At 41.3% G+C, this 101,443-nt stretch carries 94 protein-coding genes (1 of these 94 running past the window's edge); 47 read left to right on the top strand and 47 right to left on the bottom strand.

All coding sequences use genetic code 11. From position 1 onward, the window contains the following. Positions 1 to 140: 140 nt before the first annotated feature. The 5 genes from NZ848_RS17340 to NZ848_RS17320 form a co-directional block, all read right to left on the bottom strand. Entirely contained in the window at positions 141 to 695 is a 555-nt protein-coding gene (locus tag NZ848_RS17340; protein WP_101727017.1) for a DinB family protein, read from the bottom strand. 46 nt (positions 696 to 741) lie between these two features. Beyond that, complete coding sequence (locus tag NZ848_RS17335; RefSeq protein ID WP_101727018.1) at positions 742 to 1,206, bottom strand: DinB family protein; 465 nt, start codon at positions 1,204 to 1,206, stop codon at positions 742 to 744. A gap of 122 nt (positions 1,207 to 1,328) precedes the next feature. After that, positions 1,329 to 2,153 (bottom strand): enoyl-CoA hydratase/isomerase family protein, encoded by an 825-nt coding sequence (locus tag NZ848_RS17330; RefSeq protein WP_259016558.1) that lies wholly within the window; start codon positions 2,151 to 2,153, stop codon positions 1,329 to 1,331. Next, on the bottom strand, positions 2,153 to 2,983 hold the full coding sequence (locus NZ848_RS17325; protein WP_259016557.1) for a hydroxymethylglutaryl-CoA lyase: 831 nt from the start codon (positions 2,981 to 2,983) through the stop codon (positions 2,153 to 2,155). The genes NZ848_RS17330 and NZ848_RS17325 overlap by 1 nt, the downstream gene beginning before the upstream one ends. Before the next feature lie 5 nt (positions 2,984 to 2,988). Beyond that, a complete protein-coding gene (locus tag NZ848_RS17320) occupies positions 2,989 to 4,137 on the bottom strand; it encodes an acyl-CoA dehydrogenase family protein (RefSeq protein ID WP_259016556.1) in 1,149 nt (382 codons plus the stop codon). 142 nt (positions 4,138 to 4,279) lie between these two features. Between NZ848_RS17320 and NZ848_RS17315 the strand changes: the two genes are divergently transcribed. Then, complete coding sequence (locus NZ848_RS17315) at positions 4,280 to 5,884, top strand: acyl-CoA carboxylase subunit beta (protein WP_259016555.1); 1,605 nt, start codon at positions 4,280 to 4,282, stop codon at positions 5,882 to 5,884. A gap of 154 nt (positions 5,885 to 6,038) precedes the next feature. On the opposite strand, the gene NZ848_RS17310 is transcribed toward NZ848_RS17315, so the two are convergent. Together NZ848_RS17310 and NZ848_RS17305 are read right to left on the bottom strand one after the other, a co-directional pair. After that, positions 6,039 to 7,145, bottom strand: coding sequence for an MBL fold metallo-hydrolase (locus NZ848_RS17310; protein WP_259016554.1), 1,107 nt, complete (start codon positions 7,143 to 7,145; stop codon positions 6,039 to 6,041). Between the two features lie 11 nt (positions 7,146 to 7,156). Continuing rightward, a complete protein-coding gene (locus NZ848_RS17305) occupies positions 7,157 to 8,572 on the bottom strand; it encodes an aldehyde dehydrogenase family protein (protein WP_259016553.1) in 1,416 nt (471 codons plus the stop codon). Between the two features lie 187 nt (positions 8,573 to 8,759). Here NZ848_RS17305 and NZ848_RS17300 point away from each other — a divergent pair, with 187 nt between their 5' ends. Together NZ848_RS17300 and NZ848_RS17295 are read left to right on the top strand one after the other, a co-directional pair. Continuing rightward, entirely contained in the window at positions 8,760 to 9,608 is an 849-nt protein-coding gene (locus NZ848_RS17300; protein WP_259016552.1) for an XRE family transcriptional regulator, read from the top strand. A gap of 43 nt (positions 9,609 to 9,651) precedes the next feature. Beyond that, positions 9,652 to 10,797, top strand: a complete 1,146-nt coding sequence (locus NZ848_RS17295) for a methionine aminotransferase (RefSeq protein ID WP_259016551.1) — start codon at positions 9,652 to 9,654, stop codon at positions 10,795 to 10,797. Positions 10,798 to 10,852: 55 nt separating this feature from the next. Here the strand turns inward: NZ848_RS17295 and NZ848_RS17290 are convergent, their stop codons facing one another. Further along, entirely contained in the window at positions 10,853 to 11,977 is a 1,125-nt protein-coding gene (locus NZ848_RS17290) for a hypothetical protein (protein WP_253535356.1), read from the bottom strand. Between the two features lie 100 nt (positions 11,978 to 12,077). Then, positions 12,078 to 13,271 (bottom strand): pyridoxal phosphate-dependent aminotransferase, encoded by a 1,194-nt coding sequence (locus tag NZ848_RS17285; RefSeq protein ID WP_253535354.1) that lies wholly within the window; start codon positions 13,269 to 13,271, stop codon positions 12,078 to 12,080. 969 nt (positions 13,272 to 14,240) lie between these two features. Between NZ848_RS17285 and NZ848_RS17280 the strand changes: the two genes are divergently transcribed. The 3 genes from NZ848_RS17280 to NZ848_RS17270 are packed head-to-tail and all read left to right on the top strand — an operon-like array spanning position 14,241 to position 19,441. After that, positions 14,241 to 17,411: a SusC/RagA family TonB-linked outer membrane protein gene (locus NZ848_RS17280; RefSeq protein ID WP_259016550.1), complete on the top strand. Its 3,171-nt coding sequence runs from the start codon at positions 14,241 to 14,243 to the stop codon at positions 17,409 to 17,411. A gap of 41 nt (positions 17,412 to 17,452) precedes the next feature. Continuing rightward, a complete protein-coding gene (locus tag NZ848_RS17275) occupies positions 17,453 to 18,922 on the top strand; it encodes a SusD/RagB family nutrient-binding outer membrane lipoprotein (RefSeq protein WP_259016549.1) in 1,470 nt (489 codons plus the stop codon). Between the two features lie 45 nt (positions 18,923 to 18,967). After that, entirely contained in the window at positions 18,968 to 19,441 is a 474-nt protein-coding gene (locus tag NZ848_RS17270) for a hypothetical protein (RefSeq protein ID WP_253535348.1), read from the top strand. Between the two features lie 59 nt (positions 19,442 to 19,500). Here the strand turns inward: NZ848_RS17270 and NZ848_RS17265 are convergent, their stop codons facing one another. The 3 genes from NZ848_RS17265 to NZ848_RS17255 form a co-directional block, all read right to left on the bottom strand. Continuing rightward, a complete protein-coding gene (locus NZ848_RS17265) occupies positions 19,501 to 20,226 on the bottom strand; it encodes a hypothetical protein (protein WP_259016548.1) in 726 nt (241 codons plus the stop codon). Beyond that, positions 20,192 to 21,292, bottom strand: coding sequence for an AMP-binding protein (locus NZ848_RS17260; protein WP_259016547.1), 1,101 nt, complete (start codon positions 21,290 to 21,292; stop codon positions 20,192 to 20,194). The genes NZ848_RS17265 and NZ848_RS17260 overlap by 35 nt, the downstream gene beginning before the upstream one ends. 66 nt (positions 21,293 to 21,358) lie before the next feature. Next, complete coding sequence (locus NZ848_RS17255; RefSeq protein WP_259016546.1) at positions 21,359 to 21,817, bottom strand: QcrA and Rieske domain-containing protein; 459 nt, start codon at positions 21,815 to 21,817, stop codon at positions 21,359 to 21,361. A gap of 325 nt (positions 21,818 to 22,142) precedes the next feature. On the opposite strand from NZ848_RS17255, the gene NZ848_RS17250 reads away from it, so the two are divergent. From NZ848_RS17250 to NZ848_RS17195, 12 genes are all read left to right on the top strand, one after another. After that, on the top strand, positions 22,143 to 22,613 hold the full coding sequence (locus tag NZ848_RS17250; RefSeq protein ID WP_101727034.1) for a DUF2452 domain-containing protein: 471 nt from the start codon (positions 22,143 to 22,145) through the stop codon (positions 22,611 to 22,613). Between the two features lie 353 nt (positions 22,614 to 22,966). Continuing rightward, positions 22,967 to 23,779, top strand: a complete 813-nt coding sequence (gene menB, locus NZ848_RS17245) for a 1,4-dihydroxy-2-naphthoyl-CoA synthase (protein ID WP_101727035.1) — start codon at positions 22,967 to 22,969, stop codon at positions 23,777 to 23,779. Positions 23,780 to 23,853: 74 nt separating this feature from the next. After that, complete coding sequence (locus tag NZ848_RS17240) at positions 23,854 to 24,264, top strand: EVE domain-containing protein (protein WP_101727036.1); 411 nt, start codon at positions 23,854 to 23,856, stop codon at positions 24,262 to 24,264. Continuing rightward, entirely contained in the window at positions 24,254 to 25,888 is a 1,635-nt protein-coding gene (locus NZ848_RS17235; protein ID WP_259016545.1) for a hypothetical protein, read from the top strand. Before NZ848_RS17240 ends, NZ848_RS17235 begins: the two co-directional genes overlap by 11 nt. A 33-nt stretch (positions 25,889 to 25,921) precedes the next feature. Next, positions 25,922 to 27,460 (top strand): hypothetical protein, encoded by a 1,539-nt coding sequence (locus NZ848_RS17230; RefSeq protein WP_259016544.1) that lies wholly within the window; start codon positions 25,922 to 25,924, stop codon positions 27,458 to 27,460. A gap of 27 nt (positions 27,461 to 27,487) precedes the next feature. Continuing rightward, the gene (locus NZ848_RS17225; protein WP_259016543.1) at positions 27,488 to 28,384 is read left to right on the top strand and encodes a class I SAM-dependent methyltransferase; all 897 of its coding nucleotides are present in this window, start codon (positions 27,488 to 27,490) and stop codon (positions 28,382 to 28,384) included. 132 nt (positions 28,385 to 28,516) lie between these two features. After that, the gene (locus tag NZ848_RS17220; protein WP_259016542.1) at positions 28,517 to 29,731 is read left to right on the top strand and encodes a tetratricopeptide repeat protein; all 1,215 of its coding nucleotides are present in this window, start codon (positions 28,517 to 28,519) and stop codon (positions 29,729 to 29,731) included. 34 nt (positions 29,732 to 29,765) lie between these two features. After that, positions 29,766 to 31,718, top strand: coding sequence for a threonine--tRNA ligase (gene thrS, locus NZ848_RS17215; protein ID WP_259016541.1), 1,953 nt, complete (start codon positions 29,766 to 29,768; stop codon positions 31,716 to 31,718). A 135-nt stretch (positions 31,719 to 31,853) separates the two neighbouring features. Further along, a complete protein-coding gene (gene infC, locus NZ848_RS17210; RefSeq protein ID WP_101727042.1) occupies positions 31,854 to 32,414 on the top strand; it encodes a translation initiation factor IF-3 in 561 nt (186 codons plus the stop codon). A gap of 85 nt (positions 32,415 to 32,499) precedes the next feature. Beyond that, positions 32,500 to 33,087: a Crp/Fnr family transcriptional regulator gene (locus NZ848_RS17205; protein ID WP_259016540.1), complete on the top strand. Its 588-nt coding sequence runs from the start codon at positions 32,500 to 32,502 to the stop codon at positions 33,085 to 33,087. 405 nt (positions 33,088 to 33,492) lie between these two features. Then, positions 33,493 to 33,927: a hypothetical protein gene (locus NZ848_RS17200; RefSeq protein WP_259016539.1), complete on the top strand. Its 435-nt coding sequence runs from the start codon at positions 33,493 to 33,495 to the stop codon at positions 33,925 to 33,927. Between the two features lie 509 nt (positions 33,928 to 34,436). After that, complete coding sequence (locus NZ848_RS17195) at positions 34,437 to 34,844, top strand: hypothetical protein (RefSeq protein ID WP_259016538.1); 408 nt, start codon at positions 34,437 to 34,439, stop codon at positions 34,842 to 34,844. Between the two features lie 263 nt (positions 34,845 to 35,107). Here NZ848_RS17195 and NZ848_RS17190 read toward each other — a convergent pair whose 3' ends face one another. Beyond that, on the bottom strand, positions 35,108 to 36,022 hold the full coding sequence (locus NZ848_RS17190) for an SAM hydrolase/SAM-dependent halogenase family protein (RefSeq protein ID WP_259016537.1): 915 nt from the start codon (positions 36,020 to 36,022) through the stop codon (positions 35,108 to 35,110). 156 nt (positions 36,023 to 36,178) lie between these two features. Between NZ848_RS17190 and leuS the strand changes: the two genes are divergently transcribed. Next, positions 36,179 to 38,962: a leucine--tRNA ligase gene (gene leuS / locus NZ848_RS17185; RefSeq protein WP_259016536.1), complete on the top strand. Its 2,784-nt coding sequence runs from the start codon at positions 36,179 to 36,181 to the stop codon at positions 38,960 to 38,962. Between the two features lie 124 nt (positions 38,963 to 39,086). On the opposite strand, the gene NZ848_RS17180 is transcribed toward leuS, so the two are convergent. Further along, positions 39,087 to 39,449: a hypothetical protein gene (locus NZ848_RS17180; RefSeq protein WP_253535317.1), complete on the bottom strand. Its 363-nt coding sequence runs from the start codon at positions 39,447 to 39,449 to the stop codon at positions 39,087 to 39,089. 520 nt (positions 39,450 to 39,969) lie between these two features. Continuing rightward, complete coding sequence (locus NZ848_RS17175) at positions 39,970 to 42,441, bottom strand: PIG-L family deacetylase (RefSeq protein ID WP_259016535.1); 2,472 nt, start codon at positions 42,439 to 42,441, stop codon at positions 39,970 to 39,972. Positions 42,442 to 42,977: 536 nt separating this feature from the next. Between NZ848_RS17175 and NZ848_RS17170 the strand changes: the two genes are divergently transcribed. Then, on the top strand, positions 42,978 to 45,224 hold the full coding sequence (locus NZ848_RS17170; protein WP_253535306.1) for a sodium-translocating pyrophosphatase: 2,247 nt from the start codon (positions 42,978 to 42,980) through the stop codon (positions 45,222 to 45,224). Between the two features lie 299 nt (positions 45,225 to 45,523). Here the strand turns inward: NZ848_RS17170 and NZ848_RS17165 are convergent, their stop codons facing one another. From NZ848_RS17165 to NZ848_RS17145, 5 genes are all read right to left on the bottom strand, one after another. Further along, positions 45,524 to 46,441, bottom strand: a complete 918-nt coding sequence (locus NZ848_RS17165) for a DUF6607 family protein (protein ID WP_259016534.1) — start codon at positions 46,439 to 46,441, stop codon at positions 45,524 to 45,526. A 186-nt stretch (positions 46,442 to 46,627) separates the two neighbouring features. After that, positions 46,628 to 46,843: a hypothetical protein gene (locus NZ848_RS17160; protein WP_253535304.1), complete on the bottom strand. Its 216-nt coding sequence runs from the start codon at positions 46,841 to 46,843 to the stop codon at positions 46,628 to 46,630. 34 nt (positions 46,844 to 46,877) lie between these two features. Further along, positions 46,878 to 47,582 carry a DUF4198 domain-containing protein gene (locus NZ848_RS17155; RefSeq protein ID WP_259016533.1) on the bottom strand — a complete coding sequence of 235 codons (705 nt, stop codon included), beginning with the start codon at positions 47,580 to 47,582 and terminating at the stop codon, positions 46,878 to 46,880. 62 nt (positions 47,583 to 47,644) lie between these two features. Further along, entirely contained in the window at positions 47,645 to 48,799 is a 1,155-nt protein-coding gene (locus tag NZ848_RS17150) for a PepSY-associated TM helix domain-containing protein (protein WP_259016532.1), read from the bottom strand. 6 nt (positions 48,800 to 48,805) lie between these two features. Next, a complete protein-coding gene (locus NZ848_RS17145; RefSeq protein ID WP_259016531.1) occupies positions 48,806 to 51,172 on the bottom strand; it encodes a TonB-dependent receptor in 2,367 nt (788 codons plus the stop codon). Between the two features lie 153 nt (positions 51,173 to 51,325). Between NZ848_RS17145 and NZ848_RS17140 the strand changes: the two genes are divergently transcribed. The 5 genes from NZ848_RS17140 (at position 51,326) to NZ848_RS17120 (ending at position 53,340) form a co-directional block, all read left to right on the top strand. Further along, on the top strand, positions 51,326 to 51,814 hold the full coding sequence (locus NZ848_RS17140) for a Fur family transcriptional regulator (protein WP_253535296.1): 489 nt from the start codon (positions 51,326 to 51,328) through the stop codon (positions 51,812 to 51,814). Positions 51,815 to 51,846: 32 nt separating this feature from the next. After that, on the top strand, positions 51,847 to 52,038 hold the full coding sequence (locus NZ848_RS17135) for a hypothetical protein (RefSeq protein ID WP_259016530.1): 192 nt from the start codon (positions 51,847 to 51,849) through the stop codon (positions 52,036 to 52,038). A 3-nt stretch (positions 52,039 to 52,041) separates the two neighbouring features. Continuing rightward, positions 52,042 to 52,368 (top strand): DUF6686 family protein, encoded by a 327-nt coding sequence (locus tag NZ848_RS17130; RefSeq protein ID WP_253535293.1) that lies wholly within the window; start codon positions 52,042 to 52,044, stop codon positions 52,366 to 52,368. 168 nt (positions 52,369 to 52,536) lie between these two features. Further along, a complete protein-coding gene (locus NZ848_RS17125) occupies positions 52,537 to 52,761 on the top strand; it encodes a DUF2798 domain-containing protein (RefSeq protein WP_253535291.1) in 225 nt (74 codons plus the stop codon). Between the two features lie 9 nt (positions 52,762 to 52,770). Then, positions 52,771 to 53,340: a Crp/Fnr family transcriptional regulator gene (locus NZ848_RS17120; RefSeq protein ID WP_259016529.1), complete on the top strand. Its 570-nt coding sequence runs from the start codon at positions 52,771 to 52,773 to the stop codon at positions 53,338 to 53,340. Positions 53,341 to 53,431: 91 nt separating this feature from the next. Here NZ848_RS17120 and NZ848_RS17115 read toward each other — a convergent pair whose 3' ends face one another. Then, entirely contained in the window at positions 53,432 to 53,992 is a 561-nt protein-coding gene (locus tag NZ848_RS17115; RefSeq protein ID WP_253535287.1) for a 50S ribosomal protein L25, read from the bottom strand. A 34-nt stretch (positions 53,993 to 54,026) separates the two neighbouring features. Next, positions 54,027 to 54,977, bottom strand: coding sequence for a ribose-phosphate pyrophosphokinase (locus NZ848_RS17110; protein WP_259016528.1), 951 nt, complete (start codon positions 54,975 to 54,977; stop codon positions 54,027 to 54,029). Between the two features lie 153 nt (positions 54,978 to 55,130). Between NZ848_RS17110 and NZ848_RS17105 the strand changes: the two genes are divergently transcribed. The 4 genes from NZ848_RS17105 to NZ848_RS17090 all read left to right on the top strand — a co-directional run bounded on the left by NZ848_RS17105 (position 55,131) and on the right by NZ848_RS17090 (position 58,055). After that, on the top strand, positions 55,131 to 55,508 hold the full coding sequence (locus NZ848_RS17105) for a hypothetical protein (RefSeq protein ID WP_259016527.1): 378 nt from the start codon (positions 55,131 to 55,133) through the stop codon (positions 55,506 to 55,508). 156 nt (positions 55,509 to 55,664) lie between these two features. Then, positions 55,665 to 56,255: an RNA polymerase sigma factor gene (locus tag NZ848_RS17100; protein ID WP_101727062.1), complete on the top strand. Its 591-nt coding sequence runs from the start codon at positions 55,665 to 55,667 to the stop codon at positions 56,253 to 56,255. Positions 56,256 to 56,257: 2 nt separating this feature from the next. Then, positions 56,258 to 57,454, top strand: coding sequence for a hypothetical protein (locus NZ848_RS17095; protein WP_259016526.1), 1,197 nt, complete (start codon positions 56,258 to 56,260; stop codon positions 57,452 to 57,454). A 388-nt stretch (positions 57,455 to 57,842) separates the two neighbouring features. Further along, positions 57,843 to 58,055 (top strand): T9SS type A sorting domain-containing protein, encoded by a 213-nt coding sequence (locus tag NZ848_RS17090; RefSeq protein ID WP_259016525.1) that lies wholly within the window; start codon positions 57,843 to 57,845, stop codon positions 58,053 to 58,055. 36 nt (positions 58,056 to 58,091) lie between these two features. On the opposite strand, the gene NZ848_RS17085 is transcribed toward NZ848_RS17090, so the two are convergent. Together NZ848_RS17085 and NZ848_RS17080 are read right to left on the bottom strand one after the other, a co-directional pair. Further along, positions 58,092 to 58,973, bottom strand: a complete 882-nt coding sequence (locus NZ848_RS17085) for a bifunctional 5,10-methylenetetrahydrofolate dehydrogenase/5,10-methenyltetrahydrofolate cyclohydrolase (RefSeq protein WP_259016524.1) — start codon at positions 58,971 to 58,973, stop codon at positions 58,092 to 58,094. An 87-nt stretch (positions 58,974 to 59,060) separates the two neighbouring features. Then, on the bottom strand, positions 59,061 to 59,579 hold the full coding sequence (locus NZ848_RS17080; RefSeq protein WP_253535274.1) for a uridine kinase family protein: 519 nt from the start codon (positions 59,577 to 59,579) through the stop codon (positions 59,061 to 59,063). 309 nt (positions 59,580 to 59,888) lie between these two features. Here NZ848_RS17080 and NZ848_RS17075 point away from each other — a divergent pair, with 309 nt between their 5' ends. Continuing rightward, positions 59,889 to 61,166: a metal-dependent hydrolase family protein gene (locus NZ848_RS17075; protein ID WP_259016522.1), complete on the top strand. Its 1,278-nt coding sequence runs from the start codon at positions 59,889 to 59,891 to the stop codon at positions 61,164 to 61,166. A gap of 3 nt (positions 61,167 to 61,169) precedes the next feature. Here NZ848_RS17075 and NZ848_RS17070 read toward each other — a convergent pair whose 3' ends face one another. Further along, entirely contained in the window at positions 61,170 to 61,895 is a 726-nt protein-coding gene (locus NZ848_RS17070; RefSeq protein ID WP_259016521.1) for a DUF1460 domain-containing protein, read from the bottom strand. 152 nt (positions 61,896 to 62,047) lie between these two features. After that, positions 62,048 to 63,337: an aminopeptidase P N-terminal domain-containing protein gene (locus NZ848_RS17065; protein WP_259016520.1), complete on the bottom strand. Its 1,290-nt coding sequence runs from the start codon at positions 63,335 to 63,337 to the stop codon at positions 62,048 to 62,050. A 141-nt stretch (positions 63,338 to 63,478) separates the two neighbouring features. On the opposite strand from NZ848_RS17065, the gene NZ848_RS17060 reads away from it, so the two are divergent. Further along, entirely contained in the window at positions 63,479 to 65,056 is a 1,578-nt protein-coding gene (locus NZ848_RS17060) for a S8 family serine peptidase (RefSeq protein WP_259016519.1), read from the top strand. A 116-nt stretch (positions 65,057 to 65,172) separates the two neighbouring features. Further along, on the top strand, positions 65,173 to 66,024 hold the full coding sequence (locus tag NZ848_RS17055) for a sugar phosphate isomerase/epimerase family protein (RefSeq protein ID WP_259016518.1): 852 nt from the start codon (positions 65,173 to 65,175) through the stop codon (positions 66,022 to 66,024). A gap of 161 nt (positions 66,025 to 66,185) precedes the next feature. Here NZ848_RS17055 and NZ848_RS17050 read toward each other — a convergent pair whose 3' ends face one another. From NZ848_RS17050 to NZ848_RS17020, 7 genes are all read right to left on the bottom strand, one after another. Further along, positions 66,186 to 66,974: an alpha/beta hydrolase gene (locus tag NZ848_RS17050; RefSeq protein WP_259016517.1), complete on the bottom strand. Its 789-nt coding sequence runs from the start codon at positions 66,972 to 66,974 to the stop codon at positions 66,186 to 66,188. A gap of 129 nt (positions 66,975 to 67,103) precedes the next feature. Next, the gene (locus tag NZ848_RS17045; RefSeq protein WP_253535263.1) at positions 67,104 to 67,721 is read right to left on the bottom strand and encodes a Crp/Fnr family transcriptional regulator; all 618 of its coding nucleotides are present in this window, start codon (positions 67,719 to 67,721) and stop codon (positions 67,104 to 67,106) included. Positions 67,722 to 67,778: 57 nt separating this feature from the next. Then, on the bottom strand, positions 67,779 to 68,834 hold the full coding sequence (locus NZ848_RS17040; RefSeq protein WP_259016516.1) for a ligand-binding sensor domain-containing protein: 1,056 nt from the start codon (positions 68,832 to 68,834) through the stop codon (positions 67,779 to 67,781). 294 nt (positions 68,835 to 69,128) lie between these two features. After that, complete coding sequence (gene sufB / locus NZ848_RS17035; protein WP_259016515.1) at positions 69,129 to 70,574, bottom strand: Fe-S cluster assembly protein SufB; 1,446 nt, start codon at positions 70,572 to 70,574, stop codon at positions 69,129 to 69,131. 123 nt (positions 70,575 to 70,697) lie between these two features. Next, positions 70,698 to 71,186 carry a hypothetical protein gene (locus tag NZ848_RS17030; protein WP_259016514.1) on the bottom strand — a complete coding sequence of 163 codons (489 nt, stop codon included), beginning with the start codon at positions 71,184 to 71,186 and terminating at the stop codon, positions 70,698 to 70,700. 14 nt (positions 71,187 to 71,200) lie between these two features. Next, positions 71,201 to 72,316, bottom strand: a complete 1,116-nt coding sequence (lpxB, locus tag NZ848_RS17025) for a lipid-A-disaccharide synthase (RefSeq protein ID WP_259016513.1) — start codon at positions 72,314 to 72,316, stop codon at positions 71,201 to 71,203. Between the two features lie 35 nt (positions 72,317 to 72,351). Beyond that, complete coding sequence (locus NZ848_RS17020) at positions 72,352 to 72,762, bottom strand: 6-pyruvoyl trahydropterin synthase family protein (protein ID WP_259016512.1); 411 nt, start codon at positions 72,760 to 72,762, stop codon at positions 72,352 to 72,354. Positions 72,763 to 72,971: 209 nt separating this feature from the next. Between NZ848_RS17020 and rfaD the strand changes: the two genes are divergently transcribed. From rfaD to NZ848_RS16990, 7 genes are all read left to right on the top strand, one after another. After that, positions 72,972 to 73,937, top strand: a complete 966-nt coding sequence (gene rfaD, locus NZ848_RS17015; RefSeq protein ID WP_253535245.1) for an ADP-glyceromanno-heptose 6-epimerase — start codon at positions 72,972 to 72,974, stop codon at positions 73,935 to 73,937. 155 nt (positions 73,938 to 74,092) lie between these two features. Then, positions 74,093 to 75,880: a translation elongation factor 4 gene (gene lepA / locus NZ848_RS17010; RefSeq protein ID WP_253535243.1), complete on the top strand. Its 1,788-nt coding sequence runs from the start codon at positions 74,093 to 74,095 to the stop codon at positions 75,878 to 75,880. A 78-nt stretch (positions 75,881 to 75,958) separates the two neighbouring features. Next, a complete protein-coding gene (locus NZ848_RS17005) occupies positions 75,959 to 78,118 on the top strand; it encodes a hypothetical protein (RefSeq protein WP_259016511.1) in 2,160 nt (719 codons plus the stop codon). Between the two features lie 134 nt (positions 78,119 to 78,252). Beyond that, positions 78,253 to 79,857 (top strand): pyruvate dehydrogenase complex dihydrolipoamide acetyltransferase, encoded by a 1,605-nt coding sequence (locus NZ848_RS17000; protein ID WP_259016510.1) that lies wholly within the window; start codon positions 78,253 to 78,255, stop codon positions 79,855 to 79,857. A gap of 154 nt (positions 79,858 to 80,011) precedes the next feature. Beyond that, positions 80,012 to 80,548 carry an ATP-dependent protease subunit HslV gene (gene hslV, locus NZ848_RS16995; protein ID WP_253535238.1) on the top strand — a complete coding sequence of 179 codons (537 nt, stop codon included), beginning with the start codon at positions 80,012 to 80,014 and terminating at the stop codon, positions 80,546 to 80,548. After that, complete coding sequence (locus NZ848_RS21590; protein WP_390890896.1) at positions 80,535 to 80,597, top strand: KxYKxGKxW signal peptide domain-containing protein; 63 nt, start codon at positions 80,535 to 80,537, stop codon at positions 80,595 to 80,597. Before hslV ends, NZ848_RS21590 begins: the two co-directional genes overlap by 14 nt. 63 nt (positions 80,598 to 80,660) lie before the next feature. Further along, on the top strand, positions 80,661 to 81,689 hold the full coding sequence (locus tag NZ848_RS16990) for a phytanoyl-CoA dioxygenase family protein (RefSeq protein ID WP_259016509.1): 1,029 nt from the start codon (positions 80,661 to 80,663) through the stop codon (positions 81,687 to 81,689). Positions 81,690 to 81,782: 93 nt separating this feature from the next. On the opposite strand, the gene NZ848_RS16985 is transcribed toward NZ848_RS16990, so the two are convergent. From NZ848_RS16985 to NZ848_RS16975, 3 genes are all read right to left on the bottom strand, one after another. After that, entirely contained in the window at positions 81,783 to 82,187 is a 405-nt protein-coding gene (locus NZ848_RS16985) for a sugar 3,4-ketoisomerase (RefSeq protein ID WP_259016508.1), read from the bottom strand. A 118-nt stretch (positions 82,188 to 82,305) separates the two neighbouring features. Then, complete coding sequence (locus NZ848_RS16980; protein WP_259016507.1) at positions 82,306 to 84,183, bottom strand: hypothetical protein; 1,878 nt, start codon at positions 84,181 to 84,183, stop codon at positions 82,306 to 82,308. A gap of 91 nt (positions 84,184 to 84,274) precedes the next feature. Then, complete coding sequence (locus NZ848_RS16975; RefSeq protein WP_253535234.1) at positions 84,275 to 84,739, bottom strand: Lrp/AsnC ligand binding domain-containing protein; 465 nt, start codon at positions 84,737 to 84,739, stop codon at positions 84,275 to 84,277. 574 nt (positions 84,740 to 85,313) lie between these two features. Between NZ848_RS16975 and NZ848_RS16970 the strand changes: the two genes are divergently transcribed. Next, entirely contained in the window at positions 85,314 to 86,552 is a 1,239-nt protein-coding gene (locus NZ848_RS16970) for a DUF819 family protein (RefSeq protein ID WP_259016506.1), read from the top strand. 74 nt (positions 86,553 to 86,626) lie between these two features. On the opposite strand, the gene NZ848_RS16965 is transcribed toward NZ848_RS16970, so the two are convergent. Beyond that, positions 86,627 to 87,346: a 6-phosphogluconolactonase gene (locus NZ848_RS16965; protein ID WP_253535232.1), complete on the bottom strand. Its 720-nt coding sequence runs from the start codon at positions 87,344 to 87,346 to the stop codon at positions 86,627 to 86,629. Positions 87,347 to 87,417: 71 nt separating this feature from the next. Then, complete coding sequence (locus tag NZ848_RS16960; protein WP_259016505.1) at positions 87,418 to 88,302, bottom strand: 1-aminocyclopropane-1-carboxylate deaminase/D-cysteine desulfhydrase; 885 nt, start codon at positions 88,300 to 88,302, stop codon at positions 87,418 to 87,420. Positions 88,303 to 88,344: 42 nt separating this feature from the next. Here NZ848_RS16960 and NZ848_RS16955 point away from each other — a divergent pair, with 42 nt between their 5' ends. The 4 genes from NZ848_RS16955 to NZ848_RS16940 all read left to right on the top strand — a co-directional run bounded on the left by NZ848_RS16955 (position 88,345) and on the right by NZ848_RS16940 (position 90,756). After that, the gene (locus NZ848_RS16955; RefSeq protein ID WP_259016504.1) at positions 88,345 to 89,376 is read left to right on the top strand and encodes an RluA family pseudouridine synthase; all 1,032 of its coding nucleotides are present in this window, start codon (positions 88,345 to 88,347) and stop codon (positions 89,374 to 89,376) included. Between the two features lie 34 nt (positions 89,377 to 89,410). After that, positions 89,411 to 89,863: a GNAT family N-acetyltransferase gene (locus NZ848_RS16950; RefSeq protein WP_259016503.1), complete on the top strand. Its 453-nt coding sequence runs from the start codon at positions 89,411 to 89,413 to the stop codon at positions 89,861 to 89,863. A gap of 315 nt (positions 89,864 to 90,178) precedes the next feature. Next, on the top strand, positions 90,179 to 90,433 hold the full coding sequence (locus NZ848_RS16945) for a hypothetical protein (RefSeq protein WP_259016502.1): 255 nt from the start codon (positions 90,179 to 90,181) through the stop codon (positions 90,431 to 90,433). A gap of 29 nt (positions 90,434 to 90,462) precedes the next feature. Beyond that, positions 90,463 to 90,756: a YtxH domain-containing protein gene (locus NZ848_RS16940; RefSeq protein WP_259016501.1), complete on the top strand. Its 294-nt coding sequence runs from the start codon at positions 90,463 to 90,465 to the stop codon at positions 90,754 to 90,756. 386 nt (positions 90,757 to 91,142) lie between these two features. Here the strand turns inward: NZ848_RS16940 and NZ848_RS16935 are convergent, their stop codons facing one another. Both NZ848_RS16935 and NZ848_RS16930 read right to left on the bottom strand, forming a co-directional pair. Then, entirely contained in the window at positions 91,143 to 92,345 is a 1,203-nt protein-coding gene (locus NZ848_RS16935) for an NAD(P)/FAD-dependent oxidoreductase (RefSeq protein ID WP_259016500.1), read from the bottom strand. Between the two features lie 41 nt (positions 92,346 to 92,386). Then, positions 92,387 to 92,854 (bottom strand): hypothetical protein, encoded by a 468-nt coding sequence (locus NZ848_RS16930; protein ID WP_253535207.1) that lies wholly within the window; start codon positions 92,852 to 92,854, stop codon positions 92,387 to 92,389. A 257-nt stretch (positions 92,855 to 93,111) separates the two neighbouring features. On the opposite strand from NZ848_RS16930, the gene NZ848_RS16925 reads away from it, so the two are divergent. After that, the gene (locus NZ848_RS16925; protein ID WP_259016499.1) at positions 93,112 to 93,600 is read left to right on the top strand and encodes a pyridoxamine 5'-phosphate oxidase family protein; all 489 of its coding nucleotides are present in this window, start codon (positions 93,112 to 93,114) and stop codon (positions 93,598 to 93,600) included. A gap of 54 nt (positions 93,601 to 93,654) precedes the next feature. Here NZ848_RS16925 and NZ848_RS16920 read toward each other — a convergent pair whose 3' ends face one another. From NZ848_RS16920 to NZ848_RS16900, 5 genes are read right to left on the bottom strand one after another with little or no spacing between them, the layout of a single operon-like run. Continuing rightward, entirely contained in the window at positions 93,655 to 94,650 is a 996-nt protein-coding gene (locus NZ848_RS16920; RefSeq protein WP_259016498.1) for a polysaccharide deacetylase family protein, read from the bottom strand. A gap of 4 nt (positions 94,651 to 94,654) precedes the next feature. Continuing rightward, positions 94,655 to 95,413 carry an NIPSNAP family protein gene (locus NZ848_RS16915; RefSeq protein WP_259016497.1) on the bottom strand — a complete coding sequence of 253 codons (759 nt, stop codon included), beginning with the start codon at positions 95,411 to 95,413 and terminating at the stop codon, positions 94,655 to 94,657. A gap of 25 nt (positions 95,414 to 95,438) precedes the next feature. After that, positions 95,439 to 96,656, bottom strand: coding sequence for a serine hydrolase domain-containing protein (locus NZ848_RS16910; RefSeq protein WP_259016496.1), 1,218 nt, complete (start codon positions 96,654 to 96,656; stop codon positions 95,439 to 95,441). Positions 96,657 to 96,660: 4 nt separating this feature from the next. Further along, the gene (locus NZ848_RS16905) at positions 96,661 to 97,959 is read right to left on the bottom strand and encodes a right-handed parallel beta-helix repeat-containing protein (RefSeq protein ID WP_259016495.1); all 1,299 of its coding nucleotides are present in this window, start codon (positions 97,957 to 97,959) and stop codon (positions 96,661 to 96,663) included. Between the two features lie 12 nt (positions 97,960 to 97,971). Then, a complete protein-coding gene (locus tag NZ848_RS16900) occupies positions 97,972 to 99,000 on the bottom strand; it encodes a DUF3500 domain-containing protein (RefSeq protein ID WP_259016494.1) in 1,029 nt (342 codons plus the stop codon). A gap of 90 nt (positions 99,001 to 99,090) precedes the next feature. On the opposite strand from NZ848_RS16900, the gene NZ848_RS16895 reads away from it, so the two are divergent. Next, positions 99,091 to 99,447 carry a DoxX family protein gene (locus NZ848_RS16895; protein WP_259016493.1) on the top strand — a complete coding sequence of 119 codons (357 nt, stop codon included), beginning with the start codon at positions 99,091 to 99,093 and terminating at the stop codon, positions 99,445 to 99,447. A 68-nt stretch (positions 99,448 to 99,515) separates the two neighbouring features. Here the strand turns inward: NZ848_RS16895 and NZ848_RS16890 are convergent, their stop codons facing one another. After that, positions 99,516 to 100,589, bottom strand: coding sequence for an asparaginase (locus tag NZ848_RS16890; protein WP_253535189.1), 1,074 nt, complete (start codon positions 100,587 to 100,589; stop codon positions 99,516 to 99,518). A 278-nt stretch (positions 100,590 to 100,867) separates the two neighbouring features. Between NZ848_RS16890 and NZ848_RS16885 the strand changes: the two genes are divergently transcribed. Then, positions 100,868 to 101,254, top strand: coding sequence for a hypothetical protein (locus NZ848_RS16885; protein ID WP_259016492.1), 387 nt, complete (start codon positions 100,868 to 100,870; stop codon positions 101,252 to 101,254). Here NZ848_RS16885 and NZ848_RS16880 read toward each other — a convergent pair whose 3' ends face one another. Continuing rightward, a protein-coding gene (locus NZ848_RS16880) for a tetratricopeptide repeat protein (protein WP_259016491.1) crosses the window boundary here: on the bottom strand, positions 101,255 to 101,443 show its 3' portion. It continues 135 nt past the right edge of the window; the window shows 189 of its 324 coding nt (coding positions 136-324); its start codon lies beyond the right edge, outside the window — the gene reads right to left on this strand; it ends in the stop codon at positions 101,255 to 101,257.

Here is a 101,443-nt window from a genome sequence, read left to right as displayed (position 1 = left end):
AATGTATCTTCATCTTCTCTTTGTGTTGCACCTCTAAGATAACACTTTTTAGAGGAACAAAGAAAAATCCCCGCGTCTTTTTTGACCGGGGATTCCTATTTTTAGACCTTTTTAGACAGCCTCATTTTTATAACACTTCCTTAATACTCGTCGCCGAATTCATCACTAAAATAACGGCTGCTTGGTGCGTCTTCCTCGTCATCAAATTTGCTTGCTTTCGGGGCCATTTTTTTCAGAATACCTATCTGCCCGTTATGGTACAAATCATGGTTAATAATACCATGCAGCAGGGTATAGAAATCATATTCGCTACCCGGCACTATTTCCAGCAGAAAACTATCATCTTTTTCTTCCAGACTGTTCATCAATTCATCATGGCTCAGCGTCAATTCCATCTGAAGGGTCTCCCACTCAAACTCGTCAATCTCTTTTAAATTACCCCAGTTTTGCTTCTCAGTTTTGATGTCAAAATCCGCTTCACCCTGAATCTTCTTTAAAACGAAGATTCTCCAGGTGGTCATATGGTAAACTAATTCAGCAATAGTATGAATTCCTTTCTGACGCGCTCCGGCGATTTTAGGCTTTATATCTTTCACATTCTCTAAAACCGACGGACCATGCCACGAGCCACCATGAAAAGCGGCATTCAATAAAGTTTTAATTCTGTCTATTTCTTTTGTTTGTAGTTCTTCCATTATCTTATAAATCTATTCTATTTTTTCTTTAGTAAAAGGCTGGCTATTATTCCCAAAGCACCCAAATCATACCTAAATGGTAGGTATCGTGCTGTATGAGGCCGGTAAGCAACTTATAATAGTCGTAATCCTGCCCGGGTACGAGCTTAACAAGCAGGGTATCGTCAAATTCATCAAGTTTATTCAGCAATGCTTCCTGATTTGCCCGCAGTTGCTCAACCAGCCTTGGCCAGTTGCTTTTGGTGATATCTTCCTCAGTGCCATAGTTGTCTTCGTCCGTTACCAGATCATACCTGATGTTGCCATCAAGTTTTTCCAGAACAAACTTTCTCCAGGCTCCTAAATGGTACACTATCTGACAAATAGTATGTTTGGAGTATTCTTTTTTCACGTCAACCACATCTAAAGACATGGAGTTCATAAATTCCATAACAGACGGCCCATGCCAGGCATCTCCTCTGAAAACAACATCCAAATTGTCGATAATCCTATCAAGCTCATTACGATTCATAAGCACCACTCTTAATTTTCGCCAAAAATAGCATTTAATTTCCGCACTGCAAATTTGCGGAAAAAGGAAAGACGCGAATTGTTAGCTATTATAAAATATTTATGAAATTTATCGGGTTCATTTCACTTGTTTTGCCACACAGGGGGTCTTTTATCTTTAAAAGCAAGTATTCCCTCCTGTGCATCTGCCGAATCGCGTATTTCTTTCAGCAAACCCAAAAGAAATTGATTTTGTTCATTTTCAGGTACATTGGCTAATTGATGATAAGCTTCTATTCCCTTTCTGATAGCATAAGGAGACCCACTCAGGATGGTCTCAATCAATGCACAAGTATCCATATCAATGCTGTCAGCAGCTGAAATATGCGTAACGATTCCTAAATCAAGCGCCTCTTTGGCCGTGTACTTTCTGCCAAGTATAGACAGCTCCAGTACCTTTCGCGGAGGCATGATTTTCAATAATGCAGCCATTACCTGCATCGGGAAAACCCCTCTTTTTACTTCAGGCAAACTAAAGTTTGCCTCTTGTGTGGCTATTACAAATGTGCAACCACCTGTTATCATAAATCCACCTGCCAGCACATCGCCTTTAACAATGGCTATGCTTGGTTTATAAAGAGACCTAAACACATCGCCCAGCGTAACTTCCCTGGCCAACGCCGGTAATTGTGTATTTACCACATCCAGCCGGGGGTTCTGAAAAACATGCAAATCCATACCCGCACAAAAAACAGGTCCTTCAGCCTGCAATAGAACGCACCAGATGGTATCATTTGCCTGAGCATAAGCAATTGCCAGGGCCATTTCGTGCACCATGGTCGGGGTAAAGGCATTCCGTTTTTCCGGCCGGTTAAGCGTAATGCTAAAGACATTATTTTTTTGTTCTGTCTTTATCAGCATCAAATCAATATCAGGAAAACGTGCCACGTCTGCATCTGAAAAAAACATCAGTTAATCAGGTTTTGGAAAGCTAATTTAAGCGAATTGATTGAGTTATAGTCAGTTTCCGACTTGAAATTAAGTAAATTTTCGGTTGGCATATTCCCAACCAGCTCATCTGCGGCCATCGGGCACCCACCATATCCAAGCAAAGCTCCGTCGAATCTCCTGCAACCGGCATCATAAGCGCTTTCAATTTTTTCTTTCCAGGTCTCAGGCGTGGTGTGCAGATGCGCACCGAATTCAAGTTCCGGATAATGCAGATTCAAATTTCCGAACAAATAGCTGATGGTTTCAGGATTTGCCACCCCGACGGTATCAGAGAGAGAGAAAATTTCTAATCCCAGTGTTTTCAGTTTTTGTATCCATTCCAAAACAATTTCAGCATTCCATTCATCGCCATAAGGGTTACCAAAGCCCATTGATATATAAGTTACCAGCTGCTTATTGTTTTTTACACAAATATCCTGAATGGCCCTTACCCTTTCCAGCGACTCGGCAATGGTAGCATTTGTATTTCTCAACTGAAATGTCTCAGATACCGAAAACGGATACCCCAGATAAGTAATTGCCTCATATTGAGCGGCTTCTTGCGCACCACGCTCATTGGCAATAATAGCCAGTAATTTGGTGTCGGTTGCAGTAGTATTGAGGCCTGCTATAACCTGGCTGGTATCGGCCATTTGTGGAATTGCCTTGGGCGACACAAAACTGCCGAAGTCGATGGTATCAAACAACCGGCTTGCAAGCAGTTGGTTAATGTACTCAATTTTTTTTTCAGTAGATATAAAGTGCTTTATTCCCTGAATGGCGTCGCGTGGGCATTCTATTATTTTCATGGTATTTATCTGGTAATTTCTCTAGCTATCACAACCTTTTGTATCTCAGATGTACCCTCACCAATGGTGCAAAGTTTGGCATCGCGGTAATATTTTTCAGCCGGATAGTCCTTCGTATAACCATAACCGCCATGTATCTGAACGCTTTCATTGGCTACTTCTACTGCGGTTTCAGAGGCAAATAACTTGGCCATGGCCGATACCTTAGTTACCGTTTGATGGTTATCTTTAAGAAAACCAGCTTTTCTGGTCAGTAGTTCTGCGGCTTCAATTTTAGTGGCCATTTCAGCAAGTTTAAAACTTACACCCTGAAAACTGACGATAGGCTTACCGAATTGTTCTCTTTGCTGTGCATATTTTAAGGCCGCATTTAGTGCACCTTTGGCAATGCCTAATGATAACGCGGCTATCGAAATACGGCCTCCATCGAGTATTTTAAGCGACTGCACAAAGCCTTCGCCTACTTTTCCAAGGATATGGTCTTTAGGCACGCGGCAGTTATCAAAAAACAGACAGGCGGTTTCACTGGCGCGCATGCCCAGTTTGTTTTCTTTCTTACCAGCCGAAAACCCGGGCGTGCCTTTATCGATAATAAAAGCCGTCATACCGTGCGAATCTCCTTTTTCTCCTGTGCGGGCAATAACCACGGCTACTTCAGAGCTGATGGCATGGGTAATAAAGTTTTTTGAGCCATTAAGCACAAAAAAATCGCCATCTTCAATGGCTGTAGTGGCCATTCCTCCGGCATCAGAGCCTGTTCCGGTTTCAGTAAGGCCCCATGCGCCAATCCATTGGCCGGTTGCCAGTTTAGGCAGGTATTTCTGCTTCTGTGCTTCGTTTCCGAAAGTGATTATATGATTGGTGCATAATGAGTTATGCGCCGCTAACGAAAGCCCGATTGAGCCGCAAACCTGTGCTACTTCATCAATTATGCTGATGTACTCCTGATACCCAAGACCTGAGCCTCCGAAGGTTTCCGGTACCAGCACACCCATAAAACCATATTCACCCATTTTGTGGAACAGCTCTGTGGGAAAAATCTGTGCTTCGTCCCACTCCATAACATGTGGGCGTATATAGTTTTCGGCAAAGTCTTTAGCGCTTTGCCTGATCATTTCTAACTGCTGGTCTGTATCAATTCCAAAAACTGTCATATCTTTATAAAGGTTTGTTGATAAATTAGTTGCAATACTAATTATTTTTTTGACAACTATTTAACATCTTTGCAAATAAATTGTTAAATACTAAGAAATAATATTAATATTTTGTTCTACTAACGTTAAAGAATGAGCGATTATGCAAAATATAGAGACATTGATAGAAGAATTGCACCTGAAGACAGAACAAATAAAACTGGGTGGTGGTTTGAAAAAAATTCAGGCGCATAAGGCAAAAGGCAAAATGACTGCCCGCGAAAGAATAGAATACCTGATAGATAAAGAAACAGAATTGACAGAATTTGGGGTATTTGCAGGCGACGGTATGTACGAAGAAGACGGTGGATGCCCGAATGGTGGCGTGGTTTGCGGCATTGGCTATGTAAGCGGCAAAATGTGCGTGATTGTATCAAACGATGCTACGGTGAAAGCCGGAGCGTGGTTTCCGATAACGGCTAAGAAAAACCTGCGAGCGCAGGAAATTGCCATGGAAAACCAACTGCCCATTATTTATCTGGTCGATTCAGCCGGTGTGTACTTACCCATGCAGGCAGAGGTTTTTCCTGACAAAGAGCATTTCGGGCGGATATTCAGAAACAATGCCCAAATGTCGTCAATGGGTATCCCACAGGTAGCGGCCATTATGGGTAGTTGTGTAGCTGGCGGGGCTTATTTACCCATTATGTCAGACTACGCACTGATTGTTGAAGGCACCGGGTCGGTTTTTCTGGCTGGCTCTTACCTGGTTAAATCATCTATCGGCGAAGACATCGATAATGAAACGCTGGGCGGCGCAAGTACACATTCTGAAATTTCAGGTGTTACCGACAACAAATTTCCTGATGATAAATCATGCCTGGATGAAATCAGAAAGATATTTGATAAAATGGGCCATAACCCCAGGGCTGGTTTCGACAGAAAGGCAACCGTTTTGCCTAAAAAAGACCCGAAAGAAATCTATCAGATTCTACCCGCCGACCGTTCAAAACCTTATGATATGGTAGAGATTATTGAACGTATAGTAGATAATTCTGAATTTGACCAATACAAAAAAGGTTACGGGCAAACGCTACTGTGCGGCCTGGCAAGAATTGATGGCTGGGCTTTAGGCATTGTGGCTAATCAGCGCAAGATAGTGAAATCAAAAAAAGGCGAGATGCAGATGGGCGGGGTTATATACTCCGACAGCGCCGATAAAGCCGCCCGGTTTATTATGAATTGTAATCAGCAGAAAATACCTTTGGTTTTTTTGCAGGATGTAACCGGCTTTATGGTAGGTAGCCGCTCTGAACACGGAGGTATTATTAAAGACGGCGCCAAAATGGTGAACGCCATGGCCAACTCAGTGGTGCCAAAGTTTACGTTTATTGTGGGTAATTCTTACGGGGCAGGTAACTATGCCATGTGTGGCAAAGCCTATGACCCCCGCCTGATTTACTCTTGGGTAACCGGCCAGATGGCCGTCATGAGCGGGGCATCTGCTGCCAAAACACTATTGCAGATACAACAGGCTACATTAAAAGCAAAGGGAATTGACATTACAACCGAGAAAGAACAGGAGTTACTGAATACCATTACCGACAGATATAACTCTCAGCTTAGCCCTTATTATGCCGCAGCAAACCTATGGGTAGATGGCGTAATTGACCCGCTGGAGACACGTAAAATTATATCAGCAGGTATTGAAGCCGCCAACCATGCCCCTATTACCAGGCGATACAATGTTGGGGTGATACAAACCTGAAGTTTATCTATCCACTGTAGTTTTTGCGTTTTAGTTTCCTCTCCTTTTTTGAGGAGGGGTGGCTATTTATTGTAGACAGGCAGAAAAATTGACGGGGCTGGTTTATGGCACTACATTAATTTTCAATATACCTTAGCGAGGTTTACAAAACACATCACACGCGCCACCAGGCCTTTTCAGGATACTTTTCACCTAAAACTATCGGTTCTCCTATCATAGGGGTAGTTACAGGCAGGTTAAGCTTTTGGGCAGCCGGCATTAATCGCTCAATGGGTTCATACCAGGGGTGGTTGGCCAGAACAAACTTTGCCCAATGCACAGGCAACAAAAGCCTTGCGTTCAGGTCGAGTGCTGCCTGTGCCGTTTGCTCCGGAAACATGTGTATATAAGGCCAGTCTTCACCATATTGCCCGTTTTCAATCATGGCAATATCAAACGGGCCATACTTATCTCCTATTTCTTTAAAATGGGTGTCGTAGCCAGAGTCTCCACCTAAAAACAAACGGTAACCATGCATATTTACAATAAAGGCCGACCACAACGTTTTGCCTCTGGTCAGGCTGCGGCCTGAAAAATGTCTGGCAGGGGCAGCAATAATTTCTATATCCCCGGCAACCTGGTGTTTATCCCACCAGTCAAGCTCCACAATTTTTGCGGGGTCAACACCCCAGTACTCAAGATGAGAACCCACACCCAACGAAACATAGAATTTTTTCACTTTGGGTATAAATTCAAGAATGGTCTTGTAATCCAGATGGTCGTAGTGGTCATGCGACAAAAACATCATGTCAATTGCAGGAAACTCACCCACTTTATATGCGTCAGTACCATTAAAAGATTTTACAAAGCCCCCTACCGGAGAAGCCGCACCACTGAAAACCGGGTCAATCAGAACGGTTATATCTTTAGATTTAATGAAATAAGATGAATGACCAAACCAAACAATAGTGGGCGAATCTGCTTTCAGGTTTATCAAATCTGTTTTGACCGATGGAATTACCGCAGATGGTTTGGTATCTTTTGGTCTGCTAAAAGTATTCTGAAGCATCTTCATGTAAGATGCCTCTTTGCGCATTACCTCAGTAGGTGATAGATTCTGAAACGAATCATTCTTGTAATGAGGCGAACGAAGGATTCTTTTGAGCCTTAGGCCAAAGGGGTTTTTCCCGAAAAATTTCTGACGCATAAATAGAATTGAACCAGTTGCCGACACGGTTATAAAGGCAGACAGAGCAATGAATGCCCTTCGTGAAAATTTCATATAATGGGTTTTTAAAGCCACTTAATCACCATATCAATCATCTTTTCTATCCGGCTGGTATATGGAGGATGGAACATACCGAAAGTTGAAAATTTGTTTTCAACCACCGCTTTTTTATTAGAAAATTCCTCGAAACCATATTTACCGGACGACTTCCCGATGCCTGAATTATTTACCCCGCCAAACGGCAGGTTGTTCTGTAAATAATGAATGGTGGTTTCATTGATAACCACAGCACCTGATGACGTATTATTCTGAAAATAATCAATATTGGCGCGCTTTTTACTGAATATATACAAGGCCAGCGGTTTTTCTCCCGCAGTTATGTATCTGACCACTTCTTCGTTCGACTCAAACTCCAGTATGGGTAGCACAGGGCCAAAAATCTCCTGCTGCATAACCTCCATGGCAGGGTTTACGTTGCTAACCAGTGTTGGCTCAATATAGTTCTCGGCAGCTATAGTATTTCCACCAACGGCAATTGTAGCACCTTTGGCAACGGCATCATCAATCAAACTTTTTATACGGCTAAAATGTCTGGCATTTACAATTCTGCAATAATCAACCGATTTCGCCACGTCATCACCATACATTTTTTTTATGTACTTATCTGCCTCTTCAATAAACCTGGCAGTTTGCGACCTGTGAATCAGAATATAATCGGGCGCAATGCAGGTTTGGCCATTGTTCAGAAATTTCTCGGCTGTTATGGTCTGGGCTGCCTTTTTTATATCGGCTGTTTCATCAATAATGGTGGGCGACTTGCCCCCCAGTTCAAGCGTAACCGATGCAAGGTACCTGGCAGCAGCCTGCATAACTACCTTACCAATAGCAGGGCTGCCCGTAAAAAATATGTGGTTAAAAGGCATACTTAGCAACACGGTTGCCACTGTAGCATCGCCTTCTACTACCGTAATTTCATCGGCCGGAAACAAGGCTTTTATCATTTCAGCTATCAGCTTTGAAGATTCAGGCACAAGCTCTGATGGCTTAATGATAACCGCATTACCAGCCGCAATTGCCTGCAGCAAAGGTTTTAGTGTCAGGTTAAACGGGTAATTCCAGGGGCTTACAATCAGGCAGTTACCTTTAGGCTCATGTACAATCTTGCTGGTAGTACCCATCATCTTTAGCGGTGTTTCAACACTTTCGGGCCTCATCCACTGGGCCAGATGTTTAATAATGTGCTTTCCTTCGCTTATAACCGGCATTACCTCGCTAATCTTCACCTCAACCCTATGCTTGCCGTAGTCTGCACTTAATGCCTCAGCAATGCGCTCCTGGTTGGCCAACATCCAGTCCATTACTTTTCTTATTTTCACAATGCGTTCTTTGGCAGTGGTAGCTGCTATACCGGCAAGGTTTTTCTTTTGTGCCTGAAACAAAGCAGATATGTCTGTTTCATTGGCTACATGCAGTTGGGTCATAAGGTTGTTGAGTTTATTGTACACTAACAAAATTCAAAAAAATATCTTGAAAAATTCAAAAAACTTTCAAAAACAAAACAATTTGGTGATTTGCTAAAATTTTTAGATATTCGGCAGGTAATTGAGCACCAATTACCTGCCACAACCAGGTGGCCAATCTGTTTTTTACACAATTGAGCAAGGCCAGATGTCTTTAATTAGTAATAACCTGAAATACCTGAGGCGCCTGAACGGATTGACACAAGAGCAGTTTGCCCAACGAATAGGCACCAAAAGAGCCAATGTTGGGGCTTATGAAGAAGAACGTGCCACCCCGCCTGTTGATACCCTGAAAACCATAGCCGGTCTTTTTGGCATTAGCGTAGACGATTTTGTACAGAAAGACCTGAAAAATCTGAGTGAAACCACCCTTACACCAATCGGCATTGATACCAGACAAGGCCCGCAGAACCTGTTCGATTTCCAGTCTGGAAACACCGAACTGAAACCCGGCACGCCATCACAAAATAATTTATTCAATACTTCAGGCCCGCATTCATTTGCTTCAGAGCCCAAACGAAGCGGCAATAATATACAACTCATACGCCGTTTTCAGTTTAACGAGTACCTTATGCGTAGTAAGGACGTCAGTTTTCTAAAAACCCTTACTGATTTCCAACTGCCAACTTTACCTTTTGGTGAATACCGCGCCTTTGAAGCCACCGAAGATTTTGCCTTTGAGGGTGCCTTACTGATAGGCTCGCTGGTTAAAAACTGGTACGATATAGCCGATGGCAAAAATTATGTGCTTGTTACCAAAGCGCACGGAATAATCTACCGGCGTGTGTATAACCAGGTAAAAATAAAAGGCACTTTGCTGTTGAGCTCTGATAACCAGCGTTTCCCGAGTATTGAAATTTCTATGAATGATGTGATTGAAACCTGGGAAATAAAAGCCTTTGTAAGCCAGGTTCTGCCTGAACCAAGTATCAGTTTCGACAAAGTGAACAATCTGGTTGATGAACTGAAATTTGAATTGGAAAGACTAAAAAAATAATCCTGAACGCCTATTTACCATTGCTCGCAGATTTGTACCACTAATGACAATTAACTCTAAACAACCCCATGTGGGTACCACTATTTTTACGGTCATGTCTCAACTGGCCGCTGAAACCGGGGCATTGAATCTTTCGCAGGGCTTTCCGAACTACAATTGTTCTCCGAAGCTGATTGAGTTGGTAAACCATTACATGCAAAAAGGCATGAACCAATATGCCCCTATGGCAGGCATAATGCCTTTGCGGGAAATACTGGCGCAAAAAACCGCCGATGTATATAATCTGCAGTATAACCCGAACGATGAAATTACCATTGTTTCTGGCTGTACTGAAGCCATTTATGCTACCATGGCAGTTATTGTGCATCCGGGCGATGAAGTAATCGTTTTTGAACCGGCCTACGACAGTTACGTACCGTCTATAGAGTTAAATGGCGGTAAGGCTGTTTATGTAACACTAACAGCGGCCAACGACTTTGCCATTGACTGGGCCGAAGTAAAAACAAAAATTACCGAGCGGACCAGAGCCATTATGCTGACAACACCGCATAACCCAACAGGCAAGTGCTTAACCCGTGAAGACCTGAACCAGCTGGCAGATGTAGTGAAAGGCACAGATATTTTTATAATGTCTGATGAAGTTTACGAACATGTCATTTTTGATAGCAGACAGCATTTGTCGCCGGCTATGCACCCTGCACTTAAAGAGCGTACGTTTTTATGTGGTTCGTTCGGTAAGACTTTTCATACAACAGGCTGGAAACTCGGTTACTGCATGGCGCCTAAAGCATTAACGGCCGAGTTCAGAAAAACCCACCAATGGATAACCTTTGCATCGCCCACACCCATGCAATATGCCTTTGCTGATTTTATGAAAGACCCAGACAATTATCTGTCGGTGCGTGCTTTCTATGAAGAAAAACGCAATAAATTCATTCATTGGCTGAAAGGCTCAAAATTTACATGGAAACCCGCCGAAGGCAGTTTCTTTCAGATGCTTTCTTACACAGCCATTACCGACGAACCGGATTATGACCTGGCCGTAAGGTGGACAAAAGAAATTGGAGTAGCGTCAATACCGGTTTCGGTGTTTTATCATAACCGCTACGATAACAAAATACTAAGGTTCTGTTTTGCAAAAGACGATGAAATGTTGGAAAAAGCAGCAGAAAGGCTTTGCAGATTATAAAAAAAGACAGGAAGCACTTGCGTGCTTCCCATCGCCACTTAAACCCCGAAAAAATTCAGGCTTTAACTTTTTCTACTTCCGGTTTTGAAAACCGGATTACTGCCTTGATACTCCGGGCCAGGTATTTTGGCATAAAGCTGCAAAATATTAAGCCAAAGCCTGTAAATAACAAGGTTTCGGTATGTGCAAAAAAGGTTCCGGCTGTAAGAATACCCATCACCAGAATGGTTGAAAAAGGTAAAGAAAAAGCCAGTACCAACACTGCAAATTCAATGTTAAAAGTGCGCTTCTCTTTCGGAACATGATTGTTTTCTTCTTTAAGAGCAACCGCCGACATGTGCGCAAAAGGCCAGAAACTACACGAACTCAACGGTACAACCACCGCCAGCAAAACCATAGCAGGCGAAGAAATACCAAAAATGGTAATTATAAGCACGCTAAACAAAATGGTAATACCCGCCCTGAATAGCAAAACCGAACTTACCAATCTGATTTTACCTTCTTTCAGCTGAACTGCCAGACCAATGTAAATAAGTATCATTGGGGTCATGAGCATACTGGTGCGGTTGAAAATCTCAGATATTACAGGCGGAAGGTCTTCAAAACTGATACCAAAGCTTAAAAATGCAATTGCCAGTAACATAACTATATTAATAGGCTCTTTTACCAGGCTTAACAAAAGGCTTTTCACCTTCCCTTCTTCTTTCACCTCATGTGCCTTGTTGTTTTTCAGGTACAGATTCATGGCTACAAAGTATAGAAAATTAAGCGCAAAAAATTTATTGCCTACGTCGGCCATTGCTGCTTTGGCCAGTGCTTCTTTGCCAAGAAACTCATGAATAAAAGGGAAACTTGATAAACCAGGCGCCAATGACGGCATCAACATGGTAAGCGTACGGCCTGCTGAACTGTCAGTTTCAATCTTAAACAAAGCCAGAATATAAGGCATCGACAAATAAATAAAGAAATTAAATGCCAATGTTATGAGTGGATATACAATAAGTGTAGAATCAATCTTTACGCCCATTAAAGCCACAAAAACCGTAGAAGGAAGCGCCACCGACAATATCATTTCTTTAATGCCATTCAGTTCGGTTTTATTCCTGATTTTCGACCTTAACCCCAAACCAATCACAATAAGTAGTATGAGTATACAAGTTTTTTGAAGTGCTACTGCCATGAGAAATTGTAGATTTAGGAAAATACATTCCTGCAATGCCCCGGCAAGAGTAAGAAACTCCTACCCGGGCATCAGTGAATAATTTTGTATGTCTCTTAAATTAGCTAAGCTCTCCAAGTGTTTTTACAAAGAGCTTCATTTCGTCCATAGTGCCGATACTTACGCGGCACCAGGTTTTCTTCTGGATGTCGAACGTACGGATGCCTACACCTTTTGAATACATTTTGGCAAGGAAATCACGGCCATCCATCGCAATCGGGAATATCACAAAGTTGGTATAAGACGGTATATATTTGTAGTTCATTTTATCAAGGTTGGCATACAGATAGGCCTTAGCCTCAGAGTTCAACTTTTTGGTAGTAGCCTGAAACTCCATATCTTCAATACTTGCCGATGCAGCCAATACCGAAGTATAAGAAATACCCATACCGCCTCTGGTTATGTTCTGAATCTTATTCAGGAACGACGGCAGCGCGGCAATGTAACCTACACGCAAACCGGCCATACCCATAATTTTAGAAAACGTACGGGCAATAATAACATTTTTGTTTTGCGCCAGTAAAGAAACCATACTTTGGGTTTCGGTGCCTTCGGCCAGTTCCAGATAAGCTTCATCAATAAAAACCGGAACTTTCTCAGAAACTCGTGAGCAGAAATCAAGCAGTTCTTTACCAGATGTAATACTGCCTGTAGGGTTATTAGGGTTGCAGATGTAAACCAGCTTGGTATCGGCATCAATGGCAGCTTCCATGGCAGGCAGGTCATGCGACCAGTCGGCTTTGCAAGGTACGGCTTTCCACTTAGCGCCTACCGACTTGGCAACGCTCACCAAAGACATATAACAAGGGTCTGCTGAAACTATGTTTCCGCCATGCATAAACTGCACAATCGCTACTTTCTCTAACAAATCAGACGAACCCGGCCCCATCATAATATGATTCGGCGTTACACCCGGCCCTTCTTTTTTAACAATTTTGCCAACCAGGTCGCTCAGTTCTTTCCAGGCATATCTGTTACCTAATGATACCGAGTCTACCACTGCCTGCTTTGCACTGGCGGGTGGCCCGTATGGGTTTTCGTTGGCATTGAGGCGAGCCTTTAACTGCGTAACATCAGGCGGATTGCTGATGAAGTGTTCGCGCATTAAAGGAGTATAATATAGTCTGTTTTTATTGTCTAACATTACAGGAGTGTTCGGAAATGCACCCATACTTAGTTGTGGGGCAATTACCATTCCACCAAGGGTCATCAAGCCTGATTTTAATAGGTTACGTCTGTCAATGTTCTGATTCATTTTCTTCAATGTTAAAAAGTGAAATTTGTAAGCTTTTTGTAATCTGATAGTATAAAATAAGATTAAGTGTACTTTATCTAAAACAGACAGTTGTTTAATGTGACTGAATTGATAAATTCAGAAGAAATTGGCTTGCTGAAACATTAAAGTATTGCTGAAGTACCTTAATGTGCTTATTAGAAATTATAGAAAAGTATCAACACAGGCAAAAGTAACTATAATACAAATATTTGTCAATATTTATTATCTGTATTTTTTAACGTGTTTTTTACTAATATTTATTTTTAATTAAATTATAGATTATATTTTAAACCTGTTTTATGTTTATTTTATATTTAATTCATGTTTTAATGTTAAAATTTATACTTCTAATATATTCTACAAATTGACCAATTACCAACACAATATTCTACATTATTGTACATATTCAAGTTAATATTTAAAGATTTAAACTATTTTTAATACAATATTAAAATTTTGTTAAAATAATTTGCAAGTATTTTTTATAACATATACTATTGCATTAGAAATTATTAGAAAAGTACAATAAACTTCATCAGAAACTCACTTCCGACCGCATAAGCCGAGTATCTGAACCCTAAAACATTTTGAAACTTCTTTTAAGTGAAGTTGCGGGGCTGGTAGTCTTGCCATTTAACGGCTATCGGCAATTACTGAATACCAGACACCTATTCAGTTAAAGCTCAATTTTTATAGCATTTACCTTTGGGTTTGCCCGCACTGGCATGCTTTGGGCTTGAATTTGCCTTTTTTGAAAAAAAACTAAACTTACTAAACCTTAAAGATTAAGAAGAGACAGGCTTGCACCTCTCTTGCTGACGTGGCTCCCGACTTCAATCACTGCCTGAAGCTGAGCGGTCGGAATTCTGGCAACTGATTGAGTCGGATAGCTTCGTAGAAAGCACTCACCTATCGTTTCGATTAATCCTTTACTTACACCTTACACTTATGAAAAAACACTTATACTACCTTATAGTTATGCTGCTATTGCCCCTGTGTATACTGGCACAAGACAAGGTACTTTCGGGCGTAGTAAGTTCTGCTGAAGAAGGTGCGCTCCCCGGGGTTTCTATAGCATTGAAAGGAACAGCCATAGGTACATTAACCGATGCCAGCGGAAAATTCTCAATTAAAGTACCTGCCTCGGGCGGTATTCTGGTTATCAGTGCTATTGGGTTTACTACGGTAGAAGAAAGAATTGATAACAGAACTATATATAATATATCACTGGCTGCAGATTCAAGAGCTTTAAACGAAGTAGTAGTAACTGCGCTGGGGATATCAAGAGAGAAAAAATCATTAGGGTTTTCGCAGCAGGAAGTAAAAGGAGACAACCTGGTTGAAGCGCGCTCAACCAACGTGGTTAACTCATTATCCGGCCGTATTGCCGGGGTACGTATCAGCAGTAATGGCGGGCCCGGTAGTGGCTCAACCATTCAGATACGCGGCTCATCCTCAGTATCAGGCAATAACCAACCTTTAATTGTGCTTGACGGTGTTCCGCTGCAACAACAATACGACAAACAATTCGGCGGTGGTATTTCAGAAATAAACCCCGACAATATAAAAGAAATTTCAGTTCTTAAAGGCCCTAACGCAGCAGCGCTATATGGGTCAAGGGCGGCCAATGGTGTTATCCTGATCACCTCAAAAGACGGCGCGGGCTCAAAAGGCCTGGGCATTGAATATAACGCCAACTTTACTGCCGAACGCCCACTGGTAAAACCTGATTTCCAGAATACTTATGGCGGTGGTAATGGTTATGTAACGTGGTATTCAGACGGATGGAGCGGCACGATACAGCCCGATGCCTATGACCAATACAAAGCAGCCTATGGCACGGTAACGCCCGGCAGAACAACCGGAACCGACGGAACAGACGAAAGCTGGGGAGCGCCAATGGATGGCCGCCTGGTGCGCCAGTGGTTTACAGGTAAAGATGTAGCGCCACTTACGCCGCAACCTAATAACTGGAACGAGTTCTGGGAAACCGGCACGTCATTTACCAACCACCTGGCTTTAACTGGGGCAAATGATAAAGGAAATTTCAGATTAGCCTTTGACAGGCTAGACCAGAAGGGCCTTGCCTACAAAAACGATTTTGAAAGAACCAACGTAAAGCTGAACTCCAGCTATAATCTGAATAAATTTTTATCTGCTGCCGTTTCCGGCGAATACATCAAGTCTGGTGGTAACCGCACTTACCAGAATGGCGACACCTTCATCTGGTCGCACAGGCACGTTTCATGGGACCAGCTGGCCAATTACCGTGATTACACCGGCGTACACATTCAGAGAGCAGTAGCCGGTAAGTTACCAGACACCGACCCGCCAAACTGGCAGCACACATATTTTACAAACCCTTTCTACAGCAATGAGTTTCTACCAAACAGAAACGACAAAGACCGTCTTTTGGGCAACATCACTATTAATGCCAAGCTACTGCCTTTTCTGAAACTGATGCTCAGAAGCGGCACTGACTTCTGGACTGATACACGCATCAACATTGCTAACTTTGAGCGTGTGCGTAATGGTAACCGTACACCTGGTACATTCTCTGAAGAAGTACTTCGCCGTCAGGAAACCAACCATGACTTCCTGTTTACTTTCGACAAAGGCTTTGGCAAAAACTTTACACTCGTTGCGCAGGCCGGAGGCGCAGTAAGACGCAATTATTACAAACGCAACTTTACAAACGTAGGCGAGCTGGTGGTTGACGGCGTTTATAACCTGTCAAACTCCAACCCCAGCCAGAACTCAGTAGCAAGCCGCATTGAAAAAACTAATGTACAAAGTTTATATGGCTCGGCGCAGTTTGGCTATCTCAATGCTCTGTTTCTGGACGTAACAGCCAGAAACGACTGGTCAAGCACCTTGCCTGCCAATGCCCGTTCTTATTTTTATCCTTCACTATCAGCCAGTGCTGTCATTACCGACCTCGTTAGTATTCCTAAAACAATACTATCGTTCGGTAAAGTACGAGCCAGCTGGGCACAGGTTGGTAACGATGCTGACCCTTACCAGTTAGCCCAGACATTCCGTGCCAGTGGCTCATGGAATGGTTCAATTCCGGAGTACTATGAAAACCTTACCATTTCAAACTCAACCCTTAAGCCCGAAATTACTACCGGAATTGAACTGGGTCTTGATTTAAGATTCTTTAAAAACAAAGTTGGTCTGGACCTGACCTACTATGACCAGGACACCAAAAACCAGATTCTTGGTGTGGAGATTTCAAAAGCCAGTGGATACGACAAACGCATATTGAATGCCGGCCGTATCAATAATAAAGGTATTGAAATCACCTTGTCGGGCACGCCATTTGAAACAAGAAACGGCTTTAAGTGGGATGTGGCCGTAAACTTTGCCAGAAACAGAAACCTGGTGGTTGAACTGGCCGAAGGCCTTACAACCTACACGCTGCAGGAAAGAAGAGGGCTGATTTCTATTGCACAGGTAGGCCAGCCTTATGGGTCATTGTATGGTATTGGTTTCAAACATGCCCCGGACGGACAAATTGTATATGTTGATGGCCTGCCGGTTGTTGAAACCACCCCGAGGGTATTAGGCAATATTCAGCCTGATTTTACTGGTGGTATCACCAATAATTTTTCTTACAAACGCCTGAGCCTTTCATTCCTGATTGATGTTAAAAAGGGCGGTGATTTCTTTGATGAAGGTACCGGAACAGCCCGTTGGACAGGCCAGTATGCCGAAACCGGCATTGGCCGTGAAGAAGGTATCATTGGTAAAGGCGTGAAAAACATCGGCTCTGCCGAAAGCCCGCAGTACGTGCCTAATGATGTAATAGTAGCTGCTAATCAATTATATGGCTACAATAACCCAAGAAGATACCACGAGGCTGCTATTTTTGACGGCAGCTATATTAAACTTCGTGAAGTGTCAATCGGTATCAGGCTGCCTGAATCCATTCTGAAAAAAGCCAGAATCCAGAATGCCAAACTATCATTAGTGGGCAGGAATCTGGCCATATTATTCAAAAACTCTCCTCATATAGACCCCGAGGTCGACCGCTTCGGAGGCAACTCGCAAGGGTTTGCTTATGGCGAATTACCCTCATCAAGAAGCCTGGGCTTTAACCTTTCGTTGGGCTTTTGATAACCGAGGATACAGTTTTTCATTAAAAACCTTGAAACATTATGAAATCATATAAAATTATAGCTTCATTACTGGTATCGCTGAGCCTGTCTCTGAACTCCTGCACCGACGAGTTCGACAAAATGAATACCGACCCTAACAACCCGACGAGCATCAGCCCGCAATATTTATTGCCTTATGCCATTGAGCGTTCTGTTGACCGATACTGGGGCGGCAATGCGCGTTTCGAACGCCTAAACCTGGATGGCTCTATGCTATGGATTCAGTATCTGGCCCGAAATATTTACTCAAACGAAGGTGATAACTACGGTATCACTCCAACCTTCTACAATAATACCTGGAAATCGTTTTTTAATGATGGTCTGGTGAATTTTCAGAGTATCGTTAAACAAGCAGGCCCGGAAAGCAAAACACCTAACTCCAATTATGAAGGTGCAGCAATGGTTATGAGAAGCTGGGTATTCTCGGTTCTTACAGACCTTTACGGGGCCATTCCCTACTCTCAGGCATTAAAGGGCACTGATGGAACGCCAGTTTATACGCCTGAGTACGACTCTATGGACAAAGTATATGCAGGCCTGCTGAACGATTTGAAAACTGCCAATGAAAAACTGGTAGTGGGCGGACCGGCCATTTCTGGTGATATTTTGTATGAAGGAAATATTCTGAAATGGAAAAAGTTTGCCAATTCATTAAGGCTTCGCCTGGCCAACCGGCAGGCAGCTAAGAAATCGGCCGAATCAAAATCCATAATGGCCGAGATTCTGGGTGACGCCACCAAGTATCCTGTTTTTACCAGCAATGACGACAACGCCATGTTGAAAAATACGGCCGTAAGACCCAGCAATAATGAGTGGCACGAAGTAATGGTAATGGGTAGCCGAACCGACTGGAGCATGAGCAAAACATTTGTTGACAAGCTGACTGGTCTTGGCGACACCCGCCTTTCGGTTTTTGCTAATTTGAATTCGGCAGGTAAATATGAAGGCATACCCAACGGCTTGCCAGATGCTATAGCTACCACTTATCTGAGTTCGGCCTCAACTTTGGGCAGCTTTTTCACACAGGCTACCACACCTAGTGTGATTATGACCTACAGCGAATTACAGTTAATTCTGGCAGAAGCAGCCATTGATGGCGACATCAGCGGTGATGCTAACGCCTATATGCAGGCTGGAATCAAGGCATCTTTTGACCAGTACAAAGTAGCGCTTCCGTCGGGTTATTCCGCCACTGTTGGCACTGCCACCAAAGAAAAAATACTTGACCAGAAATGGATTGCCTTGTTTGGAAACGCCGTTGAGGCCTGGACAGAATACCGCCGTACCGGTTACCCGGTTTTACCTGCCAAAGACCCCAGAGCCGTTTTTGAAAACGAGGGAGTTTTACCTACCCGTTTGCCGTATCCAACTACTGAGTATTCGCTCAATAAAGTGAGCCTTGATAAAGGCATTTCACTTAATGGCGGGGCCGACAACATGAGAACCAAATTGTGGTGGGCAGAAAAATAACACCCGGCCCGGGCAGACTTAATATTTACACTAAACATTATAAACATGAAAAAGACCGCATATATACTGTTTCTGAGTGCCATAATACTGCTTTCAGGTTGTGAAAAGCAAGACCCCTTTGTTGACAGGGTTGTATCTCCATTGTTGTTTCTGGTCGTTGACGACAACGGCGTGCAGTCTAACGGCACTACAACCGACCCAACGGTATCAACCAAAATATCAAAAGATGTTACCTTTAATATCAAGCTGTTGGAACTAGACAAAACCAATATCCTTGACCACACCAAGGGAATCGATTCAATTGCAGTAAAATCGTTAAAAGTAACTTTGTCGCTTCGTACCGGAACTAAAATAGGTGAACTAACCACCGGAAATGACGGCAAGGCCACATTAACAAAAACATGGGCAGATTTGGGTGTAGCCAGCCCTAAAGCAGGTACAACTGTATTGCTGAGCTGGTCGGGTACTTATAAAGATGTGGCCTTTACAAAATATACCCGCATACAGGGATCAAATTAATAATCATAGGTTGAATAGATAATGTATAAACTCATCTCAAACTTTAGAGATGAGTTTTTTTACAGTTTAAAAATCTTCTGAATTTTATGAGGCTCTATCAACATAGATTTGCCAACCTCATACCAGTAACCATCACCTATATTAACGAAGGTACCTTTATGAGATGGCTTTTTATTAAATGCCAAATCAATAATAAACTCACCTGAAAACGTGTTTTTCAAAATAAAATTGAGTTCTTCCCAGGGCAGATAAGTAGTCCTTTCTGGCAGATTGTTTTCTGTTCTGCGTATTTCAACCGTTCTTTCAACAAATGAGGCATGAATGGCAATCTCTTTGGTTTCACCAGCCTGACTCTTGTAAAAAACCAGATTCAATGGCAGCTCTCTGCCTGCTTTTTCAAAAACAGCCTGCTGTATTTCCTCCAGCAAATAAGAAAGTTTATCAGCATTGGCCGGATAAAACGTCTGTCCTTCAAAATCAATCTGCCAGAAATGCTGGTGAGGCTCCAGGTCTTTAATTTTAAGCGGCTTTGCCGATTTCAGATTACCATAGATTATATCTTTCCAAACGGCCGGTAAACTACCCTGCCATTTGAAATCATCATTCATTGAAAAACCCTCGTCCAGAATCTCTTCTTCAGATAACAACTCTCTGTCGAGATACGAAAGCTCGAAAGACAAATCAAGTTCCTTGTTTTGTTCAATAGCGCCGCTTAGCTCAATGGCGTGTGCAAAAGGTGGAGGAATATTCTCAGAGGTTTGGAATTTGAGGAAGAACGTAGACATTGACAGTTTTTATTTTATCGATTTTACCGGTTGGGGTTTCAATCATTTTTTCAACAAAGAATATTTCTTTTGGAATTTCAAATTTAGGCAATTTTTCTGAGAACCTCAGCCCAAGCTCATTTCCGTCAGACAAGGGTATTTTGCTTTCAACTACCAATATCAGCTTCTGGCCCAATGTTTTATCGGGTACTCCGTAGGCAAAAAACCTGCCGGAAAAATTAATTTTTCTGAATATCTCCTCCCCAGCCTGTTCAATTTTTTCGAGCTGAATCTTCACTCCGCCACTATTGATGATATTATCAATTCGGCCAATCAGCCTGAAACTGCGCTCATCAATCATTTCAACCAAATCATTGGTTACAATCCATTGCCCATTGGTGGCATCAGATTTTATCATCAGGCACTCGCGTTCATCGCTGGCTATTTCAACGCCTTCCAGTACCCTGAAAAAATCTTCTATATCCGGGCCGTTCAGCCGCTTAATGGCAATGTGCGACAGCGTCTCCGTCATACCATAGGTAGCATAAACAGGCGCGTAAATTTTCTGAATCTGGTTTAGTACTGACTCATGAACAGCAGCCCCGCCAATAATAATTCCTTTGGCCGAATTGAGCGTTTCCAGATACAGTTCCGACTCCCCCAGCAGTGTCTGTATCTGCAAAGGCACAAAAGCAAAAAAGTTTTTGCCTCTGTTTGCATTCAGCAAATACAGGTGTTTTTCTATACCTTTAAATGGGTTAGAGCCGGGCTCAACAATCATCATATCCATTCCCGTTTCAAAGGCTCGCACCAGCATCATCATACCGGCAATGTAATCAACACTCAGGCAGCAGAAGGCCGTATCACCATCCTGAAGATTAAATGTACTCGCCGTAAGGCGCGCAGAGGCCACCAGCTGCTCTCTTGAAAACGCAACCGGCTTGGGTGTGCCTGTTGAGCCCGATGTGTGAATGATAAATTCCTGCTGACCCGAATCCCAGGCATCTTTAAATTTTAGTACTTTTTCGTAATAATGATTACTTGGGTCTGTATTGATATAGGTTCCGTCTTTTTCCAGAAAAATCATTGTTGCACCAATAATAAACCCAAACAGCCCATGCTGCAAAGATTCGTTTGTAATTGTGGCGCAAATTTACTCAAAAATGCGCACAGTGTTATTTGTTACATCAACCGATACCAAATATTTCTTCAGTGGTGTAGTTGCAGGTCCCTTCTGCACCGAGCCATCAGCCGTAAATTCAGATAAATGATTCGGGCACAAAAAATCATTGCTGGCCGCCCTGTAGTTAATAGTAGAGGCCTGATGCGTGCAAATGGCGCTCACTGCAATAAAAGTATCTATATTTGTACGTGCCACTATTATATTCTGCGGTTTTACTACCACATTACCCCCTTTGTTCTTAAGTACTGCATAAGTGGCATTGTTAAGGTCTAAAACAAAATCTACTTTGCCGCTATTTCCACCCGGGTTAGGGTCTGGCACTTCGCCTCCACTGTCGCAGGCCTGCAGGCAATTCATTAATAAAATGGCACCAAAACTGATACCCACCTGTTTCATAAATTCGCTTCTGTCAATCGTATTGTTTTCCATAATGTAACGTGTATTTAGTTATAGCCAAACCTTGGCAAGTATAATATATACGTAAATTTTATTCAAATCGTCGCAAATGATACCTTTTAAAGGTGATTATATCCTAACCAAAATGTATTTTTAGATTAAATATCTACATTACTTGAAATATTCAGGTATTTTATCCTAAAACAACTACATTTGCAGAGCAATTAGTCTGTTTTGTTATTCTTTAAAACTAAAAACACCGGTTTTGGTTTTAATATCAAGGTTAAAAAACAGGCATCAAACTATTATTTTTTATTGATTTGGTTCAGAAACAAAGTTTTCAAAATAAATTTGCAAGATGGAAAAGAATCCGATAGACAAGATAAAGGTTGCTGAGAACCCTGGACTAATGGAATACGCCCACACTGCGGGTGGCGCTGTGATTCGCCCTGAAGACATCGGAAAAGTAAAAGGTAAAGCTCAAATGGCCATGCGGCAGCAAACAGGCGAGCAGCTGAACAAGATTTATCGCCAAATGGAATTGCTGGCTCAGCAGGCTAAAGAAATCAAAAACAGGATTGATGTTTCTGAACGGATTTATGATGCAGCTATTGGTTTTGAGCCTATCATTAATCATGTTTATTATCTTTACGAAAAAAAAGACGGTACCGATATCCTTTCTATGGTTGCTCCTAACGAATGGGGTCGGTCGTTTCCATTCAACCAGTTTCTGGCAAAGGTTTTCCTTTTGGCCGACCACACCTGGAAAGTTGAGTTTTTTCAGGAGGACAACCGTAGCGATGTAATAGATTTAGATGATTTAGAATAAAACTATTATCAAAACTCATAACCACGGAGTGTCACAAAGTTTTACACAGAGTTTCACAGAGGAAAAATAGCAACTAAAAATTAAAGTCCTTAAAACATCATTTCCTGTTGAGGCAGACGGCTAGTCTAAGATTAAAAATCGACTTCAGTTTATAGAAAAATAGCAATGAACTTTCGGATTTTTAATTGGATGAGTTTAAATGATGCAGGTTGCGGACGGCTAGTCTTGGTTACTTTTTACGTAAAAAGTAACAACCGAAGAATATTAAAATCAGAAGCTTTTATAGCAACACATAGACGCAAGATTTGAACAGAATTAAAAACCAATAAATTATAACCATTCAAATATAGATTATGACTTGGGAAACGATTAAAGAGTACGAAGATATAAAATTTACATTCTTCGAAGGCATCGCCAAAATCAGTATCAACCGTCCTGAAAAACACAATGCGTTTCGTCCGCAGACGGTAAAAGAAATGATTGATGCCATGGCTTTTTGCCGCGAAGAACCATCAATTGAAGTCATTATTCTGACAGGCGAAGGCGGAAAAGCCTTCTGTAGCGGTGGAGACCAGTCGGTACGTGGCCACGGCGGTTACATCGGCGACGACCACATTCCACGCCTCAATGTGCTTGACCTACAAAGAATGATTCGTTCTATACCTAAAGTGGTTATTGCTTCGGTAGCAGGCTGGGCTATTGGTGGCGGCCATGTGCTGCATGTGGTATGCGACCTGACTATTGCCGCTGAAAACGCCCGCTTCGGCCAGACAGGCCCTAAAGTAGGTAGTTTTGATGGCGGCTTTGGCGCCAGCTACCTGGCACGTATTGTTGGCCAGAAAAAAGCCCGTGAGATCTGGTACCTGTGCGACCAGTACAATGCACAGGAAGCCCTTGATATGGGATTAGTAAATAAAGTAGTGCCATTAGAACAACTGGAAGAAGTAACAGTTGAATGGGCCCGTAAAATACAGGATAAGTCTCCGTTGGCTATCAGAATGTTGAAATCATCTTTCAATGCAGAGCTGGACGGACAAGCTGGTATTCAGGAACTGGCCGGAAATGCAACGTTGCTATATTATCTTTCAGAAGAAGCCAAAGAAGGTTTCCGCTCGTTTCTCGAAAAGCGCAAGCCAGACTTTAAAAAATTCCCTAAGTTTCCTTAATTTGCCAGCACATACAACAGCCCCATTCAACTGGGGCTTTTTTGATATTCATTTTTAACTTAAATCATTTAACTATGAATTATTGGCTTGTAAAATCAGAACCATTCAAATATTCGTGGGACGATTTCGTTAAACAAGGCGTAGGTATGTGGGACGGCGTACGAAACTACGCAGCACGCAACAATCTTGCCGCAATGAAAACCGGAGACCTGGTACTTTTCTATCACTCAAACGAAGGGCTTGATGTAGTAGGCATTGCCAAAGTTGTTAAAGAATCATATCCTGACCCAACCACCGACGACCCACGCTGGGTAGTTGTTGACCTGGCACCTGTTGAAAAACTACCCAAGGGAGTAACGCTACAGGCTATAAAGGCCGACGAACGACTACAAGACATGGCTTTGGTGCGCCAGGGTAGGCTTTCAGTACAACCCGTTAAAAAAGAAGAGTTCGACCTCATCGTCGCTAAAAGTTATGAATCATAAAATTATTGCTTCTCTGTTTTTTAAAGCACAAAGCCGCCTGAAATTTATGACAGGGCTTAAAGCAATTATGCTGGCGCTAGCCACATTCTTATTGGCAACCGAGGTTATGCAGGCGCAGAGTGTAAAAAGAATTGAAATACCCGTAGGCGGTGGAGACGACAACAAACTTCAGGTAATTTCGCTGGGTGATGAAGGTTTGGTGGTGCTGTCTAAAACTTCAAAGAAAACGTTCAGTATTACCAAATTTGATACAGACCTGCAATTAGGCTGGTCATTGAACGGAGACCTGGAAGAAAACCAGAATTTTGTTGATTATTATCGTGACGGCCGCGATGTATATTTGCTTTTCAGCAAATATAACAGCGATTTATACCAGATTATCAAAGTTTCAACTGGCATTGGCATCATGCAGAAGTTCTTTTTCGAGAACATCACCCGCTTTGAGGTATCTGAATTTAAAGTACATAACGACTTTGCCTATCTGGCCGGAATGGTAAAGGACGAGCCTGTATTAATGAGCGTTAACCTGCACAAACTTCAGCCACGTATACTGGCTGGGGGGCTTAAAGGCACTGCCAGTATTTCATCACTCGACTTTGATGACGAAAACAACCTGCTGGTGGTATCTTACTCTGTAAAAAAGGGACGTTCAAGCTATATGGTGGTGAAGCGCATAAACCAGAACGGAAAAATAGTAGAACACCTGAGCGTTGAACCCGAAGAAGACTATGGTTTACTGACAGGAAAACTCTTCTCGCTCAATGATGGCACCCAATTGATGATTGGTAACTATGGTTTCCGCGGGTATCAGTCCAACGGAGTTCCCATGTCGCAGGGGCTGTACATAAGTAAAGTAGACGAAGATAACACCGAATACCTGAAGCTGCACAGTTTTACCGAGTTCAGGAATTTCTTCAAGTTTATGTCTCAGAAACAGCAAGACCGTATTGAACGCCAGATTAACAAAAAGCGCGACAAAGGCAGCGACCTGCGGCTTAACTACCGTGTGCTGGTACATGACATTATCCAGAAAGACGACCAGTACATTCTGGTAGCAGAGGTATTCTATCCAGAGTTCAGAAACAACAACACTTTTTATGGTTCGCCCATGTACGGCAACCCTTTCTGGAGCCCCTACGGCTATGGAATGGGTGGTTACCGGTATTTTGGTATGAACTCCTGGGCATGGAACCCCTGGCTGTGGTCGGGCAACCGTGGCTTTAATAATCAGCAGTTTGATGGCTTCAAATATACCCATGCGGTTGTGGCCGGGTTTGATAAAAAAGGTAATCTCGTCTGGGACAACAGTTTCAGTTTCGACAACCTGAAAACTTATGAACTGAAAGAAAAAGTAAAAATAAAGACCGATAACAACGAAATCACGCTGGTTTATAGCAACAAAGGGAAGTTGTCGACCAAAATAGTACGAGGTAACGATGTGGTAGAAGGCAACAAAATAATTGAGATTGAAACAGCCCGCGAGGGTGATAAAGTTAGGGATACATCAACCGATGATATTGAATACTGGCATCAGAATTATTATCTGGCCTGGGGGTATCAGAAAATATCCAACAAAAATGATGGTTCAAGAAGGGTGTTTTATCTTAACAAAATTGCTTTCTGACACCAAGCCATTATTTCTGAAAACTAATCTTTAATGAGAAAAGCAGCGTTTATATTTATTTTTTGGGCCTGCTGGTCAGGGGTTTCTGCGCAGGTTTTAAAAACAGTAGAATATGAAATCAGCGGCAAGCCCACCTGGCAGCAATTGATTCCGCTAGGAGACAAAGGCGTAATTTTGTTTGCAAAAAAAGATGTAACCAAGGCGGTAATTGTAAAATTTGATACAGAACTGAACAAAGTCTGGGAGTCAGAAATCTTTCTCGATGTTGAAAAAAAACCAACAGCCTTTACCGTTGATAGCGAGCAAATTACTTTTATGTTCAGCGAAGCGCAGGGTATGTATTATCAGGTATTCAGCATTGCTTTAAAAGATGGCAAATTTAATAACCGTGGATTTGAGCTACGCGAGTTTTTTCAGGACCAGGACTACGTTTTCTTTAAAGACCGCATTCTGATGGCGGGTATCAATGAAAAAGGTGCTGCTTTTTATAAGTTTGATTTCAATGAAGATACAGGGCAGTTTATACCCGCCGAATTAACCGGAAAGGCCACCGTTCAATATCTAAACTATCATGCTGCCGGTAATACAATAGAAAGCCTGTGGGCAATTAAAGAGGCAGGTTATACCAACGAAAAAAAGAAAAAAGGCGAATTTATAAAAGACGCCTACGTGGTTTATGCTAAATATGATACCACTGGCAGGCTTATTATTAAAAACACCATTGCTTCCAATGCAGGTAATTTTCCGCTTACTGCTACCTTAACAGATGTGCAGGCAGGTTTAAAATTTATTATCGGTACTTATCAGTCAAACTCGGGTGCGAAAGGCATTTATGTATCCAGGCTTGAAGAAGGCAAAACCACTTTTACCCGTTTTTACGACTACCGCCAACTGCTGAAAGGCATACCAGCCATTGACGAAGCCACAGTAAAAAAAATTGCCGATAATTTTGTTTTATTGCCCATACAACCTGTTTTTGGCGGCAACACACTTACAATGGGTGGCACTTTTTTTCAGGCCAATTATCAGAATGTAACCTCCGGCAGCCCCTATTATAGTGGGTATGACCCCTACCCCGCTTATGGCCGATACGGCACCTACAACAATTATCCGCGCACGCAATCGCGGCAGATATTTAAAGGATATAATTTTCTGAATGGTTTTGTGGCCAGCTTTGACACCGACGGTAACCTGATTTCGCAAAGCCGGGTAGATATGAATCTGGTGTCGCCTGCTGTAGAACAAAATCTGGCCGTTTCAGAAAACAAGTCAACGGCTGTATGCCTGAAAGGCAGCCTGGCAATCAGCAATTTATCTGAGTTTGCAAGGCCAGAAACCTATAAATTGTCAGACGAAACAGTTGACCCAAAAAATGCGCAGTTTGTGGCTGGTTATCATGGTGTGCGAAATTGGTACGGAAATTATTTTCTTGCAGACGGAAGTCGTGTTAAATTTGAAGCCATAAAAGAATTAGACCTGCCAAAGCCAGAAAACGGCAAACGCAAAAAAAGACAACAGACGCTTCCTCAGACAAATATCCGTAAGATTATTTATCTCAGCAAAGTGCAGTAATTTAAGTTTCATTTAAAAGAATTTACCTTGTATCAGCTTCTTCAGCCAAAAATAGATTCCTACGAATTAATAGATTCGGGCAATTTTGAAAAATTAGAACGCTTCGGCGATTACATTCTGGCCCGCCCTGAACCACAAGCCGTGTGGGATAAATCGCTCAGTGAAGAAATCTGGGAGAAGAAAGCCTCTGCTGTTTTCAGAAAAACCAAAGGGCGCGATCAGCTAAGCCCGGACGAAAGAGGTGAATGGCATAATCCGAAAAAAATGCCGGAAAAATGGTATTTACCCTATACCCTGGGTGGTAAAAATTATAAATTCAAACTTTCGCTTTCTTCGTTTAAGCATGTGGGTATCTTTCCTGAACAGGCCGAAAACTGGCAATATATAGAAACCAAGCTGAAAAGTATGCCCCTCGAAAACCCGAAGGTACTCAATCTTTTTGCCTACACGGGTGGTGCCTCTATAGTTGCCAAAGGAAACGGCGCTGACGTGACACACGTTGACTCTATTAAACAAACTATTTCGTGGGCGCGCGAAAACATGGAAATAAGCCAGTTGACTGATATCAGATGGGTAGTTGAAGATGCCTTGAAATTTGTAAAGCGCGAAGTAAAACGTGGCAGAAAATACAATGGTATCATACTAGACCCCCCCGCCTATGGCCGTGGCCCTGACGGCGAAAAATGGATTCTGGAAGAAGGAATCAACGAACTTATAAAAGCATGCCTGCAATTGATTGATGATAACCACTTCTTTTTTATTCTAAATCTCTATTCAATGGGTTTTTCGGCAGTAATTGCAGAAACCATCATTAAACAGAATTATCAGGCCGTTACGAATCCTGAAATGGGCGAACTGATGATACAAGATTCATTCGGTAAAAATCTGCCTTTAGGTGTGTTTTATCGTTTTGCTTCTGTGTAGCAAACGGTCAATTACCTTTAGGTTCTGTTGCGGCTCCTATTCTATATTCTTGGTAAAGGTTTTTATTGTTAGAAAATTTTCGGATTTTTGTAAAAAAATGGCTGTATGCCTGTGTGGTACCACCAAATAATAATGCAAAAACAATTTCAATTATATATTTTACTGATAGTAACGGTTTTGCTTGCCGCCTGTGGGCAAGGCAACCGCGAGCGCTCCAAAATTCCGCCTACACAGTTTCAGACTGAAAGCGAAATGAACGAAGCTGCCGAGGTGGCTCTTACAGAGGCCATCAGAAGCAACCCCAGCGTGGCAGAGAACTATTACAAAAGAGCAGGCATATATCTGAAACTGAACGACACCGAAAGCGCTCTGGAAGACATTAACCGTGCCGACCAGCTGAAGCCAAATGTGGGCAAATATTTGTTTACAAAGGCGCTTATTTTGCGCAGAATGAAAAAAATAGATGAGGCTTTTTCTTTTGCGCAGAGTGCTGAAATCCTGAACTTTGACACCCCGGAATTATATACGCTACTGGGCGACCTTGCTCAGCAAAGAAATGACCTGGCCGGTGCAGAAAAGTACCTGGCAAAATCAATGCAAACAGCGCCGTTTGATGGTGAAACGCATTTCTACAGAGGCACCCTGGCTGCACGCAAAGGCGACACCGTAAGTGCCATTGCGCTTATTAACAAAGCTATTGAAATTAAGCCGTCGTTCCGCGAGGGCTACACAAAGCTGACTGACATACTTCAAAGCTACCGGATGTACGACTCCGCGCTGGTAGTTAATCAGAAAGCCATTGCTGAATTTAAGAACAATGCAGATTTTATTGTAGAAAGAGGACTGACCTATTTTAAAAAAGGATGGCTGGACAGCGCTCTGGTTAATTATGAACGGGCAGCCCGCGTAGACCCCAGAAGAACAGATGTGCTATTATACGCAGGTGCCATTTATTACCGTTGGAAAAGCTATGAAAGAGCACTGGAAAACTATCAAAAAGCCGCCGGCATAAACCGCGACTTACCCAAGGTTTACTTTTTGCTGGGTCTTACGTATGAGCAGCTGGGCAATCTTCAGGAGGCCGAAAACGCGCTGAAAGAGGCCGTTGAGAAAAGCCCGAACGATGAGCAGGCAATTGTAGCACTCAACAGGGTATCTGGCAGGTTAAACTTTGGTTATCGCAACTATTCTGATAACGACGTTGTTGTTAAAAAACAGACTCCGAAGCCAGTAGTTGAAGAACCCCGTAAATTACTAGACACCGCAAGGGTGAAAGTAAATACAATAAAACCAAAAGCAAAAGTTAATGTAAAAACTGATTCGTTAAAGAAAATCAGGTTCAGATAAGTAGCAACAATTAATAAAAAATAGTACAACCAGAATGATGATTAAAATTACATTACCGGACGGAAGCGTAAGAGATTATCCAAAAGGAAGCTCGAGTTACGATGTCGCCCTTTCCATCAGCGAAGGGCTGGCAAGAAACGTACTGGCTGCCAGGGTGAACGGAAAAGTTCAGGATACCAGTCAACCCATAGAAGAAGACTCAAACTTGCAACTTCTGACCTGGAACGATACGGACGGTAAATCTACATTCTGGCACTCGTCGGCACACTTAATGGCCGAGGCGCTGGAGGCTTTGTATCCCGGTGTTAAATTCTGGGTAGGCCCGCCATTAGAAAACGGTTTCTATTATGATGTTGATACCAACGGAGTTACTATATCAAACGACGACTTCAAGAAAATAGAAGATAAAATGTTGGAACTGGCTCGTCAGAAAAACGACTACGAGCGTATTCCGATGTCTAAAGCTGATGCAGTAAGGTACTTTGAAGAAAAAGGCGACGAATATAAGCTGGATTTACTCTCGGGTTTGGAAGACGGTTCTATTACTTTCTACCGCCAGGGTAATTTCACCGACTTGTGTCGCGGGCCTCATATTCCTAATACCGGTTTTATCAAAGCCGCCAAAATTATGAATGTGGCCGGTGCTTACTTTAAAGGCGACCAGAACAACAAAATGCTTACCCGCATTTATGGTATCACTTTCCCGAAACAAAAAGAGCTGGACGAATACCTTCAGTTTCTGGAAGAAGCCAAAAGACGCGACCACCGCAAACTGGGCCAGGAACTGGAACTTTTCACCTTCTCTGAAAAAGTAGGCAAAGGCTTACCATTATGGTTGCCTAAAGGTGCCATGCTGAGAGAAAGGCTGGAGAATTTTCTGCGCCGGGCGCAGGTAAAAGCAGGATACCAGCAGGTTGTTACCCCTCATATTGGTGGCAAGCAGCTTTATATTACATCAGGGCACTGGGAAAAATACGGGAAAGACTCTTTTCAGCCAATTGCTACGCCTGAAGAAGGCGAAGAGTTTATGTTGAAACCCATGAACTGCCCTCACCATTGTGAAATTTACCGTTCAAGGCCGAGAAGTTATCGTGAATTACCATTGCGCCTGGCTGAATTCGGAACCGTGTATCGTTACGAACAAAGTGGTGAGTTACATGGTTTAACACGTGTACGCGGCTTTACTCAGGACGACGCCCATATTTTCTGCCGTGAAGACCAGGTAGAAGACGAATTTAAAAAAGTAATAGACCTTGTGTTATATGTTTTCAAGGCGCTTGGTTTTGATAACTTTTCGGCGCAGGTTTCATTAAGAGACCCTGAAAATAAAACCAAATATTTCGGAACCGACGAGGCATGGGATAGCGCAGAAAATGCTATCAGAAAAGCAGCCGCCGAAAAAGGACTAAATACGGTAGAAGAACTGGGCGAGGCTGCATTTTACGGGCCAAAACTCGACTTCATGGTAAAAGATGCCTTAGGCCGTAAATGGCAGTTGGGAACCATACAGGTAGACTACCAGTTACCACAAAGGTTTGAGCTGGAATACGTTGGTTCTGACAACCAGAAGCACCGCCCGGTTATGATTCACCGCGCGCCATTCGGCTCATTAGAACGTTTCATAGCCATTCTGATTGAAAACACAGCCGGTAATTTCCCTTTGTGGTTGTCGCCTGATCAGATAGCCATTCTACCGATTTCGGAAAAATATGAAGACTATGCCAATGATGTGTTCCTAACCTTACAGGAGAACGACATCAGAGGTTATGTTGACCATAGAGACGAGAAAATTGGTCGTAAAATACGTGATGCAGAAGTAAACAAATTACCGTTGATGCTCATTGTAGGTGAAAAAGAATCGGAAGAAGGAAGGGTGTCGGTACGCCGTAAAGGTGAAGGAGATTTAGGCTCAATGACCATCGAAGAATTTGTTGCTTATGCCAAAGCAGAAATCAACAAAAATATCCCGAAATTCGGTTCAAATTAAATAACAGGAGCCGTTAGATAATAAAACAGCCTGACGGCTCTTGTAATTTGTTTAAAAATTAACTTATTGTTTGTTTTTAAGATTATTGTTCATAATTTCGTAAAAATCAATTATTAGTAACCTTAAAATCGTTAAATGGCACAACAACCATTCAATCGTAATTTCAGAAGACCAGTACAGAAAGAAGATGAACACCGTATCAATCAAAGAATACGGGTACCTCAAGTCCGCTTAGTCGGCGACAATGTAGAGCAAGGCATTTTTGATACCAATCAGGCCCTTGCAATGGCACAGGCACAAAGCCTCGACCTGGTTGAGATAGTTCCTACGGCCAATCCCCCAGTTTGCAGAATTGTAGATTATTCTAAATTTAAATATGACCAGAAGAAAAAGCAGAAGGAAATAAAAGCCAAAGCTGCCAAGACGGTCATCAAAGAAATACGTTTCGGTCCGCAGACTGACGACCATGACTTTAATTTTAAATTGAAGCATGCCATCAGTTTCCTGAAAGAAAACGCCAAAGTGAAAGCCTATGTACACTTTGTAGGCCGCCAGATTGTGTTCAAAGATCAGGGAGCCGAACTCTTGAGACGCTTCATTGCAGGGCTTGATGAGTACGGTAAACCAGAAGGTGAATTCAAGCAGGAAGGTAAACGTATGATTGTTTTCATAGCGCCAAAGGCAACTAAGAAGTAATTATTTATAGATAATTAAGAAGTAAGACGTATCAATTTTTATTGGTGCGTCTTTTTTTTATTTTTATGGAATAATTAACAAAGCTGTGAAAACTTTAACTACACAATTTATGCAACAGATTATCTCCACTCTTGCTGCCATAAAGCCTTTATCTCCAAAAATACAAGATTTCTTAGAAAAGAAGCTAAAAAATGAGGTTTTCGCTAAAAAGTCAATGATTGTTCAGCCGGAAACAGTAAACAGAAAAATCTATTTTATTGAAAAAGGAATTGTAAGAGCCTATTTCATCGAAAACGGTAAGGAACATACAACCTGGTTTTTTAAGGAGGCCGATATTATTATTTCTGTCATTAGTTTTTTCTTACAAAAACCATCAAACGAATATATAGAAACACTGGAAGATTGCGTCATGTGGTCACTTTCTTATACAGATTTACAGTTTCTATATGATAATTTCCCTGAATTTAATTACGTTGGAAGAGTACTGACTGAAAAGTATTATTGTTTAAGTGAAATAAGAAACTACAATATCAGGATGAAATCTGTGAACGAAAGATATGTTTTTCTGCAGCAGCAAATTCCCGACATTCTACATAGGGTACCTGTCAAACATATTGCTTCGCATCTGGAAATTGAACCAGAAACATTAAGCCGGTTGAGGGCAAAAAAATGATTTGAATCAATTTTTTTAAAATATTACGCTAATATTTTTGCTTCAAGCCACAACAAGTTATTCAATGAAAGAAAACTTGGAGTAAGTGAGCTTACTAGCTTATTGATGTTTAAGCCAAAAAACGGAAAAATCATTGCTGAATTATCAACTACAATTCCTGATGACACTTTCTTTACAAAATAGAAAAATGAGCCTTATTCTTTTTCAGGATATATTTGGGTTCGTGACCTTTAAGGTTCTTTTTTAAGAGCTTTAGATTTTAAAAAGGGGAAATTAGAAGGCAACTTGATAACAGGGGAAGAATATCTAACTAAAAATGGTAGAATTAAAAGAGTAAGAGGTTAACCTTGTGGGCAAATTCCGGTTTTTGTGAAAGTATGTGTACCAGCGTAAAATTTTGGCGACGTGCATTATTCTCATTCTATTAATGCTTATTGTAGTGGCCTTGGCGGCAGTGATATTACATTTTCACCAAATGATTATTATTCGACTGGGGGAGGAGGATATGCAGGGTGGAATCCTATATTGACATATCAAAGTTTATCTTTTTCTGGGGGTAATGCTTCTCCTAATATAAACATTGACTCAGAATTAAATTGTATGAAAAACAATTCGGGCAATTACACTTATAAAATTGCCATTTGTGTAGATCAACCAATATCTAACTCGTCCAGACCAATTGACGATAATAATGATGTTGGACATACTTTTATTCAATTTTCAAAAATAGATAATAATACAGGTCAAACTACATCTCGCAGTGTAGGATTTTATCCTAATGTTTGGGCGCCAATTTCCTTATTCTTTAATATTTCATCTGTTATTAGAGATAATAGTTAATTACCTTATGATGTAAGTGCAACTTACTTTGTTAATAGTACAAAATTTACAAATGCTGTTAATTCATCAATTAATTGGCAAAATAGTAGTTACTCGTTAGAGGACTATAATTGTACGGATGCCGCATTGAGTGTTCTAAGTAATGCTGGGATTAATATTCCCTTGCCTTTAAGTAAAGTAGGCCCAATTCCAACTGGTGGTGGTGGATTTACATACCTTTTCCTTCACACACCAGCAAGATTAGGTCAGATTATAAGAGGAATGTCTAATAGTAGTTCAGTAACCATAAATGCAGGCGGTGGGATAACAGAATCAAGCGGCTCTTGTAAATAACTCTGAAGATTTCAAAGTTTTAAGGCAAGTGAATTGCTTTTTATGAGATTTACTTGCCTTAAAGCTTTCTAAAATTAAGTTCAAAAAATATCTACCAGTTAACTTTCCAACTTTTAGAAAGTCAATACAATTTTAAAACTCTTGATATGAAAAAAAAACTTAAAATTTGGACAATATTGATTTTAGCATTTGGGTTCATCGCCTATGCTTCTAATTACATCGGCCTTTTCCGCATGCTTCTTGGCAGTGTTCTATTCCTCCCTGAGTTTCATATAAAAGATTTCAATTATTCAACTGCACATGGTGAATTCAGAATGTGGGAAGATGAAATGAAAGGTCCACACATCAGAGACATTGACATTATTTTTAAGAGTTTCCGGGAATGTTATCCCACTTCTCCAGATACAATCGTTTACAGGAATTTCAGAAGAAATATATGGGAGTTCTGGAACTGGGGAAACTTCTTTACGCATGAAAGATATAAGCTCCCCTATTTATCTCCTGATGACATAAAATCTATGAAGAAAAAGACAGCACCTTTTGGCGACTGTGCTATTCCTAATTATGCAGAAGAAGTAAAGTAAAAGTTGATAATAAATTAAGAAGAAAATATGCCATCAGTTATATAAAAGAAAATATTAAACTGTAAGCGTATGATTGTTTTCATAGCGCCAAAGGCAACTAAGAAGTAATTATATATAGATAATTAAGAATTAAGACGTATCAATTTTTATTGGTACGTCTTTTTTTTATTACCTTAATAATCGAACTATTATGAACTCGTTTTCTTAATGGTTTTGCCCGTAACAATTCCCATTGGGTTGCTATTTAAATGATGCACTTTTCATTACCTGCTCACTTCAATGCGCCAGTCAGTACCGCTTCCAATTTTGTAAGTATTGGCAAAATTACCCATATTAATACCCAACGAAAGATTCATCAGGCTATTCAGATACAGGATGCTCTCCCCTTCTTTCACATCACCAAAAGTATGGCCAAATAATACCTGCCCCTGATAGGCCAGCCGGTCATTCCCATAAATTTTCACCTGCAGTCTGTCACCTTCTTTCGCGCGTAGCAGTTTGAATGTCTTTTCATCAATGTTAGTCCATAAGTTTCCATACTGTATGTCCAGAATGGCTATACCACCAGATAGCACTTTATTTTTAAACGTAGGTCTGGGATACGCCAACCTTACTAATTGGTTTCCAGGCACCGATGCCCCTACTCCATCTAAATCAATTATATCTGCTGCCAGTTTTGCTCCGGTAAAAGCAAATACATCACGGCCATGAAAAGTATAAGAACCCTGCGAGTCTGGCAGGCGGTTGGCACTTGAAATCTCCCGCACTTCATCAACACCCTCACGCTCCGCAACAAGTGTAAACAAACCATTATCAGGCCCAACATAGTAATGATTGGCTTTGGTTTTCAGCACTATTGATTTTCTATCAGTGCCTACCCCCGGGTCTACTACGCATACAAATACCGTCCCTTCTTTCCAATAAGGCGCTGTTTGTTGCAACCGATAGGCACCTTCCCAGATATTAAAGGCGGGTATATCATGGGTTAAATCATGTATTACCAGTTTGCCCGACTGTTGCAGGGCCACACCTTTCATGGCTGCTACTGCTCCGTCTTTTGTGCCAAAATCAGTCATCAGCACCAAAGCCGATTCAGATTTGTATCTGAACACATAAATAACACCTGCCAGGGCTATCAGAAAAAAAAACAGAATAGTAAGGAAGATTTTGCGCAACATGGGCTATCAGTTAAATGGTATCTTTAGAAATGCCTGATAAGTTTTAGGGATATTATTGAACAAATTAACAATTTAAAGCCTTAAAATGCTATTTTTGCAAAAAAATTACTTAAACAAAGAGCTATTCAGGCTCATTTACATTATATAAAATTATTTATGTCGGAGTATAACCACCGTGAGATCGACAAGAAATGGCAGCAATTCTGGGAAGAAAACAAAACCTATGAAGTTAAAATTGACCATTCCAAACCCAAGTTTTATGTATTAGATATGTTCCCTTACCCATCTGGGGCGGGTCTTCACGTTGGCCATCCGCTAGGATACATCGCCAGCGATATCTATTCAAGATACAAAAGACTGAAAGGCTTCAATGTATTGCATCCAATGGGCTTTGACTCCTTCGGCCTACCGGCAGAGCAATATGCAATTCAGACAGGTCAGCATCCGGCTATTACTACCGAGGCCAACATTAAAACCTACATAAGCCAGCTAAAGAAAATCGGTTTTTGTTACGATTGGAGCCGCGAAGTACGTACTTCTGACCCGTCATACTACAAATGGACGCAGTGGATTTTCATGGAGCTTTTCAAAAGCTGGTATAACAAAGACAGTAACAAGGCCGAACCAATTGAGACGCTGTACGAGAAATTTGCTCAGAATGGCACCAAAGGTGTAAACGCCGTTTGTGATGATGATGCAGCCATATTTACGGCCGATGAATGGAATGGCTTTACAGATACAGAAAAATATAGCCTATCGCTTAAATATCGTTTAACTTACCTTTCAGAGGCCGTTGTAAATTTCTGTCCGGCTTTAGGTATGGTATTGTCTAACGACGAAGTAAAAGATGGTGTTTCTGAACGCGGCGGATACCCGGTGATTCAGAAAAAAATGCAACAGTGGATGATGCGCATAACTGCCTACGCCGACCGGCTTATTTCAGGTCTGGATACGGTAGACTGGTCTGAATCTTTAAAAGAGCAGCAGCGCAACTGGATTGGCCGTTCGGTAGGCGCCATGGTAAAATTTGCCGTAGAAAACCAGCCCGAAACACTGATTGAAGTGTTCACTACCCGGGTAGATACCATATATGGCGTATCTTTTATGGTACTTGCCCCAGAGCATGAGTTGGTGGCCTCATTAACTACACCTGAACAAAAAGAAAGTATTGATAACTATATCACCGAAACACAGAAACGCTCGGAGCTAGACCGGATGTCTGACGTAAAAAAGGTTTCAGGTGCATTTACAGGCAGCTACTGTATCAACCCTTTCAGTGGTGAAAAAGTACCTATCTGGATTGCCGACTACGTATTGGCAGGTTATGGTACCGGTGCGGTAATGGGTGTGCCGTCTGGCGACCAGCGCGACTGGAATTTTGCAACGCATTTCAATTTACCGATTGTGCCGATACTGGATGCACAAGTAGATATTGATACACAGGCCGATGCAACCAAAGAAGGAAAATATATTAATTCGGGCATTATTAACGGTTTAGGGTATAAAGAAGCTACTCAAAAACTGATTGACAGCCTTGAAGAACTTGCCATTGGAAAAGGCAAGGTAAATTACCGCTTACGTGATGCCGTTTTTGCGCGCCAACGTTATTGGGGAGAGCCGGTTCCGGTTTACTTCAAAGACAACTTGCCATATCTGGTTGATGAACAAGACCTGCCATTAGTACTGCCTGAAATTGACAAGTATCAGCCTACCGAAAGCGGAGAGCCACCTTTAGGCCGTGCAGAAGGTTGGAATTACAAAGGGAACCCATACGAGCTAAGCACTATGCCGGGTTGGGCAGGTAGCAGCTGGTATTGGTACCGTTACATGGATGCACAGAACGACAAAGAATTTGCATCAAAAGAAGCCATTGATTACTGGCAGAATGTAGACTTGTATCTGGGTGGAACCGAACACGCCACAGGCCACTTGTTATACAGCCGTTTCTGGAACAAATTCCTGAAAGACAGAGGCTACGTGCCGCAGGAAGAATACGCGGCAAAACTCATCAATCAGGGTATGATTATGGGCAAATCAAGCTTTGTGTATCGTGTAAAAGGCACTGATAAGGTTACTTTTGTTTCTTATGGATTGAAAGATCAGTATGATACTACCAAGCTGCATGTAGATGTAAATATCGTTGATAACGATGTGCTTGATGTTGAAAAATTCAAGGCAACCAGAAATGATATAGGTGACGATCCTCAGTTTATACTGGAAGACGGCGTTTATCGTTGTGGTTCTGAAGTTGAAAAGATGTCGAAGTCGAAATTCAACGTTGTGAATCCGGATGATATCGTAGATAAATACGGCGCAGATACATTCCGTTTATATGAAATGTTCCTGGGGCCATTGACCGAAAGCAAACCCTGGGATACGCGCGGTATTGAAGGTACTTACCGCTTCATTCGTAAGCTATGGCGTTTGTTTTTCGACCAGAACGGCAAGTACATTGTAACGGATGTCGAACCTACCAAAGCAGAATTAAAGGCTTTACACAAGACCATCAAGAAGGTATCTGAAGACGTAGAGAGTTTCTCTTTCAATACCTCAGTAAGTACATTCATGATTTGCGTGAATGAGCTATCTGATTTGAAATCTTCTAAGAAAGCCATTCTTGAGCAACTGGTAATAGTGCTGTCGCCATATACACCACACCTTTCAGAAGAATTGTGGGAGATTCTGGGCAATGAAAAAGGTACTGTTACCCAACAGCGTTTCCCAGCATTTGAGGCGCAACACCTGATTGAAGACTCATTTGAATACCCGATTCAGATAAACGGCAAAGTAAGAACCTCCATTTCTTTCCCTGCGGATATGAGTAAAGAAGATATTGAAAAGGCTGTTTTAGAAAACGAAAACGTAATTAAATGGTTGGAAGGCAACGCACCAAAAAAACTGATTGTAGTGCCGAAGAGGATTGTGAACGTAGTAGTGTAAGAATATTGATTTTAAACTAATAATCCCAATAGGGATGATATATCAGTAGAAAATCAGAAGTAAATTTAGTGTTGAGTCCCGTCAGGGACGGTATATTAATATATCGTCCCTGACGGGACTCTCTTTATTTAATAAGCTTAATGAACGTTAGCTCCATAGGAAAATATTGAAAATCAATCAAAGGATGATTATAAATTTTTCCTGACACAATTACTTTGGTATTAGGCGTCTCAAAACCTGAAGGCAAGTTGCAAGGAATGACTATTGTGGGATACTTATAATCCAATTCAATAAGAAATGATTGCGGATTAGTAGAAGATGGATTCTTCAAAATCGTTCCGGTTACTTCTTTTATTTCATATTCAACGAACCAACCTTCCTTTTTTGAAATCTCGCATTTCTCTAAAGTAGATGATTCAGGATTCTCCTTTTTACACCCTTGTAAACAAAGTACAAAGAAGACAAGTATTAATGAGATAGTTTTCATAATTCAGTTGTGTTTGAATTTTTTACAAAATTTCTTTGGCATTATTAAATTGAGAGTATTTAACATGTAAATCAAGAGAATTCAGAAGAAGTTATTTAACGGCACTCTATTTATATTGACGTTTCAGAACATAATATATTAATACCAAAATTAAAAAACAACGCCTTGATTTTACAAGAATCCCATCGGAGATGATATAAGAATATATCGTCCCTGAGGGGACTCTCAGTTTGGAACGAATTCTACTTCTACTGATATATCGCCCCTACAGGGCTTTAGATATAATAACTTATATAAGGTTTTTAATTTTTCAAAATTAAACTGGATTTTGGTAGAGCCGCATTGCAATGCGGCTTCACGGGCACGTTTAGTTCATTAAATGATTATTTGGATAAATACTATTAACAATAGAAAACACAAATTCTGCAACAGGAGCCGCATTGCAATTCGGCTCTACAATTATAAAAAAATAGGAGCAGGCAACCCGCTCCTATTTTTATTTAGACTTATTGGAAGAATTTCATTTGCCTACCGAAATCATATTGGCAAACAACCTATATGCCCCGGGTACGCCTGCTGGTAACTCTCTGAAAAACGACAAACCTGTAAATACAAAATTACCCTTTCCATATCTGGCATATAGCACGCTTCCTTCCTCTTCTCTTTCGCCTGCATCATGCATTGTAAAGATAGTTTCATATTCCTTTGCCCATTTATCGGCAAAGTATAATCCTCTTTCCTGAATCCAGCCATCAAAATCTTTTGCTGTTATTTTATTAGGGGTATTCAACAAAGGGTGTGCAGGTTTCAGGAAGGTTACCTCTGCTGTTTCATCTGTTACTCGTCCGCGACCGATACCGAAATTGTATGGCCCCATTTCTTTTACTTTAGATACCCCGTAGAAGGCATTGGTTTGGTATTGCGTAACCACATTACCGCCATTTTTTACATAATCCATTAGTTTATCCTGAAAATACTTCAGATGCTCTTCTGTATTATAGGCACGTACCCCAACAATGATGGCATCATAGGCAGATAAATCCTTACCCAATTCAACCGGGGTAAGCATCGTTACCTGATATCCAATTTGTGCCAAAGCCGCAGGCACTTCATCACCGGCACCGGCAATGTATCCAATTTTTGTTCCTTTTTTCTTTAAATCAATTCTGATGGCCTTTGCCTCAGAAACCGGATACAAAGTAAGCGCAGGTATATGCTTGTAATCTATGGTAGCAATTCCGCGGTTATAAGTACCGCTGGCGGTTTTTACCACTGCTTTTAGGCTCACATCTGATGCCATGGCAGACGGGTAAACCTTAAAGCTCACTATCTTTTCTTCATACTTATCTTTCAATTCAAAATTAATGGCCGCAGGTTCAATTCTCCAGCCCGCCGGTGCTACCAGCGACACACTGCCTGACACACCCTTTTTACCGGCTTTTACGGTTACTTTAACATCTTTAGGCTGGTTATCAGCAAAGGCATACACCTTTTCGTCTATTGTGGCCATTACTTCCGGACGAACCTCAAAGTATCGATAAATTTCACCGATAGACGGTTCAACAAACTTATAGGTAAGAGGTGTCTGAAAATTAAATGCCTTACCATTAATGGTAAAGGTATAATCACAAACCAAATCAGCAGGTTTAATAGGCAGGCCCCTCAATAGCTGGTCTTTTACCTTATAAAAACCTTTTTCTTTTTCTTCCATTAACCAATATGGCTGTGTTATTGGTGTGCTTGCCGGAATCGTCAAATCAAAGTACTGATTAACCGGCTTATTATAAACCAGTTTCAGATTCATGGTTGAATCTTTTCCGGTACCTTTAAAGCTCACCTTATCTAAGGTAATGTTTACATCAGAGCGTGATATAACACTCAGATTCACCTTGATTTTATCACCACCCGCTACTGAATAATCAACCGGATTCGCCTCAAACCAAAGTCCGCTGCAAGCTAGAATCAAATCCTTTACTTCATTTTTTTTGTAGGTGGTCCAGACATTAACTTCAAGCCCGTCTATGGCATTGTAAATGTTTATCAGAGCAGGAACAGATGCCGACGGGTTTTCAGCTTTAAAATCAGCAAGCATCTGATTAACCATACCTTCCACTTTTTCGCCGCCTTTTACACGTTTCCAGGTCATGTCTATGCCATCAAACAAATCTTTCTGTGCGGGTTCTCCTACTTTATGCAAAGCATAGTCTGCACGCTCACCACGGGTTCTTGCAGAACCAAATCCCTGGCTTTTGTGCATACTGCGTGCTTCGGCAGCAATTTCAGTGTATGATTTACCCAGTAATGCATTATAATTACCCAGCTCTATTTTTATAAAATTGCCTTCTTCGGGTGTGTTGTTCTGGAAATTGGGCGAGAACGAGTTCCAAACCACCCGCTTTACCTGCCAGGGTTTCACATAAGTCAGTTGTTCAGGGAATCGCGCCGGGTCAGCAGCCGCTTTATAGGCTTCTTCTGATAACACGGCTGATGCCGAGTGATGCCCATGCCCGGCACGGGGGTCTGGCGGAAAACGATTTACCATTACATCAGGCTGAAAATTTCTGATTCTCCAAACCAAATCTGCCAGAATCTGTTCTTTGCCCCATGTTTTTAGGGCTTCATCGGTAGTTTTAGTAAAGCCAAAATCATTGGCACGGGTAAAATACTGCTCGCCGCCGTCAACACTTCTGGCGCCCAGCAGCTCATGAGTACGCAGATAACCTACGTATTCTCCCTGCTCCGAGCCTATCAGGTTTTGTCCGCCATCGCCACGGGTCATGGCAATATAGCCAGCGCGCACCATTTTCTCTTTTGAAAGCCAGGTAATAAAAAGTGTGTTTTCATCGTCCGGATGTGCAGCCACGTACAATACATTGCCCACTACATTGAGCCTTTTCATGGCTTGGATGATTTCACCGGTACTCAATTGTTTCGTTTGACCGAAACTAATCATTGTAAAAAGTGTAAAAAAGTAAATTAGGGTTTTCTTCATTGTAGTTAGATATTATAAAAATCAGGTTAAGATGGAAAAACAGAACTAATAAAAAGGTTGGAATATAAGCCGTATGAATCTGGTCAGAAAGTTAATAAAGATTTTTGTTTACCGAAATTAATTTAGGAATTGAACTTCATCAAAAATCAAATCACTAAAAACAAACCTGTTATAAATAGTCATTTTGTTTTATAAAGGCAAAATTCAAATCATCTTTGCGCTCCATTCGGCCGCATTACAAGCAATTTTTCTTACATCTCCAACCAAAAAATATGACGAATTGTCAGCCTCTGAAAAAACGGGTTATTTATAAGGTATTTTACTTTCAAAAAGCATAGTAAAATGCAAAAAAAACTTCCTTTAGTAACAAACAGACCACACGATACGGAATTTATCCACATTCAAAATACTGACCATCAATAACTTGCAAAAAATCGGTCATTTTTTCAAAATCGTGCGTTTTCTAATTCAAGTTCTTATTGTAAATTTGTAGACATTCTTAAAATAATACTTACTAAACTCAAAATAATTCATTTATGGATTCACAGATTGTCTACCTTGTTCCGGCTTTCGGAATAATCGGATTACTTTACACTGCTTGGCGATTCAGTTGGGTTTCTAACCAACCTGCCGGAGATGCCAACATGCAGAAGCTTTCAGGCTACATTGCCGACGGAGCCATTGCATTCTTAAAAGCAGAATGGAAAATCTTGGCATATTTTGCCATTCCTACGGCCATTATTCTGGCTTGGTTGGGCACAAACAAAGGCACTGCCGAATCCCCTATTCATTCCTCACCTATCATTGCTGTTGCATTCTTAATCGGAGCTATTTTTTCTGCCACCGCCGGTTATATAGGTATGAAAATTGCCACCAAAGCTAATGTTCGCACTGCTCAGGCAGCCCGTACTTCGCTGGCTAAAGCACTGCAGGTATCGTTCACCGGAGGTTCAGTAATGGGTATGGGTGTTGCCGGGCTTGCCGTTTTAGGTCTGGGCGGACTATTCATTGTGTTTTACAACATTTTTGCTCAAGGAGAAGACCTGACTTCTATCGGTATGAAAACCGCCATTGAAGTACTGGCAGGTTTCTCGCTTGGTGCCGAATCTATTGCTTTGTTTGCCCGAGTGGGTGGCGGTATATATACCAAAGCTGCCGACGTTGGCGCTGACCTTGTAGGTAAAGTTGAAGCGGGTATCCCTGAAGATGATGTGCGTAACCCGGCCACTATTGCCGACAACGTGGGTGATAACGTGGGTGACGTTGCCGGTATGGGCGCCGACCTTTTTGGTTCTTATGTGGCTACTATTTTGGCTACAATGGTTTTAGGGCAGGAAATTAACGTTACCGATAATTATGGTGGGTTCTCACCTGTTTTACTACCCATGCTGATTGCCGGTGTTGGTTTGTTGGCATCATTGGTTTCAACTTTCTTTGTGCGTATCAAAAACGATCAATCTTCAGTACAGAACGCACTTAACCTGGGCAACTGGGCGTCTATTATCATTACGCTGATAGCTTCTTATTTTCTGGTAACCAATATTTTACCTGCCAGCCTGAACCTTCGCGGTCATGAGTTTACGGCCATGGGTGTCTTCTGGGCTATTGTGGTTGGTTTGGTAGTAGGTGCTTTAATGTCTGTTATCACCGAGTATTACACGGCTATGGGTAAACGCCCGGTAATGTCTATCGTTCAGAAATCAGGTACAGGCCATGCTACTAATATTATTGGCGGTTTGGCTGTGGGTATGGAATCAACCGTATTACCCATCATCGTTCTGGCAGCCGGTATCATTTTCTCTTATCATTTTGCCGGCCTTTATGGCGTATCTATTGCCGCAGCCGGTATGATGGCCACAACAGCCATGCAATTAGCGATTGATGCTTTCGGCCCTATTGCCGATAACGCCGGTGGTATTGCTGAGATGTCTCAGTTGCCTCCGGAAGTACGCGAACGCACCGACAACCTCGATGCCGTTGGTAACACCACAGCAGCTACCGGAAAAGGCTTTGCCATTGCCTCAGCAGCGCTTACATCATTGGCATTGTTTGCTGCCTTTGTAGGTATTGCCGGAATTGACGCCATTGATATTTACAAAGCCCCGGTATTAGCCGGCTTGTTTATAGGCGGTATGATTCCTTTTATTTTTAGTGCCCTTTGTATTTCTGCGGTGGGTAAGGCCGCCATGGAAATGGTTAATGAGGTTCGCCGTCAGTTCCGTGAAATCCCCGGAATTATGGAATACAAAGCAGAACCTGAGTACGAAAAATGTGTCGCAATTTCTACACAAGCATCAATCAAACAAATGATTCTACCGGGCGCCATCGCTCTTATAGTGCCGGTTTTAGTGGGCTTCGGATTCAAAGATGTTTTTCCAGACACTTCATCGCCCGAAATTCTGGGTGGTTTGCTGGCTGGTGTAACGGTATCGGGTGTTTTAATGGGTATGTTCCAGTCTAACGCCGGTGGTGCATGGGACAACGCCAAGAAATCGTTCGAAAAAGGAGTGGTTATTGACGGTGAAACCTACTACAAAAAATCGGAGCCACACAAGGCTTCTGTAACCGGTGACACCGTGGGTGACCCTTTCAAAGATACCTCAGGCCCATCTATGAACATCCTTATTAAATTGATGTCAATCGTATCGTTGGTAATTGCTCCATACATTGCAGTGCCGGCCAAACATGCTGGTGTTCCTGAGAAAGCTCCGGTTGTAAAAGCTGTTTCAGCCCCTTCAAAGGCGGATGTAGCTAAAGCAGAAGCCGTTGCTTCATTGAAATAATTTAGAGCCTTTTCAGGCTTAAAATAAGCTATTTTAAAGCCCCGTTGATTGCTCAATGGGGCTTCTTTTTTATAATTAGTAGAGACGCATTGCATGCGTCTCTGATGGCATATATATTAGGTGAACCAGGTATGTAAAACTATGCTTTGCAAATCAAATTCTAAGATAAGACGCAAGCATTACGTCTCTACCAGATTCGTTAATTGGCACATTGTATAAAACAAAAATCCCGCAAAGCTCTCGCCTTACGGGACTTTATCAATTCAAAAATCACAGACAGCGGTAATCTGTTCAAGGGCTTAGTTTTTGCCAATTACTTCGTCTGTATTATAAGTTACAAATTGGGTTAAGACATCTTTAATCTTTTTGCGGTTTGTTGCTGAATCATTCTTTTCTTTTTCAATGGCTTCCAGATGCTCGCTTAACATTTTACTTCTTACAAATTGTTTCAATGTAAAAGTTTTGTGTTGGTCGAAAACTCCCTGCCATTCTGCACGAACATCAGCCCAGAAAGCGCCATGTTCAGCCCACCATTTTTTAGTTACTTCGCAGGCTTTATCATCAGCCAGTCGACGGTAGTCGTTCAAACCTTTTTCCTGTACTAAAACCAGGTCTTTGCCATCTTTTCTTAGTACTTTATCGTTATCCTGTTCGTGCAGATAGCCGTAATCTGTAACATAAATACGGTTACCTCTTTTCAGAACGTTGTAATCCTTTCTTTTGGTGTACTCGCGACGTGGGAGCGGCGCATCAACTTTGCTTTCCCAAAGGTGTTTGCCGTTTATGTGCGACCATTGTGCGAAACCCTCATAACGTGGGCCATCTTCTACTTCATATACTTTCTGCGACCAGCCTTTCTTTACCGTGTTTTTTTCAAGTGGCGTGTATTTCCAGGTGCTTTCTTTATAAAAACTGAATAAGGTTGGGTCTTCGTAGGTCCAGTCTTCTCGCCAGTGTTTCACCACCATGGTGTCGCCTATTGCCAGTAAGTGTTGGATAACAATCTTATCTTTTGACTCTTCCACCACAAATACATATTCGGTTCCTTTCGCATGGTACTGGCTGCTTAGCTTGTACTCTTTATTGGGGCTGAAAGTCTCTGCGTAATCAAATTTCACTTCATGGCATCCGCATTGTGCTTTGATAGCCGCTATGTCGGCCGATTTCTGGGCAAATGCGCCAAATCCTGCCAATAACAACATGAATGTTTTTTTCATATCTGTTTAAATTAAAATAGTTGATTTATAGTTAAAAAATGGATTTTTACTTCCTATTTGCGTTTTGCCAGACCTATGCAAAAGCGATTGAATTAATTACAGTTTGATTAATTGGTTTGTCTATGAAATGACCCGCCATTACATCATTGATAATTCATGATTAAAATCAACCAGTCACTTTGTTATTTAAGCTTTATAATTACATTTCTTAAAGCAAACGCATTTGCATCCGGCTTTTCTTAGGGCGCATTCTATTTCGTCTTCTTTTACCGCTTCATTATTGATGGTAAGAATATGATGAGCGCCGAAATCAATTCTGAATGAAGATACCCCCACTTTTTTCAGCTCATCGCTCAGGCTCTGCAATTCATCCGGATTCCTTATATTGGTTATAAATTTCATGGCAAAAGTGTGGTGTGGATTCAGTAGTCGGAGCCTATTTTACTTCAATGGTGGTTTCTGTATGATACCTGACCGACTCATAAGGTTTATCCTGATAAGTTCCGGGTGTTTTGTCAATCCATTCGGCTTCTATCAGATACACCCCTTTGGTGTTTGGCACAAATGAAGCCCTGCCTTTTTCGGTAGTTATTTTTACTTTGTCCCAACCGTCCGGGCTTATGATGGTCAACTTTGCTTTGTCGGCAGGTACATTGTTTTTAAAAGCGGTCAGGCTAATACCATTATCTGATTCGGTGGCAACAATATCAAAGTAATTGACCGATTTAGCCAGTACGGCACCTTTGCCCACTTTATAGTTGGTGCGCAGGTACTGCATGGGTCTTACAATGCCCAGGTTATGCTTGTGCCAGTCTTTCACTTCTCGGGTTTCGTTAATGCCCAGTATCTGGTAATTGCCCTCAGTTGCTGGTGTAAAGGTACCCTCCCAATGTGTTTCGGTTTGTTTGGTAGGTATGTCCTGGCGGTTTCCGGCTTCGTCAATCACAAAGAGTTTAATCTCATTCATTTTGTCGAGCGATTTACCCTTCATCCTACCCTGGTTTACATATTCGCCATAATAAATCTGTATTCTGGCCGGCTCACCTGGTTTGCCAGAACCTTTCACCTCTAACCAATAGCCATGTGCCTGCAACACATAGGGCATCAGAATAAAGGCTAATACTGCAAGTTTAATTTTCATAGAGTTATGATTTTATGTATTGGATTCAATTGAACATCGGCCATTATTACTGCTTTCAGAAATCAGGCATTCAGTACGGTTGCTTTGGTTTTAACCTGGCCTGCCGGTTTTGCATTCTTTTTTCTTCTACCCCACCAGATATACACACCTGTAATGGGCAGGCTGGCAGCTATAAGGCTGGCAAAAAATGCCAGAAGTTTACCTGAAAAACCAAACAATGCTCCCACGTGTATATCGTAGTTCATCCGGAAGATTTTATCTGCTGTCGATAAGTCTTTCAGGCGGCCAAAGGCATGTTCCACCGGTACCTCCTTCAAGGTATATTGGTCAAAATACCTGTAATCATGCTTCCAGTACACATCGGTATCGGTAGTGGTGGCAGTGGCAATGGTTGATTTCCCGGTTTCAGGCGGGTGTACCTCTATTGTAAGCGCTTCGGGGGTTTCAGCCCTTACTTTTTCATAAATGCGGTCTATCGCTGGTATAGAAGAGGCAAGGGGTTGAGAGGGCGACTCCGGCTCATAGTATTCAACCTGTGTTTTGCCTCCTGAAAGCGTATAATAATAGGCTTTAGAGAACCACTGGAAACCCCAAACAAGCCCGGTAATGGCAATAAAAATAACCACCCAGTTCATGTAGAAGCCCAGCACATTGTGCAGGTCGTAGTTGACCCTTCTCCATCGGGCATTCCATTTTACAGAGAACCTTTGTTTAGCCGCCGACTTGTTTTTAGGCCACCAAAGAATCAGCCCGCTGATCATCAGCACAACAAAAATCAGCGTGGCAGTGGCCACAACCGGCTGCCCGATTCGGTCAGGTAACCACAAATAGAAATGGCCGTCGAGAATGATACGGAAGAAATCTTCATCCATATTTTTCACTTTCAGCACTTCGCCAGTGTATGGGTTCAGGTAAGCCAGATAATAATAGGAAGGCTCGTAATGATAAATAGTGGCAATGGCCGCACGGCCGGGTCTTTCATAAGTGATACTATGAATTACTTTGTTGGGCACCGCCTTCTCTGTTACGGCCTTTAGCACAGATGGTTTCAATAAAGGTTTGTTCTGAACCTCAACATACCTGTAAGGTTGTATAAGGTCCTGAATTTCAACCTGAAAGGCATAAATGCAACCGGTTATACTTACCACAAACACCACCAGCCCGGAGCCAAGCCCGAGCCAGAGGTGTAGTTTACCTATTAATTTCTTAAAGGTCATACCTGATTAAAATTTGTAATTGATTGAAAGACGAAGGTTTCTTTTTGCTTCTGCCTGCCAGTAATAGAAGTCGCTGTAGGTATAATACGCACCCATATATAAGTAGGCATTGAGTATATTGTTTACATTAAGGGCCACAGCAAATTTGTTGGCCTGATAAGAAACGGCGCCATCCATTTTGAAATAGTTGGGCAAGCCTTGTTTGGATCCGTCAAACACATACCATGACGAACGACCTGTAATAAGCTGACCGCCAAGCGATACGCCAAATCCTTGCAGGCTACCCGCTGTAGATTTATAGCTCAACCAGGCATTTGCAATATTTTTAGACGAACCCGGCGTTTGTACGCCCACGTTTTTTTCCTGCGTGTCTTTGGTTACTTTGGCATCGGTGTAGGCATAGTTCAAAGTAAGGTCAAGACCATGAATCAACTGCCCGCGTAAGTCAAATTCAAATCCTTTTACTTGTGTCTGACCTAACTGCACCGAAAAGAATTGGTTGTTAGGGTCGGCTGTTAGTACATTGTTTTTGGTAATGTTATAGGCAGCTACTGACGTAGACCACAAACCACCCAGCCATTCGCGTTTCAAGCCAATTTCCTTGTTGTTTCCTGTAACAGGTTTAAAGCCTTTGCCTTGTGCGTCAGCGCCTGCCTGTGGAAGAAAAGCCTGATCAAATACTGCATAAGCGCTCGTATTTTTGTCGATAGAATAACTCAAACCAACTCGTGGAGTAAATTTCTCTGATTTCACAAAGCCAGAATATGGGTCACTATTTTGTGCGCTGGTGTATCTTCCGGCCAGGGTTAGTCTTAATTTATCTTCAAAGAACCTGATTTCGTCCTGTGCATAAATGGCCGCATACTGTTGAGCGTAATAAACTCCTCTCTGGCGTAGGCTCAGGCTTCTGTCATATTTAGGAAAGGCCGATGCCGGTACGTTTCCGTGAACAGGATTGTAAATATTAAAACCTTGCGGCCCTTTAAAGGTGCCTCCTTGCGACCAGTCATGATAGAAATCTTTCTGGCCCATGTCAAGACCTGCCAGAATCCGGTGGCCAACTACACCTGTTTTGGCGTCGCCGTTTACGAAGAACTGACCTACTTTTGTTATGCCCAGTACGTCCCAGACAGAGGCAGCTCTGATTAAAGTATCACCATTGGCCGAAAAACCAGTTGGCCATAACGACTGCCCAATCTGTTTGTAGGTCATGTATGCCAATTGGCCGGTCAGTTTCCAGTTGCTGTTCAGGCTATGTGCCAGCGTCAGGAAAAACGTATTATCGTTAATGTTCGATGGGTACATGTTCGGCTCTGCCGTAGTGGCATTAACGGGTAAATCGGCCATGCCTTTCTTAGAAAATGCGTAATTTGAACCAATTACCGACATCTGGTTAAACTGGTAGGTGTATTCGGCGGTTAATGAGGTGCTGGGCGTAAACTGAAACTTCAGAACCGGTGCTATTGATATACGGTTATTGAATTCAAAATCGCGGTGCGAGCCCTTCGTCTGCCCCATCAGGTTCAACCGGTAAAGGATTTTGCCGTTATCGGTCAATTTTCCGTCAAAATCTAATGTTGACCGATAGGTATTAAAGCTGCCTACTGTCATTGAGGCTTCTCCTTTGTTAATACCTGTTGGCTTTTTGGTAACTACATTATAAAAACCACTTGGTTCTCCATTGGCCAGCATAAAACCTGCCGGGCCTTTTACAAACTCAATGCGCTCTACCATGCTCATGTCTTCCACCAGCGGGCCCCAGGTAGACTGCACGTTCATACCATTTCTGAACGCCGCAATCTGCGAGCCTCTCATGTTTATCTGGGCGTAGGTATCCCAGTGTTCTACACGGGTTGCGCCACTCACATTGCGGGTTACGCCTTCCAGCATATCAAAAATCTGCTGGTCCTGAATCAACTGTTTGGTAATTACCTGTATGTTTTGCGGGATTTCAAGAAGAGGAGTTTTTAACCGAAGCGAAATAGAAGGATAATCTGATACATATTTACTAGGGTTGGCTGCCACTACTACTTCCTGCAGCTGGTTGGCGTTTATGTCCATCGTAAAATCAAGCGTAACGGTTTCGCCCGCTTTCATACTAAACTTTCTGGTTTCGGCTTTTAAGCCTATAAAACTAACCTGCGCTGTGTAATCGCCGGCCTTCACCTGGCTAATCTGGTAATTACCCAGGGTATCGGTAAGCGTGCCTTTGTTTGTTCCTTTTAAAATTACATTTACAAATTCTGCTGCTTTACCGTCGCTGGTAATCACTCTTCCTTTCACTGTTCCGTTCTGAGCCCATGCCCATGAACCGCACATTAGCATAAACACTGTAAAAACTGACTTCATTTTGTGGGGTGTTAGTTTACTCATTTATTTAAAAATGCTTTGTTTGATTTGATGACGCAAATGTATATCTTATTTAGACTAATTAAAAATAAATAGGTAAAATTATTTGGATTAATTCTAAATAAGCCTCAACTTTGTCTCAGGATAAGATTCAGGATTAAATCAGACCACTTATAAATGGCCAGCAACAGAGGAAAAATGAAAGATGTAAACTACGAGAAAGCTCTTGCCCGGTTTTTAATCTTTTTGGAGGAAAAAGGATTGCGAAAGACTGCCGAAAGGATGATGATGCTAGAGGAGATTTATTCAAGGAATGACCATTTTGACGCAGAAGACCTCTACAAAACAATGGTCGACAAAAAGCAATATGTAAGCCGGGCTACTATATATAATAACCTTGAAGTTTTACTGGAATGCGGGCTGATACGCAAAAACCAATTTGGCAACAATGTAACCAAATATGAAAAAGCGGCCAATTTCAGGCAGCACGATCACCTGATTTGCCTGGATTGCCAACAGGTGAAAGAATTCTGCGACCCCCGTTTACAGCAGATTCAGAAAATGATTGGCGAAATGATGCAATTTGAAATTACCCAACACGATTTGCTTTTGTATGGCCATTGTGAAAAACAAAATTGCGAAAACAAAAAGGCGCTTAATAACTGAAGCCAGCAAAAGCGCCTTTACTATGAAAAGCCATGAAAGAAAACTCAGAAATAACCAAAAACCACGCACCCCTGTTTCAGCAGGTTTCAGAGGTAATTGAATATGTGCATAATCAGCGGATTTTTCTGATTGGCCAACCATTGCTTAGCCAGTTGAAAGATTTAATAAACGGCTATGATAAAATTAACTACGCTGAAGTATTGAAAAAGAAGTTGACCCGATGAAAAATGGATAATCATAAACTCTTAATACTGGCCTCTTGCAGCTACGGATATGTAGGTAAATGCCCCTGCTGCCAAAAATACAACATGGTTTTTAATAATCAGTTGTTTGTTTTTCCGGAAGAAGACCTGAGGCAGTTCAGACGAATACTAGACGATGGTGATACCGTTTTTAATGCCGGAGATTTGTGCTGCAATGGCCGTAACATAGGTTTAAAAACACCTGTTAGTAATTTTTACCTGATGTTTACACCGCGCGAGTTTGAACAATTTAGAAATATGCTTGACGATGCCTTTGTGATGATAGAGGTAAACAAAGTATTACAATACTGAATGAATAAACCCATCAAGAATTTTATATTTAAGTCGTAAATAACTGTCGTAGTATGCAATCTTGCCACCATTTTGAGTGGCAAGATTTTTTTTGACCTATGTCAAAGTTTAAGAAAAATAAACCATGCAATTTTGCGTCATCAAATTATTCTTAAACAATTAAAACAAATGAAAAAGAAACATTTTAAGTATATTAACACATTGTTTGTGGTGATACCCATGACATTAATTATGGCTTTTGTAGGCCTGATGCGTAACTACGGCTTTGGTGAAGACTGGTTCTTTAAATTTCTGAAAGCCTGGAGCGTTATGCTACCTGTTGCTTATGCTGCTGCATTTCTTATTATTCCTAATGCACGCAAACTGGCAGAAAAACTGACCGTTAAAGATTGATTTTTATATATGTACGAACAGCTAAGCCAATATATCAAAAGTCAGATTGATGTAAGTGAAGATGAATTAAAAAGCATTCTTTATTGCTTCAAACCCTTACAACTTAGGAAAAATGAACCCTTGGTTACCCAGGGACAAACCAGCCAGCGGACCTTCTTCGTTGGCAAAGGTTGTTTACGTATATTTTTTATTAATGAAGACGGGCAGGAAGCCACCCGCTATTTTGCTTTTGAAAACCAGTTTGCCACCGCACTGGTAAGTTTTATAACCGAAGAGCCATCAGACGAGTTTATTGAAGCAGCCGAACCCACCGAACTTCTGTATATAACACATCAGGATTTCCATCAGCTACTTACAGTTGTACCTCAATGGGAAAAATTCTATAGAAATTATCTTGAAAAAGCGTATGTTAATAATACCCGCAGGTTGATGTCTTTTTTAACACAGGATGCTACTGAAAGATACCGCAGGCTGATGGCTGAAAACCCTTCGGTAGTAAGAAGGCTGCCTAACAAGCTGGTTGCCTCATACCTGAATGTATCTCAGGAAACACTGAGCCGCCTGAAATCTAAAATATAAATCATCAGCCCCCAAGCCGCCGTATCTAAACTTCAAAAAAATAACGGACCGTTGCCGGCCCGTTAAATATCTATTAGCGATTAGCTCAATCTTATTGCTGACGCAAAGAACGAGGAATGGTAATAACTGCCAAAGGATTGCTGGCGGCATCAAGGATTTTAACACCTTCAATTTCACCAATAGCACCTACTTTGATAGATTTACCTAAGTCAAGGTCTTTGATATCAACGTTTACGTAATCAGGAATATGTTTGGCTGGCCCTTGCAAACGTAGTTTTTGCATTTTCTGAACCAGTTTACCCCCTTTCTTTTGTCCTTCTGACGGACCGTGCAATTTGATAGGAACCGCTACCTTGATAATTTTATCAGGTGTAATTTCCAGGAAGTCAGCATGGATAATCTGGTCATTTACAGGATGGTATTGTGAATCCTGCAAGATACCTGTATATACTTTGCCTTCAATATTGATGGTTACTTCGTAAGCATCTGGAGTGAACAATAGGTCACGGAACAAATAAGCAGGCGCATAGAACGAAACCTGATCGGCACCACCGTAAAGAACACATGGAACCATACCTTGCGCGCGCAATTCCTGTGAAGCCTGGCGTCCGAGATTCGCTCTGTTATACCCTACAATCTCAGTTTTTTTCATTTTTGTAAAGTTTAAATAATGAATCGGGTTCTTGTCAGAAGCCCAGATTCTGTTGATAATTTATAAATAATGTGCTAATAGACCCGTTATCTCTGATACGCCCAATAGCCTTGCCGAATAGTTCAGCAACAGACAACACCTTGATTTTCTGGTTGTCGTAGCGCAATGGAATGGTATCAGTTACTACCAGTTCGGTAAGAGCCGAATTTGATATATTTTCGTTAGCTTTACCAGAAAGCACCGGGTGCGTACAGAAAGCACGAACCGACCTGGCACCTTTAGATAAAATAAGATCGGCAGCTTTGCAGATGGTTCCTCCGGTGTCAATCAGGTCATCAACCAGAATCACATCAGAGCCCTCCACATCACCAATCAGTTGCATAGAGGCTATTTCGTTTGCTTTTTTACGGTGCTTGTCGCAAATCACAATATCTGCATCAAAAAAAGAGGCAAACTTGCGGCAACGCGCCACCCCGCCTACGTCAGGAGATGCAAACTTGATATTTTCCAGATTCTGGGTTTTCAGGTAAGGCACAAAAACTGATGTACCCTCCAGGTGGTCAACCGGAATATCAAAAAAGCCCTGAATCTGGCCGGCGTGCAGGTCCATGGTCATTACCCTGTCTGCACCGGCAGCTGTAAGCATATTGGCAATCAGCTTGGCTGTTATGCCAACCCTTGGCTTATCTTTTCTGTCTTGTCTGGCATATCCAAAATAGGGTATAACTGCACAAACATAGTGGGCCGAGGCACGTCTGGCAGCATCAATCAGCATTAAGAGCTCCATGATATTATCTCCCGGAGGAAATGTCGACTGAACCAGAAACACATCACACCCTCTTACAGATTCATCAAAGCTTACCGAAATTTCGCTATCAGCAAAACGGTTGATGCTTACGCTTCCTAAATCTTTGCCATAATAATCGGCAACCCGACTGGCCAAATACCTTGATGACGTACCTGAAAAAATCTTAACTTCTGCCATTTGTTTACACTTCAAAAAAAGATTCGCAAAGGTACGCTTTTTACTTAAAAAATCACATACCTGTTTAGAATATTTTCAAATTTTGTATAGATTTGCATAATTCCCAAAATGCCTGTAGTGGGTGTGCACTCAGGTTGCTAAACACCAAAGCGAATGCAGTTGTCTTTATTGGATGAGGTTCCGGAACTAAACAAGGTTTTCTTTATAGATATCTTTGCCGAATCTTTTTTCGACATCAATAAAAGAAGAATGCGGCTGACCACCATTTTAGGCCAGCAGGTACCGCGCGACATAAAAATAAGTTGCCCTTCAAAACTGATTGGCACTTATCCGGAAGGTACAATTTTTAAACTTGATGCCCGGCTGGTACGTAAAGGGGCTGGTAAAAGACCTTATTTTGTGGCCATTAACCGCAGCCACCTGCAAAGGGCAATTGAGTTTTTTGATTATAACCTTAAAGTTCAGAACGGCTTTGACTACGTGTATCCGAAGCGGAAGCAAACCGCCAGGGCCATGCAGGCGCGTGTCTGAATTTTGCTTGACTAGCTACGCATGAATAGTTTGCTTCTCCAGACCAGCAAATAAAAATCTGCCTGAAACCGGGAAAAAGAATTATTTTCAACAGCGTTTTGAAAGGTAATTTACGTCTTGATAAAAAGCACCTGAATTTTCAAACGTAAATTTCCCATGACAACACAGACAGCAGAAATTTACTTTAAAACCTTAACCAGAAAAAAGCTATTGACCTCGAATAGTTTGATGGAGGTTGTCGAAAACTGCCTGAAAGGCAATGAAAAGGCCATGAAAATCTTCTATGAGCATTTTCATGGATTTGCATTATCTGCCTGCCTGAGTTATTGTGAAAACAGAGAAGATGCTTTGGAAATAATGAATGATGGATTTCTGAAAGTTTTCAGAAATCTGCACAAAATTGATAATATTGAGAGTATTAAGCCCTGGTTACGGCGTATAATGATTAACGGCGCCATAGATCATTACAGAAAAAATATAAATAAGCAATCGGCTGAGTTGTCTGAAAACATAGCTGAACAAAACTTCGGCGACGAATCAGTTTACGCCCGTCTTTCATCTGAAGATATCATGGCGGCCGTTCAGAGTTTACCATCCAATTACCGGATTGTTTTTAATTTGTATGCTATTGAAGGATACTCTCACAAAGAAATTGCAGAAATGTTAAAGATTGCAGAAAGTACATCCAGAGCCAATTTATCGTTGGCTAATGGGCTGCTTCGTCAAAAATTAACGAAAATATTGTAGTCATGTCAGAAGAAGAAAAATTTCATCGGATAATCAGGGAGAAGCTGGATAGCTTCCAGCCGGATTATTCGCCGGAAGACTGGAAGAAAATGCAACGCAAAATAAAGATTAGTTCTTTTCTTCGCTTTGCTATTCCCGGCGCTGTTCTTATGATGGCCGGTTTGGGTTTTTACCTTTACAATAACCATGAGGTAGAAATTATACAACAAATATCGTTAGAATCACCTTTTGTAAAGCCTGAAAACAAACCGGAAACGGTGGTTCAGCCAATGTCTAAAGACACTGAGGCAGCAGAAGAAACCGACCTGAAAAAGGTTAATCCGCCTGCTATTGCCAAAGAAATTGAGGCACCAGAAAAAAACGCTGAAAACTTTAAACCCGAAACTTTTTCGAACCTTCACATAAATAAGCTGGCCTCCAGGAAATTAACCACTACCGCACCCAAAATTCATCCTGATTTGCTCGACAAGGAAATCCGGTATCTGAACGCTTCTGCCATTTCAATGAGCGACAAAATACTTCGGGTGCGCCAGTTAGGTAAAACATACGAACTTACCTCTTACCAGGCACTGGACAGAAACATTGAAAAATGGAAAAATGTAGTGATTGTGTGCGACATGACGTCGAGCATGTTTCCGTACACCACTCAGGTATTTGACTGGATAACCGAAAATGCCGACAACACCAGTGTGAAAGGAGTGGTTTTCTTTACCGATTGCGACAGCTTGGGCAACCAGACCAAAGGCAAGCTGCCCGGTAAAATGTTTATGGTAAAAGAAAAGAATGAAATGCAGTTGTGGGATGCCATGTTTGCCGCCATAAGCAATACAGAAAACAATAACGACAAACCCGAGAACAACATTGAAGCTTTATTATATGCACAAAAACACTTTCCGGAAGCTGATGAGATTATCATGATTGCCGATAACAGCAGCCCCGTTAAAGACATGAAGCACTTATCGAAGGTTAAAAAGAAAACGCATATTATACTTTGCGGCGAAACCTATAAAAAAGACCTGGCGTTTCAGTCAGACTATGTTCAGATTGCCAAAAAGACCAATGGAAGTATTCATACCCTTGAAGATGACCTCAATAACCCCGACAACATCAAAGAAATGACGGTTATCAGGGTAGGTAAAATCTATTTTCAGTTTCAGAAAGGGAAATTCTATACTACAAAACTGATATTCAGGCCTTAGTTTTTTGCACTGTTTTCATTAGTATTTTGATTTTTGAGACCTTCCAATTCCATTACAGCACACATACGAGTGCTTCAAAATGGCATATTCTACATTATTTTTAATGGTAAGTTCTTCAGCTTGCAGAAACGCCCAAGCCCAGTCTGTAATCTAAAAATCCCCCTTCATTTCATTAGATTTACCATATCAGGTAACTGCTAACTTGTACCCCTTCAATAAGTATTTTATACTAAAGCGTAAGTTAACTACAAAAATGCGTTGAAAAAAAACAACTACTCTTGTTTAATAAATCAAAACCGTTACTTTTAGCAATAAAATGCAAATAAAGATTAAACCAATGCAACTAAGTGTTGTCAAAGTTTCGTCTTAAAAGAAAAAAAATAACATCATGACTGCAGACTTTAATAAACAATCGTTCAACACCATGAAAACAACAGCATTATTAAAAGACTCTAAGGGGAGAATCGTACAGAAACAAAATCTGGAAGCAGGCAACCAACAAGAGTTTGATGTTGAAAAGCTTAAAGATGGTATATACTTTGTTGAACTACAAACCGAAAGCGGTAAATCTATTGTTCATCAACTCTTTATCAATCATTAATATAAAAAAGAAAGGGGGCCTAAGCCCCTTTTTGGTTTATTTATAAATTTCTCTTCTGGCCGATAACAGCGTGTTGTACATCAGCGCGGCTACTGTCATAAGGCCCACGCCACCGGGTACAGGCGTAATGTAACTGCTCTTAGGCGCCACTTCGTCAAATTTCACATCTCCTTTCAGGGCAAAGCCACTTTTCTTGGTGGGGTCTACTACTCTGGTTAAGCCAACGTCTATTACCACAGCTCCTTCTTTCACCATATCGGCAGTAATAAATTCAGGTTTTCCTAATGCTGCAATCAGAATATCAGCCTGGCACGTGATTTCAGCCAGATTCGGCGTGCGGCTATGTACCAAAGAAACCGTACAGTTGCCAGGGTACGCATTGCGCTGCATCAGAATACTCATAGGCAAGCCTACTATCTGGCTGCGGCCTACTACCACACAGTGTTTACCGGCGGTTTCTATTTTATATCTTTTAATTAATTCCAATACCCCAAACGGTGTAGCAGAAATGTAGGCAGGCAACCCCTTGGCCATTCGGCCTATGTTGATAGGATGAAAACCGTCTACGTCTTTTCTGGGTTCTATGGCTTCAATTACTTTTTCAACATTTATCTGGGCAGGCAGCGGAAGCTGTACTATAAAGCCGTCAATATCTTCGTCGTCGTTCAGCTGTTGAATCACCTCCAGCAGCTCTTGTTCAGTAACACTTTCATCTCTTCTGATAAGAGTAGATTTAAACCCTATTTCTTCGCAAGACCTAATTTTACTGGCTACATAGGTTTCACTTGAACCATTGCTGCCAACTAATATGGCCGCCAGATGTGGGGTTTTACCACCTTCTGCCTTTAGTTTTTCAACTTCTTCTTTTAACTCCTGTTTTACCTGAGCCGAAATTAATTTTCCGTCTATAAGATTCATTGAACTGATTTTTAATGAGAATGCAAAGGTCTGTTAAATAGAACAAATTCAAAAATTAATCGTTGAAAATCTAATGAAGAGCCTACGCTAGCTTTTATTGCCTTTTTGGATATACTTAATCACTTTGTCCATATCAAATTCATCTTCTCCGCTCACACCCAGCATATCTTTCACATGGGCCGATGGCTTACCGTATTTCTGAAACGACCCCCAAATATGTTCAATAAACCAGGTAGGCTCATATCCCCATCGGGTATCCATAGCTTTTCTGATCAGGAAAGTGCGTTTAGAGATTTTAACAAAGATTTTCTTGTCGTATAGCGCATTGATAGAGTCGCTATGAAAAGCGAAGAGTCCTTCGGCTATTACTACATCAAATTTCTCTTTAAACTGCACCAGCACTTCTTCAAACAATGGGAAATCAATAGAATGAGGAGACTCCCAGTCTGTCCGGTTCTTTATCTTCGGAATCTGCGTTTCCGGAAACACAAAATCGTCCTGATGAAAAACAATTACTTTTTTGCCGTTTTTCCTGAAATGGGTTACCAGAAGATTGGCCAGCGTACTTTTACCGGAGCGGCTCACCCCGCCTATACCAATAAGCATGTGATTCTTTGATTATTTCGTAAAAATGTAAAATTCAGGCAATAAAATTAAATAAAAGTTTATTTTTGAATAAAATTCAAATCAATTACCTGACCTGATACAAATGGATAAAAACAAGCTTTCATTTTATGCCAGCTACATAGCTATTACATGCGGCGTACTCATTATTTCGCTCCGTTTTTTTACACCTACAGTTACTATTTCTAATTTGGTGATGGGTCTTGTTTTTATTACCGTTGGGCTCATCGGCCTCAGACGTTTCAGGCAATAACTGCCTTTTATTACCAAACTATTCAATAAATGCATCTTATGCGACTACATTTTATTAAAAGACTCATATTGTTCTCATTGTTCGTAACAGGCTCGTGCAGCCTTCAGGCACAACCTGCCTTTTATCTGAAACCTGCCCGGGTTTTTGATGGTGAAAAAATCTTTGAAAACTATGGTGTGTTAATAAAAAACAATAAAATAGAAAATGTTGGGTTACAGACAAACATTGAGAAAGACCTTGATAAAGACACCCGAATTATTGACCTGAAAAACTGTACACTTTTGCCAGGGCTCATTGAAGGCCACACACATATATTTCTTCATCCTTACAACGAAACCCCTTGGGACGACCAGGTTTTAAAAGAATCGCGCTCATACAGAACGGCCAGAGCTGTAACACATGCTGAAAAAACTTTAAAAGCGGGCTTTACTACTGCCCGGGATTTGGGTACTGAGGGTGCCGAATTTGACGATGTTGGTTTAAAAAGGGCAATCAATGAAAACATTATACCGGGGCCAAGATTACTGATTGCCACCAAAGCGCTGGTAGCCACCGGAAGCTATGCGCCCAAAGGGTTTGCTTCTGAAATTACTTTACCACAAGGAGCCGAAGAGGCTGACGGCCATGATGATTTGATAAAGAAAGTAAGAAACCAGATTGGCAAAGGCGCCGATTTAATTAAAATATATGCCGACTACAGATGGGGCCTGAGAGGTGAAGCAGCACCTACTTTTACGGTTGACGAAATTAAGCTGATTGTAGCTACAGCCCGAAGTGCAGGCAGACCAACAGTTGCGCATGCCTCAACACCGGAAGGAATGCGAAGAGCCATTGAAGCCGGTGTAGAAACCATTGAGCATGGCGACAACGGCACGCCTGAAATATGGAAACTGATGGTAGAAAAAAACGTGTACTTATGCCCTACCCTTGCAGCCGGTGACGCAATTTTGCAATACAGAGGCTGGAAAAAGGGCATTGAACCTGACCCGGAGCGTATTAAGCAGAAAAAACAGACTTTTAAAGAGATTATAAAGTCAGGCGTAAAAATTTGTATGGGAGGCGATGTAGGCGTTTTTGCACATGGAGACAACGCCCGGGAAATGCTAATGATGGTTGAATATGGTATGCAGCCTTTAGATGTGTTGAAATCAGCAACCAGTATTAATGCCGATGCTTTTCATATTGAAAAACAGGTAGGTAGAATTAAGCCCGGTTTACTGGCCGATATTTTGGTAGTAGAAGGCAACCCTGCACAAAACATACAAGCCATCAGAAATATAAAACTGGTAATGAAAGACGGAAAAATTATTGAATAGCCACTATAACAACCGCAATACGGCTATTCCGGAATGTTTTTTAATCCGGTTCAGGTAATCTGTTAAAGGCTCTGCCGAAATCATTACCTTTTTCATTTCCTGCGATGCATGCAGCAAATGTATTCTGCCATTTTTACGGATAGCAAAGCCCTCATGGTTAAAATCTAACCCTTCTATATTTGATGTAATGGCAATGATGTCTCCGTCTTCAATCTGGCTCTCCATCTTTTTTACATCAGCCTTGGGTATATAATAAAAACCATAACCGTTTAATTCAGATTCGTATCTGGTAACCTCTGCAAAGGTCTCCTGTTTCTGCAAATGCGGATACAAGCTGCGGTGCGTGGTCATGAAATTAATCAACTTGTCAGAAGGCACCCCACCCATCAATTCGGTCATGTCTTGTGCAATCTTGTTTTGCTCTGCTCTTACTGCCCATTCTTTAAAATAATGCAGCCTTGAGGCATAGCCTTCAATGTTGCCACTGCGGTAGCGAAGTTTTTTAAGATATGACAAAAAAACTGAGAAATCTGAAATAGGAGAATGCCTGGTAATAGCCAGAGCCGATACCGTTTCTACGAAAGTCCAGCAATCAAAATCTTTCAGTGTACACACCAGTTGTTCATTTGCTGCGGCATCCAGCATTCCGGCCTTATAAGGCTGGCCGATAAAAGATTGCGCTATTGTAATGGCTGTTTTTGCAGTGGTTTCGCTTTTGGGCAAATCCATTATTTGTTTAAAAATTTTTTCATCTGCGCTCTGGGCACGCAAACAAACCGGCACAAAAACCAGCAGTATAAAAACTAATATTTTTGATGAATTCAATTTTTGAAACATACAATAGGGATAATCGTTTGAGACACAAAGATAACAAAACCAGATTAGTTATTCATTAAATGCTCAATTTCATCAATAGTTATCGGTATGCCGTCCATCAGGTCAATATTTCCATGCGCGGTAATTAAAATATCATTTTCCAGCCTGATACCCAGTTTTTCTTCGGGTATATAGATGCCCGGCTCGCAGGTAAAAACCATACCGGGTTTAAATGTTTCATAACGGCTGCCCACGTCATGCACATCCAGACCCAGATGATGCGAAATACCATGCGGAAAATACTTGCGGTATAGTGGTGCCTCGGGGTCTTGCTTTGCTACTTCGTGGCGTTTTAATAAACCCAGTTCTATGAGTTCGTATTCAACTATTTTACCAGTTTCTTTTCTTAATTTATCGATCGTATTACCACTCACAATCATTTCACGGGCGGCATACAAAATTCTCAGTACGGCCTGATACACCGCTTTCTGCCGCTCGCTGAACCTGCCATTTACGGGCAGGCAGCGGGTAATATCTGCATTATAATTAGCATATTCTGCCCCAAAATCAAGCAGAACCAGGTCACCGTCTTTGCATCGTTCATTGTTGGTTACATAGTGCAACACACAGGCATTGGCGCCTGATGCAATAATGGGTTGAAAGGCATGGCCACGAGAGCGATTCATTAAAAACTCGTGCGTCAGCTCGGCTTCCAGTTCAAATTCATACACATCAGGTTTCAGAAACTTAGCCATCCGGCGTAAGCCTCCGGCAGAAATACCAATGGCTTTTTTTAACAAATCTATTTCAGCGGCTTGTTTAACAACCCTGAACCGGCGCATTAACGGGGCAAGCCTTTCTAATTGGTGTAGCGGAAACTGTAACTTAAAATCGTTCACAAACCGCCGCTCTCTTGTCTGAAACTTCCAGTCGGCTCCATCATGCTCATTCAGATTCAGATATACCTGCTCGGCCTCAAAAACCAGCTTGCGCAGTAAGGGTTCAAAACTGTTTACCCACACCACTTTCTTTATTCCAGATATATCGGTAGCCTGTTCTTTACTCAGTTTTTCGCCTTCCCATATTTTTATATGCTCGCTGGTTTCCCTTATCAGTAATATTTCTCTGAAATTTTCGTCCGGAAAATCCGGAAACAAAATCAGAATACTTTCTTCCTGGTCTATACCTGTTAAATAAAACAAATCGTTGTTTTGTCTGAACCCCAGAGTACCGTCAGCATTGCTCGGAATGACATCGTTCGACAGAACAATGGCCATCGATTTGGGTTTTAATAAACCCTTGAGCCTTGCCCGGTTAGATGAAAAGAGAGTGGAATCAATTGGTTCGTAACGCATAAAGGGAATAAATTATGGGTAGTTTTAACTACAAGACGAATATTTTCAATTAAATTTATATTCTGAAACAGTCTGCGGATTGTCAGTTATTTATACAACAGAATATCGGTAAGCCTATATTGCGCATTGGGTTATAAAATTATGAATTATTGCATTGGTATGGCAAGTGTACGTCAAATTTTCATATTCTTATCTTTCTTTTCTTCGTTTTCTTTTCAGGGGTTTTCACAGCATAAATATTGGGTGTTGTTTAAAGACAAAGAAACCGGCCTGTCGGCAGCGGTATCTGAGCAATGTAAAGAAAACAGAAAAACGCTTGGTATACCTGCAAGCCAGTATACTGACATACCTGTTTGCGGCAGGTATATCTCTATATTGAAGAGTTACCAAATAAGCCCCGTGAATGAGTCTCGCTGGCTCAATGGTATCTCAGCCTATCTGCTGCCTGAGCAATTGCAGGTGGTTAGAAATTTGCCTTTTGTAAGCAATGTGATACTTATAGACAGTAAATTGTATCCGGCAACCATTAATCGTTCTGAAGTTACGGATGATATACGGGTAGATTTCGCCATGAAACAGGTAGGTATTGAAGGGTTCTTACAAACTGGCCTGAACGGAAACGGAGTAACCATTGGCGTTATTGATGCCGGGTATTATGGTGTCAGTGAGTCGCCGGCATTGGGTCATTTACTGACCGGAAACCGGATTCTGGGGGTAAGAGACTATATAAACCCCAGGAAAACGAATCATTTTGATGAACGCGAGACCGGCTCTGATTTTCATGGCACTGAGGTGCTGACTGCCATAACAGGCAAAACACATGATAATAAAATTCAGTTTGGCCTTGCCACGCAGGCGAAGTTTTATCTGGCCAGAACTGATACCGGTGGCAGGGAGTTCAGAGGTGAGGAAGACAACTGGGTAGCAGCGATGGAGTGGATGGACAGCCTGGGTGTACGATTAATTAATACCTCATTGGGGTATGCCAAAGGTTTCTCGAATCCGAAAGAAGATTACAGCCCTGAACAAATGAACGGCAACACCAGTACCATTGCCAAAGCCGCCAGAATAGCAACCGAAGAAAAAGGCATAATACTGGTGGTTTCTGCAGGGAATGAAGGCGGTGACCGCGACTGGCGTATTATATCTACCCCTGCTGATGTAGAAGGAGTAATTGCAGTTGGCGCCACCAACGAAAACGGTCTAAAAATGGGCTATAGCAGTATTGGCCCCGATTTTCTGGATTACCTGAAACCCAATGTATCCTGCTACTCATTATATGGCACATCGCTGGCCGCGCCTGTTATTACTGGCTTTGTGGCCTGTTTGCTGCAGGCGAATCCGAAGTTGACCAATAAGGCCGCTAAAAATTTCATTGAAAAATCAGCCAGCCTGTACCCATTCGGCAACAATTATATTGGCTACGGCATACCCAATGCAGCCAAAGCCCTTGACCTGATGATGAGCTCAGACAAAGAGCCGCTTGATAATAGAAATCGGGTCAGGACAGTCTCTGTACCGGAAAATGAACGTAATATTGAAATAAATGTAACACCCGGCGAAGTGGTCAGTGTTTTTCATAAAAGAACACCAACACTGGTTTTATCGCAAGATGCCAGCAAGGCCCGGCAAAACACCATTTTATTGAAACGAAATGCGCATATAAAGCACACTACCATTGTTAAAAAAGATGAAGTAATTGAAATTATCTGGCTCTGATTCACATTATCAGAGGCGATAATCTGGTTTTAATGAATATCTTTTTTAGTATATTGCCCAAAGAACAAAGTCTATCAATTATCTATAATCAACCAAGGCTGGTAAGCCTTTTTACAATGAAAAAAATCGTACTATACAGTTTATTGGGTTTATTCTTATTTCATGGAACCAAAGCCCAGAAGAAGTTAATGGTTTACACTGCTCCTATCGGTTTGCAGACCTACACCTACCGAAACATAATGCCGAAGGACGTGCCGGGTACATTAGACCTTATAAAAGCGCTGGGAATAACCGAAATTGAAGGTGGAGGTGCCAACGGATATTCGTTAGAGGAATTTAAAAAAATGTGTGATGAACGCGGAATAAAGATTCCGTCGACCGGCGCAGGATATGAAGAGCTACGGAAACCAGAGGAAATCGTAAAAAAAGCGAAGGCTTTGGGGTCTAAATTTGTTATGTGTGCCTGGATACCCCATAAAGGCGACAACTTTACAATTGAAGATGCCAAAAAAGCAGTAGAAGATTTTAACTATGCCGGAAAAGTGTTGAAAGAAAACGGAATAACATTTTGTTATCATGACCACGGTTATGAGTTCAGACCTTATGAAGATGGCACTTTAATGGACTACCTGATAAAGAATACCAACCCGGCTTATGTTTCGTTTGAAATGGATGTACTCTGGACCATTCATGGAGGCGGAAACCCGGTAGCACTGTTAAAGAAATATGGCAGCCGCTGGAAACTGATGCACGTAAAAGATTTGAAAAAAGGTATCAAAGGTGATTTCTCAGGTCATACGCCGTCAGAAAATGATGTGGTATTAGGCACAGGCCAGGCCGACTGGGTAAATATTTTTAAAGAAGCTAAAAAGGCGGGCATCAAGCACTTTTTTATTGAAGATGAAAGCAACAATGAGCTTATCAACGTACCCAAAAGCATTGCGTATTTGAAAGGTTTAACGGAATAATCATTCTATGCCGACTTCAGTCGCTATTACTAATAAAATACCTTTGTTTAAATAGTTGTGACCGGGGTGGCGTACCACTTCAATCACTGTTATACTGAATCAACAAAAAGCAAAGAGGAGAAACTACCCGGTCTCTCCTCTTTGCTATTATCAATCTGAAATCATTGTTTATTTAACCACTCCAATATATAATCTGCGTCTTCTTTCCAGGTGGGTTGGCCTAACACATAGTGGTTACGGCCTTTAAATTCTTTGTAATCGAGTATTGAGCCAGACTGTTTATAAGCTTTATAATTACGCTTATTTAAATGTGCAGGAATAATGGTGTCTAAATCACCAGAGGTTATCAGCAAAGGCGCATGAGGTTTGGCAAAGTCTACTTTAGCTGCGCTGGTTAAACCACCTCTGGCCACCGTTTTAGATTCAGGTATGGTGTATTTTTCGTAGGCTTCTTTTTGGGCCTCTAATTGCATAGTGTTTACAAACGCATATTGCCAGTCTTTAAATGACATCAGATATGATTTTTTCAATGATGTAAACAACCCTAGCGCTTTCCAGCCAGCTTTCAGGAACGAAAATTCATAAGGAAAAACACCCAAAGGTGGCACCGGATGAATAGCAATACCGGCAGCGGCCAGACCACGGTTTACGAGTATCTGGGTAATTAAACCACCTAATGAATGCCCGATGATGATGGGTTTCTCTGTGTAACTGCTTACAATTTTAGCATAATGGTCAATCAGTTCATCCAGCGTTAATGCTGCTAAATCAGTGTCGTTGGGTTGTCTGTTTCGCAGGTCGGCAGCAGTTGGGGCGTCTTTATAAGGCCATGCGGGAGCCACTGTGTTATAGCCTTTACTCTCAAAGTAACGTTGCCATTCTTCCCATGAGGAATTGTGTACAAAAGCGCCGGTAATGAATACGATGTTATTGGTTGTGATATTTTTCATTGTAGTAAAATTTAATGTTTCTTGTTGGCGTAGTCATCGTTGACTACACCACAAAGGTCATACATGGGCATGACAATAATTTTAACCTAAGTTAAAATCGACAGAAACCTTAATTTTTTTCTGAATGAATTATTTCCCTACCAGACGTTTTCTGATACGGCTGAGGGATGGGCCCTGAATACCCAGATAAGAAGATATCTGATAGAGAGGTATTGAATTGAAAATATCGGGGTGGTCTTCCAGTAATTGTAGATACCGCTGCTCCGGTTTCTGAAACAGAAAACTTTCAGTACGGTTCATCGATACCCCAAAGGCAAGCTCGGCAATGATTCTACCCAGATGCTCCCATTGATGCGACTGCCGGTATAATTTATTCAAATCATCAATATGAATGTATAATATCCGCGAGTCAGTCATCGCCTGTGTGTAGTAATTACAAGGAGTTTGTGTAATAAAACTCTTAAAAGAAACCACCACTTGATTTTTTGAGTAAAAGAAAACATTCTTTTCTTCACCGGTATCATCATCAACATAATAAGTTCTGAATACTCCGTCCAGAATAAACCCCAGATACTTACATACGTTGCGATACTCGTTATAATACTCGCCTTTTTTGTAGCTTTTCTTCTGCCAGTAAGAAGCCGAGATGCTGAATTCGTCTTCATCAATATCAGCCAGTGCTTTTAGGGCTTGAGCGAGTATTTCAAGGTCGGTAGGCATAATAGGAGTAGATACAAGGTTTATCAAAGCTACTCATTACATGCAAACCCGACAAGTTTTTCCTAAAACTTCCTTTGCAACCTATTACTTCTTATTTTTAAAGTGGGTAATGACTTTTCCATCAAATCGGCGTACGCCATCTAAAGCGCCAAACCAGATGCTTCCATCATGCGCTTCTAAAATGCCGAAAATCATGCCTGTATTAGCCTCAAATTCTGGATTTATTTTGGATACAGTTGGCTTTTGATTGGATAAAGACTTAGCCTCATATCGGGCAAGCTCCCATCTTCTGGTATACCCATTTTGTGCGCTCGTCCAGATGTTTCCATTTTTATCTTCATAAATAAACCCTACAAAATCTTTTGTGAAATTGGTAAATACTTTGCCTCCGGCCCTGAGCGCACCTGATGGGTCATAGCGCCAAAGACCATCTTTCCCACCAAGCCAGATATTCCCCTTTTTGTCTTCAATTATCGAGCGGACATTCGTAAATGTTTCACCATTGTTGGTAAGTACAGTAAATTTCTTGCCATCATAAACGTAAGCATTGCCTCTTGTACCAAACCAGAATTTCCCTGTTTTGTCCTCAATGATAGCATTCACATCATTATCGTCTTTATTAGCATTTGGTAATCCGCCATTCGGTTTATAATTCTGAAACGCTTTCCCATCGTAGCGGCTTGCACCGCCTAACGTACCAAACCACATATTACCTCTCTTATCTTCATAACTATAAGGAACACTGTCATTGACAAGTCCATCCTTAGTTGTAAAATTCCGAAAAGATTTCTCACCTGCCGAGGGGTTATAATAATAAACACCAGAACCAATGGACGTGAACCAGAAATTCCCTTTTCTATCTTCTGTAACAGAAAAAAAACGGGCAGAGCTTACATCCTTTATAATATTAGTAAATGATTTTCCATCATACCGATAAACCCCATCAAACGCAGCAAACCAGATGTTGCCCTTTTTGTCTTGCTTGATTGTCCGGTTAATAGTGCTGGGTACATTAGATGTAAGTATCTCTTTTGTTTCAATATTGCTGTTAACTATAAACAGGTCTGACCTGATTTGTGCTTTGCATAAAGTGCCGGAAACTAGCATCAACAAAAGATAGAGGTGTAGAAATTTTGTCATTTTCATTATTTATTAGGGGTTTAACAAATCTAGAAGTTTTTGCACTTAGCTTTGTCGAAACACTTGTAAAAAAAGGTTAATGAAATGTTAATCTTTTCGTAGAGCCACACTACGTGTGGCTTCAATGGTATATCTACACCTTTAAATCAATTTTGTGTGACAAAACCAATTCCTGAATGTCCAAATTCTGCGATAAGCCGCAAGCATTGCGGCTCTACCAGAATACCAACAAAAAACCTCTCTGCATTTTGCAAAGAGGTTCTCATATAATTTGAAACGCAGAATCTATTCTGATTACCCAACACTACCTTCTAACGAAATTTCCAAAAGTTTTTGTGCTTCTACTGCAAATTCCATTGGCAATTGGTTCAATACCTCTTTCACATATCCGTTTACAATTAAGGCAACGGCCTGTTCGGTAGGTATACCACGTTGGTTACAGTAAAACAACTGGTCTTCGCCTATTTTTGAGGTAGTGGCCTCATGCTCAACAGAAGCCGATGAATTGTTTACTTCAATATAAGGGAAAGTATGCGCTCCGCAACGGTCACCTAGCAGCAATGAATCACACTGCGAGAAGTTACGTGCATTTTGCGCTCTTTTCGAAATGTCTACCAATCCTCTATATGAGTTCTGGCTTCTACCCGCCGATATACCCTTCGATACAATACGGCTCTTGGTGTTTTTACCGATGTGTATCATCTTGGTTCCGGTATCTGCCTGTTGCATATTATTGGTTACAGCCACCGAATAAAACTCACCGATTGAGTTATCGCCACGCAAAATAACTGATGGGTATTTCCAGGTAATGGCTGACCCGGTTTCAACCTGTGTCCATGATATTTTAGAACCTTCGCCAAAACACAAACCGCGTTTGGTAACAAAGTTATAAATACCACCTTTACCCTCTTTATCGCCCGGGTACCAGTTTTGAACGGTAGAGTATTTCACCTCGCTGTCTTTATGGGCAAAAATTTCAACCACAGCAGCGTGCAATTGGTTTTCGTCACGCTGAGGGGCAGTACAACCTTCAAGATAACTTACGTAAGCGCCTTCTTCCGCTACTATCAACGTACGTTCAAACTGGCCTGTACCGGCTGCATTGATACGGAAATACGTTGAAAGCTCCATTGGGCAGCGTACCCCCTTTGGAATGTAACAAAACGAGCCGTCAGAAAAAACCGCGGCATTTAAAGCCGAATAAAAATTATCTTTAACCGGAACAACAGAACCCAGATATTTCTGAACCAGCTCCGGGTGCTCCTGAATAGCTTCTGACATTGAGCAGAAAATAATTCCCATTTCTTTCAGCTTTACCTTAAAGGTGGTAGCCACTGAAACAGAATCAATCACGGCATCAACTGCTACACCAGACAGGCGCTCCTGCTCTTTTAAAGAAATACCCAGACGCTCAAAAGTACGGCGCAACTCGGGGTCTATCTCATCAAGGCTATTGATTACCTTTGTCTGCTTAGGTGCCGAATAATACTTAATAGACTGAAAATCAACAGGTTGATACTTTACATTAGGCCATTGGGGTTCGGTCATGGTTTGCCAGATTCTGAACGCGTTCAAGCGCCATTGCAGCATCCATTCAGGCTCGTTCTTCTTTCCAGAAATAGCACGAACCACACTTTCATCTAATCCAGCCGGAACCTCATCAGCTTCAATATCTGTATAAAACCCGTATTTATATTCAGAGGTTGTTAATTCTTCTAATAATTCTAAGTCCTTACTCATGTATTTTTGCTTTATGCTCTGTTAGGCTAACACCGGTTAAGCAATATTTGTTCGCAAATTTAGCCTTAATAGCAATAAGATGCGCTTTTTTATTAAATTATTATGATTACATACCGTTTTAACCTATTTAACAGCCTGGAAAGTGGCAACAAGCTGGTATTTGGTACCTTTATAATCAATATTTGTTTTGCCGGTAAACACGTTTTCTGAGAGGTCAACAATTTCAAAAACGGTATCCTTTAGTTCAACTCCCAAAAATACAATTCTGTCAATCTTAAACTTGGTTTCATTATCAGTAAAGCTCCAGTTTGAACTCAGAATTAAATCCGGGTCTGCGGCATTACATTTTGATGCGCCTTCCCTGAGCTCATAAGTACCATTTACAGCAAACACCAGCAGGTTATCTGTTATACATGCTTGTTGGGTAGACACCAGATCAATTTTGGCATCTGTGGTAATACTGGCCTCGGCTTTGGTGATTTTCCAGGATTTTGAAGAGGCGCCGGCCATCAATTCAGTTCTTGACTTAAGCACAGTTTCTTTTTTGTCTTTACACGACCAAATGGCCAGCATACCCAATACCAGTACAAATACTATTTTGTGGAGTTTCATTGTCTTTCAATAATTTATGATAAATCAGTTTTTAAAATTTCAACTATTCTTTTACCCGTTTGTGCCGATGCCCCTGCACTACCTAATATCGCTCTTATTCTTTTGTAGTCAGCCAGTTGAGTATCTCTTTCGGGCGACTTTACAACAACTTTCTTTATTTCAGTAGCAATGTTATCTGGTGTAAGCTCATCCTGAATCAACTCTCTTACGGCTTCTTTTTCTGCAATTAGATTAACTAATGAAATATACGGCACTCTGATTAACCTGCTGGCTATGCTATAAGATAACCAGCTTGTTTTATAACACACCACTTGTGGCACGCCAAACAAGGCGGTTTCGAGGGTAGCCGTACCAGAAGTTACCATTGCGGCCTGCGCATGTGTCAGCAAATCATAGGTCTGGTCCGTTATCAGGCTTACCTCATGCCCCAGAAACTTTTCATAAAATTCGGCAGGTAAATTTCCTACCCCAGCTATAACGAACTGGTATCCCTGAAATTGCGCTTTGGTTGCAACCATCAGTTCAAGCATTTTTTCAACTTCCTGCCGTCTGCTACCCGGCAGTAAAGCAATTATTTTCTTTTCTTCCAGTTGGTTTTGTTTCAGAAAATCAGGGTTTGGTTTAAAAGCCGCAATGGCATCAAACAACGGATTACCTACAAACTCAACTTCATAGTTGTACTTGCGAAAGAAATCTACTTCGAACGGAAAAATGACAAATAACTTATCAATATTTTTTTTCAGCTGCAAAGCGCGGCTTTGGTTCCAGGCCCAAACCTTTGGCGATATATAATAGAACATTTTATACCCTTGTGGTTTTGCCCATTTGGCTATCCGCATATTAAATCCGGCGTAGTCAACCAACACAATGCCATCGGGTTTAAATTCGTCAATCTGCTTTTTACACAAACTAAAAAAGCCAAGAATTTTGGGCAGATTGGCCAGCACTTCTGCAAACCCCATAAATGCCAGGTCTTTATAATGCATCAATACTTCTGCCCCGGCCTCCTGCATGTAGTCTCCACCCCAACCTTTTATCACAGCCTGTGCATCTGCCTGTCTGATAGCCTTAATCAGATTTGATGCGTGCAAATCTCCTGAGCGTTCACCTGCTATAATAAAGTACTTCATAATTATCAGTATTGAAGAACTTCAGAAACCGGAAATCAGTCGCCGAAGTACTCAACATAATGGTTAGGTGTTTCTATAAGTTTTACACAGTGCAAAGTAGTATTGTATTTTTCTTTCAGTACCGGTGCCAGAATTTTCCAGATTTCAACGGCAAATATTTCTGTTGTCGGATACTTACCTTTCAAAAAAGGCACGTCTTCATTCAGAAAAGTATGGTCTACCTTATCCGTTACCTCGCTTTTCATTACTTTACTTAAATCTTTCAGATCCATCACAAAACCTGTATTGGGGTTTATTTCGCCTTTCACGGTTACAACCAGCTCCCAGTTGTGCCCGTGTATGTTTGAACACAAACCAAAAACCTCTCTGTTTTTTTCGTCCGACCACTCCGCATTCCATAATCTGTGAGCAGCGTTGAATCGCTCACGCCTGGTTATATAAATCATATTAGTTATTATTACTCACACCGCCTGTTCAGGACGGGGCATTCTTCAAAAATTTTACAAAAATATCACCAAAAAAACATTAACACATTGCTGCTAAAGTGGTTCCGGGGCATATTCTTTAAAAAGTGCAATTTAATCAAAGTTAAGTCTATGGATTTACGTTTAGGAATGCATTAAATTTGCAATCTAATAACACTACTTAAAGTTCTATGATAATTGTTACGGGTGCCGCTGGTTTTATTGGAAGCTGTTTGATACAACGGTTGAATCAAGATGGCTTTAATTTTATCATTGCGGTTGACGACTTTTCTAATCCGCTGAAAATGAACAATTTAGCGAACAAGAAAATTCAGGAATTTGTTCACCGTGACGTTTTCTTTGAATGGCTTGATAAAAATCAGGCTGAAGTTGAGTTTTGTTTTCATATTGGCGCACGTACAGACACCACAGAATTTGATCAGGAAATTTTCAATAAACTGAACCTGAACTATTCAAAGCAAATATGGAAAAAGTGCCATCAATACCAGATTCCTCTGGTATACGCCTCATCTGCTGCCACCTATGGTAACGGAGAATTTGGGTACGATGATAATGAGCTGCTGATTCCGCAATTAAAACCTTTGAACCCCTACGGCGAATCAAAAAATGATTTCGACAAATGGGCTCTTACACAAAAAGAATCGCCTTTCTTCTGGGCTGGTCTTAAATTCTTCAATGTTTTTGGACCGAATGAATATCACAAAGGCAGAATGGCCTCGGTTATATTTCATTCTTATAATCAGATTAATGCCACAGGGGGTATAAAGTTGTTTAAATCTCACCGTGCCGATTATAACGACGGTGAACAAATGCGCGATTTCATATACGTGAAAGATTTAATTGATGTACTTATTTATCTGATGCACTCGCGCCGTAACTCGGGTATTTATAACCTGGGCACAGGCAAAGCGCGTACCTTTCTGGATCTGGCCAAGGCAACTTTCGCTGCGTTGAACCTTGAACCACAGATAGAATTTATAGATACACCCGCCGACATACGCGATAAATATCAGTATTTTACTCAGGCAAATATGAGCAAGCTGCGCATGATTGGTTTCAAAAAACCTTTTACTTCACTGGAAGACGCAGTGCACGACTACGTGAGTAACTATCTGGTTGGAGATAAATATCTATAGAATCTTCATTTTATCCTCTTTTTCTTACTATTTTTGCGAACAAATGTATCGGTTACAGATTTCTGATATATCTATCAGCATTTTTGTATCGAATCAAACACAGGCGGGCTTTAAAACCAGAGGCACTGCCAATCTTATCCGGAACTTAACAGTAAATGAAAAATATTCGCAATTTTTGCATTATTGCACACATTGACCACGGCAAAAGTACACTTGCCGACCGCCTTCTTCAATCTACCAATACAATTTCAGACCGTGATATGCAAGCCCAGGTGCTTGATGATATGGACCTTGAAAGAGAACGCGGTATTACCATCAAGAGCCACGCTATTCAGATGAACTACACGTTTGAAGGCGAACAATACATACTAAACCTTATAGATACCCCCGGTCACGTCGATTTCAGTTACGAGGTTTCACGTTCTATTGCCGCCTGTGAGGGCGCGCTTCTGGTGGTTGATGCGTCGCAGGGTATTGAGGCACAAACCATCAGTAACCTGTTTCTGGCTCTGGACCATGACCTGGAGATAATACCTGTTTTAAATAAAATTGACCTCCCCGGCGCAATGCCAGAGGAAGTTAAAGACCAAATTGTTGACCTGATTGGCTGCGACAGAGATTCTATTATTCCGGCAAGTGCGAAAGAAGGAATTGGTATCAATGAAATTCTTGAAGCCATTATAAAACGTATAAAAGCGCCGGCGGGGAATCCGAAGGCAGAGCTGCAGGCACTTATTTTCGACTCTCAGTTTAATTCATACCGTGGTATAGAGGTTATTTTCCGTGTAAAGAACGGCCGTATCAGTAAAGGCGACAAAGTAAAATTTGTGGCTACCGGTAAAGAGTACATTGCCGATGAAGTTGGTATTCTTAAACTTCAGAAAGAAGCCAGAGACTTTGTTGACTGCGGAGACGTTGGTTACATTATTTCAGGTATAAAGGTGGCCAAAGAAGTAAAAGTGGGTGATACCATTACTCATGCTGAAAACCCTACCAAAGAAGCCATTAAAGGTTTTGAAGAGGTAAAGCCTATGGTTTTTGCAGGTATTTATCCGGTTGAGACTTCAGAGTTTGAAGACCTGAGAGAAGCCATGGAAAAACTTCAGCTGAATGATGCCGCCCTTATTTGGGAGCCTGAAACATCAGCAGCCTTAGGTTTTGGTTTCAGGTGCGGTTTTCTGGGTATGCTTCACATGGAAATTGTGCAGGAGCGCCTGGAACGTGAGTTTGATATGACTGTATTAACCACCGTGCCATCGGTGCGTTTCAATGTAATTGATAAAAAAGGCGATACGCTGGAGGTTTCAGCGCCGTCTGAAATGCCAGACCCCAACTATATTGACTGGATTGAGGAACCGTTCATCAATGCCCAGATTATTACAGCCGCCGACTACGTGGGCCCGATTATGGGTTTATGTATGGAAAAAAGAGGTATCCTGAAAAACCAGGTTTACCTGACAGCCACACGCGTGGAGCTAACTTTTGAAATGCCGCTTTCAGAAGTCGTATTTGATTTCTTCGACAAACTAAAAACCATATCCAGAGGCTATGCCTCTCTTGATTATCATCTGATTGGCTATCGTGAGTCTAACCTTGTTAAACTGGACATTCTGCTTAATGGTGAACCGGTTGATGCTCTTTCGGCCATTGTGCACCGCGACAAGGCGTATGACTGGGGTAAAAAGCTTTGCGAAAAACTACGCGAGTTATTGCCGCGCCAGCAATTTGAAATTGCCATTCAGGCAGCCATTGGCGCTAAAATTATTGCCCGTGAAACCGTGAAAGCGTTGCGTAAAGACGTAATTGCCAAGTGTTATGGTGGCGATATTTCGCGTAAGCGTAAGCTATTGGAAAAACAGAAAAAAGGTAAAAAACGCATGCGCCAGATTGGGACCGTAGAGGTGCCGCAGGAAGCATTTATGGCAGTATTGAAAATCAGCTGATAAAAGCGTATCCGGGCAACGCTTTGGCGTTGATGCACCTGTAGTTCTGGTATGTGAGATAAAAATTCTTAAACACGTATGCCCATTCTATTAGGATTTATTAATATAATAGGTTTGTTTCTCTATTTCAGAGATTGTAAAGATAATGGAAACAGGGTTTCATTCATTAAGTCGCTGCTTACCTTTTCGGTGTTTGTATTTCTAGTTACAGAGGTGTCAGCGTTTTTTAACTGCCTCAACTCTGTTTTTTTAATTACATCTTACGTTTTGCTCGCCTTGTTTTTATTCAGGGTAGTTTTTTTAAAGAAGAAATGGGCTTTTGTTCATTTAAGCAATATTAGCCTTACGCAGTACTTATCAGGCTTTAATGCTTTATTTTTCGTTTTCCTTTTCCTTGTTCTGGGGTTTCTTACTTTTTATGTAACCCCAAATAATACAGATGCCTTAAATTATCATCTGGCCAGGGCTGACTTTTGGATACAAAACCAGAACCTGCAGCATTACCCTACCACTTCCCCCTTTCAGCTATATTACAACGTTTTGTCGGAGTATTTTCTTTTACACACCCTGGTGCTGGCCGGCGGAGATTACTTTGTCAATGCAGTGCAGTTTGTGTCAATGGCAGGCTCATTAGTGGCTGCTTCTCTTATAGGGCAGGTATGGGGGCTAAGCAAAAAAGGGCAAGGTCTTGCAGCCATCCTTGTTTTCAGTATTCCAATGGGGGTTTTGCAATCAACCACAAGCCAGAACGACTACCTGGCAAGTTTTTATTTCATTTGCTTTTTATTTTTTGGCAGTTTAATTTTTAAAAATAAAACCACCATACCCGACAAGCAATTCTACTGGGCCATTGCAGCCCTTATGCTCGGCGGCTTTACAAAATATACTACTTTTATATATAGCATAGGGTTTATTTTATTGTATGCAGTGTTTGTTTTCAAAAACAACTGGAAGGCAGCCATCAAAATCGGGTTTATTTCAGTAGGCTTGTTTCTCTTAACCTTTTCCGCTTTCTTTTATCGCAATTTCATAGTTTTTGGTAACATCCTGATGCCCTCTCCCGGCAGTTTATTATACTATAATTATAGAAATGAACAAGCAGGTTTAAAAGTTACGCTGTCTAATCTTTCAAAAATTGTTGGTAACCATATCGGTCTGCCTTTTAACTCCTGGAATTACGCCTACGACGGTTTCATTCAGGGTTTTCATCAGTTTATAGGTTATGACCTCAACAATCAGGCGTCAACGTTTGCCACATATAATACGCTTTTTTCTATCGGAGAAGATTTCTCAGGCAATTTTATTCATTTCTTTCTGATTCTCTTTTGTGCCTGTTGGTTTGTTTATCCTAAAAACAGACAGTCACAGGTTAAGAAAACCGTGCTAGTTTATTTTACGCTGGCCGTTATTGGTTTAATAAGCTATGCCAGTATTTTTAAATGGCAAACCTTTCATTCGCGTACTCAATTACCATTTTTTATAGGTGTAATGCCCGTTGCAGCGTTAATTGGCATGCAGGTAATAAAAAACAGAAACAGGCTATTGAATAACCTAATTACCTTATTGTTGATTTCCACACTTCCGTTTGTTTTTTGCAATACGCTTAAACCAATTATACCGGCTGCCTATTTTTTTAAGAAAGCCCTTGTGTATGTACCGCACACCATTGGAGGCCGGGAGTCTGAACTTGGTGAAAAAGAATATAAAGAATTAACCGGAAAAGGATATTATACCAAAACCACTAGCCAGGACTTCGCCAATGTGGCTTATCAGATAAAGCCGGATGTGAGTCTGGCTGAACGCAAGGAAATATTCAGGATTCTTGACCGCACACCATATTATGATTTTGCCAGACATAATATTTTTGAACGTAAAGAATGGAAACAGGGATATTTTACATTTGACAATAAAACCTACAAAGCTTTTAACGGAATATTTGCCAGCTTAAGAAAAAATGACCATAATCTGGGCTTAGCGCTGGAAACCAACTGGGTTCATCCTTTTTTTATGTATGGTAAAAGCAAATACGGTAACAGTTTCAGGTTTGAGTACGTAAAATATCCGCCAGAACTCAAGGCTATACCCAATGCGCAAAAATCTTTTACGTATAGCGCGCTGGTAACTAACGATTCACTGATCATCAATAAATTGGCACCGGTAACAGCAGAAAAGAAGCAATTTGATAATATGACGCTCCTATTGCTGCAAAAGCCTGTAAATGAAGTATTTTACAAATAAAAATAAAGGCAGCAAAGAGCCGTACCCGAAAATTTAAAATTAAATTCTATCAAGTTTTCAAGGACATTAGGCTACTTTGTTATAATTTTAAGACTTGAATAAATAAAATCAAAAAAACCAGCAAATTTTATACAATGGCAGAAGTAATCCGAATGCCCAAGATGAGCGACACCATGGAAGAAGGTGTGATAGCAGCATGGCATAAAAAAGTTGGAGATACAGTAAAATCAGGCGATATTCTTGCAGAAGTAGAAACCGATAAGGCCACCATGGATATGGAGTCTTATTATGACGGAACACTTCTTTATATCGGTGTTGAGAAAGGACAGTCGGTTCCGGTTGATGCGATAATGGCAGTGGTAGGTAAACCCGGTGAAGACTTCCAAAGCCTGCTCAATGGCGGTGGTGCTGCTGCACCTGCAGAAGCGCCGAAAGAAGCTGCGCCAGCGCCACAAGCTGCTGCACCGGCTGCCCCTGCTGTTGATGTTTCTAATATTAAAGCAAAAACTGTTGAGATGCCACTTCTGAGCGACACCATGACAGAGGGTGTTATTCATGCATGGTTGAAAAAAGTAGGTGATAAAGTGAAGTCTGGCGATATTCTGGCAGAAATTGAAACAGATAAAGCCACTATGGAACTAGAGGCGTATGAAGACGGCACATTATTGTATATTGGTGTTGAGGCTGGTAAAGCAGCCAAAATAAATGAGGTAATTGCGGTAATTGGCGAAGAAGGTGCCGATTATCAGGCTTTGTTGAACAGCCAGGCTGGCGCTGCTGCCCCTGCCCCGGCAGAAACAAAAACCGAAGAGGCTGCTGCTCCGGCACAGGCTTCTGCAGCAACTGAATCTCATGCTGCCAATAACGGACGTATTCTTGCCTCTCCTTTGGCCAAACGCCTTGCAGAAGAAAAAGGTATTAACCTTTCTGATGTGAACGGTTCTGGTGAAGGTGGAAGAATAGTTAAGAACGACGTTGACAGTTTCAAACCTCAGGCTAAGCCTGCTGCGGCCGCGCCAAGCGCTGCCCCTGTGGTAGCTGCTGCACCTGCCGGTCAGGAAAGTTATGAGGATGTTCCGCTTTCGCAAATGCGTAAGACAATTGCCCGTCGCTTATCTGAATCTAAATTCTCTGCTCCAGAGTTCTATCTAACGATGGAGATAACAATGGATAAAACCATTAAGGCAAGAGAGGCCATGAATGAGGTGTCGCCGGTTAAGATTTCATTTAACGACATCGTTATCAAAGCGGTATCTGCGGCACTTACCAAACACCCAATGGTAAATGCATCGTGGATGGGAGATAAAATCCGTAAAAATCATCATGTACATATTGGTATGGCCGTAGCTGTTGAAGAAGGTCTATTGGTACCGGTTATTCGTTTTGCCAATACCAAAACGCTTTCGCAGATTGCAGCTGAAACCAAAGACCTTGGTGGAAAAGCCAAAAACAAACAGTTACAGCCTAAAGATTGGGAAGGTAACACCTTTACAGTAAGTAACCTGGGTATGTTTGGTATTGATCAGTTTACTTCTATTATTAACCCGCCTGAGTCTTGTATTCTGGCTGTAGGTGCTATTAAAGAAACGGTAGGCGTAAAAGACGGGCAGTTCTTTGCAACCAACATTATGAAACTAACCCTTACCTGCGACCACCGTGTGGTTGACGGAGCTACGGGCGCTGCGTTTCTGGTTACGCTGAAACAATTGCTGGAAGAGCCATACAAATTGTTGGTATAGTATTTTGAGTTACATATTATGTTTATATAGATAAATCCCTCAGTGAATACATGAGGGATTTATTTCTTTGTACAGGTTGTTATATAGCCACAACCGTATCTGGATTAATAATAGCTTATGATAGTGGGCCTGTGGCCGATAATAAAAATTAACAATGGAAAAAATACACTCAACCACCGTACTTGGTGTAATACATAATGGTAAAGTTGCCTTAGGAGCAGACGGCCAGGCAACCATGGGAAACACCATTGCCAAAAGCAATGTTCGTAAAGTAAGAAAACTACATGGAGGCAAAATACTGGCAGGATTTGCCGGCTCAACCGCCGATGCCTTTACACTGATAGAAAGATTTGAAGACAAACTTAACAGCTATGGTGGCAACATGAAAAGAGCCGCCATTGAACTGGCCAAAGACTGGCGCATGGACAGGTACCTTCGTAAGCTGGAAGCCATGCTGATTGTGGCCAATGAAACTGAAATGCTGGTTATATCGGGTACAGGTGATGTACTTGAGCCTGATAATCAGATTGCGGCTATTGGCTCTGGTAGTATGTTTGCGCAGTCGGCAGCTATTGCCTTAAAACGACACGCAACTGATATGAGCGCTATTGAGATGGTGCAGGAAGGATTAAATATTGCAGCTGATATATGCATTTATACCAATCATAATATAATCATTGAAACATTATAAGCTTATAAAATCAGGTAAAAATTTAGCAGAGAAGGTTACATTAAAATAATAAACTTTTGTTGTGGTTTTAGCTTCATAATGCTAAATTCGGCAAAAAATTTAACAATCCACCATGTCCCAACTAAAAGAATTTGCAAAAAAAATCTACTATCGCATTAATGGTCCACGCGATTTCGACACTGAAACACTTCCCTGGATTGACAGAGAAAATGCAGATATCAGTGAATTCTTAAAAACTCATCAGCAAAGAGCTGATTTACCCTATAATCTGGAAGAAAAACTGAATTTCTGGAAAGAAAACGGGTACGTAGTTTTAGAGCAGGTTATACCTCACGAACTCATTGATTTGTATTGGTCTGATGTAATGGAGCTCATTAACAACCCATCAAAGTTTAAAACCTACGTTCAGATTGACCGTGATGAATTTAAACCCAAATTAATGCGACACGCCTATGAATGGACAACCGGGCAGATTTTAGGCAAAATGGTTAAAATTAATGATTTCCATAACCAGAGCTTAGCTGCTAAAAAACTATTTTTATATAAAGATATTATTAGTTTCCTTGAAGCCATTTTTAACAGTCCGGTGGTAGGCATGCAAAGCCTTAGCTTTCTGTATGGAAGTCAGCAACCTACCCACGCAGATTATCCCTGGGTTACAGCAAAGATACCCAGCAATTTAGCTGCTGCCTGGATCCCTGTGGAAGATGTACATATCAACTCGGGGCCTTTATATTATTTTGCAGGGTCGCATAAAAAAGTAAAGAAGTTCAACTTCGGAAACGGCATTTTTTATAGCGGACAATATTCTACCAAAACACCACTTGATTATGCCAGATACCTTGACGACCAGTGTAAAGAACTAAACCTGGAAAAGCAGACTTTACTTATTAAAAAAGGTGACGTGTTAATCTGGCATTCTGCGTTAGTTCATGGCGGCTCTATTATCAACGACCCTAATCAAACCCGAAAGTCATTCGTTTGCCATTATTCGTCTGCACAAGCCCTTCCGTATCATAGAGAAGCGCCGGGAGTTGAACCAAAGAAGTTTAAACTCAATAACGGAACAGTTTATGAGGATCCGAGAATACCTGAACAAGAAAATCTACTGAAAGAAAGAGGAGAATCTTTTAAAGGCTGACTCTGTTGGTTGCCTAAGAAGTTTAATACAATAATTTTTTCTATCACTCCCATTCTTCTTCAATAGCAGAATGGGAGTTTAGCTATAGTTTCATTACCGAACTGTAACTTTACTGCCTGTGTGGAGTTCTTTTTCATGATATCGCTCAAAAATGTAATCTTCTTTATCATAAAACTGGTCTGAAAGCACAAGTAATACGGCGTTGTCTGAAAAATCGTACATTTCATGCCAATCTCTTGGGTCCAGAAGCAAACATTTATCAGGGGTATCTAAATCAAAAATCTGTTGTTCTTCTCCGTCATCAACAAACACTTTACAACTACCGCTTACACAGGTTAATGCATTATTAGTCAGTTTATGTCTGTGTCCTCCCCTAATCTGATTCTTTGCGTCGTAAATGTAAAAGATTCTTCTTATGCCTTCGGGAAGTATTTTTTCAAACACAGTCAGACTTCCTTTTTCTGAAGAATACGTTTGTAAATGAAATAATTTGGCCATGAGGCTATACTTCTAAATTAATAGTAATTCAAAAAATTGTGAGCATTATCGTAAAATAAAGATTTTTTTTTAACAATAAAAAGCTGTTTGGCTCAATTAATGTTAAAATAATATATTTTTAATAACACCCACACGGAAACCTCATAGATAAAACCTTCTCCGGATTCACCAATTTCCGCCATTCGTCTGGTTTAGGTATAAAAACAGCTCTGCCGGCTCCGGGTAATACTGTTGCTGCAATAGGCACACCTAATGTCTTAACAATTCTGTTGTAAGTTTGTTCAGAAATCAAATCAATGCACAGGTTTATTCCGCAAAAATCGTTATACTGAAGGTACTTCACCAAATATGCGAGTTGTTCTTCTGTCAGGTCTTCCAGCCGTTCGCGCTTAACTTCAGGATTAAACGGCTGAAGCGTTTGCATGGCAGATACATTTATTTTTGTAAAACTTTTGATGGTTTGTGGTTGTATGTAACTGTAATAAGCCCCCATTACTTTTTTATGGTGGAATCGCCTCAAAGCATAAATGTTGCAGGTTTTTTCATAAAGCGGACAAAGGTTTTCTTTCATACCAGAACCATCGCCGCCTACAATACAAAAAGGAAAATCAAGTACGGCCTCCCCTTTTTGTTTTTCAATAATCCCCATGTAATTGAAAAAATTGCTATCAACCTCATAAGGCAATTTATTATAAAGGCTTCTGTAAACAACCACCAATTCGGTAAGTCCGGTAATACACATAACACCAATCAGCCAATTGCGATATTTTACCTGATAAAAGTTAACAGTTAAAAAGAAACAAGAGAATATTACTGGTAAAATAGAGGTAAATCTGGATGGTACCCGGTTATAAGTACCCCAGGGGAAAATCTTTACTGTTGGCACCCGGTTCGGGTGATAAAACGTATAAAGCAACAGAAGAATTAGCAGTGGCAAAAAAGCCAGCCAGTATTTTTTGCGGTTTAGCCACAAGCCCGTTATACCTGTAATCAGGCAAAACCAGCCGGGGCTACCAGAGCCAAGCCCCTCTGGTTTATCCTTTAAAATATCCGTTAGCGGATAAAACGTTACATCAAAAAAAGGAAAATACGGAAACAGCATTCTAAGCGGATGGCTCCACATGGCCACCGTCTTTTCAGTATTCCGATAATATACCAGATTAGACTCCTGATAAATCTGCCAAACAAGCGGCAGGTATAAATACAACAATAGCAGAGGCGGAACCGCAAGACCTAAAAACAACCATTTATTTTGCTGCAATTCTCTGGCCCAATCAGAAAAATAGCCCAAAACCTGGTTATCGTTATTTAGATACCTGTAAATGAGCACAATGGCGGCCACAAAAAAACTGAGCATAAAACTGCTAAGGGCGTAGCCACAGATATATCCCAGATTCATACCCAAAGTAGCAATCAACACAAATGCTTTCAGGAAAACCCATTTCAATGAAATTTTCTCTTTCAAAACAATTCTCTTGATTAAAACAAAATCAGCAAATATGCTCAGGATGGTCCAGTGTATGGTACTATGATTAAAATGGTATGGGTATTTATGCAAAGCATAAAAATTGAAGAATGTTACCACAAAGCCAGCAAAAAAGGCTTTTCTTGGCCCAAAATCTTTCTTTAACAGCAAATAAGAACCCAGAAATGATATTATCAGACTTAATACATAATAGTAATTAAGCCAGGCACCATGCCCAAGCCATTTATAAAACAATGCATACCAATAATTGCTTTCAAGCGACCAGTCTGAAAAAACCTGAGTAACACCAAAAGGATAGAGTGTCTGGTTTTGCCTTAAATTTAACTGCGGAAATATATCAAATCTGAGGTTTTCTGAAAGATAATAGCCTACAAACTCCCATTCGTCAATATCACCGCCTCCGGTTACAGGCTGGCTGAAATTTCTTACAAACACAATACCATATATTACCGGCAGCAACAGGGCTGCAAAAATAAAAAGCAGGTTTTGTTTATTTTTTTTAAAATTCATTACTCATGGCAGATAGTTAAGTAACTACACACCACAAAAGTAAGAATTTAGATATGGCTTTGCTGTTGATAATTGAAAAATTAGTAAACAATTAAAGCAAAGGAATGGGTCTAACAGTGCGTTCTTCCAGAGATATGAAAGTTTCAGTTCGTTGTATACCTTGTACTTTCTGCACTTTGTCGTGCAGCACCTCTCTCAAATGTGGGGTATCTCTACAAACAATTTTGGCAAAAATACTATACATACCTGTTGTATAATTAATGCTTACTACCTCAGGTATTTTTTCCAGTTGGTCAGCCACCTCGTCATACAAAGAGCTTTTATCAAGATAGATACCAATAAATGCGCTGATGTCCCAACCGAGTTTAATGGGGTCAACAATCAGCTGTGAACCTTTTACAATGCCCATTTGTTCCATTTTTGCCATCCTAACGTGTACGGTTCCACCCGAAACAAAGATTTTTTCTCCAATGGCAGTGTAAGGCATTTTGGCATCCTGCATTAATAATGACAATATCTTCAGGTCTGTTTTGTCAATTTCGAAATTTTTGTCCATTAGATTAGTGGGTTTTTGAGAATTTGTCAATAAAATTAATTCAATTTTAACAATTATCTAAATTTTAAATAATATTTATATAAAATTTGCAACAGTCAGATTTTTTGCCGTATCTTTGTAGTGTCAAAAGGGAACAAATAGTGAACTCTGACATGATAATGTAAGGTGATGAAATTGGCAGCCATGCCCTCCTGTCTCGGGGGTGGTGATAATAGGACAAACGCAGCATAAAGCCGGACAATTTTAGTCGACTGGGATTGACCACCAAAATTTGTACTGTGGCTAACTACACCGTGGGCGGTTCGAGTCCCCCTCTTACAGCGTGAAGTATGAAAGATTTATGGATAAATTTCTTTCATACTTTTTTTTTAAGTATGTTTGCTTAGCAAAAACATTATTTGGTTTTTAGTTTGTTGATGAAGTGTAATTGCGACACGCAGTTCCGAATTGAGGATTGCGTGTTTTTTATTTAACGCGTTTTAGGGCCTCCAGGAACCGTTTTTTCGGGTCTTCCGGCTTAATCAACCTATTAAAAAATGTTTACCGAACCCCTTATGCCGAACTGAAACCATCAATGAAACCTGACACCCCGATATTTACTAACGACGCCATTGTGCTGGGCATTCTGCTGGGTACACTTGCACTCATATTCTATTCAACTAAAGTAAAAACCTTCAGTAAATTCTATAAAGTTGTACCTCCTATTCTTCTTTGCTTTTTTATACCCGGCCTGTTGAGTTCGTTTAACGTGATTTCAGCGGCTGAGTCTCAGCTTGATGAAACCGCCTCAAGATTCCTGCTTCCGTGCTGCCTGGTGTTTTTTACATTGGGTATCGATTTCCAGTCCATTAAAAAACTCGGCGGTAAAGCTCTTTTTGTTTTTCTGATTGGCGCGCTGGGCGTAATGGCTGGCGGGCCGCTGGGCTTAATGGTGGGCAAAGCATTAGACCCCGGCTTTTTAAACAGAAATGGTGAAGAAGTATGGCGCGGACTGGCCACTATTGCCGGTAGCTGGACAGGCGGCAACGCTAATCAACTGGCGCTAAAAGAGATATTTCAGCCTGCGCCCAATGTTTTTTCTCAAACCAGTGTAATAGATGTACTGTTTTCTGAGTTATGGCTGGGTCTGCTTCTTTACTTTGTTGGAAAAGCCACCATACTCGACAAAAAAATGAAAGCAGATGCCACAGTAATTGACGAAATAAGAATAAAAGTTGAAACTGACGGAATAAAACAAAAGAACCCCGATTTTCAGGATTTGACCATCCTTATGGCCGTAGGCTTTGGCATAACCGCTTTTTCGCATTTACTTGCCGATAACATCGCTCCGTTTATTGAAACTCACTATCCTGCTTTAAAAGCGTACAGTCTGGCCTCAAAATCATTCTGGATAGTTACCATTGCTTCTTCTACCGGTTTGGTGTTATCAACCACCAGAGCCCGCCAGCTGGAGGCCCTGGGAGCCACCAAATTCGGCACCTTATTTCTGTATATACTCATTACAACTATCGGAATGCAATTGCATATTTTTGATGCTTTCAGCAATCCAACCCTGCTCATTGTCGGTCTGGTCTGGATACTCACCCATGCAGTGTTTACTTTAGTGGCGGCCAGGCTGGTAAGGGCGCCATTCTTTTTTACGGCTGTTGGGTCGCAGGCTAATGTGGGTGGTGTGGCGTCGGCCTCTGTGGTGGCGGCGGCTTTTCACCCGTCGCTGGCTCCTATTGGTGTTTTACTGGCTATTCTGGGCAATGCCATCGGCACCTATTGCGGTTATATAACCGGCCTGATAATGCAATGGATTGCCAATTAATAAAACAAACAATAAAACCCGGGTAAATGTAGGTATGCTACATTTATCCGGGTTTTATTTTGCTGATACCCATACTATTCTAAAAACGATGCAGCTGCTTTATCTATCCAAACCTGGCCATTGGTATGTTTTTTAAAGACCGTGGCCGGCAGATTAATGTTGGGTTCCTGAGCGACTATTTCTCTCAGTATATCCGCCTTTCTCTCTCCGGTAGCTATCAGAATGGCTGTCTTTGCTTCCAAAAGGTGCTTTAAGCCAATAGTAATACCCTGCGACAAGTCGGTACTTTGCTGAAAGTATTTCTGCCCGGTGCTGATAGTAATATCCGCCAGTTTTGATACGTGGCTGTATAAATCAAAGCTGGTTCCAGGCTCGTTTAATCCAATATGCCCGTTCAGCCCTACTCCAACCAGTATAACATCTACTCCGCCTTTATCAAATATCAGCTGGTCTACCCTTTTGCATTCGCTCTGAAGGTCTTCTGTCATCGAATCAAAAAAAGTATATTGCGCTGTATTAATTCCTAAAGGTTTCAGTAGATTCTCTTCTACAATATACCTGCAACTGCCCTCGCTTGTGGCAGGTATGCCAACCCATTCGTCGAGGCCTATAAAGGTGGCTTGTGCAAAGTCTTCCGGTTGAGCCAGCTCAACAATTTTTTTATAGCTCTGCACGGGGGTGTCACCCGATGTGAGTATAAATGTGGCTGTGGGTTTTTCTTTTACTGTATTAATGATAAATTTCGCTGTATGCGTGGCTAATTCCTGAGAATCGTTGAATACTTCAATTTGCATAGAGAAAAGGTTTAATATTTTGGTTGAATGAATCTTAAGACAAGATACAAATGTATTTAAATTTGGCAGAATCAGCGTAAACCACCTGTATGAATTAATACAACGGTACTATCTGGCCTGATTTCGGTTTTTAACAATTCATAAAACGCATAAAACATTTTGCCCGAGTAAACGTGTTCTATAGCAAAACCATGTTTCTGCTGAAACCATTCTATAAAACTTCTCAATTCGGGTGTATTTTTAGCATAACCTCCTTGATGAAAATCATGAAAAAACCTGAAGTTCTTTTTATTCTGATGTGCTTTGTTTTCAATCAGATTCAGTATCTCGGTTTCAAGATACTCGGCGTTTTTAAGTACACATACTCCCATTATTCTGGTTTGGTCTGTAACATTAATTAAACCGGCCATTGTTCCGCCAGACCCTATCGGGCAAAAAATATAATCGGGCGCATAGCCCAGCTGGCTTGTTATTTCCTGATACATTTCTGCTACCCCTGCCATTGCCAGTGCATTGCTGCCGCCTTCCGGCACTATGTATTCATCGTCTTTTCTATAAATACTCAGCAGATTTTCTTTTTCACGGTAGGCTTCTCTTGAAACAAACAGCAATTGCATACCGCATTTATGTGCATATTGTAAGGTAATGCTTGAGTTTTCGTTCAGTTCGTCGCCTCTTATTATTCCTCTGGTTTCAAAACCCAGATACTTGCCAGCCGCAGCCATTGCATATAAATGATTAGAATGCGCCCCGCCAAAGGTTATCAGCTTGCTATAACCCTTACTTTTTGCCTCCAACAAATTATACTTTAGCTTGCGCCATTTGTTGCCCGAAATCTGCGCATGTATTAAATCATCTCTTTTTACATAAACTTTCAGCGCTTTTTCATCAAAGGCGGTGTCGGTCAAAGGCGCTAATGGAGAGGGCAGATTTAGTATTTTTTCAAAATCAAACATATCTTTGCACAAAAAACAGAATTAGCTCCAAAATTAATCAGAATGTCTGAAATACAAGATAATATAGATAACGACGACGAGGAAGAACTTTATGAACACCAGCGGATTGTGGTAGATAAAGGCCAGGCTTTGATGCGCCTTGATAAATACCTGCCGCATTTTTCAAAGAATATTTCGCGCAACCGCATCCAGAATGCCATTGATGCCGATACCATTAAGGTAAACGGTCAATCGGCCAAGGCCAGCTATAAGGTTAAACCGTTTGATGTTATCACCTATTCTTTGCCCAAGCCTCCACGCAATACCGAACTGATACCTGAGGATATCCCACTCAATATTGTTTATGAAGACGACGACATCCTGATTATCAACAAACCTGCAGGTATGGTGGTGCACCCTGCCTTTGGCAACTGGACAGGCACGCTGGTAAACGGTTTAATTTATTACCTGCAAAACCTGCCTACCCATCGCAACGGCGAAATCCGCCCCGGTCTGGTGCATCGCATTGATAAAGATACCTCCGGCTTACTGGTTATAGCCAAGAACGATTATGCCATGACCTACCTGGCCAATCAGTTTTTTGAGCATTCAATTGAAAGAACATACTATGCTTTGGTTTGGGGTGTACCGAAAGAAGAAACCGGTACAATTCATAATTATATTGGCCGCAGCCTTAGAAACCGCAAAGTATCTGATGTGTATCCGGATGGCGATTACGGCAAAGAAGCCATTACGCATTACAAAATTCTGAAAGACTTGCGTTATGTGTCGCTGGTGCAATGTAACCTTGAAACCGGCCGTACACACCAGATACGCATACACATGAAACACCTGGGGCATCCTTTGTTTAATGATGCCGAGTATGGTGGCGATAAAATTCTGAGGGGCCAGGTATTTAATAAATACAAGCAATTTGTAGAAAACTGCTTTGAATTAATGCCACGGCAGGCGCTCCATGCCAAAACACTGGGTTTTATACATCCTCGCACCAAGCAATGGATGCAGTTTGATACCGAACTACCACAGGATTTTAAGAATGTGCTTGCCAAATGGGAGAATTACGTTACTGAATAGAAGCGCCTACTGCTAACCATTAAACAACCTATTAATGAAAATAAAGATTAGAAAAATAAGAAAAGAGGATGTACCACAGGTTTTTGATCTGGTATATGAACTAGCCGTTTATGAAAAAGCGCCGGAACAGGTTACCAACACGGTTGAAATGATGCTGAAAGATGGCTTCGGAAAAAACAAAATATTTGGTTGCTTTGTGGCCGAGGTTGATGGTAAAATACAAGGAATATCTATATATTATTTCCGTTACTCTACATGGAAAGGCAAACGGCTGTATCTGGAAGACATAGTGGTTACCGAGGCTATGCGTGGTAACGGGCTGGGCAAACAATTGTTTGACAAAACAATTGAAGAGGCCCACAAAACCAATTGTACGGGTATGATGTGGCAGGTGCTGGACTGGAACGAGCCGGCCATTAACTTTTACAGAAAGAATTTTCCGACCAGATTTGATGGTGAGTGGATTAACTGCCATATTGATTTCTGACATCTAACTTATACTTCTGGCTGCTGTGTACTTGCTGTTTTCCGGCAGCCTTCTTTTCTTCATCATTGCCTGGTTTGCTTAATTTTCAGGCATTTTATACACATGCCTCCGCCTCAGTACAGGCTTTACGCTTAAGTTCTAAAAAATCTCACTTACAAAATAGCTGTGGGCTTCGCCGTCTGGCCATTGCAAAAGTTGCCGATTTTCCTCGTCCGGCTGCTCATCGTGTGGAATTCCAACCCCAAACCAGCTTCAAAAAACCGGTTTTTTTGTAGGTATAGCTTTTTTGATTGAAGAAGCATTAAATCTGCAACCATGAAAATACCAGACAAAAACAATCAAAACGAACCAATCGGCAAAGACGTTGAAGAACAGGTACACGAAGAGAAAAATCTCAATCTAAAGAAAATGTTACTGTGGGTTGTAGGGCTAGTGCTGTTTTTTTTAATAATAGCCTGGATTGGCGGGTTTATTACAGTTGGGGGTCCTGATAAAGGTGGAAGATTCGGTTCACTTAGTCCACAGGATTCATCTGCAGTAGTAAAAAGCGACACCGTTAAGGCTGAATAATTTTTTTTTATCATTAAAACACAAAGACTATGAAAACTGAAAGAGAAGAGTTAAAAGATAAAGTAAAAGATACCACTGAAAATCTGAAAGATAAAGCTGCAAACGCTTATGAGGATACAAAGGAGAAATTGGAAGACACCAGCGAAAACGCTAAGGAAAAGTGGTCTGAAACCAAAGAAAACGTAAAAGACAAGTGGTCGGAAACCAAACAGGAGGCCTCTGAAGCCTGGGAAAAAACAAAAGAAAAAGCTGATGATTTAGGCGATAAAGTGTCTGACAAAGCCAAAGAAGCTAAAGATAAAGTTAAAAGCTGGCTTAGTTAATCATATTAATCGTGGATTCTATAGTGGTTGTGAAAGTCAAACAGGGGTATAGTTTTTGTTATACCCCTTGTTTTAATTTTTCAGCTATGTTTTATAAAAATTCGTAATTGCACAATTAACAGTCATTTATAAATTCTATTAAAGATTTATAATAGCTACTTAAATTCACACAATACATAAAATCGCTTACTGAATTCGCACTAAAAAATTAAATCCAAATCTGCACAATTATACTTTAAATGGGTAATTAAGCCCAAAAAAGCGGGGTCTTCTTAAGAAAACCCCGCTTTTTTTATTTTCAACCATCAGTCATTAAAAGGCTCATTTGTATATAATTACTAAGTTATTATTGTAATGACGGGCACTGATAAAATACCATTTTTATCTTATCGCGTAAACTTGAAGATTTCGTATCCTTCATGCTTTTTACCTAACATTTTGTCTTTAATCATCTCTGCTGCTATCTGGCTGAACACAATACCGTTGCCACCAAAACCAAGCGCATAGTAAGTATTTGGTTGCCCGGCAATAGTACCAATATACGGAAGCCCGTCTTTGGTTTCGGCAAAGGTGCCAGACCAGCAAAAGTCAGTTCTGAAATCAATATCCGGAAACTTTTTCATAAAGGCCTCTTTCAAAAGCTTGCCTTTTTTTGTTGTCATCCTGTCTCTTTTTTCCGGATTATAAAAAGGTTCATCTTTTCCGCCTACCAATATCCGGCCGTCATCTGTAGTTCTGATATACAAATACGGGCGGGCCGTTTCCCAGATTAGACAGTTCTCATGCCATAGGGTTGGGTTTTCAATTGGCTCGCTCACAATGGCAAAAGAAGAGTTAAAATCCACTACTTTTTTGGGTACATAAGCCTGCGACTCATACCCACAGGCAATTATCAGTGTTTTAGCCTTTACGGTTTCACCGTAGTTGGTTTTCAGTTCTACTCCTGCCTTGCTTTGGTTTATTTCTACAACCTCTGTGTTATCAAAAACCCCGAGCCCGTTTTTAATTGATTGATTGAGTAGCTCATGTGTAAAACTGTACGCGTCTATTTGCGCACCGGCTGCCGACATCAGGCCGGCTGGCGCCTCAAATGGGAAAAGTGCCTTTATATCGTCTCGCTCAAGTATATCCAGTTCAATGCCTATCTCTTTTCTTAACGCATACTCAGACCTGATTTCCTCTGCATCTTTTTCTTTTGAAGCATAGTAAAAACTTTTTTTATAACTAAAACCTACGTCTGCTTTAAAAGACTTCGTAATTGCATGAATTTTATCAATGGCTTCAATACACATCAGGTAGCTTTGCTCTGCTTTCTTTTTTCCAACAAGCCGGCTCAGCTCGCCCAAAGGCGTATCAATTTCGTATTGCAACAAACAGGTGCTGGCGCAGGTACTACCCATACCAATTTTTCGTTTGTCGAGCATGATTGAAGAAATGCCTGCTTTGGTGAGATGATAGGCAATTAAAGCGCCGGTAATACCTCCGCCCAAAATGGCCACGTCAATAGTACACGATTGTTTTAAGGAAGGATATGAGCGTACGATGCCGTTCTTTATCAGCCAGAACGGCGATTCAGTTCTAAGATCCATGCAGTTATTCAGTAATTGTGTGGTTGTGTAATTTGTGCTTATCAATAGATAAAAGCCAGATCAAATGCCTCTTGTGTTGATTCAAACGATTTTCTCAGATTTGAAACATGTACATCAAGAACGCTTTTTACTTCAGGCCATGATAACAGTTGAAGTACGCTAAGAGCCGAAGCATAGGCTTTTTCTGCAAATTTATCACCCAACTGGCATGAAACCGCCACTGTACGCGGGTTTGTAGACGATGCAGCCATTGTGTAATAAAACTGCGATTGATGCAGTTTGTCTTCTTCCAGCTTACGTAGGTTACTTTCAGGCTCGTTTACAATTTCAAGTGAGCGGTCAATAAACTCACTAAGAGATTTGCTCTCGTTTATTTTGACCTCGAAGTACTTTTTTGAACTTCCGTTCTTAGTCATATCCACAGCTTTCTGATACCCCTTGGCTCTCACAGTATTAATTTCCCGGAGTTGTTTCAGGCTTCTCAATGCTTCTTCATTTAGCTTGTTCATGGGAATAAATGTTTTTTATCTTTGGCTTTAACCTTCTGTGAAATTGGGAATAAATTCTAATCCGAAGAAAGAAAAAAGTCATACCACAGTATGATTTTAAGCATAATCATAAAACCGGAGAATTAAATTACCCGACATACTGTTGATTTCTCTCCTCACCGATTGCTTCTGTGACTTAAAACCGCATTTAATAGCGCTGGAACGCGTTTTTTAATTCAAATACCGCTGAACCAAACGACTTTAATACGATGAATAATATGGAGACAAAAACCCGTGAGGACATCCGTGAGATGGTGAAAGATATTAAGTTTGCCATGCTATGTACGAATGATGATAATGGGCATATCAGAAGCAGACCCATGGGAACGCAAGGTATGGATGAAGAGGGAAATATCTGGTTTCTGACCGCAAAAGACTCGGGTAAAATTGATGAAATAAAGTCAAATGCCCATGTGTGTGTCTGTTATTCATCGCCTTCTGATAATACTTATGTGTGTATCATGGGTGAAGCTGAGCAGGTAGACGACCAAAAGAAAATTGATGAGTTCTGGACACCCTTTGCCAAAGCATGGTTTCCGGAAGGAAAGGATGACCCGAATCTGACCCTTATAAGGGTAATGGCTCATGAAGCCGAGTATTGGGATAGCGCCTCAAACAAAATAATTGTGGGCATTAAAATGTTAAGCAGTATCGTAACCGGAAAAGAATATACTGATGAAAGTGCTTATGGCACAGTGAAGTTTTAAGTAAGAATGCAAAAGTCCCGGTAGAGTTTTTCCTGCCGGGACTATATTTTGTCATTATTTCAATTTATCTCTTCTTTCTTTCAATTCTCTCCAGGTGGTCATAATTATGCCATTATCCTGTATGTACTTCTTAAGCGCAGGATCAAGCATGGCCAGTAAATCTCCTCTGCGGTTATTGCCGGAGTCTGAAATGTGTTCAAAAACCTCGGTTGTGGCCGTACAATGCATAATAACCATCGTTACACCCGGTTGAAGGTCTTTAAACGACTCAATGTATTTCTGGGTTTTGTATTTCTGCAATACTTCGTCGCTTACTTTCTGATTCTTGTACTGATTCCACTCATAACTAACGTTGTGTAAATCGTCAAGCACGGGTAGCCCGGCATCCCATAATTTTTTACCTATTGCCTGTGCCTGCTCAAGTTGAAGGCCCAGGTTTCCGATTTCTTTTCTTATCATGTAATCGTGCCCTCCCGGAAACATCACCGGTATTTTTTGTTCCATACCTATTTTCAGGTAACGCTCCAGAAAATCAGGTCTGGCAAAGAGTGTACCCATGTGCGAGTCCATGTGTGTGGGTTCAAAACCCATTGTCCGGGCTCTGTCCAGCTGGCTTCTGATTTCCTTTTCAATATCATCGGCCGATGCATGCGTAGCTGTACTTTGTACATTGCGCCACATTGCGCCTTCTTCATCTACCAGATTGGGTACGGCAGCTTTACCGGCCAATGGTGCCCAGCGGTAGTCTTTCCATTCTGAGGTGAGTGTCAGGTGTAACCCGGCATCTGTTTTAGGATGTTGCTTCATATAATGTACAAAGCCTGGTACCCAGGGGCAAGGCATCATTACACTCAGCGAATTGGCCACTCCTTCTTCCATAGCTTTGATAGCGCCGATGTTTGAATCGTACGACATCCCTACGTCATCAACATGCATAATAATTACTTTGGCTCCTTTGGGGTAACCCAGTCTTTCTGCGTAGGTAGGATTCTGAGCATTTACCTGCAAAGCTATTGAAAGCCCTGCAATAATAGAGAAAACGGTTTTCATTCAGTTAAATTTGTGAATAAGCGGTTGGTTCTAAAAAAACTCTTATAATACGAGACACCGTATTGGCGTATTCGGGCATTGGCGCTACCCGTTTCCAGTCTGCATCGGCGCTGAAAGCTTTCCAGCTGGCGTCTCTGTCTTCCATGTTTTTAAACGTAAGCATATAGGTGATACAAGGCTGGTGGTCTCCGGCTATAACTTCTCCGAAAAAAACCGGATTCAATTTGGTGTTGTAGAAAATCTTTATTTCTTCATCATTAAACATCTTTATCTTCCGGCGTGAAGCATCTTCCGAAAAACTTTCGTAGGTTCTTAATTCAAAGAATCTTTGTTCGGCTTTGGGTTTTATCATTTGCGGAAGGCCGTCAAAAGCCAGTAACAAAGAAGAGGTAAATCTGGTATAAGGAGCTTTATCAGGCAGAAGCGCATTATATTCTGCACTTGCCTCCATAAACTTAATATCTGATTTTAACTGTGCATTGATGCTGCCGTATTGCTCAATAGATACATAAGGGATAATGACATAAATTTTAGCCGGCTCAGATTTACCGGTTTCCTTAAATACGCCTACGTTTTTTACTCCTAATCTGTTTAGCGCTGGAATCAGGGCATTTTTTAAATAGTTTTCAAAATTTGCGGCAGGAGAGCCGAAACGCATTTCGTACGCTCGTATTTCGTAAATTTCTTTCTTGCCCGGGGCTGATTGCGCCCACGCACCAAATATCAGAAAAAAGAATAAAATACTTAAGGTTAATTGTTTCATAGATGTTAGTTTAAAATTGAATTACTTATTGCTGAAAAGCTTCTAATACGCGCTTCACCAATCCATCCATGGCATTGGTGCTTATCCAGCGGGTTACCATTACCAGCTCGTGGTCAGGGTCTACATAAACCATGTTTGCACCATTGCCTAAGTGGTAAAACGCATTGGCAGCGGCACTTGGTAATAACTTTTTATCGGTGTTCAAAAACCAGTTCATGTAGCCATAAGTGGGTTCGGCCGTGGTTGGAGTCAATGCCTGTTTTACCCAGTTTTCAGATAACAACTGCTGGCCGTTCCATTTGCCTCTATGCAATGTCAAAAGGCCAAAGCGGGCCATATCATAGGCATTAATAAACATTCCGCCTCCCCAATGCCCTCCACCACTTACCGATTGCACAGCTTGTCCGTCCAAAACTACCCACGAATTTCGGTAGCCGGTCCATCGCCAGGTATTTGATGCCCCAATTTTATCCATTATCTGTTCTTTCAGCACCTGTGGCAATGGTTTGCGCCATACACTAAGCGCCGCCAGCGAAAGCACATTCACCCGTACATCATTATATTCATAAACCGAGCCGGGCTTGTGTCTGGGTCTGCCCTGCCATAGCGCTGCATCTTTATCAGGCCGGTCTGCCCAGTCGGGTTTTCCCCAAAGCGTTCCTTCCCAATCGCTGGTTTGTCTTAAAAGGGCATCCCAGGTAATGGTTTTGTTATGAGGGCTATCAAACAGGTTTATTAATTCAGGCTTACCCAAATCATCTGCCGGGCGGCTTACAGGTTGTCCATAAGTTTCAATAGGTGGCACATAAGGGGCTACCGTGTCATTTACATTTTTTATCAATCCCTTGTCAACGGCCAGCCCAACCACTGTTGAAAGAAAACTCTTGGTTACGCTGTGGGTCATGTCGCATCTGTCAGGCTCGCCCCACTGGGCAATTATATACCCTTTGTAGATAATAAGCCCGGTGGGTGCACCCCTTTCGGCAAATGGACCAATAGCAAAGCCGAATGGTTCTTTTCCAAAGCTCTGGTAATGCGACACCTCCATATTTCGCGGATTCTTTGACTCATTCGCTACGGCAAAGTTGATGGCATCTGCCAGTTTTGCTCCGTTCAGGCCCAGTTCTGCAGGCTTTTTTTGCAGCCAGTTATTGTAAGCAGGAAAATATGCATCTGTGGTTTTTTTCTGGGCGTATGATTGAGCCCAGACTAAAGCTACCAGACATAATAAACGGTATTTCATAACACTACTTTTGTTTAAGTTTGTTGTTTTTAAAGTGTACACTTGCAGCACTTACTTCTGTATCTGCATTAATGTATCGGGCATTTTTTGCAATCTCAAAGTAGTTATTGTGCAACTTTACTCCATTAAAATAAGAACCCGACAAACGAACGCCACAGGGTTTTCCGTTCTTAACGCCTTTTGCCTCCACAAAGCATTTATTACCACTTATAATGCTATTGTTTACGCTGTTTTGGGCATTTTGCCCCCATAAGGTAATACTGCCGTAATTGTTTTTCAGACCATCATTACGGCTTACATTATTGATAATTTTATTACGGTTGAATTTGAGCGGGCAATCAAATTGAGCCAGCAGATATCCTGCACCTTCGTGATCGTGTGCGTAGCAATTTCTGATAACACAATCTGACGCCCCACCGTCAATATCAAAACCTCCCCCATCTTTGGTCATTCCGGCATGGTTATGATGAGACTCGCAATTCTGAATAATGCCATTTTTGCAAGCCCATAACCAAATGCCCACAGGCCCGCCGTCGGTGCATCTGTTATCTTCCCCGTTTTCGTATGCTTCACATTGCTCTATCAATAGGCCATCAATGCCGGCCATTACAATGCCATTGCCTGAATGATTGGTTGTTTTGCTTAAAATGCCTTTGTTATGATATGCCTTGTTATGTGCCAGATAGAAGTTTTTGTGCGGAATTGCCGGATATTTACCCAATGATGCCATACCTGCCTCACCGTTTTCATGAGCAATTGTATGTGTTATTTTTACATTTCTATAGCCGGTGGAATCGCTTTTGTCGCCTATAATCAGGAGGCCATACTTATGAAACCCCTTTACCTCGCAACTGTCAATTTCAATAGAACTTAACCATTTTGATGCGTAACCGTTGTAAAATTCAATGCCATTCTGCTTGTTTTTATCTACGCCGTTTCCGACAAAAACCAGATTTTCAAGCCTTATACCCTGCGTATTATGAGCAAAAAATCCACCGTTAACTCCGGCATTAATAATCGCCTTTTTACCACCATAACTACCAATTATCATTAAACTTCCGGCATTGCCACCATCAAGGCTATCCAGTTGTATGGTTCCATTAAATACCTTTCCGCCTTCAAATAATAAGCTGTCTGCTGGCTTAAATATGGTTTCGTTTACTCTTGCTATACTTTTCCAGGCTGTTTTTATACTTAGCCCGTCGTTTGCATCATTCCCGGTATCACTTACATAATAGGTTTTTGAGCCAGACTGCTGCCCTGCAAACATAAACCACCAGATAAAGTACAACCACAGCATCATTATTGTTTAGTTTTATTTATGTTCCTGCTCATAGTGCTTGCTGAGTATATCTTCTCCAAAATCATTGGTCAGGTCACGCGTTACGGTATGTATATGGTTTCCACCGTTTTGGGTGTTATCATATTCAATCAGAATTACCTCATTCTGAATCCGGTAATAATGCCCGTTAGATTCTCCATACTTTCTACCACCGGCCCAAACAAACCTTAACTTGCTTAATCCGGCCTTTTCTATTTTATGCATTAGTTCGTTCGAAAAACCCAGAGGGTAATTCTTTATATAAACACTTAGCAGCCGCAATAACAGCTTTTGCTGACTATCGTTCATTTCAGCAAAGGTAATGCCTTCATCAGCCAGCGCACCTATTTTGCGTTTATTGCTGGTTATGATGTCGTTAGGGGCGATATCCGATACAATTGCTTTTTTTATTTGTTCGGCAGAAAATGAATTGATTAGTTCAAAAGCATCATTAGCTTCATCTTTAAGAATCTGGTAGCCTTTTTTTTCACCGGTTGGCACAATGCCGGGGTTACTGCCGAAAAACAAAGGGGTAGCTGATGCCAGTTTTCCGGAGGCTGAGGAGAAATTAAGCGACAAATGATGCCCTTCTAAACGCCATCCCCAGGGCTTGTTTTCATTGGGTGTTCCGAAAATAGTAAAATAATACTTTACCGGGCTTCGGTAATCACTTTCAGGTGGCGCATTCTCCAGCTCTTTCAGTATAATCTCCAGTTGCATAATTGCTATGGCTTTATCCTGTCCCTGCTGGCTTAAAGTTGCTTTCAGTAAATTCATGGCTGCTGCTTTCTGTGGGTCGGTCATTTCTCTCAGCATCAGTCCGTTTCGGGCTTTTGGTACAAAATACCAGTTGAAACGTTCTTCTGAATCGTAAGCATAACTGATTTTTTCAAGCTGGGTTTTGTCGAGCAATTGCAGGAAAGCAGAAGCCGCTTTAACGATAGGTTTGTTGTTGGTACCCGACTGGGCGCGTATGGCAAAGCAATATACGCATACCATACAAAAAGTAAGTAACGCTTTCATAGTAAGAGGCCTGGTTGAATATTATTACCAAGTAAGCGTTAATAGTTATAAAAAACAAATTAATTTGCGTAGCCTAAAATGCAACTTACCATGAGCACCGTAGAGTCAATTGGATTATACTTAGCCGCTGCAATTTATATTTTTGCAGGCATTATGCACTTTACCAACGAGAGGTTTTACATTAAAGCCATGCCTCCATACATACCATATCATAAGGCAATGGTGCAGTTAAGCGGCATGGCTGAAATTGCCTTAGGTGCAGGACTGTTGTTACCGGCCACAAGAACTTACGCTGCCTGGGGTATAATTGTACTTTTAATTGCGGTGTTTCCTGCAAACTTTTATATGGCAACATCGGGTAAATTTCACCGCATGCCACAACTTTTGCTATGGTTGCGCCTGCCTCTACAATTCTTACTTATAGGATGGGCATATTTATATACCTGATATATCTTACTTTAAACAACTATATAAAGGCTTATAAAAGTGGGCCTTATATGTTTAGTAAAACGATTCTAAACTGACATTTCGCCACAAATATCACGTTCCAGATTGAATTTTACCCGCTCGGGCGACTCCTCCTTTCCAAAAAGATACATCATTTTAGTTATGGCTGCTTCGGTAGTTATATCAGAGCCACTCACCACGCCAATTTCCTGCAATTGCCTGCTTGTCTGGTATGTACCCTGCAACACCCGCCCGCCATCACATTGCGACACATTGAAAATCACTATTCCGGCATCAATCGCCTCTTTCAATTCTTCCAGAAACCAGCTTTCTGATGGTGCATTGCCGGCGCCGTAAGTTTCCATTACAACGCCTTTCAGGCCGGTGGTTTTAAAAAGATTATGCATCAGATTACGATGCAAACCCGGAAAAAGCTTCAATATCATTACATTTTCATCCAGCTTTTCGTGCAGTATCAGTGGTAAATCGGTTCGATACGGGCGTATGAACGGAAAATTGTAGTCAATTGTAACCCCCACTTCGGCCAGAAACGGGTAATTATCAGACCTGAAGGCGTTAAACTGGCTGCTTTCTTTCTTCTTGGCGCGGCTACCCCTTAGCAGGTAAGAATTAAAATATATGGCCACTTCAGGTACTACCGGGCGGCCGTTAATTTGTGCCGATGCAATTTCAAGGGCCGTAATCAGATTCTCACGGGCGTCGGTTCTTGCTACGCCAATGGGTAACTGCGCACCTGTCAGTATCACAGGTTTGCTCAGGTTTTCAAGCAGATAACTCAGCGCAGAGGCCGTGTAGGCCATTGTATCGGTTCCGTGCAGAATCACAAAGGCATCATAATCCTGAAAATTATCATACACAATGCGGGCCATTTCTACCCAATCTGCCGGCTGCATGTTAGACGAATCAATGGGTTTATCAAGCGTCAAAGTTGTTAGTTCGCACTCCAGCCTATGTAGCTCTGGCACGTTGGTCAAAATCTCACTAAAAACAAAAGGTACTAAACTTTTACTTTTAGAGTCATATACCATGCCCAGTGTTCCGCCTGTGTAAATCATTAAAACAGAGGTGGCACGATTATTTTTAGTTGATGAAGTGTTGATTTTTGAGGTCTTATATCGCATTGAAAAAAAAATTTTGGGCAAAAATGAAAGTTACCTTTTCAGGCCAAAAGCTGTTTTTTTTAATTTATGAAAGCGAAATTACTTAAATCGATACAAGATTTTGATAAAATCTTAATTTTTTGAGTATTACTACTCAAAATTAAACCTGATTTGGGCAATTTTAGAATTTATAAATTATACTATTCCAAGATTTTTTTTCACTTTTCGTGAATTTAATTTGAATTATTACGTTATATTTGAAAAGCAACAAACTAGAACACAATAAAAAAGACGGTATTATGCGTGTGCAACCAACATTAAGAATCATAACAGACGAGGTAGCAATTATTGATTGCCTTGTAGATAACGGCGAGATTTTCAGGAAGTTTGATACAGACAAAACTGCGGCATTTCTGGTAGGAGAAGATTTTCATTTAGTTTTATATTTAGCAGACAGCGCCGCCGAAAACCGGTTTGTGATGTATATCGTTGACGATTTCTCGGTAAACGAAGAGTGCATGGCGTATGTACTGAAATACCTGGAAGAACAGATACAACAAAACCACAGGGTTTATACAATGAAACAGGCCCGTAATAAAGTATTGGATATATTTTATATGACCGACACTTTCAGAGCCTTGTTTGGCAAGAAAAGTGTTCAGGAAGAAGACGAATATCATCATTGATTATTCGATTTCGTCAAGAAACATTCTGTAAGCTCGGTTTAGCTCATCATAAGCCTTTTTATTTTGCTTCTGGTGAGCTATTTCTATACCTTTTTTATACACTTCATCAGCTTTTTCAAATTCTTCCAGCTCAAAATACAAAGCGGCTGCGTGGTAATACGTTGGCACGTAACCAGGATGCTCTGCCAG

Source organism: Emticicia fluvialis, from assembly GCF_024793945.1.
Taxonomy (GTDB): domain Bacteria; phylum Bacteroidota; class Bacteroidia; order Cytophagales; family Spirosomataceae; genus Emticicia; species Emticicia fluvialis.
This window is presented reverse-complemented; position numbering and strand designations above follow the sequence as displayed.

Bases quoted from the DNA above. Each gene is read 5' to 3' on its own strand.
- NZ848_RS17340 (WP_101727017.1), bottom strand. From the start codon at position 695: ATGGAAGAACTACAAACAAAAGAAATAGACAGAATTAAAACTTTATTG.
- NZ848_RS17335 (WP_101727018.1), bottom strand. From the start codon at position 1,206: ATGAATCGTAATGAGCTTGATAGGATTATCGACAATTTGGATGTTGTT.
- NZ848_RS17330 (WP_259016558.1), bottom strand. From the start codon at position 2,153: ATGTTTTTTTCAGATGCAGACGTGGCACGTTTTCCTGATATTGATTTG.
- NZ848_RS17325 (WP_259016557.1), bottom strand. From the start codon at position 2,983: ATGAAAATAATAGAATGCCCACGCGACGCCATTCAGGGAATAAAGCAC.
- NZ848_RS17320 (WP_259016556.1), bottom strand. From the start codon at position 4,137: ATGACAGTTTTTGGAATTGATACAGACCAGCAGTTAGAAATGATCAGG.
- NZ848_RS17315 (WP_259016555.1), top strand. From the start codon at position 4,280: ATGCAAAATATAGAGACATTGATAGAAGAATTGCACCTGAAGACAGAA.
- NZ848_RS17310 (WP_259016554.1), bottom strand. From the start codon at position 7,145: ATGAAATTTTCACGAAGGGCATTCATTGCTCTGTCTGCCTTTATAACC.
- NZ848_RS17305 (WP_259016553.1), bottom strand. From the start codon at position 8,572: ATGACCCAACTGCATGTAGCCAATGAAACAGACATATCTGCTTTGTTT.
- NZ848_RS17300 (WP_259016552.1), top strand. From the start codon at position 8,760: ATGTCTTTAATTAGTAATAACCTGAAATACCTGAGGCGCCTGAACGGA.
- NZ848_RS17295 (WP_259016551.1), top strand. From the start codon at position 9,652: ATGACAATTAACTCTAAACAACCCCATGTGGGTACCACTATTTTTACG.
- NZ848_RS17290 (WP_253535356.1), bottom strand. From the start codon at position 11,977: ATGGCAGTAGCACTTCAAAAAACTTGTATACTCATACTACTTATTGTG.
- NZ848_RS17285 (WP_253535354.1), bottom strand. From the start codon at position 13,271: ATGAATCAGAACATTGACAGACGTAACCTATTAAAATCAGGCTTGATG.
- NZ848_RS17280 (WP_259016550.1), top strand. From the start codon at position 14,241: ATGAAAAAACACTTATACTACCTTATAGTTATGCTGCTATTGCCCCTG.
- NZ848_RS17275 (WP_259016549.1), top strand. From the start codon at position 17,453: ATGAAATCATATAAAATTATAGCTTCATTACTGGTATCGCTGAGCCTG.
- NZ848_RS17270 (WP_253535348.1), top strand. From the start codon at position 18,968: ATGAAAAAGACCGCATATATACTGTTTCTGAGTGCCATAATACTGCTT.
- NZ848_RS17265 (WP_259016548.1), bottom strand. From the start codon at position 20,226: ATGTCTACGTTCTTCCTCAAATTCCAAACCTCTGAGAATATTCCTCCA.
- NZ848_RS17260 (WP_259016547.1), bottom strand. From the start codon at position 21,292: ATGATTTTTCTGGAAAAAGACGGAACCTATATCAATACAGACCCAAGT.
- NZ848_RS17255 (WP_259016546.1), bottom strand. From the start codon at position 21,817: ATGGAAAACAATACGATTGACAGAAGCGAATTTATGAAACAGGTGGGT.
- NZ848_RS17250 (WP_101727034.1), top strand. From the start codon at position 22,143: ATGGAAAAGAATCCGATAGACAAGATAAAGGTTGCTGAGAACCCTGGA.
- menB (WP_101727035.1), top strand. From the start codon at position 22,967: ATGACTTGGGAAACGATTAAAGAGTACGAAGATATAAAATTTACATTC.
- NZ848_RS17240 (WP_101727036.1), top strand. From the start codon at position 23,854: ATGAATTATTGGCTTGTAAAATCAGAACCATTCAAATATTCGTGGGAC.
- NZ848_RS17235 (WP_259016545.1), top strand. From the start codon at position 24,254: ATGAATCATAAAATTATTGCTTCTCTGTTTTTTAAAGCACAAAGCCGC.
- NZ848_RS17230 (WP_259016544.1), top strand. From the start codon at position 25,922: ATGAGAAAAGCAGCGTTTATATTTATTTTTTGGGCCTGCTGGTCAGGG.
- NZ848_RS17220 (WP_259016542.1), top strand. From the start codon at position 28,517: ATGCAAAAACAATTTCAATTATATATTTTACTGATAGTAACGGTTTTG.
- thrS (WP_259016541.1), top strand. From the start codon at position 29,766: ATGATGATTAAAATTACATTACCGGACGGAAGCGTAAGAGATTATCCA.
- infC (WP_101727042.1), top strand. From the start codon at position 31,854: ATGGCACAACAACCATTCAATCGTAATTTCAGAAGACCAGTACAGAAA.
- NZ848_RS17190 (WP_259016537.1), bottom strand. From the start codon at position 36,022: ATGTTGCGCAAAATCTTCCTTACTATTCTGTTTTTTTTTCTGATAGCC.
- leuS (WP_259016536.1), top strand. From the start codon at position 36,179: ATGTCGGAGTATAACCACCGTGAGATCGACAAGAAATGGCAGCAATTC.
- NZ848_RS17180 (WP_253535317.1), bottom strand. From the start codon at position 39,449: ATGAAAACTATCTCATTAATACTTGTCTTCTTTGTACTTTGTTTACAA.
- NZ848_RS17175 (WP_259016535.1), bottom strand. From the start codon at position 42,441: ATGAAGAAAACCCTAATTTACTTTTTTACACTTTTTACAATGATTAGT.
- NZ848_RS17170 (WP_253535306.1), top strand. From the start codon at position 42,978: ATGGATTCACAGATTGTCTACCTTGTTCCGGCTTTCGGAATAATCGGA.
- NZ848_RS17165 (WP_259016534.1), bottom strand. From the start codon at position 46,441: ATGAAAAAAACATTCATGTTGTTATTGGCAGGATTTGGCGCATTTGCC.
- NZ848_RS17160 (WP_253535304.1), bottom strand. From the start codon at position 46,843: ATGAAATTTATAACCAATATAAGGAATCCGGATGAATTGCAGAGCCTG.
- NZ848_RS17155 (WP_259016533.1), bottom strand. From the start codon at position 47,582: ATGAAAATTAAACTTGCAGTATTAGCCTTTATTCTGATGCCCTATGTG.
- NZ848_RS17150 (WP_259016532.1), bottom strand. From the start codon at position 48,799: ATGACCTTTAAGAAATTAATAGGTAAACTACACCTCTGGCTCGGGCTT.
- NZ848_RS17145 (WP_259016531.1), bottom strand. From the start codon at position 51,172: ATGAGTAAACTAACACCCCACAAAATGAAGTCAGTTTTTACAGTGTTT.
- NZ848_RS17140 (WP_253535296.1), top strand. From the start codon at position 51,326: ATGGCCAGCAACAGAGGAAAAATGAAAGATGTAAACTACGAGAAAGCT.
- NZ848_RS17135 (WP_259016530.1), top strand. From the start codon at position 51,847: ATGAAAGAAAACTCAGAAATAACCAAAAACCACGCACCCCTGTTTCAG.
- NZ848_RS17130 (WP_253535293.1), top strand. From the start codon at position 52,042: ATGGATAATCATAAACTCTTAATACTGGCCTCTTGCAGCTACGGATAT.
- NZ848_RS17125 (WP_253535291.1), top strand. From the start codon at position 52,537: ATGAAAAAGAAACATTTTAAGTATATTAACACATTGTTTGTGGTGATA.
- NZ848_RS17120 (WP_259016529.1), top strand. From the start codon at position 52,771: ATGTACGAACAGCTAAGCCAATATATCAAAAGTCAGATTGATGTAAGT.
- NZ848_RS17115 (WP_253535287.1), bottom strand. From the start codon at position 53,992: ATGAAAAAAACTGAGATTGTAGGGTATAACAGAGCGAATCTCGGACGC.
- NZ848_RS17110 (WP_259016528.1), bottom strand. From the start codon at position 54,977: ATGGCAGAAGTTAAGATTTTTTCAGGTACGTCATCAAGGTATTTGGCC.
- NZ848_RS17105 (WP_259016527.1), top strand. From the start codon at position 55,131: ATGCAGTTGTCTTTATTGGATGAGGTTCCGGAACTAAACAAGGTTTTC.
- NZ848_RS17100 (WP_101727062.1), top strand. From the start codon at position 55,665: ATGACAACACAGACAGCAGAAATTTACTTTAAAACCTTAACCAGAAAA.
- NZ848_RS17095 (WP_259016526.1), top strand. From the start codon at position 56,258: ATGTCAGAAGAAGAAAAATTTCATCGGATAATCAGGGAGAAGCTGGAT.
- NZ848_RS17090 (WP_259016525.1), top strand. From the start codon at position 57,843: ATGACTGCAGACTTTAATAAACAATCGTTCAACACCATGAAAACAACA.
- NZ848_RS17085 (WP_259016524.1), bottom strand. From the start codon at position 58,973: ATGAATCTTATAGACGGAAAATTAATTTCGGCTCAGGTAAAACAGGAG.
- NZ848_RS17080 (WP_253535274.1), bottom strand. From the start codon at position 59,579: ATGCTTATTGGTATAGGCGGGGTGAGCCGCTCCGGTAAAAGTACGCTG.
- NZ848_RS17075 (WP_259016522.1), top strand. From the start codon at position 59,889: ATGCGACTACATTTTATTAAAAGACTCATATTGTTCTCATTGTTCGTA.
- NZ848_RS17070 (WP_259016521.1), bottom strand. From the start codon at position 61,895: ATGGATTTGCCCAAAAGCGAAACCACTGCAAAAACAGCCATTACAATA.
- NZ848_RS17065 (WP_259016520.1), bottom strand. From the start codon at position 63,337: ATGCGTTACGAACCAATTGATTCCACTCTCTTTTCATCTAACCGGGCA.
- NZ848_RS17060 (WP_259016519.1), top strand. From the start codon at position 63,479: ATGAATTATTGCATTGGTATGGCAAGTGTACGTCAAATTTTCATATTC.
- NZ848_RS17055 (WP_259016518.1), top strand. From the start codon at position 65,173: ATGAAAAAAATCGTACTATACAGTTTATTGGGTTTATTCTTATTTCAT.
- NZ848_RS17050 (WP_259016517.1), bottom strand. From the start codon at position 66,974: ATGAAAAATATCACAACCAATAACATCGTATTCATTACCGGCGCTTTT.
- NZ848_RS17040 (WP_259016516.1), bottom strand. From the start codon at position 68,834: ATGACAAAATTTCTACACCTCTATCTTTTGTTGATGCTAGTTTCCGGC.
- sufB (WP_259016515.1), bottom strand. From the start codon at position 70,574: ATGAGTAAGGACTTAGAATTATTAGAAGAATTAACAACCTCTGAATAT.
- NZ848_RS17030 (WP_259016514.1), bottom strand. From the start codon at position 71,186: ATGAAACTCCACAAAATAGTATTTGTACTGGTATTGGGTATGCTGGCC.
- lpxB (WP_259016513.1), bottom strand. From the start codon at position 72,316: ATGAAGTACTTTATTATAGCAGGTGAACGCTCAGGAGATTTGCACGCA.
- NZ848_RS17020 (WP_259016512.1), bottom strand. From the start codon at position 72,762: ATGATTTATATAACCAGGCGTGAGCGATTCAACGCTGCTCACAGATTA.
- rfaD (WP_253535245.1), top strand. From the start codon at position 72,972: ATGATAATTGTTACGGGTGCCGCTGGTTTTATTGGAAGCTGTTTGATA.
- lepA (WP_253535243.1), top strand. From the start codon at position 74,093: ATGAAAAATATTCGCAATTTTTGCATTATTGCACACATTGACCACGGC.
- NZ848_RS17005 (WP_259016511.1), top strand. From the start codon at position 75,959: ATGCCCATTCTATTAGGATTTATTAATATAATAGGTTTGTTTCTCTAT.
- NZ848_RS17000 (WP_259016510.1), top strand. From the start codon at position 78,253: ATGGCAGAAGTAATCCGAATGCCCAAGATGAGCGACACCATGGAAGAA.
- hslV (WP_253535238.1), top strand. From the start codon at position 80,012: ATGGAAAAAATACACTCAACCACCGTACTTGGTGTAATACATAATGGT.
- NZ848_RS16990 (WP_259016509.1), top strand. From the start codon at position 80,661: ATGTCCCAACTAAAAGAATTTGCAAAAAAAATCTACTATCGCATTAAT.
- NZ848_RS16985 (WP_259016508.1), bottom strand. From the start codon at position 82,187: ATGGCCAAATTATTTCATTTACAAACGTATTCTTCAGAAAAAGGAAGT.
- NZ848_RS16980 (WP_259016507.1), bottom strand. From the start codon at position 84,183: ATGAATTTTAAAAAAAATAAACAAAACCTGCTTTTTATTTTTGCAGCC.
- NZ848_RS16975 (WP_253535234.1), bottom strand. From the start codon at position 84,739: ATGGACAAAAATTTCGAAATTGACAAAACAGACCTGAAGATATTGTCA.
- NZ848_RS16970 (WP_259016506.1), top strand. From the start codon at position 85,314: ATGAAACCTGACACCCCGATATTTACTAACGACGCCATTGTGCTGGGC.
- NZ848_RS16965 (WP_253535232.1), bottom strand. From the start codon at position 87,346: ATGCAAATTGAAGTATTCAACGATTCTCAGGAATTAGCCACGCATACA.
- NZ848_RS16960 (WP_259016505.1), bottom strand. From the start codon at position 88,302: ATGTTTGATTTTGAAAAAATACTAAATCTGCCCTCTCCATTAGCGCCT.
- NZ848_RS16955 (WP_259016504.1), top strand. From the start codon at position 88,345: ATGTCTGAAATACAAGATAATATAGATAACGACGACGAGGAAGAACTT.
- NZ848_RS16950 (WP_259016503.1), top strand. From the start codon at position 89,411: ATGAAAATAAAGATTAGAAAAATAAGAAAAGAGGATGTACCACAGGTT.
- NZ848_RS16945 (WP_259016502.1), top strand. From the start codon at position 90,179: ATGAAAATACCAGACAAAAACAATCAAAACGAACCAATCGGCAAAGAC.
- NZ848_RS16940 (WP_259016501.1), top strand. From the start codon at position 90,463: ATGAAAACTGAAAGAGAAGAGTTAAAAGATAAAGTAAAAGATACCACT.
- NZ848_RS16935 (WP_259016500.1), bottom strand. From the start codon at position 92,345: ATGGATCTTAGAACTGAATCGCCGTTCTGGCTGATAAAGAACGGCATC.
- NZ848_RS16930 (WP_253535207.1), bottom strand. From the start codon at position 92,854: ATGAACAAGCTAAATGAAGAAGCATTGAGAAGCCTGAAACAACTCCGG.
- NZ848_RS16925 (WP_259016499.1), top strand. From the start codon at position 93,112: ATGGAGACAAAAACCCGTGAGGACATCCGTGAGATGGTGAAAGATATT.
- NZ848_RS16920 (WP_259016498.1), bottom strand. From the start codon at position 94,650: ATGAAAACCGTTTTCTCTATTATTGCAGGGCTTTCAATAGCTTTGCAG.
- NZ848_RS16915 (WP_259016497.1), bottom strand. From the start codon at position 95,413: ATGAAACAATTAACCTTAAGTATTTTATTCTTTTTTCTGATATTTGGT.
- NZ848_RS16910 (WP_259016496.1), bottom strand. From the start codon at position 96,656: ATGAAATACCGTTTATTATGTCTGGTAGCTTTAGTCTGGGCTCAATCA.
- NZ848_RS16905 (WP_259016495.1), bottom strand. From the start codon at position 97,959: ATGATGCTGTGGTTGTACTTTATCTGGTGGTTTATGTTTGCAGGGCAG.
- NZ848_RS16900 (WP_259016494.1), bottom strand. From the start codon at position 99,000: ATGAAAGCGTTACTTACTTTTTGTATGGTATGCGTATATTGCTTTGCC.
- NZ848_RS16895 (WP_259016493.1), top strand. From the start codon at position 99,091: ATGAGCACCGTAGAGTCAATTGGATTATACTTAGCCGCTGCAATTTAT.
- NZ848_RS16890 (WP_253535189.1), bottom strand. From the start codon at position 100,589: ATGCGATATAAGACCTCAAAAATCAACACTTCATCAACTAAAAATAAT.
- NZ848_RS16885 (WP_259016492.1), top strand. From the start codon at position 100,868: ATGCGTGTGCAACCAACATTAAGAATCATAACAGACGAGGTAGCAATT.